The organism is Microlunatus flavus, assembly GCF_900110855.1.
Classification (GTDB): Bacteria; Actinomycetota; Actinomycetes; order Propionibacteriales; family Propionibacteriaceae; genus Microlunatus; species Microlunatus flavus.
In genome coordinates this window covers 561,325-673,708 of sequence record NZ_FOFA01000001.1, presented here as the reverse complement: position 1 = coordinate 673,708, position 112,384 = coordinate 561,325, and the positions used below count along the sequence as shown (strand labels likewise).

Here is a 112,384-nt window from a genome sequence, read left to right as displayed (position 1 = left end):
GGAGGCCCCGGCGGCGCCCAGGAACGCGAACCAGACGTAGCCGGACACGCTGCTGACGCCGAAGACGCTGATGCCGAGGACGATCGCCAGGGCCGCGCCGCCGTTGACCCCGAGGACGCCGGGGTCGGCTAGCGGGTTGCGCGTGACGCCCTGCATGACGCAGCCGGCCAGGCCGAGGGCCGCGCCGACGAGGAGGCCGAGGACGGTCCGCGGGAGGCGCGAGGTGACGACGACCAGCTGGTCGGCGCTCGTCGGGTCGTAGGCGGTGAGGGCGTCCAGCACGGTGTCGAAGCCGATGCTGCGGGCGCCGATCGCGAGGCTGGCCAGGACGAGCAGCAGGAGCGCGAGGCCCGCGAGGAGCAGGACCGGGGTGGTCCGCCGCGCCGGGGCCCGGCCCGCCGGGGAGGGCGTACGGCGCGTGGGCGCTGAGCGCTCTGCCGTGAGGGCCATGCAGGTGAGGCTAGCCTAAGTTCTCGTCCCACGACGTGGTCGGAGGACGGTGATCTCGACCGCACACGTCGGTAAGGTCAGCCTCACCTAACTCGAGGAGACGACCATGACGAGCACGCCCCGGCTGAGCCGCCGTTCCCTGCTGGCCGCGCTGGCCGCCACCCCTGTCCTCGCCGCCTGCGGCACCTCTACCCGCGGCGGGGGCGCCCCGGCCGCGTCCTCGGGCGCCGCGTCGTTCCGCTACACCGACGCCCGCGGCAAGGTCATCGACGTCACGCCCGTGCCCACGAACGTCGTGGCCCAGAGCTCCGCCGCCGCCGCGCTGTGGGACGCCGGCATCAAGGTCAAGGGCGCGTACGGCGAGCTCAAGATGACCGACGGCAAGCTCGACTACCAGGCCGGCAACCTCGACCTGTCCCAGCTGACCGTGATCGGGTCCTCGTACGGGGAGTTCAGCGTCGAGAAGCTCGCGACCATCGCTCCCCAGCTCCTGGTCGACCTGTCGTTCGACGACAAGACGCTCTGGTACCTCGACGCGAAGGTCGAGGCCCAGGTCGCGGCGCTGTGCCCGACGCTCGGCATGAAGATGCTGGACCAGGGCCTGGTGCCGATCATCGAGGCGTTCACCGACCTCGCGGCGAAGCTGGGCGCCGACCCGTCGGTGTCGCAGTCGGCCAAGACGGGGTTCGACGCGGCGAGCAGCACCCTGGGTGACGCGATCATGGCGGCCGGCGGGGCGAAGGTCGCGCCGCTCAGCTTCGACGCGGACAACGTCTACGTCGGCAACCCCGACCAGGCGCCCGACCTCGCGCTCATGAAGGGTCTGGGGGCGCAGTTCGTCGACGCGAAGACCACCGAGTACTTCGCGACGGTCAGCTACGAGAACCTGCCGGACTACTCCGGCGACATCATCCTGGTCGACGCCAGGAACACCTACACGGGCTACCGCGACTCCGCGGTCTGGAAGTCGCTCCCCGCGGTCAAGGCCGGCCGCGTCTTCGCCTGGAAGCCCGCCGCGCCCTACTCCTACCTCTCGAGCACCGCGGTCCTCCAGGGCTACACCGACGCCTTCGGGTCGCTGAACTCCTGACCTCCCGCGGAATTCTGACCGCTCGATCGACCTGAGACCGGTCACCCACGCTCGGCGTGAGCGCGACGAGTCGACGAGCGGTCAGAATTCCGCGCCCCGGATCGCGAGCGCCTGGCGGATGGTCTCCAGCACCTCGTCCGGTTGCTCGACGAGCATGCGCCAGGTGAAGCGGAGGACGAGCCAGCCGTCGAGGACCAGCGCGTTCTGGCGCCAGCGGTCGTCCTCGAACACGTGCTCGTCGCGCTCGTGCAGCCGACCGTCGATCTCGATCGCGACGTGCAGGTGCCGGAAGCCGACGTCCAGGTAGCGGCGGCGCCCGCTGACGAGCACGGGCAGGTTCGCCTTCCACCCGACGATCCCCGCGCTGCGGAGGAGGCGGTGGCAGACCCGCTCTGCGGCCGACCACGGCTCGTCCCGCGAGTCGAGCAGCAGCGCGCGGCGCACGCCGTTGCCGCGACGACCCCCGGTCAGCTCGAGGGCGTGGTGCAGACCGGGCAGCGTCGCCGTGCGCGTGCGCAACGCCTGGTCGATGCCGTCGCCACCGAGGTCGTCGCACAGGTCGAGCGCCGTGAGCGCCGGGCAGGTCAGCCGGAAGCGGTCGCGCTGCACCACGAGCTCCGGCGGAACTGTCCGCCGGCTGCCCGAGAAGCCTGGCGGCGCCCGCCACTTGTGCGCGAGCGCGTAGGTGACCGTCTCGCCGCGCAACCCGGGCCAGAAGCCGAGCTGCGCCGCGGTCGGACCGGCAAGCACGGCATCGGGTTGCCGCACGACCAGCGCCGTGGCCCGGACCAGGCGCTCCGGCGCCCTCGCTCGGGAGCTGTAGACGCCGGGGACGACGGCGACCAGCTCCCCGGCGCGCACCATCCGCCCGATGGCGCCGACGAGCGACGGGTGGTCAGCCCGGGCCACCACTGCGTCGCGGTCGACCAGCCGTCGGACCTCGTCCTGCAGCGATGACACGTCATCAGGACGCCAGACCGGTGTTGTCCGAGCTGTTGTCCGCCGTGCCGCCGGTGGTGTCCGTCGGAGCGGCCTAATCCTCCGTGAGCACCGCCACCCCGTACGCCGGCAGGCGCACCTCGCGCGCGCTCCTGATGGTCCGGTTCTCGACCTGCTTGCCCTTGGCGTCGTAGACGCGCAGCCGGGCGGAGGCGCCCTCGGGCACGACCGTGGCGCGCTGGCGCGAACCTGACGCCGAGTGCACGAGCGTCGTCCGCGCCTCGCCGGCGAGGACGAGCCGGGAGACGAGCGGGCGGACCAGGACCGCGTCCAGCCGGACCGTCCCGCGCTGCGCCAGTACCGTCACCGGACCGTCGGCTGGAACCACCGTCCGGTCGAGCCGCTGGGGGAGCAGCGCGCCCGGCGCGGCCGTGACGCCCTGGTCGCCGACGCGGTGCTTCAGCGTGCCGAGACGCCGGCCGTCCTGCTCCCAGCGGCTGCGGGCCCTGCCGTCCTCCTCCTGCCACGCGACCGGCTCGAGCCGCACCCGCGCGTTCCCGTCGCCGACGACGATCCGCGCGGTCTGCCCCTTCTCCAGCGCCAGGTACTGCCCGCTCCACGCCGACTCGCCGGTCCACGACGCGGTGGGCGTCTCCACCGTCCCCGTCGTGCTGAGCGCCGACTCGGCCTCGACGACCCGCAGGCCGTCGCGGCTCACGAGCTCCGTCGTCGCCGTCGCCCGGGCCCGCACCGCCGGGTGCGCGTCCAGCGCGAGCATCGTCAGCAGCCCGTGGATCGTGCTCTCGGCGCCGCTGTTGCGGTTGATCCGGCCGTCGACCTCCAGCCCGTCGAACGTCACCCCGGTCGCCGGGTCGTACATCGGCTCCCCGGAACGGTTGGCGCCGAAGAACCACGCCGCCTCCATCCCGGCGAGGTCGAGGCCGAGCCGCGTGCCGCCGACCTCGGCCACGGCGAGCAGCGACTGCACGCGCGAGTCGACGCCGTACGGGATCTGCACCCGGTCGGTCGGCGAGGGCTGCCAGCCGTTGTCGGCGCCGTCGCTGGTCAGCAGCGTCGGGTCGAAGCGCACCGCCTCCGTCACCGCCGGCTTCAGCAGCGAGGGCTTCCCGAGCGCCTGCGAGCTCCGGGCCAGCGCCGCCGACTGCTGCGAGCTCCACGCGTGCCAGAGCGAACGCGACTGCGCCCACGGCAGGACGGCCCCGTACGGCCAGCCGTCCGGCTCAGACGCCATCGCGGCGATGCCCTTGGCCAGCTGGCGCAGCGCGTCGTGCGCCAGGCCGTCGTCGCGCGCACCTACGTACGCGCTCAGCCCGAGCACCGCCTCGGCGGTGGCGTCCGAACCATCGACGATCAGCCAGGACGGGACCTTGCGCCCGTCGGCCTCGACGTAGCGGCCGTAGCGGACGAGCACGTCGCGGTTCAGCGCCCGCACCGAGAGCCGGATGCGGTCACGCAGGAACGCGGCGAACGCGGGGTCGGCGTCCTCGAACGCCGCGTAGCCCTCCCCGAACGCCCACAGCGTCCGCGCCTGCCAGTAGCTCGGGCCGGAGTCCGACGGGTCGGGGAGCTCGACCGGCTCCGCGCTCGGGTTGAGCGTGCCGTCGGGCTGCATCCACAGCACCGAACGTCCGCGGTTCGCACCCGTGGTCGACTGCAGGTACGCGGTCGCGCGCAGCAGGTCGTACGCCTTCTGCCGGCTGGCGCCGTTGCCGGTCTGGCGCCAGTGCCGCAGGTAGACCACGGCCGCGCGGGCGATGTCGTCGCTGTTGAAGGCGCCCTGCGTCCAGGTCCCGTCCGGCCGCAGCGTCCCGCCGCCGACGCGGCGGTAGGTGCCGTCGTCGTTCCGGTCGGCGTAGGTCCACGGGACCTGCAGCGCGGGCTCCTCGGCCAGCCGGTACGTCGTGTGCCCCTCGACCGCGGCCGGGCTCACGTCGTCGAGCAGGAGGTCGAGGTGCGCCAGGTTGGTGACCGTGGTCGTCGCCGCGGCCGCCGGGACGGGCCGCGACAGGGGTGACGACGCGAGCGCGGCCAGGGCGAGGACGAGGGCGAGCCCGAGGCTGACCCACCGCGCGTTCCTGGAGCCGATCGACGGGTGGGCGGGCCGAGCGACAGTGCTCGGCAGGGGACGGTTCACGGGTTCCTCCGGGTGAGGCGGGCGACGCCGATGGCCGAGTCGGCCATGCCGTAGAAGACGAAGTGGGCGCCGTCGATCTCCTCGACGGCGGTGGGGAAGACGACGTTCGGGACGATGCCCGTCCGTTCCGCCTCCGTGGACGGCTCGAGCAACGGTTCGCGCGAGCGGGTGGTCACCCTCCAGGGCTCGTCGGCGTCGAGGATGATCCCGCCGGCCACGTACCGCACCTGCTGCTGCTGGGCGCGCTGCTCGTCGATCACGCCCGTCACCCCGTGGTGCAGCAGCAGCCACCCCTCGGGCACGCGCAGCGGGGGCGGTCCGCCGCCGATCTTGAGCTGTTCCCACGGCTGCTCCGGCCCGGCCAGCCAGCGGTGCCCGCGCCAGACGGTGAGCGCGCCCAGGTCCGCGCGCACGTCCGCGAGCGGCACGAAGCTGATCCAGATGCTCTGCCGGTCCTCGACCGGCCCGGGCGGGGTGTCGCGCACCGGGTCGTCGCCCCGGAACGGTCGCAGCATGCCCATCGGGCGGTGCAGCACCGCGAGGCTCTCCACCCCGTCCGGGGCGGTGACGGGCTCGGGGAAGAAGACCGTGTCCTTGTTGTGGAACAGGTTCAGGTCGGCGCCCCACTCCGGCGGAGCCGTGGCGTCCCAGCGGAAGACCACGGGGCCGTGCCGTTCCCACGTCCGCAGGTCCGTCGACGTGGCGATCGCCGTGCGCGGACCCAGCGGGCCGAACGCCACGTACGTCATCACGTGCCGCCCGAGCGCCTCGACCCACGTCACACGCGGGTCCTCGACGCCGGCGTTGCTCTCGGCGGTCTCCCAGGTGGTCTCGGGTTCCAGCACCACGCCCTCACGCTCGACGCCGGTCGGCACGCCGTCGGTGACGACGACCCTCGCCAGGCCGACGCGCGACACGTTGCCGGTGGCGACGATCCGCGGCAGCAGGTACAGCTCACCGTCGGGACCCCGTCCGGAGGCGGGGTTGAGCACGCCCTCCGCCTCGCGGGGGTCGTCCTCGGCGGGCGTCATGACGGTCCCGACCCGTTCGAGGGCGTACGGGAAGCCCGGGTCCGGGGCGCCCCCGTCGCCGCGGTCGGCGCTCGTCGAAGGGCTCACGGCACTCACTCCTTCACCCCGCTGCTGAGGTCGGCGTTGACGAACTGGCGCTGGAAGAACGCGAACAGCACCACGACCGGGAGGACCAGCACGACGGCTCCGGCGAGCAGCGCCCCGAACGGGTTGGCGGTCGAGTTGGCCACGTTCGAGAGGTAGTTGGCCAGCGCGACGGCCAGCGGCTGCAGGTCCGCGCGCTTGGTGATCAGGAACGGCCACAGGAACTCGTTCCACGGACCGATGAAGGTCAGCAGGACGACGGTGACCAGCGCCGGCCGGATCAGGGGCAGGGCGATCTTGGTGAGCAGCTGCAGCTCGCTGGCGCCGTCGATGCGGGCGGCCTCGAACATCGCCTGCGGCAGCTGCAGGAAGTACTGCCGGAAGATGATCACCGCGGTGGAGTTGATCGCGAACGGCAGGATCATCCCCAGGTAGTTGTCGGCCAGCCCGTAGCTCCGTGCGATCAGCACGTAGAGCGGGATGATCAACAGCTGGAACGGCACCACCTGCACGAGCAGCGCGAGCGCGAACACCCCACCGCGGCCCCGCCACTGCAGCACCGCGAGCGCGTAGCCGACGAGTGCGCCGAACACGACGGTGCAGATGATCACGCCGGCCGCGAAGATGCCGGAGTTGAGCACCGAGCGCACCAGGTCGAGCCGCGCGTCGATGGTCACGTAGTTGCTCAGCGTGAGGTTCGACGGGTGCGGGAACGCGCCGGCGACGGTCTGGTCCGGCTCGCGCTGCAGCGAGCCGACCACCATGTAGTAGAAGGGGAACAGGAAGACCACCGCCCCGATCCCCAGCGTGAGGCCGCCGACGAGGGCGGGCACCACCGCCCGGCGCGACGCACGACGACGTGCGGGAGCCGTCGTCCGCCCAGCGGCGGGGGTCTGCTGGGTCGTGGTCATCGGTCTCGACCTCCGGCGAAGCGGTTGGACAGGTAGGACAAGATCAGCGTCCCGATGACGAGCAGCACGCCGATGGCGGCGGCGTAGCCGGGCTGACCCTGCTGGATGCCGTTCTGGTACATGACGAGGACGGGCGAGCTGGACGCACCGTTCGGCCCACCGCCGCCGGTCAGCAGGTAGGGCTCGGTGAAGAGGTTGGCGCCGGTGATGATCGACAGGATCAGCACCAGCACCGTGGCCGGCCGGAGCGCCGGGACGGTGACGTTCACGAAGCTCTGCCACCGGCTCGCGCCGTCGGTGGCCGCCGCCTCGTACAGGTCCTTGGACACGTTCTGCAGGCCGGCGAGGTAGAGCAGGATGTAGAAGCCGAGCCCCTTCCAGGTGACGAAGAGCGCGATGCTCGGCATCGCCCACCGCTCGTTCACCAGCCACGAGGGGTCGGGGGCGAGCGGGCCGAGCACCCGGTTGACGATCCCGCCGCTGCTGAACAGGAACAGCCACACGCCGACGATCGCGACGCTGGAGGTCAGGTAGGGCAGGTAGAAGGTGACCCGCAGGAACGCCCGGGCGTGCGCGACGCGGTCGAGCAGGCTCGCCAGCACGAGCGACACCACGACCGTCAGCGGCACGTTGATCACCAGGAAGACGGCCACGTTGACGAACGACTGCCGCACGGCCGGGTCGACCAGCGCCGCGGTGTAGTTCTCGAGGCCGATGAAGGGCTTCGGCACGGTGACGCCGGGCGCGGTGAAGAAGTAGTCGTGGAACGACATGTACACCGCGAAGCCCAGCGGGTAGGCGAAGACGACCGCGATGAAGACGAGGTACGGCGCGCTGAAGATCCAGCCCAGCGGGTTGCTGCGGGTCCCCCGCCGGGTCCGCGAGCGGGGCTCGCGGACCGGCGGGGCGACCGCAGCCGGCGCCGTGGTCGAGGTGGCCACCGACGTGCTCGCGCTCAGCCGCGGCCGGCCAGCGAGGTGACCTTGTCGGCCGCCTCGTTGAACGTCTGCGTCACGTCGCCCTGACCGCTGATCACCGACTTCGTGTACGCGTCGCGCAGCGTCTGCAGCATCTCGACCGTGTTCGCCCCGCCCGGCACCTCCACGGTGCGCGACGCCAGGTCGCCGAACTGCTTGTACGACGGGTTCTTGGTGAAGTAGTCGGCGTACGTGCTCGACAGGTCCTTGCGGATCGGCATCTGGCCGGTCTTGGTCAGCAGTGCGGAGTCCTGCTCCGCGCTCGTCGCGAACTTGAGCACGTCCCACGCCGTGCCCTGGTTCTTGCAGGCGCTGAACAGGCCGATGTTCTTGGCGTCGCTGAAGGTGTGGATGTCGCCGATCGGCATGCCGGTCGAGGTGGGGACCGGGACGGCGCCCCAGTTGACCTTGCCCTTGTAGACCGCGACGGCCCACGGGCCGACGATCGACATCGCCGCGACCTTGGAGGCGAAGGCGTCGCCCTGCACCGCCTCCTTGCCGGCCAGGCCCTCGGCGTAGATCGTCTTCCAGAAGTTCGCGACCGCGATCCCCTGCGGGTCGTTGAAGGTCGCCTTGCCGTCGGCCACGATCTGCTTGCCGCCCGACTCCGCGGAGTAGAGCGGGATGAAGTCGAACTGGCTCTGGTAGAACTCGCTCGTCGGCGCCGGGTTGATCGCGTACTTCGCTGCTCCCGAGGACTTGATCTTGCGCGCCGCGTCGAGGAACTGGTCGTACGTCGCCAGCTGCGGGTTGTCCGGGTCGAGCCCGGCCTTCTTGAACAGGTCCTTGTTGTAGAAGATCATCACCGGGTTCGACTTCCACGGCAGCTGGTAGAAGCCGCCGTCGCTGCTCTGGTACTGCTTCGCGACGTCGCCCGAGCGGTCGGTGATGTAGGACGACCCGTCGGGGAAGCTCGCGAGGTTGACCAGGCCGCCCTGGCGCTGGAACTGCCCGACGGCCGAGGGCGCGGTGTTGAAGACGAGGCAGGGCGCCGTGCCGGCGGTGATCGCGGCGCCGATCACCTCCTCGCTGCTCTTGCCGGCCGGGATCTCCTGGCCCGTGACCTGCTGGTCGGCGTGCGCGGAGTTCCAGGAGGCGACCATCGCCTTGCCCCAGGCCACCTCCTGCTCGTTGTTGGAGTACCAGACGGTGATCGGTCCGCGCGCCGTGCGGGCGGCGTCCTGGGCCTCACCGCCCCCGCCGCCCCCGCCTCCTCCGCAGGCGGTCAGGGTCAGGCCGAGGACGGTCGTGGCGGCGAGCAGACGGGCGGTGCGACGGTGCACGGGATCTCCTGTGGTGGGGTGCGGGTGGGTCCTCGGTCCGTCGAGGTCTGGAGCCGTCCGACGGACCGGGAGGGGTCAGCGGTCCGGGGCGGGGCCGGTGGAACGACGGGGGACGAGCTCGGCGGGAGGCAGCTCGACGTCGGGCGCGTGGCCCGAGGTGGCCAGCTCGAGCAGGGTGCGCGCCGCGGCGGCGCCCCACTGCTCGGGGTCGGAGCGGATGGTCGTGAGGGCCGGGTGGGTGTGCCGACCGATCTCCGTGCCGTCGAACCCGACGACCGACATCGCGTCGGGCACCCGGACGCCCGAGCCCTGCAGCACGCCGAGGCCGGCGACCGCCATCGGGTCGTTGGCGTAGACGATCGCGGTGGGCCGGTCGCCCCCGAGCAGCGCGGCGGTCGCCGCCGCACCGCCCGCCATCGTGAAGTCGGTGTCGACGACGGCGGTCGGGGTCAGCCCGTGCCCCGCCACGGCCTCCTCGAACGCCTGCCGCCGGTGCCGGGCGTGCTGCAGCGCGGGGTCGCCGCCGACGTACGCGACCCGGCGGTGGCCGAGGTCGACGAGATGGCGCACGGCGGCCGTCACGCCCGGACGGTCGTCGAGCACGACCGCGGGGAGGGAGCCCGGCTCCTCGAGGCGACCGACGAGCACGCCCGGCAGCCCGAGCCCGGCGAGCAGTCCGACGCGGTCGTCGCCGTGGCGGAGGTCGTTGAGGAAGACGCCGTCGACGCGTCGGTCGGCGGCGAAGGAGCGGTACGCACGCTCCTCGGCCTCCGCGGTCGCCACGACGCTCAGCACGAGGACCCGGCCCTCGGGCGAGAGCACGGACTCGATGCCGGCCATGAAGGCGGGGTAGAAGGGGTCGGCCGCGACGATGCGGGGGTCGCGGCGCAGCACCAGCCCGAGCGCGTACGTCGTTCGCGTCGACAGCCGGCGGGCCTGCAGGTTGGGGCGCCAGCCGAGGCGGTCGGCGGCGTCGCGCACCCGGGCCCGGGTCGCGTCCGCGACGCCCGGGCGGTCGTTGATGACCAGCGACACCAGGCCCTTGGACACCCCGGCCTCGCGCGCGACGTCCACGATCGTCGGCGCACCGGGCGTCGAGCTCTTCGTACGTGGCATGGGGCGACCCTCGTCGGTCAGGATGGTCGAGGCCGTGACTGAACCGGTTTAGGCGGAACGTAGTCCGTCGCTTCGAGCGAGGTCAAGACCTGCAGGAGCAACGATCTGGTCTCCTCGCGCGTTGACCCCACGGGGCCTCCTGCACCCGCCTCGAGCAGGCCGGTCGCAGCCTGGTTGCGTCCCCGCCTTGTCCTCGGCGTGCAGGGATGCCATGATTGGCATCGCTGTTAGCAGTTCTTGAGCCGTGGTACGTGCTACGCCCTTTTGATCTCGCGAGGGCGGTGGGCCGAGGCCGGCCGCCCGACAGCATCACGAGACCGCGAGGTGCGGTCCGAGAGCTCAGGGAGATTTACATGGCACAGGGAACCGTCAAGTGGTTCAACGCTGAGAAGGGCTTCGGCTTCATCGCCGTCGACGGCGGCGGGCCGGACGTGTTCGTGCACTACAGCGCGATCCAGACGTCGGGCTTCCGCTCGCTCGACGAGGGCCAGCGGGTCGAGTTCCAGACCACGCAGGGTCCGAAGGGCCCGCAGGCGGGTCCGAAGGGCCCGCAGGCCGACCAGGTCGTCGCGATCTGAGGCTGCCCAGCCCGCAAGACCAGCAAGACTGAGAAGGAGCGTCGACCGTCACGGTCGGCGCTCCTTCGCCTTTCCCGGGATGGTGGCGTCTCTCAGCAGGGTGCTGACGTCTCGACACCCTCTAGTACATTGCCGACCTCGAGGCGCGGCTGAGGTCGCACGTCAGGCCAGCACTTCAGGGAGCACATGCGATGCCTAGCCCGGCCCCGACCGCGCTGATCTCCTGGGCTCACGACCCTGATTTCGGAGTCGAGAGCGACCAGTGGCTGGGGGAGGTGCTTCAGCTGACCGTCAACCTGCGCCACTTCGGTGTGGATGCGGACGTCGACCTCTTCCACTACTCCGAGCCGGGCGTGGTGTGGACCCAGTGGGGTCCGAGCCGGATTCGGGAGTGCGACTTCACGCTGGCGATCGTCAATCGAGCCTGGAGAGAGCGCTTCGAGGGGACCAACTCGCCGACCCGTGGGGCTGGCGCGGCCGCTGAGGCGAACACGCTGCTCGGTCTCTTCGAGAAGGACCAGCACGACTTCCGTAGGCGCCTGCTCGTGGTGGTTCTTCCTGGCGCCGATCGTGGGGACATCCCCGCACAGCTGATGGGTCAGCAACGGTTCGTCCTCAAGGACTTGACCTTCGACGCGATGACGCCGCTGCTCCGCCTGCTCCACGGCGGCGAGGAGTTCCGGATGCCGGACCTCGGGTCGGTCCCCGATCTGCCGGCGCGCCGGATCGCGGCGATGGACGATGCGCTTGGGACTCCAAGTCGGCACGAGACTGTGGCGGGCGTGCCGGACGACGGGCAGCTCGTGGTCCAGGAGCAGCTTGCGCGGAACTCGACTGCCGGCGCTGTTCGGCAGCTTCTCTCTGAGTTCGCGTCTTGGCCGATGACCCAAGTGCGCGGAACCCGCCACCGGGGTGACGGCCCTCGCTCGGGTGACGACTTCACCGGCTACCTGCGGCTCCTTGTCGACGGCAAGACCGTCGGTTACCTCTACGCCAACACCGGACGGCTCAACCCGAAGGTGGCGGAGAGCGCCATCGTCGACACCCTGCGCGACAAGTCGCGCGCACGCCGGGTCAGGTCGAGCAGCGCTTCTCATCAGGTGGCCATCGACGTGGTGGACGAGGAGTCGGCCCGTCAGGCGCTCGCGATCCTGCGCGGGACTGTCGCCGCGAGGTCTTGATCGAGCTGGTCGCCACCATCGAGCTCAGAGCCAGCGGCCGGCCGGTCCGAACTCGATCACCTCGACCGAGGGCTGCCCGCTCGGTGCGACGAAGGCGAAGCGTGGCGCCGCCACCGGCGTCGGAGCCGCGGCGACGTCGGGAACCAGGGCGGCCGGTACCTGCGCCTCCGCCCGGCGCACGTCGACCACCAGCCGCTCGTAGGCGAGCCGGTTGCCGACCTGCCGGGTCGCCGACATCCACTCGTCGTCGAGCAGCAGCCGCCGCACACGTTCGAGGTCGGTGCGCAGCCGTCCGAGCCGCTCGACCGCCCAGCGCTGCAGGGTCGCGGGGTCGGGTTCCTCGTCCACGACGAGCTGGCCCCAGATCCGCAGGCCGAACCGACGCGCGTACGGGCGAATCCGTTCCCACGCCCACGGGCGGCTGATCAACCACACGGCGACCGGCAGGCACAGCACGACCACGAACGTCACGGCGTCACCGGCGTGCTGCATCAGAAGTCCTCGGCTCTGAGGTCGTGTCCAGGGTCGTACCCCGTCCTCACAGCCTGAACCCGACCCGGTCGGCGGGCAAGCAGGCAGGCTCGCCGCAGCGGTCGTCACCGAGCGTTCACGCGGGGACGCCAGGATGGACGACGTGGCCGGACCCACCCTCGCCCGACGGCTCGGCACCGGCGACGCCGTCGTCGTCGGGCTGTGCGCGATGGTCGGCGCGGGCGTGTTCGTGGCCTTCGTCCCCGCGGCCCGCGCGGCGGGTGCAGGGCTGCTGGTCGGGCTCGCGGTCGCCGCCGTCGTCGCCTTCTGCAACGCCGTCGCCTCGGCCCAGCTCGCGATGTCCTACCCGTCGTCAGGCGGCACGTACCTCTTCGGCCGCCGCGTGCTCGGCCCCTGGTGGGGCTTCACCGCCGGCTGGGGCTTCGTCGTCGGCAAGACCGCCTCCTGCGCGGCGATGGCCCTGACCTTCGCCGCGTACGCGCTGCCCGCCGCACCGCCCTGGTGGAGCCGCGGCCTCGCCGTGCTCGCCGTCGTCGTGCTCACGCTGGCCAACCTCCGCGGCGTGACCCGGACCGCGCAGGTGGCCAGGGTGCTGCTCGCGACGACGCTGCTCACGCTCGCGCTGGCCGTCGGCGTCGGGCTGGCCGCCGGCGTACGCGCGGCCGACCCGTGGAGCGGCCTCGACGCCCCGACCGGCGGTGTGCTCGGGGTGCTGCAGGCGGCGGGGCTGCTGTTCTTCGCGTTCGCCGGGTACGCGCGGATCACCACGCTCGCCGAGGAGGTGCGCCGCCCGGAGATGCTCGGCCGCGCGGTGCTCGTTGCCCTCGGGATCGCCGTCGTCGTGTACGCGGTTGTCGCCGTGGTCCTGCTGCTGGTCCTCGGTCCTGCGCTGGGGGATGAGTCGGCCCCGGTGGTCGCGCTCGTCCAGGCCGCGGGAGCGGGGTGGGCGTCACCGGTCGTGCGGGTCGGGGCAGCGGCCGCGTCGCTCGGTGCGCTGCTGGCCCTGCTCGCCGGGGTCGGGCGTACGACCCTGGCCATGGCGCGCGAGCGCGACCTGCCGCGCACCCTCGCCTCGGTGGACCCGGTTCACCAGGTGCCCGACCACGCCCAGCTGGCGATCGGCGCCGGGATCGTGCTGCTCGTGTGCCTGGCCGACGTGCGGCAGGCGATCGGGTTCAGCTCGTTCGGCGTCCTCGTCTACTACGCCGTCGCCAACCTGTCGGCGTTCCGGCAGCCGGCCGAGCAGCGCCGCTGGCCGCGGGCGGTGAACGTGGTCGGGCTCCTGGGCTGCCTCGTGCTGTCGGTGAGGCTGCCGCTTACGTCGGTCATCGCCGGTGGCGCCGTGCTCGCGTTCGGGATCGTCGGGCGGGCGGTGGTGCTGCGGCGCCGCGGAACCTGAGGCCTTCGGCCTCTTGCGGCGCCCGCCAGGCCGCGTCACCATGCCGCTCGTGGACCAGGTCGGTACGCAACGCGCTCCTCGTACGGTGCTGACGCACGTGATCGGCGGGCTCGCCCTCGCCGCGACCGTCGCGCTGTCGCCCTTCTTCTTCGCGTCCGGACTGATGGCGCCCGGCTGGGCGGTCGTGGCGTTCGTCGCGGTCTGGCTCGCGCTCGTCCTCCTCGGCGCGCTGTGGGTCCGGCGCAGGCCGCTCTGGGTGGTGCCCATCCCCTTCGCCGCCGTGCTCATCTGGCTCGGCGGCATGAGCGCCGGGGGAGCGTGGCTGGGCTGGACGCCATAGCACGATCACGTCGGGCCGCCGTCAGGTGCGGCCTGTGCCCCAGGCTGGGAGAAGGTGGGGTTGATCGAGTGAGCCAACGTGCGGATGACAACACCCAGCTCGGCAGGACAACAAGCGGGGTTGGCCAAGGGTCGCCGCACCTCCTAGGCTCGCGGCGTGCAGGAGTTCCTTCCCTTCGAGGCGTGTCGCAATCGAACGGAAGCTCGAGCTGCTAAGCTCCCTGGCATGGCTCCGGCGTTCAAGTTCGTGGACCTCTTCGCTGGCATCGGTGGCTTCCATGCCGCCCTCAGCCACGCCGGCGGGCAGTGCGTCTTCGTCTCCGAGATCGACGAGCAGGCCATGGCGACCTACAAGCACAACTGGGTCGAGGGTCACGACCCGCAGCCCGTCCTCAACTCCGACATCACCACGGCCGCGAACGACGTGGCCGTCGACGTTCCCGAGCACGACGTGCTGACGGCTGGGTTCCCGTGCCAGCCCTTCTCGAAGTCCGGCTTCCAGCGCGGCATGGACGAGGCGCGAGGAACGCTGTTCTGGAACATCGCCAAGATCCTCGAGAAGCGTCGCCCTTCGGTGGTGCTGCTGGAGAACGTGCGGAACATCGCTGGTCCGCGTCACCGGCACGAGTGGGACGTCATCATCAAGACGCTTCGTGAGCTCGGCTACCGGGTCTCCAGCTCGCCGACGGTGTTCTCGCCGCACCTTCTCCCGCCCCACCTCGGCGGCACGCCGCAGGTCCGCGACCGCGTCTTCATCGTCGGGACGCACGTCGGCCCCGTGCGGGCGATGCAGGAGACCGAGATCGGCCCGACGGTGCTGCGCGCGCCCGTCGACGGCTGGGACCCCTCCCGCTGGGACGTCGAGTGGGTGCTCGACGACGACAGCACCATCGCGGACCTCGACCGCTACCGGTTGAACGCCGTCGAGCGGGAGTGGGTGCAGACCTGGGACGACCTGGTCCGTGCTCATTGGGACAGTCGTGGGCATCGCCTGCCGGGATTTCCACTCTGGTCCGACCTGTGGCAGCCGGGTGCTGAGCCCGGGGAGGACGAGCTGGCGCTCATGCCCGTGTGGAAGGCCGACTTCACGCGGAAGAACCTTGCCTTCTACGCGGGTAACCGGGCACTGATCGACCTCTGGCGCAGCACGCACCCTGCGCTCGCGTCCTTTCCCGCCACTCGCCGCAAGCTGGAGTGGCAGGCCCAGGACTCGCGCTCGCTCTGGGACACGGTCATGCACTTCCGCCCCTCGGGCATCCGCGCGAAGGCCGCCACCTACCTGCCGGCGCTCGTCGCGATCACTCAGACATCGATCGTCGGTTCTCGGAAGCGTCGGCTGACTCCGCACGAGGCGGCCCGGTTGCAGGGTCTGCCGCGATCCTTCGAGTTCAACAACCGGCGCGAGGCCTCGTCCTACAAGCAGGTGGGCAACGGCGTGGCCGTTGGTGCGGCGTGGCACGTGTTGCGGAGCCACGTCGAGGCAGACGCCCGCTCGGCGCGTCCCCAGGTGTCGGAGCGGGTGCGTCAGGCGATGCTCGGTGCTGACCTCAACCCCTGCGGGGACGTGCTCAATCCGGCGGCGAGGGAGGGTCAGCCGGAGCCCCAGCCCGCGATCGCGCTCTAGACGGAGCGCGCTCGGCGGCTAGCCGGTCGAGCTCCGCCTCGACCAAGTCCGCCGCCTCGGCGGCGGGGACGTGCTCCCAGATTCTGAGGACCCCCCAGCTCTCGTTCGCGAGGTGCTCGTCTGTGTCACGGTCGCGGCCCTGGTTTGCGGCAAGCTTCACGACCCACCAGGCGTTGTTGTGCGTCGGCATGGTGCCGTGCTCAGGGCAACCGTGCCAGAAGCAGCCATCGACGAACACCGCCAACCTCGCTTTCGTGAAGGCGATGTCGATGGTTCGCCGGTTCCGTCCAGGAACTCGGACGAAGACGCGGTACCGACGACCGCGTCTGTGTAGTTCGTGACGAACAGCGAGTTCTGGACCGGTGTCCTTGCGAGCCGCCTTCGACATCCGCTCTGAAATGGTGTCGCTCGTAGTTCCCGGATGGGTAGGAACGTTGAAAGTTTTTCCGGCATGGGTGTTCAAGGCTCTCCTGAGGTTTCTCTCAAACCGGCGTACTCTCGGCCAGTAGACTCCGGAGAGTTGGCCTGACAATTGTGCTGCCTAAGCCCCGAATTGGCTAGCGCTTCGAGAAGGAAAGGCCGTTAATACTTGCGGCTCTTGCCGCGCCATGGATCGGATGAGGGCTCCCTTTAGTCGGTGTAGCCCCTCGTTCTCCTTAGCCGACGAAGTGCTCGACGGCTCGCATAACGGCCTCAAGGCCTACTTTCGTGACAGTTCCGCCGTTGCTCTCATGGTGTGCGTTCCAGGTCAGTCCCGCGGCCTCGACGATCTGACGAGCCATGTCAGGCTTAGTGAGCCGCCTGTCGAGGCCCAGGCCAAGTCGCTCGTTGACGATCTCGAAGATTTCCCGCGGCTCCGTCGACCCAGTAGACATCTTCGGCGCCTCGACTCCGAGTATGGATGCGATGTTCCGGACGATGTCGGCCTTGGTCGTCATAGTTCGCCCGCCTTGAGGTGCACTCTAAGCGCAGAAGCCGTCTCTGTCGCCCAACGAACTTCGCGGTCCTCCGAGCCTCGACTCAACAACTCCATCAGACGAATCCGGTCCAAGACCATGACGACCGTGGTTAGTTGTCGCCAATCTGGACCCGCGGATCGAATGGTCCCTGGAATCACAAGTAGGCTAAGGGGATCACTGTCCATCGCGAGCCAACTGGCCCACAGGCGTAGGTCGATGTCCGTAGTCTTCGTGAAGGCTTCCGCTTGGATCGTGCACTGCGCGAGTGCAAGCGGAAATCCTGGGCGGCGATCTGCGAACTGTCGCCACGCCACGACGTCAACGCCGCCATCCTTCCGTCGCGGAGGCCTGTAACCTCGGCCCGCCTCTAGCCCGATTTTGCCGGCAAGCCACAGGACAGCCTGATCGAAAGGTTCGGGGCGACCATGTTTCGAAGGGTAGCCGAAGGAGAGTGCTATACCGCCGAGGCCCCAGAAATTTGCGAGCGCAGCTTCCGCGATCTCCTCCAAAAGGTTGCCCATTGCCGCCGTTTCCTGCGCTCTGACGGTTTGACGTGCAACGGAACCCGGTGTCAGGAAAAGTAGAGCAGAGTATCGGTCAGCATGGACACTCTTCTGTCGAAGTACCGCAAGATCGCTCACCCTGAATGGGTAGGAATCACCCAGTACCTTCGCCCGCTTGGCCATCGTATCGATGGCCATCGCGACCTTCATGGCCGAGGCCCCCACCTCTGAGGCGGCAAGGTCGTCCAGCCTGTCTCGACCTAAGTGGCCCGACGAACTGACAAGCACGCTCGTTTCGATCCAGTCCGCGATGGCCTCGGTACTTGAAACCTCTAGGTCAACCATCAATTATCGCTCTGCGTCCGCCCCGGCGTCTTCGAGTGTCGATCGGATGCTACCCACGAGCGACTCGATGTCGTCGACCAAATCTCGGATTTCCTTGTCGAGCCCGAACTCCGCCACGTCGCTGCTGGCCGCGGTCAGTGAGCTCCTCGCCGCCGTCAGTTTAAGCGTCAAGGCCTTGAGGGGATCAAGCCCCTTCTCCTGGATGCGCTGCTTGGCCTCCTCGAGAGTTTTACCGTCCCGAAGTGCTTCGAGGCCTACCTCGGAGGCGACCGCGTTGCCGAGTTGCGAGATCTGTCGCGAGTCAGAGATGAGCGATTCGTGCTCTTCGTCGCCGAACACCCACCGGATTACTTCCCTGAGTTCATCAGCCTTATCTACGGGGATCGGATCCTTTCCGATCACGGTTTGTGACCCGAGCGGAGCACCCACGTGGTTCCGAATCTTGGTGCTGCCCATGGCCACGGTCAAGAGCGAGAATGCGCTTTCGACCTGGGACGTCTCGAGTCCGATAGTCGAAGCCTGAGCCAGAACGGCCTGGTCGCGGTACAGGTCGGCAGCCTTGCTCTTCGGGATACCAATGAGATCAGCAACTTCTTGGAGGGTCCTACCCTCAGCCACTCGCGCAGCGATGTACTTCGCCTGCATGAAGGGGCGCCATGGAAGTTTTCCAACTACGTGGACTCGGGCTACTTCCGCGTGGGTTGTAGCTCGAGATTTGTGCATCACTACAGGAATGAGGGCGGAAGGACTGATTGTGCGCTTGGCCGCAAGCCGATCCCACCGATCGGGTGTTGCGAACTCGGCGCGAATCTTCGGATAGGCAAGGCCCACCAGCGCGGTCAGGCGACGGTTCCCCTCGACGACGATCCACGCACCCTCCTCGTCCTGGCTTGGGACGACGATGAGCGGCTCCGCGTTGAAAAAACCTAGCTCGGCGATGGACTGGGCTACTGGGTACGCCTCGAATCCCATTTCCAGCAGAGTCGCGAGTTCCGCAGTGTCCGTTGTCCGGTGCGTCTCCGGAATCCGTGGATTCTCCGGGTCGAGTCGCAACCTCTCGAGTGGAACTGTGCCAGACCTACCGGCGCTCGTCGGCAATGTCTCAGACATCTGACTCCTTTCGGACTACGAGACCAGCGCCAGGGTAGATGGCGAGTGCCAGTAGCTCGCCTTCATTTTCATGTCCTCGTACTTGCGTGCGGTGTACTTGTACGATTATTTGGTCTGGCTCTTGTTCGACATTCTCTACGAAACGATCCCCTGGATAGAAGTCGCCGTTAGACTGTGGCTTCAAGTCACGACCTTGGAATAGGTTGACGAATCCGACGTCATCTAGCCAGCGGCGCTTACGAGGCTTGCCGCCATCCTCCATGAGCATGACTGTCGCCCTCTTCACGTGCGCGAACCGCCGGGCTACGGCGTCAACGAGTTCCTCGTGCAGCCACCCAGGGCTATAACTTGGTCGAGCCCAGCCATTCAATAAGTGTTCGAGCGTCTTCATCGAATCGACATGAATCGTTCTGAAGCCGAGCCTGCCCTGTGACAACGGCCGAGCACGCATCAATCCGACTTGCTCTAGGAGGGCTTGGTTGTGCTGCGTGTCGTCAGTAAGTCTCGACGGCATGCGCATCTGGTGCCAGCCTAGTTTCATGGTCGACAGTGCGCTCGTAACGCTCGACCTGGTAGGCGTCATTCCTTCAGGCAGCAACAGGCCAATCTCGGCGGCCCAGGTATGTACTGAGCCACCGCTCTCAACGTGGTCGCGAAGGCGGGCTCGGAGGTCTTCCTCGGTATGAACGACCTCCGTGAGAGAGCGGATTGTTTTCTTGCTGGCGAAGAACTGGCAGTAGGGCAGGAGATCGGCGCGATACCCGAATGCACGAGCTCGTTGCTCGAGAGTGTCGACTTGCGGACTAGCAGGTCGATTCATGTAGGTGACGGTCAGCCCTTCTACTGTGAACCCTCGATCTAGTTTGTTTCCTCCGACAAGGATGTGAATGGGAGAGACGTGCCAATCTACTTTGTTCACATCTGCAGCGCTGTTCACTAGCCATGTCATAGCCTCGGAGATGACGACCTTGAGTTTAGAAGCGAAGGTAGAGTCGTCTGTGTCCTGCGCCCCATGCGCAACGATTCTTTGACGCTCCTCGATTATTGATTCGGGGACCGTCGTGATGTCGCCTGCGACGACTGATTTCTTCCACTGTTCGAGCTGGCGGCGGATGAGAAACTCGTACCGCGCCTGGACGTCATTGCGAGCAGTTGAATGCACGAGCATGCTTATAGGTGGGCTCGCGGTCCCATGATGCAGGAGCAGCGCGGAGCCTGCTAGGAAAGCGGACACCGCTTGAAAGAGGCTTTTCTGCATCTGGAGCGGAGGCGTCTTGGAAGCTTGTTCGTCGAGCAGCGGCACGTTCCGAATAACTCGGTCGGCGTTGTCTATAAAGAATTGTTTGCCGCCCGTATAGCCCTTCCCCGGGACGAGGAACTCGACGTGCTGGGGGCTGAGGAGATCGGCTGCGTCCAAAAGCAAGGGGGCGTAGGGGGTGGCCGTGTACTGAACGTACAAGTGATTCGGCACAGCATTTCGAAGGTCTCGAATGGCCGAATACGTTCTGCTCTCTGCGTCCTTGCTCGTATTCAAGGATGCCTGGTCAGCCTCGTCGTCTATGATAAGGACCCGTAGATCATCCGGAATCTTCTCGAGTTGCTTCGCAACTGCTCGAATGCGCCCTGCATGCTTCAGAACAGGAACAAGGCACACGCGACCCATCTCGACGAACTTGCGCAACTTCTTCCCGGACGCCTCGGTTGCCGGGTTGGTCTCGCTGATCCACACGTAGTCAGATCTTGTTGTGATGCCTAACGAGCCTTCAAGGCGACTGCTGTTCTGATCGAGGAGCAGGTTGGTCGAGCCCAGAAGCGCGACGATCAACTGGTATCCCGCGTCCGCTGCGGCTGCTGCAAGGGCAGTGATCGACGTGGTCTTACCAGACTGGACGTAGCCAAGGGCGAGGGAAGTCGTTTGCGATGCGACTCCTTCTGAGGGTCCCTGCTTTAAGATCTCGCTTACGGAGCTCCACATTCCGTTGCGTGTGTTCTCGTCGATGGATTTCGCAAGTATGCCGTCCAGTCTGGCCGTTTCGGTCATCTCGTTACCCCTTCAGCGCTAACGCGCGTCTCTTGAGTTCTGTCCAGGAGCCGAACCGGTTGCGTAGCGTCTGAGCAGAGGGGCCGTCCGGCGCATTCTGCCTCCTCCAGTCGTCGAACCGATGGGCGGAATTGGGCGATTGCGGATCTAGAAGGTAGGTAAGAACTATCTTCAAGAGGTCTTCATCGCTCCACTTAGATTCGTAATTGCGATTTGGTCGCTCGCCCGAGACGACCCCGGCTTCTGCGCACGCGGCCGACCAACTGCCAAATCGTTGTCCGATTCTTGGTACCGAGGGTCCAACGACTTGACCGACCCGAATTAATTCACGATAGGCTGTCGTCGTCAGGGGGAACTCATACGTGGATGCTTCTTGCAAAGCCGCAAGGATTTCTGCGTCTGTCCAGCGGCTTGTTATCTTTCCAGTCCCCCACAAGCGGAGGTGTGAGAGGTCACGAGGCCAGGATCTCCAAACGTCAGCCGCATCGAGTCCGGTTAACTCCGCGACCTCTTCTGCCGACATCGGTTTGCTGTCCTTCAGTGCGGCGCGAATTTCGGATGTGGCGGCCGCATCCCGATCGACCTGGGTGAGCCTGACTTGTGTCGCTCGAAGATTACGCACTTCCTTAGCACTGGGCCCCCCGTGCTGCTTGAGGATTTGCCGGACTCGCTCTCGCGTGAGGTCGAACTCGAGGCCGATCTCGTCCAGAGTCTGACCCTGCAGCCGTCGTCTTAACATTTCTTCTACGCGCGATGGAGCAGAAGGTACCGAAGGTGCCTGACCGTGCGCCTCCCATGCGTAGGCATCGCCGTGCGACTTGATTAACTGGCTCTCTTCCTTCAGCAGCTTCTCCAGGCTGGCGCGAACGTCTGACTCACTCGGAACGAACTTGACCGAGTCGAAGACCTCTATGAAGATCTGGGTGAGCGACACTGGCTGTCCGGCGTGCGCGACCACCACGTCTCGACAAACGTCGTAGACCTTCTGTCGCTGGACACTGGGGTCGTCGTCGCGAGCGCTAGGTCGGATGGATCTTGCGATCCGCAGTCGATCATCTCGGCATGCTCGGCACACGCCGTGACGGGCGCCAGCCTTTCGGCTGATTGTCGGGAAGGCTGTCGCGGGCTTGGCCTGGCCGCACGGCCCTGAGCACTCTCGGACGGCAGTCAGGGACTCCGGGTAGAAGAGGTTTGCGGAGAGCGCACTGGTGTTGCCCTGCTGTGCGTGGGTCACCCAACCACCTCCCTACTCGTACCGCGTCGGACCACTGTTCGTCACAGTAGTGGTCGCTGAAGACGGATGCCTTGAAGTCGGGAAGTTGGCCAGCAGTATCTGCGAATGCAAGGCGCTACATGATCCCCTTAAGAGGCTTTAGGCGCATACCACGGGGCTGTGAGGAAGCCCGGGGAAGGTTCTCGCAGTGGAGCCTAGGGGACTCGAACCCCTAACCCCCTGCTTGCAAAGCAGGTGCGCTACCAATTGCGCCAAGGCCCCTCACCGGCTGGGCCGGACGCCCGATCGTACGCCGGTCGGGCGGTCGGGGGCGACCGCGAGCAGGAGCGCCGGTCGACGGAGGCGACCTGACCGCGTCGAAGCGGTCGGATGGCCTCCGATCCGGGCGGACGACCGCAGGGGCTCGCGATTGGTGCGGATCGTGCCGCGACTACGCGGCAGGATCCGCACCGATGAGGCCCGCCAGGCCGAAGCCGCACCGGCAAGCACCGACGAGCCCGCCCCTGAACTGAGCCTGTGACAGTCCGCGCAGGAAGTCGCCTGTGTCAGGACCACGACCTAGGCTGGAACCCATGTGGTCGCAGCGCGAGGTGATCGACTACGCCTTGCAGCGGCGTCGGACGCTGGAGGGGCTCAAGCGCCCCGGCAAGCGGCTGGCCAAGCTCGACGCGTGCGACGCGGACCCCATGCTGCTGCGGGCGGCGAAGTACCACGGGGAGCAGGCCAAGGTGCCGTGCCCGGTGTGCGAGTCGCCCGAGATGTACAACCTCAGCTACACCTTCGGTGAGCAGCTCGGCCAGTACTCGGGGCGGATCAAGCCCCCGGCCGAGCTCGAGGAGATGGCGCACCAGTACGGCGAGTTCAAGGTCGTGGTCGTCGAGGTCTGCCTGCGCTGCAGCTGGAACCACATGATCGTCTCCTACCTCCTGGGCGACGGGGTGAAGCGCAAGCCACCTCGCCGCCAGCAGACCGTCGAGGACATCTATGGCTGACCCCGCCTCCTGGGGCCCTGTCGCGAAGCACCCGGCCGGCGCACCCAAGCGCGGCAGCGCTCGCTGGTTCAAGCGGGTCGCGGGCGCGATCGCCATTCTGGTCGCGCTCTGCGTCGTCGCCGGCGCCGGGGCCGTGGCGTACGGCTACAGCACGACCGAGCTGCCGAACCCCAACAAGGACTTCGAGACGGCGACGACGTTCGTCTACTGGGGCGACGGCAAGAGCGAGATGGGCAACTTCGCCATCCAGAACCGCCAGCCGCTCGACTTCGACCAGATGCCCGACAGCATCAAGCAGGCGGTCGTGGCGGCGGAGAACCGCACCTTCTGGACCGACAAGGGCGTCTCGCTCAGGGGCCTGGCCCGCTCGGCCTGGGTCATCGCCCGCGGCGGCAGCCTCCAGGGCGGGTCGACGATCACCCAGCAGTACATCAAGATCCTCTACCTCAACAGCGAGCAGACGATCAGCCGCAAGTACCGCGAGCTGTTCCTCGCCTACAAGCTGAGCCAGCAGAAGAGCAAGGAGCAGATCCTCCAGGGCTACCTGAACACGATCTACTTCGGCCACGGCGCGTACGGCATCCAAGCCGCGAGCGAGGCCTACTTCAAGGTCGACGCCAAGAAGCTGACGGTGCCCCAGGCGGCGGTGCTGGCCAGCGTGATCAACAACCCGACGGCGTTCGACCCGGACGACGAGGACAACCGTCCCCGGCTGCTCGACCGCTACCGCTACGTCATCTCCTCGATGGCGCAGACCGGCGACATCACCGCGGAGCAGGCGGCGAAGTACAGCCGCGGCCTGCCCAAGTTCCCCAAGGTCAAGACGTCGGAGCGCTACGGCGGCCCGAACGGCTTCCTGCTCAAGATGGTCGAGCAGGAGCTGTCCACGGCCGGCTTCAGCTCCAGCGACGTCCAGGGCGGCGGCCTCCGGGTGACGACGACCTTCGACGAGGACGACCAGAAGGCCGCGATCAAGGCGGCCCAGGACACCTCGGAGCAGGCCGCGAAGGCGTCCGGCGAGAAGGAGTCGGGCCTGCACGCGGCCGTCGCCAGCGTCGACGTGAACTCGGGCAACGTCCTCGCGCTCTACGGCGGCCCGGACTTCGTCGAGAACTCCCGGAACTGGGCCACGACCGCTCGGCCGACGGCCTCGACGTTCAAGGCCTACACACTGGCCGCGGGCCTCGAGAACGGCTTCAGCCTGCGGTCCCGCTTCCACGGCAGCACCTGGTACATCCCGGGCGACAAGACCCCGGTGCGCAACGAGTACGGGCGGAGCTACGGCCCGAGCGTCGACCTCACCTACGCCACGGCGGAGTCCATCAACACCGCCTTCGTCGACCTGATCCGGCAGCTGCCCGACGGCAAGGACAAGACGCTGGAGATCGCCGAGAAGGCGGGGGCACCCAAGACCCGCGGCTGGGACACGGCGGAGCGCAACATCCCGATCGGGACGCCCGAGGTCAGCCCGCTCAACACGGCCAGCGCGTACGCCTCCTTCGCCAACGGCGGCGTCCACGTCGCCCCGCACGTGGTCAAGGAGGTCAAGGACGCCGAGGGCAACGTGCTCTACAAGGCCGACCCGGCCAAGGACCGCGTGGTCAGCGGGGACGTGGCCGACGACGTCACGTTCGCGCTGTCGAGCGTCGTCGAGTCCGGCACCGGGCGGACCGTGTCGGCGCTCGGCCGACCCGTGGCCGCCAAGACCGGCACCAACGGCGTCGACCTGGCCAACGGCGACAACATCGTCAACTCGTCGTGGTTCGTCGGCTACACGCCGCAGATCTCGACGGCGGTCATGTACGTGGCGGGCAAGACCGGCAGCGCGAGCCTCGATCCGTACCGGCGACCGGGCGACTCGACGTTCTTCGGGGCGACCTACCCCGCGCAGACGTGGCTGGACTACATGCAGACGGCGACCGACGGACAGGACGTCGAGAAGTTCGACCCGCCGGCGTACGTGAACTCCTACTCCCAGCCGACCTACACCCCGGCCCCGCAGCCGACGCAGACCGAGACGACCGCCCCGACGTCGCCCGCGACGCCGACCCAGGAGCCGACGCAGAAGCCGAGCCAGACGCCCCGCCCGACGCCGTCGGAGTCGCGCCGGCCGACCCCGGGGGCCAGCGGGAGCCCGCGGCGCTGAGGCCCGCCGCGCTGACGGCTCAGCCGCCGAGCTGGGACAGCTGCTCGGCGGAGGGGGCGAAGAAGATCGTGCCCGTCGTCGCCGTCGAGACGTCGAGGATGCGGTCGTACATCCCGAGCGGGTCGCCGAGGAACATCCGCCGCAGCATCGTCAGGGTGACGGTCACATTGCCGGCGTAGCCGATGAAGTAGGTGCCGAACTCGCCGGACCCGGCGCGGCCGAAGGGCATGTTGTCGCGCAGGATCGCGCGCTCCACGCCGCCGACCTCGAGGGTGGCGAGGGTCTTGTGCGCCTTCTGCCCGGTCTCGGCGTCGGGGTGCTCGGTGTTGTCGGCCTTGTCGCGCCCGACGATCTCCGACTGGAGGTCCGCGCCGTACGAGGCCCAGGTCGCGAGGTCGTGGAGGTACTTCTGCACGACGACGTAGCTGCCGCCGGCGAATTCCGGGTCCTCGTCGCCGATGAGCGCCGCCTCGGTGAGCTCGCGCCCGACGGGGTTGGCGGTGCCGTCGACGAAGCCGAGCAGGTCGCGCGCGTCGAAGTAGCGGAACGCCGGCGTCTCGTCGCCCACGGTGACGCTGCTGCCGAAGGCGTCCATGACGATGCGGACGAACTCGAAGCAGAGGTCGCTGCGCTCGGCCCGGACGTGCAGCAGCAGGTCGCCGGGCGTCGACGGGGCCACGTGCTGGGCCGTCTCGATGCGCGGGAACCGCCGCAGCTGCTGCGGGCGGTGCCCGGGGGACATCCGGTCCCACGCGTCGCTGCCGATGCCGACGACGCACGACAGGCGCGCGGACAGGTCGCGGAACCCGACCGTCTTGAGCAGGTCGTCGATCCCGGCGATGGTGTCGCGCGCGGTCGCGAGGTCGTCGTCGCCGGGGCCGATCTCCAGCACCAGGAACGTGGCGAACTGGCTCAGCGTCGCCTCGATGGTCTGCGCCGCGATCGGCACGCGGTCCCAGCCGCCCGTCGTCATGGCCGGAAGTCAAGCAGACCGACAGGTGCCGCTGGTAGGTTCTCGCGGTGCCCCAGGCGCCCGTGACCCCCGACGCGGCCCCCGGGCGGACCCGAGAGCCGAGGGACCGGCACGCCGAGCTCCAGCCGGCGCGGACCGACCCCTTCGTCGCCGAGATGGCGCAGCGCATCGGGGGACCGCTCGGCCGCCACGCGACGCTCGTGCGCGACGTCTGGAACCCGGCCCGCGTCCTCCTCGTCGTCGCGTCGCTGACCTACCTGGCCGGGATGGTGTTCCGCCTGCCGTGCCGGATCACCGTGGCGGGCCAGGCGCCGGACGCGTTCCGCCGGCTCTGCTACTCCGACATCGGCCTGCTCTACGGCGACCGCGGGCTGCTGCAGGGCAACACGCCCTACCTCGACTCCGGCCCGTACCAGGTGCTCGAGTACCCGGTGCTCACCGGCTGGTTCCTCGAGCTCGAGCGCCGCATCACGGTGCTGCTTGGGGCGCCGAGCGGCGACGGGCTGAGCGCGCAGCAGGCGGTCGACGCGACGCTGCGCTTCTTCGACGTCAACCAGGTGCTGCTCGGGGCGCTGTTCCTCGTCGCCGTGTGGGCGCAGGTCCGCACCGTTCCGGGGCGGCCGTGGGACGCGACGATGCTCGCCGCCGCGCCGACCGTCGCCGCGGCCGCGCTCGTCAACTGGGACCTGCTCGCCGTCGCCCTGACCGCCACCGGTGTGCTGGCGTGGAGCCGGCGCCGTCCGGGGCTCGGCGGCGTGCTGCTCGGGCTCGGCATGGCCGCCAAGCTCTACCCGGCGCTGCTGCTGGGGCCGCTGCTGCTGCTCTGCCTGCGCTCGGCGCGGATGCGGGCGTACGGGCGGCTGGTCGTCGGGTTCGTCGTCGCATGGCTGGTCGTGAACCTGCCCGTCCTCGTGCTCGCGCCCGACGCGTGGCTCGACTTCTGGACGTTCAACGCCGACCGCAGCGGCGACTTCGGCTCGATCTGGTACGTCTTCTCCCTCGCGGGGCACCCGGTGGGGGACCTCAACGCGGTGAGCGCCGGGCTGTTCGCGCTCGGCTGCGTGCTGATCGGGCTGCTGATCGTCCTCGCGCCACGGCGGCCGCGGTTCGGGGCGATGGCGTTCCTCGTCGTGGCCGCGTTCCTGATGACGAACAAGGTCTACTCGCCCCAGTACGTGCTGTGGCTGCTGCCGTTCGTCGTGCTGGCGCGGCCGCGCTGGCGCGACTGGTGGGTGTTCACGGCGGGCGAGCTCTTCTACTTCGTCGCGATCTGGTGGCACCTCGGCGGCGAGCTGAGCCCGGGCGACGGCGGGTCCGACCGCGTCTACTGGCTCGCCGTGCTCGCCCGGCTCGCGACGCAGGGCTGGGTCGTGGCGATGGTCGTCCGCGACGCCCTGCGGCCGGAGCACGACCCGGTGCGGGCCCCTTCGACAGGCTCAGGGAGCGTGCTCGACGACCCGACCGGCGGGGTGCTCGACGGCGCCGCGGACGCGCCGTGGCGGACGCGCCTCCTGAGCGCGGTGGGCAGGCGGGCATGACCCTCCGACAGGCTCAGGGAACGGGGCCGACGACCCGTGCGCGGCCGACGACCCCTGTGCAGCCGAGCGGCGGACGTCTGGTCGTCCAGGCCTGGCTCGCGAGCCGGGCGCTGATCGCGCTCGTGGCCGTGGTGCTGGCGGTCACGACCGGTCGCACGGTCACCGACATGGTGAGCAACTGGGACGTGCAGCACTTCGGGCGCCTCGCCGAGGGCGGCTACTGGGCCGACGCGGACGGGACGCTGATGGCGTTCTTCCCCGGCTTCCCGGGGCTGCTCGCGCTCGGCCTCGCCGTCGGGGTGCCCGTGGCCGTCACCGGCGTGGTCGTGTCGCTGGCCTGCTCGGCGGTCGCGGCCGGCGCCCTCCACCGGCTCGGCGGTCCCGCCGCTGCGGTGGCGTGGCTGTTCGCGCCGACTGCCGTCTTCACCGTCGTCCCGTACACGGAGTCGATGTTCTGCGCGGCCGCCTTCTGGGCCTGGGAGCGGGCCCGCGCGGACCGATGGGTCGCCGCCGTGCTGCTGGCCGCCGTCGCCTGCTCCGTCCGCGTGTCAGGGCTGTTCCTCATCGGCGCGCTGGCCGTGATGATCCTGACGACCCCGAAGGTGGCGCTCCCCGACCGGGCCAAGAGGCTTGCGCTGCTGCTCGTCCCGGTCGCGGTCATCGCGGTGTTCGCGACCTACCTGCACGCGCTCACCGGCAGCTGGACGGCCTGGTACCACGCGCAGTCGACCGGCTGGGTCCGCTCGTTCACGTGGCCCTGGCAGTCGTTCCTCAACACGATCCCGGCGATCGTCCCCGGCGCGTACGCCGACCACCCCTGGTGGGCGGCCGTGTTTCGCGGCGAGATGGTGTCGATGGCGGTCGGCGTGCTGGTCGTCGTGTGGGCGCTCGTCCGCAGCGTCCGGCTGCGGCGGGCCGGGGAACGCCCGCTGCTCGGCGAGGCGGCGTGGGTCGGCGTGCAGGTGCTCGCGTTCTCGCTGTCGTACTGGTTCTTCTCCGTCAACCGCGCGACGCTGCTCTGGTTCCCGCTGTGGATCATGCTCGCCGAGTGGGCCCGGCGCCGACCGCGCACGCATGGGGCCCGGGTGGCGCACCGCAGCCTCGTCGGCGTCGCGTTCGGGCTCGAGGTCGTGCTGATGCTGTGGTGGTGCTGGCTGTTCTTCACCGGCCACTGGGCCAGCTGAGCCGTCCGGCACACCTCGGAGGAGGCGCACGGGGAGGTCGCCCGAGGCCTACGATCCGTCCCGTGGCGACCCGGGTCCTCGTCCTCAGCGCCAGCATCGGCGCGGGCCACACGATGGCCGCGGACGCCGTGGCGGCGGCGTTCCGGTCGCGGCACGACGTCGACGAGGTCGCGCAGCTCGACGTCATGCGGACGACGAACGAGGTCTACCGCCTGCTCTACGACGACGGCTACTTCGCGCTCGTCAAGAGCGTGCCCTGGATCGTCGGGTGGGGCTACGACAAGAGCGACCAGCCCTTCAACCTCGCGCGCGGGCTCAAGGCCTGGGACCGCGTCAACAACCTCGACACCGTGCGGGCGATCCGGGAGTTCGCGCCGACCCACGTGGTCTGCACCCACTTCCTGCCGCTGCGGATCGTGTCGCTGCTGCTGTCGCAGGGGACGCTGTCCTGCTCGGTGAGCGCCGTGACGACCGACTACGACTTCCAGGGCCTGTGGCTCACGGGGGCGTTCACGCGGATGTTCGTGGCGCGCGAGGAGACGCGCGACCACCTGCTGGCCATCGGCGTCCCGGAACGACGCGTCACCGTCTCGGGCATCCCCGTCCGCGCCGGTCTCGACGCGCCCGTCGACCGCGCGGCGGTGCTCGGGCGCTACGGCCTCCGCGAGGGCCTGCCGACCGTGCTGGTGTCGGCCGGCGCGGCGGGCGGCGACTACGTGCGGGCGGTCGTCGGGCAGGTCCAGCGGGTCCCCACCCCGCACCAGACGCTCGTCGTCTGCGGGCGCAACGCCGGCCTGCGCGCCTCCCTCGACGCCCAGACCGCCGGCGACCCGTGCGTGCAGGTCCTCGGCTACACGAGCGACATGGGCGACCTGCTGCGGGCCACGGACCTCTTCGTCGGCAAGCCCGGCGGCCTGTCGTCCTCGGAGTGCATGGCCGCGGGCCTGCCGATGGTGCTGATCAACCCCATCCCGGGCCAGGAGGTGCGCAACAGCGACTACCTGCTCGAGGAGGGCGCGGCGGTCCGCTGCAACTACGAGACGACCGTCGGCAGCAAGATCGAGCGGCTGCTCGCCGAGCCCGGCCGGCTGCCGGCGATGGCGGCGGCCGCGCGACGGATCGGCCACCCCCGCGCCGCGCAGACGATCGCGTACGACGTCCTCCACGACGCCGACCAGTCGCTGTGGATCACGCGGTCCGCGCAGAAGGCGATGCTGCGGGTCGCGGAGGCCGGGCACCCGCTGGAGGACGCCGGCCCGCGGCGGACGCTGGCGATCCTCGCCGACGCCCGGACGAGCATGCCCGTGGCCGTCGTCACCGACGACGAGGTGCGCCGGGTCGACGAGCTCTTCGACAGCCAGCTGCGCGACGGCGAGGACGTCGAGGTCGCCCTCGACCAGCTGTCGCGGCAGGACCGGCTCAAGATCCGCGTCCGCCCCAAGACCGACCCGCACCTGCTGCTCGTGCTGCGCCGCCTCATCGGCGACCGGGCCGGCGTACGGCTGAACGTCGAGCGGACGGCCGGCGTCTGACGAGCCTCAGCGCGAGGCGGCCGTCTCGGCCGCCGCGGCCCGCTCGGCCGCCCGAGCGTCGCGGGCCTGCTGCTCGAGCACGCGCGGAGGCACCACGAGCTCCCGTTCGCCCGTCGGCCGGAAGTCGAGACGCTCCAGCCCGAGCCCGTGCAGCACCGCGCGTTCGACGGGCGACAGCTCGTCCTCCTCGGCCCGGTCGAAGCGCATCGGCGCCCGGAGGGCGACGGGCGGGTTGGTGATCAGCCGCCCGTCCTTGATCACGTTCTGCGAGGTCGCGTGCAGCACGTACGGGTGCAGCAGCACGACGTCGCCCGCCTCACCCGTCAGCTCGCGGAAGTCGGTGCACCGGGACACCAGCTCGGCGAAGTCGAAGTCCGTGGGCAGGACGCCCTCGGGGTGCTCGGCCAGGTGGCGGGCGACGACCGGGACGGAGTCGGCCGCGATGAAGGTGCCTCCGCCCTGGTGGTGCATGTCGGTCCAGAGCACGATGGTCAGCAGGCCCTGCTCGGGTGAGTCGAGGAAGTGGCGGAAGAAGTCGCCGTCCTTGTGCCAGCCCCCGACCTCGGCCGACGGCGGCTCCCACGCGCGGTCGTCGCCGACCCCGAGGTTCGCGATGAACCCGTCGCCCCACCGCCAGGGCAGGTCGATCCGGTCCTCGCCCCCGAGCAGCTGGACGGCCGCGGCCCAGGCCCTGGGCGCGAAGTCGCGCGCGTCCACCGAGTCCTGCGTGGACAGCTGGATCCGCTTCTCGACCCACTGGTCCGGAGCGTCGCGGTCGTAGCCGAACCGGACCCAGGCGCGCGCGATCCACTCCTGAGCCGAGGCGGGGTCGAAGCAGTTCTTCACCACGACGTAGCCGTGGCGGACGAAGTGGTCGACCTCGTCCTGGGTCAGCTGCTGGGGGGTCACGGGAGCTCCTTGCGGTCCGGGCGCTGGTCGGGGTGGGGGACTTCGACCTCGAGCCCGGCTCCCGGGCCGGGCGGCGGCTGGTCGAGCTCGCAGGCCCCGGGCCCATCTTCGCCGCGAGCCACCAGCTGGCGCTGGGAGGGACGCTCGTGGTCCGCGACAGCACCGCAGCGCCCAGGCCGGCGTGCGAGCGCCCGTCCGCCCGGGAGCACCCCCGGCGCGCTCGATAGGTTCTCCCCATGGACTACCGCCAGCTGGGGGCCTCCGGCCTCCGCGTCTCGACCATCACCCTCGGCACCATGGGCTTCGCCGGCACCGGCTGGGCCAAGCCCGTCGGCAACCTCGACGTCGAGGGCGCCCGCCGCCAGATCAGCATTGCGCGCGACGCGGGGGTCAACCTCTTCGACACCGCCGACGTCTACTCGGCCGGGCAGTCGGAGGAGATCCTCGGCGAGGCGCTGGGCTCGGACCGCGACGAGGTGCTCATCGCCACCAAGGTGCGCATGCAGGTCGGGGACAAGGACGGCCCGAACGAGATGGGCCTCTCGCGCTTCCACATCATCAACTCGGTCGAGGCGAGCCTGCGCCGCATGAAGACCGACCACATCGACCTGTACCAGGTCCACGAGTGGGACGGTCAGACCCCGCTCGAGGAGACCCTCTCGGCGCTCGACGCCCTGGTCCGGTCGGGCAAGGTCCGCTACGTCGGCGCCTCCAACTACACCGGCTGGCAGCTGATGAAGGCCCTCTGGGCGGCCGACCGGACGGCGACGGAGAAGTTCGTCAGCCAGCAGATCTACTACTCGCTCCAGGCCCGCGACGCGGAGTTCGAGCTCGTCCCGGTCTCGGTCGACCAGGGCCTCGGCATCCTCGTGTGGAGCCCGCTGGCCGGCGGCCTGCTGTCCGGCAAGTACCGCCGCGGGCAGGACGCCCCCGAGGGCAGCCGCCGCTTCCAGGGCTGGACCGAGCCGCCCGTCCGCGACGAGGACCAGCTCTACTCGATCATCGACACCCTCGTCGAGATCGGTGAGGGCCACGGCGTCTCCGCCGCTCAGGTCGCGCTGGCCTGGACGCTGAGCAAGCCCGCCGTCACCTCGCTGATCGTCGGTGCGCGCACCGAGGAGCAGCTGGCCGACAACCTGGCCGCCGCCAACCTGCAGCTCGGCGCAGAGGAGATCACCCGGCTCGACGACGTCAGCCGCGTCGGGATGCCGTACCCGCACTGGCACCAGGCCAACACCGGCTCCGACCGCTGGGGCCCCAGCACGGCCACCCTGATGCAGGCGCACAACGCCGAGTGACGGCTGGTCACCCCGCTGACGGCCCCGCCCGACCCGGCATCGGGCGGGGCCTGACGTTCCTGTTCGCCGTCGCGGCCGGCGCGGCGGTGGGCAACCTCTACTGGGCGCAGCCCCTGCTCGACCTCGTCGCGACCGACCTGCGGACGTCGACGGCCTCGGCCGGGTGGCTGGTCACCGTGACGCAGCTCGGCTACGCCCTCGGGATCCTGCTCGTCGTCCCGCTCGGCGACGTGACGAACCGTCGCAAGCTCGTCCCCGCCGCGCTCGTCGCGGCGGCGGTCGCGCTGGGGCTCTGCGCAGTGGCGCCGAGCTTCGGCTTCCTCGTCGCGGCGCTCGGGCTGCTCGGGCTGACCACCGTCGGCGGGCAGCTGCTGACCCCGCTCGCCGGCGACCTGGCCACTGACGCCGACCGCGGCGCCGTCGTCGGCACGGTGGTGTCGGGCATCCTCACCGGGATCCTGCTGTCCCGGACCGTCAGCGGGTTCGTGGCCGACGCGTTCGGCTGGCGCTCGATCTACGTCGGGGCGGCCGTCGTCGACCTCGTCCTCGCCGTCCTGCTGTGGCGCGCGATCCCGAACCTGCAGCCCAAGGCGCGGGTGCCGTACGTGCGCCTGATCGGCTCGGTCTTCGGGGTGGTCCGGCGCGAGCGGGTCGTGCGCTGGACGTTGGTGCTGGCGGGGGTCGCCTTCGCGCTGTTCACGATGTTCTGGACGTCGCTGACGTTCCTGCTCAGCGGGGCGCCGTTCGACTACCCGGTCTCGGTGATCGGCCTCTTCGGGCTCGTGGGGCTGGTCGGCGCGGTCGCCGCCCAGCGCGCGGGCCGGCTGCACGACCGCGGCTGGTCGCTGCCGGCGAGCGGTCTGGGCTGGGCGCTGGTCGTCGTCGCCTTCGCCGTGGCGGCGCTGAGCGGGCGGTCGGTGGTCGGTGTCGTCGTGGCCATCCTGCTGCTCGACGTGGCGATCCAGGGGATCAGCATCCTCAACCAGACGCGGATGTTCCAGATCTCCGCCGAGGCGCGCAGCCGGCTGAACACCGCCTTCGTCACCAACAACTTCCTCTGGGGCGCCGGTGGCTCCGTGCTCGCCACCGTGCTCTGGTCCGCGGGCGGCTGGGTCGCGGTGACCCTCTGCGGGGCGGCGCTCGCGACGGTCGCGCTGGTGATCTGGGCCGTCGCCCGCCGCGGCGCGCTGGTGGTGGACCCCGGCTGAGCCGCTCCGGCCAGGTTCCGGTGCGCCCAGCCGTCGCGTCCAGGACCGGAAGCGTTCGCGGACGCCCACCTACGATGACCCGGTGCCCCGGTGGATCGACATGGACCAGCTCGTCAACCTCCGTGACGTCGGGGGGATCCCGACCACCGACGGCGGGGCGATCGAGCCCGGTCGGCTGCTGCGCTCGGACAACCTGCAGGACCTGACGCCCGCGGACGTGGAGGCGCTGCTCGACCTCGGGGTCACCGACGTCGTCGACCTGCGCAGCGACTACGAGGTCGAGGCCGAGGGCCCGGGCCCGCTCTCGCGCACCGACGTGGTGCACCACCAGCACAGCTTCTTCCGCGAGTGGCGCGAGGGCGTCGGTGTCGACAAGCAGGCCGAGGGGGGAGAGGCCGAGGAGCTCGCCGACGAGCGCCCGGACGCCGTCCCCGACGAGGCCCTGCCCTGGGTCGACCTGGAACCCTCGGTCGAGGCAGAGAACAAGACGACCGGCGTCTACCTCTCCTACCTCGCGGACCGGCCCGACTCGGTCGTCGGCGGGCTTCGGGCGGTCGCCGACGCCGACGGCGCGGCGCTGGTCCACTGCGCCGCGGGTAAGGACCGCACCGGAACGCTCGTCGCCCTGGCGCTGACCCTGGCCGGGGCCGAGCGCGAGGCCGTCGTCGCCGACTACGCGGCGAGCTCCGAGCGCGCCCAGCAGATCCTCGACCGGCTGCTCGCCTCCGACACCTACAACGCCAACCTGCGCGACCGGCCGCTGTCGTCGCACCTGACCCACCCGGAGACGATGCGGGCGTTCCTCGAGCACGTCGACGCCGCGTACGGGGGCGTCGAGCCGATGCTGAACCGCATCGGCTGGACCGAGGACGACACCGCGCGCCTGCGCGCCAAGCTGCGCGGCTGAGCGGCCGGCGGCCGGCGGCCTGCAACCGTGCGGCACCGCCTCGTCGAAAGGGTGGGGCAGGCCCGGTCCGCCCTCTGCGGGGCACCGGGGCACGATGTGGCACGGCGCGGCGTCCGCCGCCGCACGGAGCACGCACGACGCACGCCCGCAGCACGCACCGACGACGAGGAGACCCATGCCGGACGACGCGCCCGACCTGACCGCCGGGGTGTCCCTGGCCGACTTCGGCCCCGACGGCCTCCTGGCCGGCAAGGTCGGTGACGCCGACGTGCTGCTCGCGGTCTGGACCGACGGCCTCGGCCTGGCGCAGGTCAGCGCGCTCGACGCCGCCTGCACCCACCGCGGCGCCCCGCTGGGCAACGGCCGCCGCGTCGGGGACGCCGTCGTCTGCCCCTTCCACCACGCGTGCTTCGACCTGCGGACCGGCGAGGCGACGCAGGCGCCGGCCTTCGCGCCGCTGAAGCGTTGGTCGGTGTCCGTCGACGGGGACCGCGTCACGGTGGCCGCCGAGCCCGAGCCGGCCCCCGGCACCCCGCTGCGGGTCGACGACGACCGCGGGGTGGGCCGCGTGGTCGTCGTCGGCGGCGGCGCGGCTGGCTTCGCCGCGGTCGAGCGGCTGCGCCGCACGGGCTACGACGGGTCGCTGGCCATGGTCTCCACCGAGCCGGGGCTCCCGCTCGACCGCACCGAGCTGAGCAAGAACTACCTGTCCGGCGCCAAGCAGGCCGGCGACCTCCCGCTGCTGCCGGCCGACTGGTACGCCGCGCACGACGTCGAGACGCACCTCGGCGTCACGGCCACCGCGCTCGACCTCGCGGAACGCGTCGTCTCGCTCGACGACGGCACCGAGCTCGGGTACGACGCGCTGGTGCTGGCGACCGGCGCGGCCCCCGTGCGGCCGAACCTTCCCGGCTTCGACCGCGAGGACGTCCACCTGCTGCGGACCCAGGCAGACGCCGACGGGATCCTCGCCGCCGTCGAGGCGGCGGGCGAGGGCGTCCGGGTCGTCGTCGTCGGCCTCGGCTTCATCGGTCTCGAGGTGGCCGCCGCGCTGCGCCAGCGCGAGGTCGACGTCACCGTCGTCGGTCCCGGCGAGGTGCCGATGACGAGCCAGCTCGGCGAGGACCTCGGCCGCGTCCTGCGGTCGCTGCACGAGGAGAACGGCACGCGCTTCGTCGACGGACGCGCAGCCGGCTGGGACGGTTCGGCGCTGCAGCTGGAGGACGGAACCGTCGTGGCGGGCGACCTGCTCGTGGTCGGCGTCGGGGTCGAGCCGCGGACCGGGCTCGCCGAGGCCGCGGGCCTCGAGGTCGACGACGGCGTCCTGGTCGACGCCACCTTCGAGACCGCGGTGCGCGGCGTCTTCGCCGTGGGCGACATCGCGCGCTTCCCCGACCCGGTCACCGGCCGCCCGATCCGCGTCGAGCACTGGGCCCAGGCCCAGCGTTCCGGGGCGCTCGCGGCCATGAACCTGCTCGGCGCCCAGGAGCCGCTCGGCGAGCCGCCCTTCTACTGGACGATGCAGTTCGGCAAGAGCTTCCGCCTCAGCGGGCACGCGGAGTCGCTGGAGGGCGGCGAGGCCGACGGGTCGGCGGCCGACCGCAGCCTGCTCGTCACGTTCCGCGAGGAGGGCCGCGTCGTCGCGGCGGCGGGCCTCGGTCGCGACGCCGACCTGCTGCGCGTCGAGGACGAGGAGCTGCGCCGGCCCACCCGCTGACGGCGTCGCGGCGCGGCCGAGAGGTCCGGTCTCAGGCCTCCTGGTCGGGCAGGTACTGCCGCTGGACCTCGTCCGACCAGGCCGGGCACCAGCCGTCGGAGGTGGTGCTCAGCCGCCTGCGCAGGGGCAGCCTCGCGCGCAGCCGGCCGTGCGTCGGCGGCACGAGCCGGCCGTGCAGCGACCCGTCCTTGGCCCAGTGCAGGAGGTCCTCCTCCCATGGGCGGGCCCGCAGCGCCGTCCGCTCGCGCAACGCCCGTCGGAGCGACCGCCCCAGCCGCTGACCTCTCCACCAGCTCCTCATGCCGGGTACATCGCTGTGCTGGCAGAAGTGTTGCGCCTCACGGCAGAAGATCAGGAGACCCTCAACCCAAGATCAGTTCTTGGACGAGCCCATGATCACGGCGTCGAGGGTCGCGATCGTCAGCCGGAGCTCGACCGGCACCTCGTCGCCGACCGCCGGCGGCGTGGCCCCGGCGGGCAGGAACACCTGGCTCGACTGCATGTGCGGCGGCTCGAGGAACCACCGCTTGCGGCCGTCGAGGGTGAACGGGCTGAGCGCCCGGCCGGCCGCACCGAGGGACCCGGTGGCGAGCGCGGTGGCCCGCTGGCGCCACGTGGTCGCGGAGGTCGGCGCCTCGAGGCCGACGCCGTGCGAGGTGCCGCCGGCGACGACGACGACCCAGCCCGCGCCCGGCACGACCCGGCCCCGGTAGCCGGCGCGCTCACCGCGCCGGACGGGGTGCACGTCGAGCACCGTGGCGGTCACCGTCCGGCCCTTCGCGTCGCCCAGCCACAGCCGCGTGCCGACGCGGGCCCGGACGTCCACGCCCAGCTCCTCGCCGAGCGCCCGGACCTGCGCAGCCGGCAGGTGCGAGAGCCACAGCGGGCCCAGCCGCGCCTGGACGGCGGTGCGCGCGAGGCGTTCGGCCTCCTCGCGGCGACCCTCCTCGCGCATGGGCAGGTGGATGCTCCAGCCCTCGAAGACGACGTCGTCCAGCAGCGGGGCCGCCTGCGCGAGCTCGTCGGGCCGGAGGCCGTGGCGCCGCATCGACGTCTGCACCTCGACCAGGACCCGGGGGCGGCCGTCGCCGGCGGCGAGGCCGCGCAGGTCGTCGAGGCGGGAGACGGTGGTGAGGACGTGCGGCGCGGCGGTCAGCGTTCGGGCGAGGCCGTCGGCCGGGTCGTACGGCTGCAGGATCACGACGTCGCCCTCGAAGGTGCCGTGCACGACCCCGACCTCGGACGGCAGGCCGACGGCGATCGTGCCGACCCCGAGCCGGCGGCACTCGGCGGCCAGGCGGACGAGCCCGAAGCCGTACCCGTGGCCCTTGACGACGGGCACGACGGCGGGGGTGTCTCCCAGCACGGTGGCCAGGTGCGCCTGCCAGCGCTCCTCGTCGAGGCGGACGGTCACGCCGGCCATCAGCGGTCCCTCCTCATCGGTGCTTCATGTAGACGTCGAAGGCGCGGTACAGCAGCGGGTTGAGCGGCAGGTCCCACTCCCCGAGCAGCTCGACCGCCTGGCCGCCGGTCCCGACCTTGAACTGGATGAGCCCCAGGTGCGGGTCGTCGGCCTCGAGGCCCTCGGTGATGCCGCGCAGGTCGTACACGTCCGCGCCCGCCTCCAGGGCGTCGCGCATCATCCGCCACTGCACCGCGTTGCTGCCGCGGACGTCGCGCTTGGCGGTGCTGCTGGCGCCGTAGGAGTACCAGGCGTGGCGCCCCACGCGGACCCACGTCGTCGCCGCGACGAGGTCGCCCTCGTGGTGGGCCAGGTAGAGCCGGATGCGGTCCGGGTCCTCGGCCCGCAGCGCGTCCCACATGGTCTCGAAGTAGGACAGCGGGCGCGGGGTGAAGTGGTCGCGCTCGGCCGTCTCGACGTAGAGCGGGTGGAACGCGGCGAGGTCGTCGCGCTCGCCCTGCGTCACCACGACGCCGGCCTTGTCGGCCTTCTTGATGTTGCGGCGCCACAGCTGGTTCATGCCGGCGAGCAGCGACTCGGGCGTCTCGCCCTCCAGCGGCAGCTGGAAGACGAAGCGCGGCTGACCGGCCGCGAAGCCCTCGTCCTCGTCCGGCGGGTGCCAGCCCAGGTCGCGCAGCGCCTGGCGCAGCGCGGTGACCTTGTGCTGGACCTCGTCCGGCACGGCCTCGCTCAGCCGGCTGATGCGCTCGTCGGCGATGGCCCGCTTGACCGTCTCGGCGCCCCAGCGGCGCGCGACCACCGGCGGCCCGACGCGGATGCCGAAGGCGCCGGCCTTCCTCAGGTGCGCCGCGAGCGGCAGCAACCAGGAGTGCACGTTGCCGCCCAGCCAGTCGATGTTCGGGCCCTCGGGCAGGTAGGCGAGGTACTTCTTCACCCGCGGCAGCTGGCGGTAGAGGACCAGCCCCGCGCCCACCGGCCCGCCGTCGGGGTCGAGCTCGTCGAACCAGCCGACCGACTCGGCCTTCCACTCGCTCTTGACCTCGCCCCAGGCCGGGGTCTGCAGGAAGGAGACCGAGGGCTGCGCGGCGTTGAACCGCCGGTGCTCCTCCGCCGTGATGGTGCGCACTGCCAGTTCCACCCTGCGAGGCTAGTGGGTCTCGCCGGCTTCTTCGTCGGGCTCCGCCGGTCATGTCGCGCGCCGGACGGCCTCGCAAGGACGCCGGCTCGCAACCATCCGCACGGGCGCGTGGTCTCGGCTGCACACCCGTACGCGGTCGCGCCCGTGCTCCCGCCAGGCCCGTCCACGCTCCCCGGCGTCCTTCCGAGCCCGTCCTTCGGGTCGCGGGTTCCGGCGGTGCCCGACGATCGTCCGGGCTCGCCCCCGTTAGGTTGGCGCAAGGCCAATGGCGTAGGTACGGAGGACGGATGAGCACGCAGCTGGGTTCGGTGACGGACGCGCAGCTCCGCGAGGGGCTGACGGCCTGCCTGCACGTGCGGCGGTGGGTCGACGACGTGGTCGCGGCCGGGCCGTTCGACTCCGTGGACGCGCTGGTCGAGGTCGCGCGGCAGGCGGCGACGCCGCTCAGCCCGGCCGAGGTGGACGAGGCGATGGCCGACCACCCGCGCATCGGGGAGCGGCCGAGCGGGTCGGGGACGTCGGCGTCCTTCTCCCGGGCCGAGCAGGCGTCGAGCGCGTCGACCGACGAGGAGCTGGCCGCCCGGCTGGCGGCGGGCAACGCCGCGTACGAGGCGAAGTTCGGGCGGGTGTTCCTCATCAGGGCCGCGGGGCGGAGCCGGGAGGAGATCCTGGGCGAGCTCGAGCGGCGCCTGCGGCTCGACCCGGAGACCGAGGTCGGCATCGTCGGCGAGGAGCTCCGCGACATCGCGCTGCTGCGGATCCCGCAGCTCTTCACGTACCTGGACGCCGTGGCCCTCGATCACTCGGCGGGGCTGGACGACGCGGACGCGGCGCGCTGAGGCGCGCCGCGCCGGAGGAGTGGGCTCGGGGATTCAAGGGACGAGTCCACCCGCTTGCGCGGTAGGTCGTCGGGCCCCCGAGAACCCGACGACTGCCCATCGGATGACCCGGGATAGGGGATGCGCAGGGGATGGGCCTACCCGCGCGGGGAACACGACGCAGGCCGGACGCATCGCAACCTATCCCGGGCGTCCGATGGAGTGAACTCCCGGTGACAAACCTAGCCGACGGGCGAAGGCTTTGTGGCCCTTCCTCACAAGAGATCTGAAGCAATCAGGTGCCTTCTCTCACCTGAGCAGCAGCGGACCCTGCTGTTCACGTTGTCAGGACCCGACGAGAGGTCGGTGACGGCCGGACAGGTCGCCGATCGGGCTCCTGGAGGCCTCCGGAGGGTCCGCGAGCGATTATTTTCTTCAGGAACTCTTCGTCAGCGGCACCGGCGTCGGCGTGGGTGCGACCAGGGGTCGACGGGCCGGACGCGACCCGAAGAGGACGCCGCCGACGACGAGGACCCCGGCGAGCAGCTCCACGAGGTCGGGGACCTCGCCCAGGACCAGCCAGGCGCTCAGCACCCCGGCGACCGGCACCAGCATGGCGAACGGGGCCACGACGCCCGCCGGGTTGCGCGAGAGCAGCGTGTTCCACAGGCCGTAGCCGAGCACGGTGGCCACGAGCACGATGTACAGCAGGCCCAGCACCGCCGGCAGCGCCTCCACGGTGAACGCGGTGCTGAGCGCGGCCCGGTCCCGCTGCGGCCCCTCGACCAGCAGCGACAGCGCGAGGAGCGGCACGGGCGGGACGACCGACAGCCACAGCGTGAAGTGCAGCGGCTTGGCCGCCCGGGCCTGGCGGCTGCAGATGTTGCCGACGGCCCAGCCGAGGCCGGCGGCGATGGTGAGGAGCACGGGCACGAGCGCGGTGGCGGAGCCGCCCAGGGCCCGGTGCAGCGCGATGACGCCGAGGCCGACGACGGCCGCGACGACCCCGACCACCTGCCGTACGCCGAGGTGCTCCCGCAGGAGCAGCGCCCCGAGGACCACGGTGAACGGGGCGCACGCCTGCAGCACGAGCGAGGCGAGGCCGCTGGGCATGCCGAGCGCCATCGCGACGTAGAGGAGGGCGAACTGCACCGTGCCCATGAACACGGCCGCGCCGAGGAACCAGCGCAGCGGCACCCGGGGACGCGGCACGAGCAGCACCGTCGGCACGGCGACCAGGGTGAAGCGGACGGCCACCATGAGCAGCGGCGGGAAGTGCTGGAGCCCGAAGGCCGTCGCCGGGAAGTTCACGCCCCAGACGACGGCCACGACGAGCGCGAGCAGTCGGTCCCGGATCGGCACCAGACGATCGTGGCCCTCCCCGTAGAAGGCGTGCCCGAATTCCCGACGCGCGGACCTCCTGCCCGGCACCGCCGGCTCGATGATGGTGCCGTGATGCTGAACCTCCGCCTGGTCGTCCCGGCGCCCCGCGCCGAGGCCGTGGTGGCGACCCTCGTCGACGACCCGCGGGTGACCGACGTCGTGCACCTGCCCGGCGCGGCGCTGCGGCCGCTCGGCGACGTCGTCAGCTGCGACGTGACGCGGGAGGCCGCGTCGGACGTCCTCGGCTGGCTGCGGCGCGAGGGGCTGTTCGACGAGGGCTCGGTCGTGATCAGCGACCTCTCCGCCGCACCGTCGGTCAACGCCCGCGAGGTCGAGCGCGCGGCGACCGGCGCCCCCGACGACGCGATCATCTGGGACGCGGTCGTGGACAACGCGTACGGGGAGGTGCGCGGCTCCTACTCCTTCTACGCCTTCCTCACCCTGGCGGTGACGATCGCGGCGGTCGCCGTGGTCACCGACTCCTCGATCCTCGTCGTCGGGGCGATGGTGGTCGGGCCCGAGTTCGCCGTGGTCGCCGCCCTGGCCGTCGGCCTCGTGGCCAGGCGTCCGGGACTGCTCACCCGCGCGGCCCGGCTCCTCGCGCAGAGCTTCGCGGTGGCCATCGGCCTCACCCTGCTCCTCGCCCTGCTCGCACGGGCGCTCGGCTGGGTCCACCTCGAGGACGTCACCGGACCACGGCCGTTGACGGGCTTCGTCTGGCGCCCGGACCTGTGGTCGGCCGTCGTCGCCGTGCTCGCGGGGTGCGCCGGCGTGCTGTCCCAGACGGGCGGGCGGACGAACGCGCTCGTCGGGGTGTTCATCTCGGTGACGACCGTCCCCGCCGCGGGCGACTTCGCGCTGTCGCTGGCCGTGGGCGCCTTCGACCAGCTGCCGGGCGCGGCGGCGCAGCTCGGCATCAACCTGGCCGGCATGGTCGCCGCCGGGGTGGTGACCCTCCTCGTCCAGCGTGGTCTCTGGCGCCTCGTCACCCAGCGGCGCCGGCGGAGGGCCGACGGGGTCGGGGCTCAGCAGGTCGAGGGGTCGACGTCCGGGTCGAGGAGGCCGGTGCCGTAGTCGGACAGCAGCGGGCGCACGGTCGTCCACGGCACCGTGTACGTGCGGAGCCCGTGCCCGCCCAGCTGGTAGTCGCCGAACGTGAACCGCATGCCCTTGGCCGTGGTCTGCCAGGCCGCGAAGTTCTTCTCCTTCGGGGCGAGGCCGTGGGTGTCGACGGGGCCCGACTGCTTCCGGACGGCCTTCCCGAGGGCCCGCAGACCGCTGGGCACGTCGGCGAGGACGTCGCGCAGCCGCACGGGTCGGCCCTGGTCGGTGGTCACCACGGTGGTCCCGACGTGGTCGGTCGGGTGCGCCGTGCCGGCCAGGTAGTCGCCCCACCGCAGCTCGACCTGCACCGTCCGCCGGTCGCTGCGGGTGACGGTCGCGCGCCCCTGGACGTCGCGGCGGTAGCCCGCGTCGTCCTCGCCCTCCCGCAGACCGGTGTCGATCGCGTCCTGCGCCGACGCGCGGACGTGACGGTTCACGGCGTCGGCGGAGGACGCGCCGGAGAAGGTCGGGATCGTGAGGTCCCAGTAGACGCTCTCGCGCGACCCCCGCAGGCGCGTGTCCCGGGCGCGCAGCACCTGGTCCGAGCAGCTCCGTGGCGTGGCCGTCGGGGTCGCCTCCGCCGTGGGCAGCGCGATGCTCGGCACCCCGACCCGCGGGCTCGAGGTAGCGGGCAGGGCGGCGGGGGAGGGCGACGCCGCGCTCGACGACGGCACTATGGGACCGGCGGGCTTGGCGCTCGCCGGACCGTCCGGCCCAGCCGGCGTGGTGCAACCCGCGAGCACGAGCCAGGAGGCGACCAGCACCGTGCCGGTCGCCCGCCGACGGACCGCCCCCACGTCGGGCTACCGCTGGGTGATCTTGCCGGGGTTGAGGTGGCGCCCGGCGTCGACGGTGTCGATGACACCCTGGACCATCACCACGCCCTGCTCGGAGATGTCCTCGGCCAGCCAGCGGCTGTGCTCGGTCCCGACCGCATGGTGGTGCGAGAGCGTCCCGCCCTGCTCGATGAACGTCTCCTGCACCGCGACCTTGACCCGGTCGTACTGGCCGATCGGGTCGACGCCGTCGTGGCTGAAGGCGAACGTGAAGTAGAGGCAGGCGCCCGAGTGCTCGGAGTGCGACAGGTGGCACATGACCCAGCCGGTCACGCCGAGGTCGGCGTAGACCTTGCGGACGTTCTCCATCACCGCGGTGTAGAGCGGCAGCAGCTTCGACCACGGCGCCGCCGTCTCGGACACGTCAGCCGCGCCGCCTCGGTCGAGCACGAAGTCGCGGATGTACGGGGTGTCGAACTTCTTCTGGTCGTAGAGCACGGCCGGGCCCTTGCCCAGGCCGATGCCGCCGTGCGCCTTGACGATCCCGTTGACGATGCCCTTCTCGTGCGCCACGTGGGCGCGGCCGCCCTCGAAGCCGATGAAGCTCAGGCAGGCCTGGTCGAGGTCCCAGCCGCGGCGCTCGAGCAGCTTGAACAGCCCGTTGCCGACGGCTGACGACACCGAGAAGCCCTTCGACGCCTTGCGCGTCGACAGCGAGAACTGGGTCTCGAACGAGTCGCTCACCCGGGTGACCGAGGGGTGCGCGTCGGAGGTGGAGATCTCCTGCATCGCGGCCAGGCCCGCCTCCCAGCTCGGGAAGAGGTAGGCGGTGATGAGGCGGTTCTCCGGGATGCGGTGCACCTGGACGGTGACCTCGGTGATGATGCCGAGGCGGCCCTCGGAGCCGAGCACCATCTCGCGGGTGTTGGGCCCGGTGGAGGTGCTGGGCAGCGGCCGGACGACGAGGGTGCCGCCGGGCTGCACGACGCGCATGCCGCGGCTGATCTTGGCGATGTCGCCGTACTTGTCGGACTGCATGCCCGACGAGCGGGTCGCGACCCAGCCGCCGAGCGTGGAGTGGGTGAAGCTGTCGGGGTAGTGGCCCATCGTCCAGCCGCGGCGCCCGAGCTGCTCCTCCAGGTCGGGGCCGAGGACGCCGGCCTGCACGCGCGCCAGGCCCGAGTCCTCGTCGAGGTCGAGGACCTGGTTCATCCGGCCGAGGTCGAGCGACACGACGGTGCGCTCCTCGTCGGGCTCGGGGTGCAGGCTGCCGGCGATGTTGCTGCCGCCGCCGAAGGGGATGATCACCAGGTCGGCCTCGAGCGCGAGGTCGAGGACCGCGCGCACGTCGTCCTCGCTGCCCGGGTAGACCACGACGTCGGGGGCGCGGGGCAGGTCGGCGGCGCGCAGCCGCAGCAGGTCGCGCAGGCTCTTGCCGTAGGTGTGCACGACGCGCTCGAGGTCGTCGTAGGCGACGTTCGCCGCGCCGACGGCGTCGGTGAGCCGGCCGCGGACCTCGTCGGAGACGCGCGGGGCGGGCACGCCGAGCTGCTCGATCGACATCGGGGCGGCCGGCGGGCTCGCCACGTCGATGCCCATCGCGCGCTTGACGAAGGCGGGGAACGCCGGCTTGTCCTCCCAGTGGAACGAGACGCCCTCGACGCCCCAGCCCCACCACTTCATGTGCTTGACCGCCGGCATAGCGCCTGCCTCCTCGCGTGGTGCGTGTCCGACCCAAAGAGGGTCCGGACGAGCCTAGGCCATGTCCCGCGGTCGTTCCTCGGCGTCGCGCCGCAGAGCCAGGACCGAAGGCTCTGAGCGCGCTTCGTGTCCCCCGCAGGGCCGGGCGAGGGGACCGGTCGGCGGCCGGCCGCTCAGTCGCGGCGGAGCTGGCGGGTGCCGAGGCGGTCGCGGTGGTCCTGCGCCTCGTCGTAGAGGCCCCGGACCTCCTTGGCGATCCGCTCGTTGAACACGGCTACGGACTCCCCGTCCTCGGGGCGCAGCGGCTCGCCGAAGTTCACGAAGACCGGCGGCTTGCCCTTGCCCGGCCAGGTCCGGCCGTACGGCATCGCCTCGGACGCTCCGAGCAGGGCGATCGGCAGGCAGGGGACGTCGCGGCTGATGCAGAGCGCCGCGGCGCCGGGCTTGAAGTTGCCCATCTCGCCGGTGCGGGAACGGGTGCCCTCGGGGAACAGGAGCAGGGGGACGCCGTCGTCGAGCAGGCTCGTGGCCAGGCCGCGGCGGCCGCGCAGACCGGAGCGGTCGACCGGGAAGGCGTTGAAGAACAGCGCCGTCAGGCCCTTGCGCCACCAGACGTCGAAGAAGTAGTCGGCCGCCGCACCCGCAGCGACGTACCGGCTCAGGCGGCTCGGCAGGGCGCCGATGACGAGCGGGGCGTCGAGGTGGCTCGAGTGGTTGGAGACGGCGACGTACGGGCCGCGCACCCCGTCGAGCCGGTCGGCGTTGAGCACCGTGACGTCGGCCTTGCGCCAGATGAAGGGTCTGAGGATCCCGCGCTGCGCCACGAACCGGGCGCCGGCCATGACCGGCGAGGTGTAGCGGCTGCGGCTCGACACGTCGATCACCCTATCGGACTCCTTCGTTCACGCCCTGTTCACGGCGGGGCGACACGAGCAGGGGTTCGGCGCCGAACACCTTTCGGAGGGGCAACCGACGCGAGGCGCGGATGCTTCCCGTCAGCGGCGGCTGGACGACAGCGCCCGGGACGCCGCCATGACCGCGGCCCTGGGTGCGTGCCGGCCGGCGAAGACCAGGGCCCGGTAGCGCCACGAGGGGACCGACAGCACCTTGCCGCGGGCGACGTCGGCCAGGCACTGGTCGACGAGGGTGTCGGCGTCGAGCCAGAGCGCCTCCGGGATCGACGACGTCGTGATGGCCGCGCGCGTGTGGAACTCGGTGCGGACCCAGCCCGGCGCGAGCGCGGTGACGGTGACGCCGGTGCCGCGCAGCTCGTTGGCGAGCGACTCCGACCAGTTGAGGACCGCGACCTTGACCGCGGAGTAGGAGCCCGAGGTGAGGAAGGCCGCCGTCGAGGTGACGTTGACGATCGCGCCGCGGCCGCGCTCGCGCATCGCGCGCCCGGCGGCGCCGCCGAGCACGATCACGGCGGTGAGCATGACGTCGACCGCACGTTCGTGCGGACCGGGGTCGGGGTCGGTCAGGCGGTGGTGGACGCCGAAGCCGGCGTTGTTGACGAAGGTGTCGACGGGCCGGGCGGGGTCGGTGAGCCGCTCGACCACGCGCTGGACCTGCGTGCGGTCGGCCAGGTCGGCGGGCAGGACCTCGACCTCCACGCCGTACGTCTGGCGCAGGTCGGCGGCGGTGGACTCGAGCCGTCCGGCGTCGCGGGCGACCAGGACGAGGTCGTCGCCGCGGGCGGCGAGGTGGCGCGCGAACGTGGCGCCGATCCCGGCCGTGCCGCCGGTGACGAGGGCGGTGGGCATGCGCGCCACCCTACGGGGACGCGCGAGGGCCCAGGGTCAGTCGACGTCCCCGGCGCGGGTGCCGTGCGCGAAGGTGATCACCAGCAGCAGCAGGGTGCCCATCATGGCGACGACGCCGAACACGGTGACCTGGTTGGGGATCGGCACCAGGTGCGGGTCGGGCGTGGTGAAGAGGCCGATGAGGCCCACGGCCCACGCGGCGATGCCGACGAGGAGCCCGAGCCCCAGAATCACCTTGCGCATTGATCAGCTCCGCTTCGCTCCGTGCCGTCTGGGCTCGCTCCGCTCGCCCGCGGCTCGCGCTCTGGTCCTCTGCCTTCCTCGTTCGCGGGCACGACGAAGAACGTGTCGTTCCCGCTCGCTCGTCCAGGCAGAGGCGCGCGAGCCGGTTGTCGTCACCCTACTGGGACTCGGGCGCCCGGTCTGGAGAGGTCAGGCGGAGCGGTCCAGGAGGGCCACGGTCTGGCGGGCGATCTCGAGCTCCTCGTTCGTCGGGACGACGGTCACCGTGACCGCGGAACCGTCGGGTGAGATGACGCGGGCCTCCCGCGACGGGGCCTCGTTGCGCTCCGGGTCGACGGCCAGGCCCAGGCGGCCGAGGGTCTCGACGACCCGGGCCCGGAGCGGGGCGGAGTTCTCGCCGACGCCGGCGGTGAAGGTCAGCACGTCCAGCCCGCCGAGCACCGCGGCGTACGCCCCGATGTAGTGCCGCAGCCGGTGCACGTAGACGTCGAGCGCGAGCCGCGCGTCCTGGTCGCCGCCGTCGGCGCGCGCGAGGACCTCGCGGAAGTCGTTCACGCCGGCGAGGCCCTTGAGCCCGGACCGCTTGTTGAGCATGGTGTCGATCTCGGCCACGGACATCTGAGCCTGCTCGTGCAGGAACGTGAACACCGCCGGGTCGACGTCGCCGGACCGCGTCCCCATCACCAGGCCCTGCAGCGGGGTCAGGCCCATGGAGGTGTCCACGGCGACGCCGCCGTCGACGGCCGAGGCCGAGCAGCCGTTGCCCAGGTGCAGCACGACCTGCGTGAACGACTCGAGCGGCCGGCCCAGCAGGTCGGCCACGGCGCGCGAGACGTAGCGGTGCGACGTCCCGTGGAAGCCGTAGCGGCGCAGCCGGTGCTCGGCGCTGACCTCGCGGGGGATCGCGTACGTCGCGGCCTCCGGCGGGAGCGAGGCGAAGAAGGCGGTGTCGAAGACGGCGACCTGCGGCACGTCGAAGGTCGCGCGGGCCGCCTCGATCCCTTCGAGCGCCCCGGGGTTGTGCAGCGGGGCCAGCGGCACGAGGTCGCGGATGTCGCGCACCACGGCGTCGTCGACGACGACCGGGTCCGAGAAGTCCGGGCCGCCGTGGACGACGCGGTGGCCGACCGCGCGCAGGCCGGTCCGGCCGAGGTCGACGCCGGCGTCGCCGAGCTCGGCGGTGACGCGGCGCATGCCGGCCGCGTGGTCCTCGACGCCGCTGCCGTCCTCGCCGATGCGTTCGACCGTCCCCCCGGCCAGCACCCGCGCGGTCTCGGGCACGAGCACCTGGTACTTCAGCGACGACGAGCCCGCGTTGAGGACGAGGACGGGCGCGTCGTGGTCGGTGCTGCTCACCGGCCCGACTCCTGCGCCTGCACGGCGGTGATGGCGACGGTGTTGACGATGTCCTCCACGAGCGCCCCCCGCGACAGGTCGTTGACCGGCTTGTTCAGGCCCTGCAGCACCGGGCCGATCGCGACGGCGTGGGCGCTGCGCTGCACCGCCTTGTAGGTGTTGTTGCCCGTGTTGAGGTCCGGGAAGACGAAGACGGTGGCCCGGCCGGCGACGCTGGACCCGGGCAGCTTGGTGCGCGCCACGTCCGGGTCGATCGCCGCGTCGTACTGGATCGGCCCCTCGAGCGCGAGGTCCGGGGCCCGCTGCGCCACGAGCTCGGTCGCCGCCCGCACCTTCTCGACCTCCGCGCCCGCGCCCGAGCTGCCCGTGGAGTAGGAGAGCATCGCGACGCGCGGCTCGATGCCGAACTGCCGCGCCGTCGCCGCCGAGGAGACCGCGATGTCGGCGAGCTGCTCGGTGGTGGGCTCCGGGATGACGGCGCAGTCGCCGTAGACGAGCACCCGGTCGGCCAGGCACATGAGGAACACGCTGGACACGGTGCTCACGCCGGGCGCGGTCTTGATGAATTCGAGAGCCGGTCGGATCGTGTGCGCGGTCGTGTTGACGGCGCCGGAGACCATCCCGTCGGCCAGGCCCAGGTGGACCATCATCGTGCCGAAGTAGGAGATGTCGGTGACCACCGCGCGGGCCCGCTCCACGGTCATGCCCTTGTGGGCGCGGGCCTGGGCGTACGCGGCCGCGAAGCGCTCGACGAGCTCGGGGTCGGTGGGGGAGACGACCTGGGCCGCGTCGAGGTCGAGGCCCAGCGTCGAGGCGCGGGCCCGTACGGCGTTCTCGTCGCCGAGCAGCGTCAGGTCGGCCACGCCGCGGCGCAGCAGGACGTCGGCCGCGGTGAGGATCCGGTCGTCGCTCGCCTCGGGCAGCACGACGTGCTTCCGGTCGGCACGGGCCCGCTCCATCAGCTGGTAGCCGAACATCAGCGGCGTACGCACGTCGGAGCCCGAGACGTCGATCGCGCGCAGCAGGGCGGCGGCGTCCACCTGCTCGGCGAACAGCCGCCGCGCGGCCTCGATCTTGTTCGGGGAGTCCTTGCTCATCGGCCCGCGGACCCGCAGCAGCCGCTCCGCCGTCGCGAACGTCTCCAGCCCGGTCAGCGCGATCGGCAGCTCCGACGAGACGCCGTCCACGAGCCGCCGGATGCTGTCGGGCAGCTCGTAGCCGCCGGTGAGCAGGATCCCCGCCAGGGTCGGGAACGTGCCCGACTGGTGGGCCAGCACCAGACCCGGCACGAGGTCCGTCCGGTCGCTCGGGGCGATGACGGCCACGTCGGGACGCAGGCGGTCCAGCACGTTCGGCAGGCTCATCGCCGCGACGATGATGCCGAGCGCCTCGCGCCCGGTCCAGGCCTCGCTGCCCAGCACCAGGTGGCCGTCGGCCGCCTCGACGAGCGCGCCGAACGTCGGCGCCGACAGCAGCGCGCTCTCCGGGACCGCCGCGGTGAGCACCCCGGGCAGGCGGCCGAGCGCGGCCATCGTCGGCTCGACCGCCCCGGGGTCCACCCGGTTGGCGATGACGGCCACCGTCGAGGCGTGGTTGGCGCGGAGCTCGGCGATCGCGGTCTCCGCCGCGGCCTCGACCTGGTCGGGCGTACGGCCGCGCCCGTGGACGACGAGGACGACGGGGGAGCCGAGGTTCGCGGCGACCTTGGCGTTGAAGGACAGCTCCGTGCCCGTGGACACGTCGGTGTAGTCGGAGCCGAGCACGACGACCACGTCGAAGCGCTCGGCGAGGTGCCCGAACCGCTCGACGATCTCGTGCAGCGCCTCGTCCGGGTCCTCGCGGGCGAGGTCGTAGGTCACGCCGATCGCGTCCTCGTACGCCTGGTGCACGCCCGGCTGGGAGGTGAGCAGGTCGACGATGAGGTCGCGCTCGTCGGCCTCGGGGTGCGCCCCGACGGTGGTCAGCGGCCGGAACACCCCGACCGAGCCCACCTCGCGCACCAGCGCGTCGAGCAGGCCGAGGGCCACGGCCGACTTGCCCGTCAGACCCTCCGGGGACGCGACGTAGACGCTGCGGCTCATCTCTTGTCCGTCCTCGCTCCGCTCGGACGCGGCCCGCCCGTTGGTCCGGCGCTCTCGTCGTCACCGATGACGACGGAAGAGCGTGTCGTCATCGGCTCCTCCTCAACGCGCCGGCGCGTGGACCGGCTTCGGTCGGGGTAGACCACGCGGACGATTCGATCACGAAGGACCATCACGGCGTCGAGGAGTCCTGGCCTACCGCGCGGACCGGGCCGCCGATGCATCGCCAGGCTCAGGTTCCGCCGTGTTCATCCTCTGGTCGCGACCGCGCCGGTTCGGCGACACCTAGGGTGTCCGGGTGGTGACGACACCGCGGCTCGAGGGGCTCACGGACTGGCGCGCGCTGGCTCGTGGGGGCTTCGCCGTGGTCTGGGAGGCCCGGCAGGAGTCGCTGAACCGGCTCGTCGCGGTCAAGATCATCGACCGCCGGCTCGACACCCCGGAGGAGCGCGACCGGTTCCTCAGCGAGTCGGGGGCCGCCGGACGGATGTCGAACCACCCCGGCATCGTCACCGTCCACTACGCCGGGCTGCTCGACGACGACCGGCCGTACCTGGTCATGGAGCTGTGCACGGGCGGTTCGCTGACCCGGCTGCTCGCGCCCGAGAACCGCCCCACGCAGGAGTGGGTCCGCGACCTCGGTGTCCGCATCGCCGACGCCCTCGACGCGGCGCACACGCAGGGCGTGCTGCACCGCGACGTCAAGCCCGCGAACGTGCTCATCGACGCGTACGGCCACGCCGGCCTGGCCGACTTCGGGCTCGCGGTGATGACCGACCCGGGCATGGACCTCGACGAGCGGCTCGAGGCGCTGACCCCGGCGTACGCGCCGCCGGAGGCCTTCGCGCCACACGCGCCGACGAAGAGCGGCGACGTCTACTCCCTCGCAGCCACCCTCTACGCGCTGCTGTGCGGGCACGCGCCGCGGGCCGTCGACCCGGACGAGGCCGACCCGGACCTCACCGCCGCGCAGGTCGTCATGGCGCACCTCGACGACCCGGTCGAGCGGCTCGAGCACGTCGACCCCGCCTTCATGGACGTCCTCATGCAGGCGCTGGACGACGACCCGACGAAGCGGCCCACGGCGGCCGGGTTCCGCGACGCGCTCGAGGCCCTGCCGCTCGGCGCCCCGACCACGGCCCTGCTGCCCGAGCTCGACGAGCCCCTCGGCGCCGGGGGTGCGGACCCCTCGCCCGCCACGAGCCCCCCGGCCGCGGCGCACGCCCGGTCGGCGCCTCCCCGGTGGCGGCGCTGGCCGGTGCTGGCCGGGGCCGCGGCCGTGGTCCTCCTGCTGGCGGTCGCCGCGCTCGGGCTCCTCGGGGGCGGCGGGCGCTCCGCGGCCAGCCCGCCGCCGGACCCGGGCACCTCGTCGGTGGCGGCGCCCTCGCCGACGCCGTCGGTCTCGGCGACGCTGCTCACCGGCTTCGCCGACTGCAGCGCGACCGTCGGGCGACCGGCCCAGTGCGGGCCGCGGACCCCGCAGTGCTGGGGCGGGGTGCCGTCGACCTTCGACTCGCTGATCGTGGCCACCCCGGCGAAGTGCGACGAGACGCACGTCTACCAGACGTTCGCGGCCGGCCCGCTGACCAAGCCGGTCATCCGTCAGTCCGAGCTGGACGCGGACCCGGCGGCCAAGGCGGTCTGCCGAGCATCCCTGGTCAACCGGATGCTGCCCGCGGACGAACGGCGTGACAACTGGGAGATCTTCACGATCCCGCCGCAGAGCGCCGCCGACGGCGAGGGCTACTTCCGCTGCGTCTTCGGCCGCGGGGAGCGCACGGCGCCGCTGACGCTGACGCCGCCGGGCTGAGCGTCCCGCAACCGGTGTATGACGTCCAGCCCGAAACAATTCAATTTCTTGAAACAGCTCTGCGAAGCAGCGTTGCGCCCTACCGTCTTGCTCCACCAGTCGCGTTTCTCCGGGGGAAGACCATGACGAGGCAGCAGGGTTTCGCGCATTCTTCAGCAGCATGGCGTCGGGCTGGACGGACGGCGGCGCTGGTGCTTTCGCTGCTGCTCGCCGTGGTTGCTCTGCCGGGGTGCAGCGACGGCCGTTCTGTGGCCGCCTACTGCCGAACATTCCTCCAGGAAGGTGAACGGTTCCGTGCCTCGTACGCAGGCACCGACGCCGACTCGGACCCCGTCGGCGCGCTCGTGAAGGTCCTCGCGGCTCCGCAGGAGCTCGCGCTGATCTTCAAGAAGCTGCAGAAGGTGGCGCCGGGTGAGATCGAGGACGATGTCGAGGTGTTGCAGAAGGCCTTCCAGAAGATCGCCGACGATGCTGCTGCCAACGGCGCCAACCCGGTCCAGGGCGTGCTTGAGGCCGTCGTGCTGGGCGCAACGACGAAGGCTCCGGCCGACAGGGTCGACGCGTACACCGCAGCCAACTGCGACCCCCTGCCTGGAGCTGCAGCGGCTGGCTCGCCCTCTCCGAGCGACACTCCCGCCCCCACTCCTACGTCAGTCCCGAACGCCACGCCGCAGATCGGGGACGTGGTTTTCGACGACGCCCTGGCCCAACGGATCTGTGGCTCCGGGACGGTGTGGAACGGCGACGGGCACCAGACCTACGACCTGCGTTTCGTGCCCGGGCGGCGGGCGGCGATGGACTGCCAGAACAGCACGCACCAGGTCAACGTCCTGGACCTCATGACCGGCGACGTCCTGTGGCAGGCGGACCTGCCCGAGGACAGCCAGTGGGGCGTCACGAGCGCGCACCTCTTCATCGAGACGACGAAGGAGGTGCAGGCGACAGGCCTCGAGGACGCGTACAACCAGGCCGAGCTGAGCTCGTACGACCTGACCGACGGCACGCCTGGATGGACGGTGCCGCTGGAGGACTGGATCGCGCCCGGCGACCGCAAGGACGACGAGCTCAAGGTGTGGGAGGACGCTGCTGATCAAGACGTCCAGGGGTTGGTCGTCGTCGGGCACCAGGGAACGACTGCGTTCGACCCCGAGTCCGGTGCTGAACGGTGGCACACGAAGCGCCGGTACCAGGCCATCGGTGATCCCGACGCGACGAACCCCGGCAGCCAGATCTACGTCGGCGCCAGCACGTTCGTCTCCAACGGCGAGACGGACGAGGGCGACGTCAGGCTGGAGGGTTTCGACGCGAGGTCGGGCAAGCGCCGGTGGGTCGTCGACCCCCCCTCGGGTGCAGGACCGTACGCCGGGGGCTGCGGGGAGCAGATGGCACTGGACGGAACCACGCTCTGGTGCGGTCGGACCAGCTCATACGACACCGTTGACGTCAGGAGCGGGAAGCTGCTCGAGCGGTTCTCGCTCCCGAAGTCCATCGAGCCCGAGCCCGGTCAGTGCTGGGCGTCTCCCAGCGGCGTCCTGCTCTACACAGGTTCACAGCTGAAGTACTACACGCCGGAGAGCGGGTCGCGACCCGCGTGGACCGCGAAGGCCAGCGGGAACATCGATGCTCTCGGTCTCGGGCACGAGCACCTGCTGCTCTCGGCGAAGTCCGGCCCCGTGATGCTGTCAGCCGGAGACGGCTCGCAGGAGAGCACCTCGGCGACACAGGGGGATGCCGGTAGCGGGGAGGGTTCTCGCGTCGTCGACGGCGTGGCCTGGATGCAGACGGAGTTCAACGGCCTGGCCGCTGTCCTGGTCGACGCTCAGTCCTGACTCGCGGGGCCCCTCGGGCCGCGGCTCTTCAGCCTGCGTCGTAGGGCGAGTGGCGGAACCCAGCGCGTGCCGTGAGGCACGCGGCAGGAGACGTCCCCGCACGACGCCGGTACGCAGCGCTCTGGTCCCGAGGCTCAGCCTGCACCGCTGTCCCGGTCCCGACCTCGCGCCGCCTCGACGAGGACGCACGCGTCTCCGGGCATGGTCCAGCGCAGTCCGGTCGTGCTTCCCGAGCCCCAGGCGACGCCAGGAGCGCCGGCGGCGATCTCGCGGAGCTCAGTGCGGTCGCCCTGCGGCAGCAGGGCGTCGGCAAGGACCAGACGCTCGTGGGCCACCACCTGCGCGAACCACCGTGCGAACCGCTCGTCGATCAAACCCTTGCCCCACAGCTCCACCGAGACCCTGCCTGCGGCCGTGACCACCTCGATGTCGAGGTAGCTGTCGACCACACCGATCAACGCCTTCCGTCGGCGTAGCTGGACGGCAGCCACCCACTCGTGACGCACATGTCCGATGGCGACTCGTCCGGCAGCGCGCCGCGCAGCCTGCCGTCTGCTCACCGCGTTCGCCGTCGTCGCGACCACCACCCCGAGGGCACGGACTCCAGCCCAGCCACCGCCGGTGTCGAAGGAGGTCGTCAGCCAGGCCAGTCGGCGGTTGGTCACCAGCGCGAGTGTCCCGTCGGGCAGGGACCATCGTTCTGCCCCAGAGCTCGACAGCGAGCAACGCCCACCGGCGATCGGCTCCATCTCCCCCGGGTCCAGGTCGAGGCGCAGGCCGTCGGAGGAGGATGCCTGCTCGTAACGGTGCGACCGATCACCGATCTCCCGCACGTGGACAGTTCGAGCCGGAAGGGCGTCCATCTTTTCGTCCTCTGTCGTCGATGCGAGGGCAGGTGTCAGATCGGCCGGACGGCCATCGGCACCGCGGCGACCATCGCGACGATCCCCCAGACCCAGAGCGGGATGAAGAAGATCGAGTGGTTCTCCCGGTGGTAGCGCACCCCCGCCACCGTTTCGACTCGTTGAGGTCGACTCAGGTGGCGACCGATGAGGAGCAGGCCGATCCCGACGAGGAACAAGGCAATTCCCACCCACGCCGTGTGCGGGCCCAGCTTGGCCAGGAGCGACCAGACGAACAGGCCCAGGATCAAGGTTCCGAAGGCGCGGTAGCTGGAGAAAACGATCACTGAATTCCCCCGAATCAGTGGTGCCTGCTCGCCTCGGACCTTCCGGTCGGACAAGGCGGGCGGGCCCTTCTTGGTAATTAGGGCGTAAATGTACCGAGGGGAAGCGCGCCGAAAGACGGGTTTGCCGGATCGTTATGTGCTGTCGTGAACTAGGCCGGCGGCGTGATCGAGGGAATCAGGCCAGGCGCTCGCGCAGCCAGGCGATGTCGGCGGCCTGACCCTCGGGACCGCCGGGCGTCTCGACGACGACGGGGGCGTCGGCCGCGCGCACGACCGCGACCAGCAGGTCCGGATCGACCTGCCCCTCGCCCAGGTTGGTGTGGCGGTCGGCCCCGGACCCGGCCGCGTCGCGCGAGTCGTTGGCGTGCACGAGGTCGACGCGACCGGTGATCGCGCGGACCCGGTCGACGAGGCCGTCGAGGTCCTCGCCCGCGGCATGCGCGTGGCAGGTGTCGAGGCAGAAGCCGACCCCGGCCCCGCCGCCGTCGCCCACCGCGCCCCAGAGCTGGTCCAGCCGGTCCAGGTGCCGGGCCATGGCGTTGTCGCCGCCGGCGGTGTTCTCGATCAGCAGCGGGACCCTGATCTCCAGGCGCTCGACGCACTTGCGCCAGTTGTCGATGCCCTGCGCGGGGTCGTCCGCCTTGAGCACGTGGCCGCCGTGGACCACCAGCCCGGCGGCCCCCACCTCGGCGGCGGCGTCCAGGTGCTGCTGGAGGAACTTGCGGCTCGGGATGCGGATCCGGTTGTTCGTCGTGGCGACGTTCAGCACGTAGGGCGCGTGGACGTAGAGGCGGATCCCGGCCTTTGTCGCGTCCTTGCGCAGCGCCTCGGCGCCGCCCTCGTACGCCACCTGCGGGCCCTTCCAGGCCTGCGGGTCCCCGAGGAAGAACTGCGCCAGACCGGCGTCGCGGGCCTTGGCCTCCGCGACCGGGTCGACCTGGTCCCCGTGCCCTCCGGCCAGCAGCTGCGTCATGCCCGTGAGGCTAGTGGGCCCCGCCGACAGCGGCGGTGCTCCGGCGGCGGGCAGACGGACGGGCCGGCTCGCTGGGAGCCGGCCCGTCCGGGTCGTTCACTGCTGCGGGTAGCCCTGCCCGTAGGCCTGGGGCTGGCCCTGGCCGTAGCCGGCGCCCGGGGCGCCGTAGCCGGTCTGCGGCGGTCCGTACTGCTCCGCGGCCGGCGTGGTGGCGCTGGCGAGGAAGACGATCACGATGATCCCGCCGACGAGCGGGATCAGGCCGAACAGGATGTACCAGCCCGACCGACCCGTGTCGTGGAGCCGGCGGACGGCGACCGCGAGGCTCGGGACGATCGTGCCGAGCGCGAACAGGCTCAGCAGCGACGACCCGATGTAGCCCAGCGGGCCCATCTGCGGGGTGGCCCCCGTCGCCGAGGACGCCGTCGCCGCGGCGAAGAGGGACGCGCCGGCGAGGGCGTAGAGGACGAAGACCACGACCACCTGAAAGAGGTAGGCCCACCAGTACTCGCCACGGCTGGCGCGGCCGCTGAAGGTGGCGTACTTGGTGAAGAAGCGCTTGATGGCGGCACCGAAGCCGATGCCGTACCAGGGCCAGTCGAGGGGCGGTTCGCCGCCCTGCGTGAAGGAGGACACCGGTGCTACCGCGGCATGTACTGGGCGGTGAGCCCGGTCGCGTACCCGACGACGGCCAGCACGAGGTAGACCGCCGCGACGATGATCCCGACGAACGCGGGCGTGTTCTTGACGCCGGCGTTGCGGGACTGGACGAAGGCGATGATCGACACGATCAGGCCGGCCCACCAGGTGCACGGGATGATCGCGAGGATGAGACCGACGATGCCGAGCGTCTTGCCGGGGTAGGAGGCGGCCGACGGTGGCGGCGCTGCCTGGTACTGCGACATGGGTCTGCTCCTGTGATCTCGACGGACGGCTGAGGGCAGCGAGCGTAGTGGTCCGGGGGTTCGACGAGGCTGTTTTCAACAGGTCCCCCGAGTCGTGATCAAATCTTGATCTTGACCTGGCGACGCCGGCCGGGCGAGCCTCTCGGAGGAGCAACCGTGATCACCGCGAGACCCCTCGTCGCTGCGGACCTCGACGCCGTGGTGGGCCTCCTGCACGCGTACGACCGGCGGTGGTTCGGCGAGCCGGTGCTCAGTGCCGCGGACGTCCGCTCCGAGTGGTCCTCGCCGGCCTTCCGCCTGGCCGAGGACAGCGAGGGCTGGTTCGACGACGGGGACGAGGACGTCGACGCCGACGCCGACGGTGGGGACGAGCACGGGGACGCCGGGACGCTCGTCGCCTTCGGCACGCTGGGCACGCGGGGCGAGGTCGAGGTGGCGGTGGACGAGGCGTGGGAGGACGCGGGGCTGCAGGACGCGCTCCTGGAGCGCTGGGAGGGCGAGGCCCGCCGGCGCGGCTTCCCGGCCGTGCACCGCGAGCTGCCCGCCGACGACCGGGAGGGGCTCGACCGCCTCCTGCGCCGCGGGTGGGTGGCCGAGCGCACCGGTTGGATCCTGCGCCTCGACGCCGACGACGCGCTGGAGCCCGGTCCGCTGCCGGCGGGGTACGCGCTCCGCGAGGTCACCGAGGCCGACGTGCCGGCCGTGCACGCGGTCGTCCGCGACGCGTTCAGCCAGTACGGACCGAGCCGGCGCACGTACGAGGACTGGCGCGCCGGGCTGGTCGACCGGCCGGACGTGGACCTTCGCCACTGGCGGCTCGCCACGCACGCCGGCGAGGTGGTCGGGGCCTGCCTCGTCGTCGACCCCGCGGCGCCCGCACCGGGTGGTCCCGAGGCCGAGGGGGCCGAGGGGGCCGGGGAGGCCTGGGTGCCGCAGGTCGCCGTGGCGGACGCGCACCGTCGCCGTGGGCTGGCGCGGGCGCTGCTGGTGAGCGTGGCCGCGGCGGCACGGGAACGTGGAGTCCCGCGGCTCGGCCTCTACACGCACGAGGGCACCGGGGCGCTCGGGCTGTACGAGCGGATCGGCCTGCGGGTCGTGCACACCCTGACGACCTGCACGCTGGAGCTCTGATCGCGGGCGGGGCGGTCCGGGGCAGTGCTGGGTGGGGCACTGGGTGCGGCCGTCTCGAGGCTGGCGTACCGGGCCCTCGGTGCCCGGGGTCGCGGGATTGGCTCCGGACGAGGGCGAGCAGGTATCTTGGTCCGCTGGTGCGGCGCCCTGCGTCGTGCCGCGGACCTGCCTCCTCGATGGGGGCCGGGTCCAGCATTCGCCCTCCTGCCACGGGGACGTCCCGTGGCCGCAGAGACCAGAGGAGGTGGAGTTAGCGATGCGTCCTTACGAGGTCATGGTCATCTTCGACCCCGACACCGACGAGCGTCAGGTCCAGCCGACGCTCGACCAGCACCTGACCGTCGTCACCAAGAGCGGCGGTTCCGTGGACAACGTGGAGGTCTGGGGCCGTCGGCGCCTGGCCTACGAGATCCGCAAGAAGTCCGAGGGCATCTACGTCGTCCTCAAGGTCACCGCCGAGCCGGCCGACGTCAAGGAGCTGGACCGCCAGTTCACCCTCAACGAGTCGATCATGCGGACGAAGGTTCTCCGGGCCGACGCCCGCTGACCCACGATCCACAGGTCGCCTCGTCCGCCGGAGTTGTCCACAGATCCGGCGGGTGAGGGATCCGCGTGTCAGCCCCGGCTGGCACGCTGATCCACGACGGTCCACGACACAGACGGAGCACCCATGGCAGGCGAGACACCCATCACGCTCATCGGCAACCTGACGGCCGATCCCGAGCTGCGCTTCACCCCGTCCGGGGCGGCGGTCGCGAACTTCACGGTCGCGTCCACCCCGCGCACGTTCGACCGTCAGACCAACGAGTGGCGTGACGGTGACGCCATGTTCCTCAGCTGCTCCGTCTGGCGGCAGGCCGCCGAGAACGTGGCCGAGTCCCTCCAGAAGGGGATGCGCGTCATCGTCTCCGGCCGGCTGAAGTCCCGCAGCTACGAGACCCGCGAGGGCGAGAAGCGCACGGTCTTCGAGGTCGACGTGGACGAGATCGGCCCGGCGCTGCGCTACGCCACGGCCAAGGTCACCCGTACGCAGGGTGGCGGCGGCCAGGGCGGTGGCGGCGGCCAGGGTGGCGGCGGCGGCCGCTCCTACGGGGGCGGCGGCAACGGCGGCGGGGGCAACTCCGGCGGCGGCAACGGCGGGGGCTCCTTCGGGGGCGACCCCTGGGCCACCGGCGGCGGCTCCGGCGGCGGTTCGCGCGGCGGGCAGTCCGGTGGCGGCGACGACCCCTGGGCCACCCCGCAGAACGACGAGCCCCCCTTCTGATCGACAGGGCCCGACCCCTCGGGGTCGGGTCACCGCCCGGTGACGGGCATCCCAGCACCGAGAGGTGCACCGAACGGACCATTCCGGCTCGCGGCACGGACCGCAGCCGGGCTCGAAAGGAGAGCACCACAATGGCCAACGACCGCTCCAGCAAGCGCGAGAAGCCGATCAAGAAGAAGTCGAACCCGCTCCGCAAGGGTCAGGTCATCGACTACAAGGACACCGCGACCCTGCGGAAGTTCATCTCCGAGCGCGGCAAGATCCGCGCCCGCCGGGTGACCGGGCTGTCCGTCCAGGACCAGCGCAAGGTTGCCATCGCCATCAAGAACGCCCGCGAGGTCGCGCTGCTGCCGTACGCCTCGACGGCTCGCTGAGAAGGGGACAGCAGATGAAGCTCATCCTGACGGCCGCCGTCGACAACCTCGGCCTGGCCGGGGACGTCGTCGAGGTCAAGGACGGCTACGGCCGCAACTACCTCGTCCCGCGCGGCTTCGCCATCCGGTGGACCCGTGGCGGCGAGAAGCAGATCGAGGGCATCAAGCGCAGCCGCGACGCGCGCGAGATCCGCGGTCTCGACCACGCCCAGGAGGTGCGTGGCCAGATCGAGGGCCTCGAAGTCACCCTGACCGAGCGGGCCGGCGAGAACGGCCAGCTCTTCGGCTCGGTCACCGCGGCCGAGGTCGCGGCGGCGATCAAGAAGGCCGGCGGCCCGTCCGTCGACCGTCGCTCGGTCCGCATCGAGAAGCCGATCAAGTCGGTCGGCACCCACACGGTGGGCGTCAAGCTCCACGACGCCGTCACCGCGCACGTCAAGCTCGCCGTCACCGCGAGCTGACGAGCAAGGCGCGCTGGCCATGAGGAGCCCGGCAGCGTGATCACGCCCTCCGCGGAGGAGGTCGAGGCACGTCGACGCGGCATCGTGCGGCGCACCCCCTGGGTGGTGCTGCTGGTGCTCCTCATGACCGCGAGCGTCTTCGCGCCGACCGTCGGCGTCCGCGTCGCGACGGAGTTCGGCCGCTCGCTGCTGCCCGCGAGCGCCTTCTTCCTCGCCGCGCAGGCCGGCGGGCCGGGCTTCGGCCCCGTGAGCGACGTCGACTCCCTGGCCGCCGGGCTCAACCTGGCCTACTTCGGCCTCTCCTTCCAGCAGGTCGGCCTCCTGCTGGGCGTCGCCTTCTGCTGGGTCCTCGTCGTCCCCGACGTCGGCCGCTGGGTCCGGCGCCTCGCGCTCGTCGGTGGCTGGTGCCTGGCGATCAGCGCGCCCGTCGTGATCATCGCCTACCAGCTCATCGAGGGCGGCGGGGTCGCGGCCTACCTCGGCGGTGCCTGGGTCTTCTCCCTGCTCGCCGGGCTCGTCCTCGTCGGCGGTGCCCGCCTGGCCAAGCGCCGGCTCGACAGCACCTGGTACTGGTCCAAGCCCGACTGGAACGGCTGAGCGTGGCGCAGGACCCCCGCCCCGCGCTGGCCGAGCTGCTCGACCTCGCCCCGCACCCCGAGGGCGGCTGGTTCCGCCGGACCTGGACCACGGGCGTCGCGGTGCGGCGGGCGGATGCTGCGGCCGGCACGGTCGAGCGCGACGGCACCGAGGACCCGGACGCACGGCCCAGCGCGACCGCCATCCACTACCTGCTCTGCGCGGGCGAGCAGTCGCAGTGGCACCTGGTCACCAGCGACGAGCTGTGGCTGCACCACCGCGGCGCCCCGCTCGAGCTGCGGCTCGGCGGCAGCGGACCGGAGCCGTCCGCGGCGACGACCCTCGTCCTCGGCAGCGTCGTCGAGGCCGGTCAGCAGCCGCAGGTGCTCGTGCCCGCCGGGACCTGGCAGGCCGCCGGTCCGGCCGCGGACGACGTGCTCGTCTCCTGCGTCGTCTCGCCCGGCTTCGACTTCGCCGACTGGCGCCTCGCCGCCCCCTGAGGGCGGGTCAGCGCCGGCGCGCGGACAGCACGCCGGCGTGGCTCAGCCAGGACAGGACCGAGCGCGACGAGAGCGCCGACAGCACCGAGCCGACCGACATCCACGACGCGATCGACAGGATCGAGCCCGCGCTGCCGATCGACAGGACCGACCCGACGCTGCCGACCGACAGGATCGAGCCGACGCTGCCGATGGACAGGACCGAGCCGCTCGAGCCGATCGACAGGACCGAGGGCCGGTGGTGGGTCATCCCGCCAGTCTGACCCTCGCAGCCCCCTCCTGTCAGGAGTGCAGCGCCTCGTCGAGCAGGTCCTCGAGGCGCCGGCGCACCCCGTCGGCGTCGAGGTCGGGGCGTCGGCGGACGAGCTCGGACACGATGGGCAGCGGCTCGGGCAGGAAGCCCAGCGCGTCCAGGCAGACCCAGTAGCGCCACGCGTCCGGGTCGGGGTCCAGCCGCCCGCCGCGCCGCTCGTACGCCTGGCGGAACGCGAGCGCGTCGTCGACCGAGTGCAGCATCGCGAAGTTGGCGCACGCGTGGGCGACGTCGAGGTCCGACGGGCCCCAGGCGCACTCGGCCCAGTCGATGAGCCCGGTGACGGCGTCGCCCGACCAGAGCACGTTGCCGGGGTGGAAGTCGCGGTGGATCAGGTGCTGCCGCGTCGGCGGGGCCGGGGCGGCGTACCGCTCGATCGCCTCCGCCCACAGCGCCGGGCGGCGGCTCCAGCCCGGCACGGCGACGGCGGCCGGCACCCACGGGTTGAAGGCCCTGGGTCGTCGCGGAGCCTCGGAGACGTCGACCGCGTGCACCCCGACCGCCAGGGCGGCGAGCGCGTCCATGGCGTGGGGCCCGAGCCGGTCCAGACGGACCCGTCCGGGCAGGAACGTCGTCAGGTTGGCCCAGCCGCCGGTCGCCGTGCCGTCCGGGTCGCTGGCCAGCAGCCGCGGCGAGGGGAACGGCGCGGTCTCGACGAGCCGGCAGCCCAGGGCCTCCCGCGCCACCCAGTCCTCGGCGTCGGCGGCGTAGGGGTGCGCGGGGTGCAGCCAGCGCAGGATCGCGTCGCCGGAGGAGGTGCTCACGCGCCAGATCGCGCCCGTGATGCCGCCCGTGATGGGCGCGGTCTCGCGGACCTCGGCGCCCAGCGCCGCCTCGCACCATCGCCGCACCGCGGGGGGCAGCACGGCCGAGGGGCCCGTCGGACCGGTCAGTGGGCGAGCGCCCGGCGGCGCAGCAGCTCCGCCTTGGCGTAGGCACCGATCTGGCGGGTGGCCATGCCGTCGACGACCGCCCCGACGCCACCGCCGAGCAGCGGCACCCGGCGGGTGACCACGAGGGCGAGGTTCTTGCCGCCGATGCGGCTCATCAGGTCCGCCAGCACGGCGTCGGCGACCTGCCGGTCGAGCGCGGCGTCGAAGACGGGTGCCGTGGCGATCGCCATCGGCGAGGTCGGCAGGGAACCGTCGCCGATCCGCTTGGCGACCTCCTCGCCGCCCAGCAGGCACATGACGAGGGCCGTGCGAACGCGCAGGTCGTTGACGTCGTAGCCGCGCAGGTGCGCGATCGCGGCCACCATGCGGACCTGGACCACGGCCACGCCGGTGAGGTTGGCCGGGATGGCGACGGGCAGCGCCGCCAGGCCGCCGAGGTTCGTCACGAACCCCTGGGCCGAGGCGAGGCGGACGTGGTGCGCGACGACCGCGTCGATCGCGTCCTCCACCGAGCCGCCGTGGCGCTGCAGGTGCTTGGCGGCGACCGTCCGGGCGCCGGGGAGCTTGCCGGGACCGTCGATGGCGAGCTCGAGCACGCGGCGCAGCGTCCCGCCGGCGGCGGCCGGGTTGACGGTGCGCGCGACCGGTCCGATCCCGCGCGCGATCGCGCGGCCGACCTCTTGTGCAGTGGGCATGTTGCTCCTGCCTCTCGACGTGGGCCAGCGTACGTGGCGGCGGAGCCCTGGCTGACCGGCGCGGACCCGGAGCCCACCCTGACCGCCACGGCGGGCCGGTACGAGGAAGACTGGCCCGGTGCGAGGGCGGGAGCAGCGGTGACGGCGCGCCCGCGCCGCGTCGTCGGCCCCTTCGGCCCGCCCGAGAGCTGGCCCGACGACGACCTCGTCGCCGTGTCGCACGACATCGACGCCGATCTCACTCTCGCCGGGTACGCGTCCGGCGTCTTCCCGATGCCCCTGCAGCCGGGGCTGATGGGCTGGTGGTCGCCGGTGGACCGCGGGGTGCTCCCGCTCGACGCCTTGCGGGTGACGCGGTCGCTGCGCAAGACTGCGCGGCGCTACGAGATCCGCGTCGACACCGCGTTCGACGAGGTCCTGGCCCGCTGCGCCGACCCGCGCCGGCCCCGCGGGTGGATCGACGAGCAGGTCGTGGAGGTCTACACCCGGCTGCACCGGCAGGGCGTCGTCCACTCCGTCGAGGCGTGGGCCGGCGAGGACCTGGTCGGCGGGCTGTACGGGGTGAGCCTGGGCGGGCTGTTCGCGGGGGAGTCGATGTTCCACGACCCGGAGCGCGGGCGGGACGCGTCGAAGGCGGCGCTCGTGGCCCTGGTCGACCTCCTGCGCCCCGACGAGCCCGGGGAGCCGGGCGCGCCGGTGGCGTCGCGGCTGCTCGACGTGCAGTGGCGCACCGACCACCTCGCCAGCCTCGGCGTGGTCGAGGTGCCCCGCCCGGAGTACCTGGGTCGGCTCCGGCAGGCGCTCGCCGCACCGGGTCCGACCTGGGGGAGCGGTCCCGTGCGGAGCGCGGTGGGATGATGGCGCCGTGCCGGAGATGCCCGAGGTCGAGTCGCTCGCGCGGTTCCTGCGCGAGCGCTGCGTCGGCCACACCATCGCCGACGTCGAGCTCGCTGCCTTCAGCGCGCTGAAGACGTACGACCCGCCGCTGTCCGCGCTGCGCGGCCTCGAGATCGACGACGTCACCCGGCACGGGAAGTTCATCGACATCTCGGCCCAGGGGCTGCACCTCGTCTTCCACCTCGCGCGGGCGGGCTGGCTGCGCTGGAGCGAGGAGCTGCCGACGGCGCCGGCCCGGCCGGGCAAGGGCCCGCTCGCGCTGCGGCTCCGCCTCGACGACGGGTCCGGCTTCAACCTCACCGAGGCGGGCACGCAGCGCAAGCTCGCGGTGCACGTCGTCAGCGACCCGCAGCAGATCGCGATGGTCGCGACCCTCGGGCCCGAGCCGCTCGACCACGCCTTCGACCGCGCCGCCCTCGACGCGCTGCTGGACCACGCCGGGCGCGCCCAGCTCAAGGGCGTGCTCAAGGACCAGCGCGTCATCGCCGGGATCGGCAACGCCTACTCCGACGAGATCCTGCACGCCGCGAAGCTGAGCCCGTTCAAGCCGGCGAGCTCGCTGACCGACGAGGAGCGCGACACGCTCCTGGCCGCGATCAAGGGCGAGCTGACCGGGGCCGTCACCCGTGCAGAGGGCCTCGCCGCCAAGGACCTCAAGGCGGAGAAGAAGTCCGGCATGCGCGTGCACGGCCGCGCCGGCGAGGCGTGCCCCGTCTGCGGGGACACGGTCGCCGAGGTCTCCTTCGCCGACTCGTCGCTGCAGTACTGCCCGACCTGTCAGACCGGCGGCAAGAAGCTGGCCGACCGCCGGTTGTCCAAGCTGCTGCGCTGAACCCGTCCGGTCGTGGCGCCGCCTAGGCTCGTCGGCATGGTGAACGAGGTGCGCGACGTCCAGCCCGGCGAGGCCCAGCAGCTGATCGACCAGGGCTGGCGCCTCATCGACGTCCGCACCGACGCGGAGTGGGCGCAGGGCCGCATCGCCGGCGCCCACCACGTGCCGATGGACCAGGTCGTCGAGGAGATCGGCGCGCACACCGAGCACCCGCTGCTCGTCGTCTGCGCCTCCGGCGGCCGTTCGTACCGGGTCGCCCAGTACCTGGCGGCCCAGGGCTTCGAGGCCGCGAACCTCGACGGCGGCCTGCACGCCTGGGAGGACGCGGGCCTGCCGGTCGAGCGCTGAGCCGGCCCGCCCTTTCTTCTTGCCCCGCCCCGCACGAACCGCTGAGGGACGACGAGGTTCCCGGCTCCCGCGGTGTCGTCCGTCAGCGGTTCGCGGGCGGTGGGCTCGGGCTGAGCTGCGGGCGTGCTACTCCGGGCGGTTCCGGACGGGGCCGCCGATGACGTACGGCGTGGTGACGCCGGTGTACATGAGGTGGACGACCATGCCGTCGGCGGCGTGCTCGAGGTTGTGGCAGTGGTCCATCCAGATGCCCGGGTTGTCGGCGACGAAGGCGACGTCGTAGGTGGCGCCGTCGGCGACGTCCAGCGAGTCGAACCACCACGGGCTGCCCGTCGCCGCGACGCCGTCGCGGGCGAGGACCACGGCGTGGTGGCCGTGCAGGTGCATCGGGTGCGCCTCCCCGGAGTGGTTGTCCAGGTGCACGGTGACGACGTCGCCGGAGCTGACCATCATCATCGGGATGTTCGGGTAGAGGTGGCCGTTCACGGACCACCACAGGCCCGGCCTGCCGTCGACGAAGCCGGGGCGGTGCCCGATCGAGTACCGGAACCGCCGCGTGGCGGTGGCCGGGTCGAAGCCCACGGGGGCGGGTGAGCCGTACGACAGCAGGTCGACCTGCGCGGTGGGCTGCGGGGGCGGCGCGACGTCCGGTGCGCCGTCGGGGCCCACGACCACGGCGAGGCCCTTCGACACCTGCACGCGCACGGCCGACCCGTCGGTCGGGACGGTGAGCCCGAGGTCGACCCGGCCGCCCGCCGTCAGCGTGTACGCCGGCCCGCTCACCGGCGTCGGGCGGTTCACGTCGTGGCCGTCGACCGCCAGCACCGTGTAGGGCGCGCTGCCCCAGACCTGGACCAGGCCGTTGTCGGTGTTCACCAGCCGCAGCCGGACGCTCCGGCCCGGTGCCGTGACGACGTGCTGGTCGCCCGCGACGCCGTTCAGCGTGCGCACGCCCCCGTAGGTGTGGCTGAGCGCGAGGGCGTCGACCTGCTGCGCCACCGCCGGGCGCGGCGTGACGACCAGCGCACCCAGCAGGCCGCCGGCCACCTGCGCGGCGGACAGCTGGTGGGAGTGGTACCAGTACGTGCCCGCGTCCTCGGCGACGAAGCGGTAGACGTGGTCGTGGCCCGGGAGCACCGCGTCCTGGGTGACGCCGGCCGTGCCGTCCTCGGCGTTGGGCACGTCCACCCCGTGCCAGTGCAGCGCGACGCCGTCGGCCACGTCGACGTTGCGCAGGTGCACCTCGACGAGCTGGCCCTGCACCGCGCGGATCGTCGGGCCGGGGGACGTGCCGTTGAGGGTGAAGCCGGGCACCGCCTTCGCGCCCAGCGCGAGCGTCGCCCGGGCGGCCGCGAGGTCGACCCGCACGTCGGCGCGCCGTACGGGGTCGGCGACCAGCTGCTCGACCGAGAGCCGCGGCTGCCCGGCCGTCTCGCCGTGGTCGTGCGCGAACGTCCCCGGCCCGCCGCCGTAGTCCGCCGCACCCATCTGCAGCACCGAGTAGCGCTCGGGGACCAGGCTCGCGAACCACAGCCAGCCGAGCGGTGCCAGCACGAGGACGGTCGCGAGCACCGCGACGAGCGTGCGGCGACGGACGACCGGGGTCTGCCCCTCCACGGGCGGGGCCCCGGCTCAGGCGACGGGCGTGGCGACCCGGGCGGGCTCGTCCACGACGCTTGTCGCGCTGCCCACCCGCATGGCGGCGGTGACGGCCACGCCGAACAGCACCAGGGCCAGCGCGCCGTGCACCGCGCCGAGCGCCGGCAGCGAGTGGGAGAAGATCCCGAGCGCGACCTGCACGACCACGGTGCCCAGCACGATCAGCGCCCACCGGACCCCGCCGGGGACGTGCGCGAAGAAGGACACGACCAGCAGGGCCAGGGCGACGACGGGGATGACCAGCTGCCCCCCGACGCCGTGGGCCATGAGCCCGCCGACGCCCGGGAAGCCGTCGGAGTTCTTGTCCACGGCACCCCCGCCGTCGATGTACTTCGCGAGCCCGAACAGCGCGTACGCGATGGACGCGGCCTGCACGGCCACGAGCGCGGCGACGGCGTACGCCAGGACCCGGTAGACGTTCTTCATGCGTTCCCCCTGGATGAAGCGACCCTGAGAACAGGATGGTCGAATCCGGGAGGGACGTCAGCCCGATCTGATACCGCTGCGCCCGTCAGGGGCGGATGGGCCCTCGCGGGTTGTCGGACCTTGACAGCGGCCGCGTGACGGGGTGAACCAGCGCTAGCGCGCTGGCGCGAGGCGGACGGCCGACACCTCGGCGGGCGCCAGCCGGCGCCCGTCGGGGGCCGTGAAGGACAGCGTCACCGGCTCGCCGGTCGCGGCCTCGACGAACACCGACGCCGGTCCCTCGGGTGCCGGGCGGTGCTGGTCGCCCCAGGCGTTGAGCGCGCCCAGGACCAGCCGCAGCTCCTCGCCCGCCGGGGTGAGGACGTACTCCTCGCGCTCGCGACCCCCGTCCACCCGGTAGGGCCGGCGCTCCATGACGCCGTGCTCCACCAGCGTGGCGAGCCGGTCGGCCAGCACGTCGGGGGCGACGCCGAGCGCCTGGCGGAACTCGGTGAACCGCGTGCGGCCCCACAGCGCCTCGCGCACCACCAGCAACGTCCACTTCTCGCCGAGCACCTGGAGGCTGCGCGCGATGGAGCAGCGGACGCCGTCGTCTGCCTTGGTCACCATGCCGTCGAGCGTACCTCGGTTGGTTTAGCCAATCCAGGATGCTAGGTTGCCTTCACCAACCCAGCATCGGCCGCACCCGGCGGCCGCGCGGAGCCCGGAGGACGACATGCGCACGACGAGCCGTCGCACCAGCTTCTGGACGGCGGCGGCGGTCGCCGCCCTCGCGCTGTGGACCAGCGCTGCGCCGAGCGTGAGCTATCCGCTGTACGCGGCCGCCTGGCACCTCACCCCGGCCACGACCACCGCGATCTTCGCGGTCTACCCGGTGGTGCTGGTGGTCGTCCTGGTCGTCTTCGGCGACCTGTCCGACCACGTCGGGCGGCGCGCCTCGATCCTGCTCGGGCTGGCCGCGATGCTGGTCGGCGCCGTGCTGCTGGCGGTGGCGCCCGCCGTGGGCTGGGTCTTCGCCGGCCGGGCGTTCATGGGCCTGGGCGTCGGGCTCTCGCTGAGCCCCGCGTCGGCCGCCATGGTCGACCTGAGCCTCCCCGCGCAGGTCTCGCGGGCCGGTTCGGTCACCACCGCGGCGACCGCCACGGGTCTGGCCCTCGCCACGCTCGTCGGCGGCGCGCTGGTGCAGCACGCGCCGGCCCCGCTGCACCTCCCCTTCGTGGTGCTCGCCGTGGTCGTGACGGCCGTCCTCGTCCTCGCCTGGTTCCTGCCGCGCCCCACGCCGAGCGTCGGCCTCGGTCCGTGGCGGCCGCGCGGGCTCGTCGTCCCGCGGGGCCTGCGCGGGGTCTTCGCCGCGTCCGCCACGTCCGTGACCGCGGCGTACGCGCTCGGCGCGGTGGTGCTGGCCCTCGGCGCGCAGATCGCGCGCCAGCTCGTGGGGTCGGCCGACGCGCTCGTGATCGGCGCGATCCTCTCCGTCTCCGCGATCGCCATCGGGGTGGTCGCGGTCGCGGCGCGCCGGCTGCCGGCCCGGGTGCTGGTGCCGGGCGGTGCGGCGGGTTCCGTGGTCGGGCTCGGGCTGCTGACGCTCTCGGCCGCCACCCACTCGCTCGCGCTGTTCCTGGCGGCCTCCGCGGTAGCGGGGGTGGGCTACAGCCTGAACTTCCTCGGCGGGCTCACCCTGGTCAACACCTTCGCGCCCCGCCGCCACCGGGCCGGGATGCTCTCGTCGGTCCTGGTCGTCGCGTACCTCCTGCAGGGCGCGACCGCGCTGCTGCTCGGGGCGGCGGCCACGGTGTCCGGGCTCCAGGTCGCCCTCGACCTCGGCTCGCCCGCGATCGGCCTCGTCTGCGTCGCCGCCCTCGTCCTCGTCCTCACCCTCGCGCGGCCCGGCCGGGCCGTCGCCGCCGATCCCACCCCTGTTCCGACCCCTGTTCCCACCACCGCCCAGGAAGGGCCCCTCGCATGACCACCACCTCCACCAGCCCGTCCACCCCCGGCCTCCTCGCCGGCGCCACCGTCCTCGTCACCGGCGCCAACGGGGGCCTCGGCCGCGAGTTCGTCGCCCAGGTGCTCGAGCGCGGCGCCGTCAAGGTGTACGCCAGCGCCCGCTCGCCGCAGGCCTGGGACGACCCCCGCGTGGTCCCGCTGCCGCTGGACGTGACCGACGCGGAGTCCGTCGCGCGGGCCGCGGCCACGGCCGCCGACACGACCGTCGTGGTCAACAACGCGGGGGTCACCGCGGCCGCGCCGATCGCGACGGGGGAGATGCAGGTGCTGCGCGACGTCTTCGAGACCAACTTCTTCGGCGCGGTGGCCGTCGCGCAGGCCTTCGCCCCGGTGCTCGCCGCGCACGGCGGCGGCGCGCTGCTCAACGTGCAGTCGGTGCTCAGCTGGGTCGGCCTGGCCGGGGCGTACAGCGCGTCCAAGGCGGCGTTCTGGTCGGCGGGCAACTCGCTGCGCCTCGAGCTCGCCCCGCAGGGGACGCAGGTGACCAACCTGCACTTCGGCTACACCGACACCCCGATGGCCAGCCAGGTCGACGCACCCAAGAACGACCCCGCCGACGTCGTGCGCGCCGCGCTCGACGGCCTCGAGGCCGGACGGTTCGAGGTGCTGGCCGACCAGGTCGCCGCCGACGTCAAGGGGCGCCTGTCGGCCCCCGTCGAGGAGCAGTACCCGGGCCTGGCCGCCTGACGGTCGACGCCCGCGACCCGGCTCCCGCGCCGCTCAGACCGGGTCGCGGCTGATCGGGCAGGACATGCAGCGGGGGCCGCCGCGGCCGGAACCGAGCTCGGAGCCGGCGATCCGGATGACCTCGATCCCGGCCTGCTCGAGGCGCGCGTTGGTCTCGAGGTTGCGCTCGTACGCGACCGCGAGCTTGGGCCCGACGGCCAGGGTGTTGTTCCCGTCGTCCCACTGCTCGCGCTCGGCGGTCACGGGGTCGAGCCCGGTGTCGATCACGCGCAGCTCGTCGATCCCCATCGCCTCGGCCGCGGCCTCGACGAAGGGCGCGGTGGGGGAGATCCGCAGCTCGCCGTCCGGACCGTCGTCGCCGGGCCGCACGGCGACGGCCGAGAGGCGGTGGGCGACGTTCGGGTACATGACCACGGCGTCGACGTCGACCATCGTGCAGATGGTGTCGAGGTGCATCGTGGCGCGGTCCTGGTCGATGGGGACGGCCAGCACGGTGCGCGCCAGCCCGCGCTCGAAGACGGTGCGGGCCAGCCGCTCCACCCCCGCGGGCCGGGTGCGCTCGCCCACGCCCACGGCGAGCACGCCGTCGGCGAGGGCGAGGACGTCCCCGCCCTCGAGGAACTCCCGGTCGGGCCCGTGCAACCGCTCCGTGCCCGCGAAGCGGGGGTGGAACGTGTAGATGAGGTCGGTCAGCTGGGTCTCGCGGAGCCGCGCGGGCATGGCGAGGGACGTGACGACCGGCCGGTCCTGGACCCAGACGCTCGAGTCGCGGGTGAAGAGCAGGTTGGGCAGCGGGTCGATGACGAAGTCGTCGGGCCCGCTCAGCGCCGTGACGAGGCTGTTCGTCGGGCCGATCTCGGCCACGGCCAGGCCGGCCATCAGCACGTCGGCGAGCTGCTCGGCGTCGAGGTCGGCGAGGTAGCCCTCGAGGTAGCCCCGCAGGCTGTCGCCCAGCCGGATCCCGGTGAGCGTCTTGTCCACGGCGACCGCACGCGCCTCCGGCCCGGCGAGGGTCTGCGCGAGCAGCTCGCTGAGGTAGAGCACCTCGACGCCGTGCGTCCGCAGCGCCTCCGCGAACGCGTCGTGCTCCTCCTGCGCCCGGTCGACCCAGGGCAGGCCGTCGAAGAGCAGCGCGTCGTTGTTGCGCGGGGTCAGCCGGCGCAGCTCGTTGCCCGGCCGGTGCAGCATCACCGTGCGGAGCCGTCCGACCTCGGTCGCGACCCCGGCCCGCGGCGTCGTCTGCGTCTGGTCCTCGCTCACGACCGCGACCCTAGCGGCCTCCGTCGGGCGCGTCAGCCTCGTGCCGGGCGAAGGTCTCGTACGCCTCCAGCACGCCGGTGAGGTAGCGCAGCACGACCTCCCGGTCGTGCGGGTCCAGGTCTGCCGCCACCCCGTCGAGGGCCTCGAGCAGCGGGCGCAGCTCGCCGGCGACCTGGCCGAGCGTGGACGTGCTGGCGTGCAGCTGCACGCGGCGCCGGTCGACCGTGTCGCGCCGGCGCTCGACGTGGCCGGCCCGCTCCAGCCGGTCGACGAGCTCGGTCGTCGCGCCCGGGGTGATGCCCAGCCGGCCGCTGAGCTCGCGCGGACCGATCGGCTCCGGCGCGAAGGTCAGGTGCGTCATCGCCGCGAGGTCGGTGGAACCGATGGCCAGCCGGGCGGCGAGCGCGCCCTCGGCGTCGCCCATCGCCGTCTGCAGCCGGCGGAGCACCCGGGTCGGCTCGTCGGTCGTCCACCCCTGGCCCGGCCGCCGGCCGTCCTGCGGCGTGCCCTCGGGCCGCTGCTCGTCCTGCTCGTCCACGGCCTTATCCTACCGAACCTTAGGCCGCCAAATCGTATGGTTACCTCAACACCTGCTATCCTCGAGCCATGAGCACGCGCCAGCACGAGATGCAGCCGAGCCGTACGGCACGTCGGCGTGGGACCACGCCCGCAGGTGCCGCGCTGGTCGTCCTCGCCGTCGGGCAGGTCGTGGCCGGGGGCCTGGTGAGCCTGGCCGACTCGCCCCTGATGCAGCCCGACCGCCCCGGTGAGCCGGCGATCACGCCGCCCGGCTACGCCTTCGCCATCTGGGGCGTCATCGAGCTCCTCAGCCTGGGGCTCGCGCTCTGGCTGCCGTGGTTCCGGCGCCGCGCCGAGGAGGCCGGGGTGGCGGTGGTCGACGCCCTGACCCGCGCGCTGCTCGTGGTCTTCGCCGGCTTCAGCGTGTGGCTCGTCGCCTCGGTCGCCGAGCCCGTCTGGGCGACCCTCGCCGTGTTCCTCGTGATGGGCGTCGCCCTGGTCCTCGGCCTCTCGGTCGCGGTGCGCGGGCGCGGGGAGATCGCCTCCTGGTCCCCGCTCGGGCGCGCGCTCGTCTGGGGCACCCTCGGCCTCTACGCGGGCTGGAGCACGGTGGCCATCTGGCTCAACCTGACCACCGCCCTCGCCTTCAGCGGTGCGCCCGTGTCCGGGACGCCCGGGGTCGTCGGCCAGCTGGCCGTCCTCGCCGGGGCCACCGCGACCGCCGTGGTCGTCCTGCTCCGCACCCGGGGCCTGCTGCCGTACGCCGCCGCCGTCGCCTGGGCGCTCGTCGGCGCCACGCTCGGTGCCGCCGGCGCCGGGCAGCCGCTGCTGGCCGTCGCCGCGGCCGTCGGCCTCGTCGTGGTCCTCGCGACCACCGCCGTCCTCCGGCTGCGGCGGGCGCAGCGCCCCGCGCGCGCCTGACCCGTCGCAGCCGGAGCCCGTTCCCTGTGGGCGGGTTCGCAGACGCCGACCTCTTCGAGGCCCTTCGACAGGCTCAGGGAGCGTCCTCCAGACCCGGCGCGAGCGCGGACGCTCCCTGAGCTCGTCGAAGGGCCCGAAACGGGTCGGCGTCCGAAACGGGGGCGACCCGGTGTCCCCCGTGGGGGCGACACGTGAGCGACACCCGCAGAGCAGATGTCGGGCTTTCGCCCGGAGGCCGCGAGAATGACGGCACCATGACGGTTCCCACGACGTCGCTGCGCTCCGACGAGACCCCCATCCTGCTGTTCCCCGAGGTCTTCGAGCGCGGCGGCGGGCTGCAGCGCTCGGTCCAGGAGCGCGCCACGCTCTTCGCCGAGCGCTGGGAGCGCGTGCTGCTGCTGACGACCGGCTTCACCCCCCGCTGGGCGGAGGTGCCGGAGCAGCTCAAGGAGCGCGGCAGCCTGCACCCGCGCGTCGAGGTCCGCAACTTCTTCGCCCACAGCACGTGGGTCTCGCGGCTCGGCGTGCCGCCCAAGGACGCGTACGCCGTGCCCGAGGAGGACGGCGAGGTCGTCACCCGGGCGCAGAAGCAGGCGGGGGCGAAGCCGTTCCGGCTCGCCGACTTCCGCCCCGGCGAGCGCTTCCCCTTCCGCTTCCGCTACTTCGACACCGACGGCAAGCTGCTGCTGACCACCAAGACCGGGCCGCGCAGCAAGCACGAGCAGAGCGGGGTCGACGCCGAGGGCCGCAAGGTGAGCTGGCCGGAGATCGTGGCCGGCTGGGTGGACGACGAGATCGCCGGCCTGCCGTCGCCGGTGCTGTTCTCGCTCCAGCGTGGCTTCACCGACCCGGTCCTGCTCGAGTCGCAGCGCGCCTACCGCAAGGTCGCGTCGCTGCACAACTGCCACTACAACGACCCCGACGACCGTTCCAGCGGCATCCGCCCGAGCTTCCGGCTGCTCTTCGCCAACGCCGCAAAGGTCGACCAGATCGTCGTCCAGACCCAGCAGCACCTGACCGAGCTGCGCGAGGACGTCCCGTGGGCGCCCCTGCGCGCGATCCGCTACCCCGGGCGCGACCCGCACCAGGCGCCGGTCGAGAAGGACCCGACGCTGGTCGTCCTCGTCTCCCAGCTGATCGAGCGCAAGCGGGTGGACCACGCCGTGCGCGCCTTCGTCGACGTGGTGCGCGCCGTGCCCGAGGCGCGGCTGGAGATCTACGGCGAGGGCCCGCTGCAGGCCCGGCTCGGGGCGCTCGTCGAGGAGCTCGGCCTGGGCGGCTCCGTACGGCTGATGGGCTACTCGCTGGGCGTCGGCGAGGCCCAGGCCCGCGCGGCCTGCGTGCTGCTCACCTCGACCTTCGAGGGCTCGCCGCGGGTCGTCACCGAGAGCATGAGCCGCGGGACGCCCGCGGTCGCGTACACGATCCGCTACGGACCGCGCGACCTCATCCGCGACGGCGTGGACGGGCTCCTGGTCGAGCGGCACGAGCCCGCCGCCCTGGCCGAGGCGATCATCTCCCTGGTCTCCGACCCCGAGCGCGTCGTCGAGATGGGCCGGCGCGCCGCCGAGGTGGTCGACCGCTTCCCGGTCGCGGAGTTCGAGCGCGCCTGGCACGACGTCCTCACCGAGCCGGCCCGTCCCCGTTCGGTGATCTCGCGGGCTCGGGAGCTCGCGCAGCGGGCCCGGACCTCGCGGGCGGGCCGCCGGGTCCGCCGTCTCGCCCGGGGCCTGGCGCACCGGCGCACGCCCACGGGCCGCCGGCCCTCGAGCCTGCCCGCCTCGTCGGTCCCGCGCGTCGGCTGAGGGGGGTCCGCCGGGCACTACCCTGGGCGCCGTGAGTGTCCCTTCGGCGCGGGTGGCGTGCATCATCCCCGCCAAGGACGAGCAGGAGCGCATCGGCGCGACGGTCACCGCCGCGCGGGGCCTGCCCGGCGTCGAGACGGTCGTCGTCTGCGACGACGGGAGCTCCGACGCCACCGCCCAGCACGCCGGTGCCGCCGGGGCCGTCGTGGTCTCGCACGAGCGCAACCGGGGCAAGGCGGCGGCGGTCGAGTCCGCCGTGAACGGGCTCGGTGTCCTCGAGCAGCGCGACCGCAGCCCGGAGGCGACGATCCTGCTGCTGCTCGACGCCGACCTGGGCGCGACCGCGGCCCGCTGCGCCCCGCTCGTCGAGGCCGTCGTGGCCGGGCGCGCCGCCCTGGCGATCGCCGTCCTGCCGCCGCAGCAGACCGCCGACGGCCAGCAGGCCGGCGGGATGGGCCTGGTCACCGGCACCGCCCGCCGCGGCATCGAGGAGCTGACCGGGTGGAGCCCGCGGGCGCCGCTGTCGGGCCAGCGCTGCCTGACCCGGAGGGCGTTCGAGCTCGCCAGTCCGCTCGCCCCGGGATGGGGTATGGAGGTGGGCATGACGATCGACGTGCTCCGCGCCGGGCTCGTCGTCGAGGAGGTCGACGTCGACCTGACCCACCGCGCGACGGGCACGGACCTCGCCGCGCAGCTGCACCGCGCGAGCCAGCTCAAGGACGTGACGCGCGCGCTCGCCGCGCGCGGGCTCGTGCGCAACCAGCTCCGCGACCTCTCCGCCGAGGGCGTGTCCGGCCTGCTCAAGCGCCTCGGCCGCGGCTCCCGGTGAGCACGACCCCCGCTGTCCGGCGCCGCACCGCTCCGCACCGCGCGGGGCAGCGGCCGGGCTCCCGCCGGCACGCGGGCAGCGCCGGCAACCCGTCGCGGCGGCGGCAGGTCTACGCCCCGACCGTGTGGCACCGCGACCACCGCTGGGGCCTCGCCGGCATCGTGGGCGCCACCGTCGTGACCATCGCGGTCGGCTTCCTCGGGCCATCCGCGGTCGCCCTGACCCTCGGGCCGCGGCGGAGCTACCTGCCGCCCTGGTACCTGCCGGCGGGCGTCATCCCGGTCCCGGACGAGTGGCTGGTCTCCGCCCTCATCTGGTTCGCGATCCTGCTCGGCGCCGCCGGCCTGCTCGTCGCCCTGCGCGCGCTCGCCGACGGCTGGCGGCCCCGGCCCAAGCGGCTCTTCCTGCTCGGCAGCGGGCTCAGCCTCGCCACCATCACCGTGCCCCCGCTGACGTCGGCCGACGTGCTCATGTACGCGGCGTACGGGCGGCTCCAGGCGATCGGGCGCGACCCGTACGAGATCACCCCGGCCGAGGTGTTCCGCGGGCAGTTCGACCCGGTGCTGCGCTGGACGGAGCGGCCCTGGCAGGACACGCCCAGCGTCTACGGGCCGATCAACTCCTGGCTGCAGCTGCTCGCCAACACACTCGGCGGCGAGAACATGCACGACATCGTCTTCTGGCTGCAGGTCTTCGCCGTGGTGCCGTTCATCGTGGCCGGTGGCCTGATCATCCTCATGGCCCACGGGGACCGGCAGCGCCAGGCGCGGGCCGCGCTGATGGGCATCTGCAACCCGCTGCTCATCTGGGCCGTCGTCGCCGGCGCGCACAACGAGGCGATCTCGGTGATGTTCGCGGTGGCCGGGCTGCTGTTCATGCGGCGCAACGCCTTCGTCGCCGGGCTCGGGATCGGGCTCGCGGGCTGCGGCAAGGTGAGCATCGGCATCTGGGGCCTCGCCATGCTCTGGGCCTACCGACGCGAGCCCAAGAAGGCGCTGCTGCTCTGCCTCGGCACCGCCATCCCCATGGGCTGGGCGTACGTGGTCTGGCAGCCGACGGCCTTCTTCCAGGCGCTGCGCAACGGCGGCTACGTCTCGGTCGGCTCGTGGGCCGCCCCCTTCTACACGCTGTTCGCGCAGTTCATGTCGAGCGCGAACGCCAAGATCGTCGTCGGCGTCATCTCGTACGCGGGCCTGTTCGTGATCGGCTGGATGCTGTCGCGCGTCGTGCCGTGGGTCGCGGCGCCCGGCCTGCCCAAGGGCGCCGACGTCACCCGCGACCCGCTGACCATCGCGCTGCGGACGTCGCTGGTGCTCTCGGTGGCGTGGCTGGTCACCTCGATGTACACGCTGTCCTGGTACGACCTGATCGCCTGGATGCCCCTGGCCGTCATCGGCCCGAGCAAGCTCGACCGGCTCATGATCATCCGCGGGGCGCCGCTGTCGCTCGCCTACGTCCCGGGGCGGGCGATCGACGTCGGGCACGCGCTCGACGTGACCGCGCACCGCATCCGCGACACGCTCTCGCCGACCGTGCAGATCCTCGTGCTCATCGCCATCGTCTGGTGGTGGCGCAGGCCGCGGCGTCCCGAGCTGTTCCCGCTGCGCCGGGCGAAGACGCCGAGCGGGGGCACGGCGACCGACCCGCCGCTCGTCGGTGAACCCGTGCCGGCGACCGGCGCCCCGGCGGCGGGGGCGGTCGCCGCCTCCTGAGCGCTGCCGGAACGGCGCTCACCAGCTCCAGAGCGCCAGCGCGAGCACCGCGGCGGTGCTGACGAGCGAGACCGTCCGGACCGGCCGGGTCGTCGGCGCCGGTGGCCGCGGCCCGCGAGCGGCGACCACGCCGAGCGTCACCACGGCGAGCGCCAGGCCACCCCACACCGCGGTGGGCAGCAGCTGCCACGGGCCGTGCACCAGCAGGACGAGCAGGCCGGTGCCGGCCGCCGCGGCCCCGTCGAGCAGCGCCCAGCCGTGGGGCGTGCGCCAGCGGAGCACCGCCGTGCCGAGCAGCAGGACGCCGAGGACGCCCCAGCCCGCCAGCCCGGCCCAGGAGACGGCCGGGCGGTCGACGCCCGGCACGGGCGCACCGGGCGTGGCGGCTGCCAGGTGGAGGGCGGCGGCGTCGACGTCCCGGCCGCTGTTCCCCAGCACCAGGACCGCCTGACCGCGGTCCCGGTCGAGGGCGAGCATCGTCCGGCTCCCGCCGGTGCCGCCGTTGTGCCACGTCACCGTGCGGCCGTCGACCTCGCGGACGTGCCACAGCAGGCCGATCCGCCCGCCGGGGATGTCGGACACGGGTTCCAGGGCGGTGGCGCCGGGTGCGGTCCCGTCGAGCAGCGCCCGTGCCCAGGTCGCGAGGTCGGCGGCGGTCGTCACGGTCGACGAGCCCGCCGGGGCGAAGGCCGGGCCGGTCCAGAAGGGGGCGCGCCACCCGTTGTCGCGGTGCGGCCGGGCGGCGCCCGCCGGCACGTCGGCGACCGTGCCGGTGACGACCGTGCCCGTCATGCCGAGCGGTTCGAGGACCCGGTCACGCAGGAGCGCGGCCCAGTCCGGCGCCCCGGCCGCCCGGGCCAGCGCGTGGCCCAGCAGGGCCACGCCGAGGTTGGAGTAGCGGTACGCGCCGCGCTCGCCCACGCCCGTCCCGCGGGACGCCTCGAGCAGGTCGACGACCGTCCCGCCGTACGGGGCGGCGTTGCCGACCACCCGGAGCAGCACCAGCGGGGCGGACGAGGTCGGGAAGGGCGGGAGGCCCGACGTGTGCGTGGCGAGCTGCCGCAGCGTGCTCTCGCCCGCGTCGCTCCCGGCGAGCTCGGGCAGGTGGCGCGCGAGCGGGTCGTCGAGGCCGACCTCACCGCGTTCCACGGCGTCGGCGAGCAGCGCGGCCGTGAAGGTCTTGGTGATCGAGCCCAGCTCGAACGGCGTGCTGGGGCCGGGGACGGCGCCGTCCACCAGGCCGAGGCCGGCGACGCGGACCTCGCCGTCGCGGACGCGAGCCGCCGCGAGGCCGACGAGCCCGCGGTCGCTGGCGAGCGACGCCCGCAGGTCGGCGGCCAGCCCGGCGTCGCCGGTGCTCGTGGGTCCGAGCGCCGGCCCACGGAACCCGAGGAGCAGGCCGAGCGTCGTGCCGACGACGAGCGCCGCCACGGCCAGGCCGGTCCTGCGCGCGGCGCTCACCGGGCCAGGCCCGCGGAGACGACGACGAGGAGCGGGACCACCCGGGGGGCCGGGACGGCCCAGGTGCCGCGCGCGACGGACTGCAGCCAACCGGCGGCGACCAGGGCGCGCAGGTGGTGGTGGAGCTGGCCGGTGGTCCCCAGCCCGTCGTCGAGGGCGAGGTCGGCCGTCGTCGTCGTCCCGTTCAGCACGCGCTGCAGCAGGCGCAGCCGGACCGGGTGGGCGAGGGCGTCGAGCACGCCGGCGGCGCTGCTCCAGTCGGACCCGCGCAGCGACTCGGCGTCGGCGCCCCACTGCCAGGTGACGTCGCCCTTCCCGACGGCCACCGTTCCTCCGAACGCGACCGCCCCGGTCGGGTGCCGCTCGCGGAGCCCCTCGACGAGCCAGAGGTCGGGCAGCGGCGACTCCTCGCTGCCGGAGGGCGGTGCGGCGGTGAGGCGCGCGAGCGCCTCCTCCAGGGCGGCGACGCGGGCTTCGAGATCAGCCATGGGCCAATAGTACGTACTTACGTACGAACGTCCCACTCGCTCGTGTACGCGTCGATCTCGCCCCGGAGCGTGGTCTTGGTCGTCTCGTCGATGAACGCCCCGTCCACGGCGGCGCGGGCGAGCCGCGCCAGGCCGGTCTCGTCGAGGTCGAGCAGGCGGGCCGCGACGGCGTACTCGCCGTTGAGGTCCGTGCCGAACATCGGCGGGTCGTCGGTGTTGATGCTGACCGGCACACCGGCCGCCACGAGCGTCGGGAGGGGGTGCGACGCCAGGTCGTCGACGACCTTGAGGGCGACGTTGGAGGTCGGGCAGACGTCGAGGGTGATGTCGTTCTCGGCGAGGTAGGCCATCAGGTCGGGGTCCTGCGCGGCGCTGATGCCGTGCTCGATGCGCTGGGCCCCGAGCGTCTCGATCGCGTCCCAGACCGTCGCCGGGCCGGTGGTCTCGCCGGCGTGCGGCACCGACCCGAGCCCGTGGGCGCGGGCCCTGTCGAACTGGTCGCGGAACATCGAGCGCGGGAAGCCCTCCTCCGAGCCCCCGATCCCGAAGCCGACCAGTCCTGGGACGTCGTGGTCGAGGGCGATGGACGCCGTCGCCTCCGCCGCCGGGATCCCGAAGTCGGCCGGGATGTCGAAGATCCAGCGCAGCCGCACCCCGAAGTCGCGCTCCGCGGAGGTGCGCGCGTCCTCGATGGCCTCCAGGAACGCCTCGGCCGGGAGCTTCTCGCCGACGCTGAGGTAGGGCGTGACCGTCAGCTCGGCGTAGCGGACCTGCTGGCCGGCCATCTCGCGCGCGACCTCGTACGTCAGCAGCCGCACGTCCTCCGCCGTCTCGACCAGCTCCACGACGGAGAGGTAGATCGCGATGAAGTGGGCGAAGTCGTCGAAGCGGAAGTAGTCGACGAGGGCCTCCGGGTCGGCCGGGACGGTGCCCGGGTGGCGCTCGGCCAGCTGGGCCACGATCCGCGGCGAGGCCGACCCCACCTGGTGCACGTGCAGCTCGGCCTTCGGCAGACCCGCGATGAAGGCGTCGAGGGTCCGGGTGGTCGCGGCGGGGTCGGTCACGGCTCCAGTCTCGTGACTGCGGCTCCTCGCTCCACCTCAGGGGTGGACGACCGGGCAGGAGCTCAGCGGGTCGCCTGCACCTGGCGCCAGGCCGCGGCCTGCTCGGCGAGGCGGCGCATCGCGAGCAGGACGGGCTCGTTGAGCACCACGCCGAGCACGACGTAGCGCACCGCGGCGGCCAAGGAGTCGAAGGGGACGCGGGCGAGCTCGGCCTCGGCGACGGAGTCCATCGCCGCGGCGTAGGCGTCCAGGACCCCGGGCGGCGACTCGAAGCCGGCCGCGCGCAACCCCTCGAGGGCGTCGGCCAGCGCCTGGTGCTCGGCGCAGGCGTCCTCGTCGACGGACCAGCCCCAGCGCTCGACCAGGGCGTGCACCTCCGGGTGCGGCCGCACCTCGACGGGACGGCGGACCGCCTCGGCGGCGACCCCGAGCAGCTCGTACGGGCTCGCCGGCGGGTCGTCGATCGCGCGCAGGACCGCGCGGGCGCGCGCGACGCTGAGGGCGCCGGGGCCTAGCAGCGAGCGCACCAGACGGAGCCGGGTCACGTGGCTCTCGTCGTAGCGGGCCTGGGTCGCCGAGGTCAGCTCGCCGGCGTGCAGCAGGCCCTCGCGCAGGTAGTACTTCACGGTCGCGACCGGCACGTCGGCCCGCCGCGAGAGCTCCGAGATCCGCACGCCCTCACCTCCTTGACATTGGACACTAACACTCCCCAATATTGGAGAGCACCACTCTCCAATCGACCGAGGAGCCGAGATGGCCGAGATCCACGCCGGACGCATGACGCACTCCCACGACGGGCCCCTCGTCGTGTTCCTGATCGGGATGCGGGTCAACAAGCCCTGGCGGCCCGACCAGTGGCTGCCGACGTTCGCGGCGATGCCGGCGATGCTCCGCGAGCTCGCCTCCGACCCGGACTCCGGGATGCTCGGCTTCCGCACCGTCGTCGGCCCCTCCGGCCCGACGGTCATCCAGTGGTGGAGCTCGAAGGAGAAGCTCTACGCGTACGCCAGCGCGCGCGACGCCGAGCACCGGCCCGCCTGGACGGCCTTCAACGCCCGGGCGCGCAAGGCTCCGGGCGTGGTCGGGATCTGGCACGAGACGTACGAGGTCAGCCGGGCCGAGTCGATCTACGTCGGGATGCCCGCCACCGGGCTGGGCCGGGCGACCTCGCTCGTCCCCGTCGGGCGCAACGCCGACCGCGCGGCCGCGCGCATGGCCGCGGGGGCGACCGGTCGCTGAACCGCCGCCCCGAGGAGTCCCGAACGAGCTCGTCGCGGGCCGACGGTTCCCTATCCTGAGCCGGTGACCGAGACGGCGACGGACCCGGCGGCGCCCGCGTCCGCCGCGGAGCGGGCGCCGGCGCCCGGCGAGCCGCAGGTCCGGCTGCCGGTCGCGGTGCTCGCGGTCGTGGCGACGATCGTGGCCGCCCTGCTGGTCGTCGCGCTGGTCGTCCGGCTCGGCGCCGACCGCCTCCCCACCGCGCCGCCGCGAGACCCGCCGGCGGCGCCGGCCACGTCCCGCCAGCTCAGCCTCACCGGACGCCAGGTCACGCTCGACGAGTTCTCGATGACGCTCCCGGGCCCGCCGTTCGCGTGCGGGACCCTCGACCAGCCCCCGCCCACCGGCTTCGCGCAGATCGCCGTCTGCTCGTCCGTCGTCCACCGGGACTACGACGGCAAGGGCAGCGACTGGGTCGCCGCGAGCGGCGTGGCGCTGCTCGCGGACTCCGCCGTGGACCCGGACCTGGCGACGACGACCGGCGACGCGTTCACCGGCCTGCTCTCCGCCTTCTACGATCCCGCCGACCATCCCTCGCCCGGGAAGCAGACCAACGGCCCCCAGCCGCTCCGGGGCCCGAGCGGGGCGGCCTGGACCGAGCAGGCCGACGTCCGCGTCGAGCGGGCCGGGCTGCCGACGCCTTACGACCGCCTCGTCGTCATCGTCGTGCGCCTGGAGAGCGGCCAGCACGTCGCCTTCTTCTCCGACTTCCCGCACGACGGCAGCAAGCAGGCCCTGCAGGCCGTGGTCGACGCCGCGAACACCCTCGAGGCGCGTCGCTGACCGACCGGGACGCCGTGGACGAGCGGCCCGGGGCCACCAGGGCGACGACTAGGGTGACCGGATGCCCGGCACCGCTCCGGCCACGTACGGCTACTTCGGTCCCGTCGGCACCTTCACCCACCAGGCCCTCCTGACGCTCGTGACCGACGAGCAGGCCGAGCTCGTCCCGTACGCGACGGTCGGGCTGGCCCTGCAGGCCGTCCGCGACGGCGAGGTCACCTCGGCGCTCGTCCCCATCGAGAACTCCGTCGAGGGCGGCGTCAGCGCCACCCTCGACACGCTGACCTACGGCGACCCCCTCGTCATCACCGGCGAGGTGCTGCTGCCCGTGCAGTTCGGGCTCTACGCGCGTCCGGGCACCACGCTCGCCGACGTCCACGTCGTGCTGACCCACCCGCACGCGGCCGCCCAGTGCCGCAGCTGGCTGGCCGCCCACCTGCCGGCGGCGGAGGTGGTGGAGCGCGGGTCGACCGCGGCGGCCGCCGCCGAGGTGGCGCGACCGGGCTCGGACGTCGACGCCGCCGTCTGCGCCGCCGTCGCCGGCGAGCTGAACGGCCTGGACGCCCTCGCCTCCGGCATCGCGGACAACCCGGACGCGGTGACGCGCTTCGTGCTCGTGAGCCGACCCGGCCCGGTGGGGGAGCCGACCGGGGCCGACAAGACGACGATGGTCCTGTTCATGCGCGAGAACCACCCGGGCGCGCTGCTGGAGATCCTCGAGCAGTTCGCCAGCCGCGGCGTGGACCTCTGCCGCATCGAGTCGCGCCCGACGCGGCGCACGCTCGGCGACTACTGCTTCTCGATCGACGCCGAGGGCCACGTCGCCGACGCCCGGCTCGCCGAGGCGATGATGGGCCTCTACCGCACCTGCGCCGAGGTCGTCTTCCTCGGCAGCTATCCCCGGGCCGACCACGAGGCCGCCGACGTGCGACCCGGCACCGCGAACGCCGACTACGCGGCGGCCGCCTCCTGGCTGGAGCGCCTCAAGGGCTGACGCCCGTCGCTTGCGGCACCGGACGTTCATCACGACGTCCACCCGCGGGTGCGAGCAGGATCAGACGTCGTCGCGCTCGGAGTTGGGGACGTTCTCGCTGGGCGCGGAGCTGGAGATGTTCTCCGAGCGGACGTCCTCGTGCTTGGGCTTGTCCTCGCCGCCCTCGTCGAGGCGGACGCTCGGCGTGGCGTCGGGGGTCGCGGGCACGGCGTCGGCGCCACCGTACGCGGCCTGCGGGTTCTCGCGGCTCGAGCCGGCCGACGAGGCCTCGCCCGGCTCGCCCTGCGGGACCGAACCGCCGCCGGCCGCGGCCGCGGGGGAGCCCTTGGCGGGTCCCTCGTCGTCACCGCCGGTGATCTTGTCGGCGACGTCGCGGACCTTGTCGAAGACACCCATGCGCCTCACGCTACCCGGCGCCTCCCAGGCGGCCCGGCGTCTGCGCGGCGCCCGCTCCGGCCGCGGACAGGTCCTGGCCCACCTCGGCCAGCTCGACGCTCGTCGCGCGCGGGGTCGCCGCGGCGCGCGGCACCCGGACGACCAGCGCGCCCGGCTGGACCTCCGCGGTCATGGTGCGGCACTCGCCGACCGTGTCGCCGTCGAGCTGGAACGCGTCCCGGCGGTCGACCGTGATCGTCACCGTGCGGCCGGTGAAGCGGTCCAGCTGGTCGTCGCCCCGGCGCTGACGGGTCACGACCCGGGTGACGACGCGGGCCCAGTCGCGGAACGTCACCGGCGAGGCGATGAGGACGTCCAGCAGGCCGTCGTCGGGACGGGCGTCGGGGATGAGCGGCAGGTTGCCCTGCAGGAAGCCGACGTTGCCGATGACGATCACGTGGGCGAGGCGCTCGACCACCTCGCCGTCGTCCACCCTGATCCGGGTGCGCAGCGCCTCGTGGTTGGCGTTGCGGGCGGCGGAGACGAAGTACGCGGCCGAGCCCACGGCCTTCTTGAGGTCGGCGTTCGTGCCGTCCATGATCGCGGCGTCGATGCCGATCCCGGCCATGACGGCGAAGTGGTGCTGGGTGTGCCGGTCCACCGTCACGGCGACCAGGTCGATCGGCTTGTCCTCCCCGTCGAGGGCCACCTCGAGGGCCAGGGCCGCGTCGAGCGGGACGCCGATGTTCTTGGCGAGCAGGTTCCCGGTGCCCGCCGGGATCAGGCCGAAGGGGATGCCGGTGCCGGCCAGGCCGGAGCAGATCACCCGGATGGTCCCGTCGCCGCCCGCCCCGAGCACGAGGTCGACGCCCTCGCGGACCGCCTGCTCGGTCATCACGTGGCCGGGGTCCTCCGGCGTCGTCTCCAGGAAGATGGTCCGCGTCCAGCCGCGGGAGCGCAGCTCGTAGTCGACCTGCCGCCGGAACGTCACCCAGTCGACGACCTTGGCGGGGTTGTAGATGACCGCGGCCCGGCGGGCGACGTGGTCGTCCGGCACCGGGACCCGGGACCGGACGATCTCGGTCACGAAGTCGTGGGGGAGCGGCACGTGGACGCCGGCGACGATGAGCGAGACGGTCGCGACGAGGCCGCCGAAGAGCGTGCCGCCGACGATGTCGCTGACCCAGTGCGCGCTGGTGACCCAGCGGTCGAGCGCCACCGTCGCGACGATCACCACGGCACCCACCTGCCAGGCGAACCGCTTGCGCACCGGCTGGCGCGTGACGGCCATGGCGGCGCCGACGGCGATCGTGGCGCACACGATCGCCGTCATGTGGCCGGACGGGTACGCGTACCCGTGGGCGGTGAGCACGTCGAGGGCCCGTTCCGGCCGGGCCCGGCGCACCACGAGCTTGAGGAGCCCGTAGCCGCCGTAGCCCAGGACGACCATGAGCACCAGGGCGGCCGTCAGCTGGCGCAGCCGGCGCTGCCAGGCCCAGACCGCGAGGCCGGCGACGGCGCCGAGCACGAGACCGGGGTAGGTGAGCAGCGCGAAGGCGGCGCTGATCTGGGCCAGCGCCGAGCCCGGGGTCAGGGGCGGGGCGAGGAGCGCGCGGTCGGCCCGGCCGAGGACGGGCAGGGCCATGACGACGCCCGTCCAGACGACGAAGGCGACCCCCAGCAGCACGGCGACGGAGAGCGCCGACAGCGCGGGGGTACGGCGGACCATGGTGGGTCCAGTATCCCGGTTGCGCGGAAGCGCCCGCCCGGCTCGTGCGCCGGACGGGGCGGGGCGGGGATCAGGCCCGTTCGGCCTCCACCAGCCGGTCGAGCGTCGCGTCCAGCTCGGCGTCGACGACCTGCTGGTCGGGGTGCGCGTCGTACCAGGCGACGATCTCGCGGGCGCCCTGCGCCCAGGTCGTCGTGGCGGCGAAGTCCGGCACGAGCGACTTGAGCTTGCTGTTGTCGAAGACGAGGGAGTGGGCCTTGTCGCCGAGCAGCCCCGCCTCCCAGTCGGGGACGGCGCGACCGATGCGGGCGGACGAGACGTGCACGATGTCGGCCTCCACGCCGGCGGCGCGGGCGAGCCCCTGGGCGACGGCGTCCCACGTCAGCGTCTCGTCGGTGGTGATGTGCACGGCGTCGCCGGGGACGCGCGGGTCGCCGAGCAGGGGCACGAACCCCTTCGCGAAGTCGCGGGCGTGGGTCAGCACCCACAGCGAGGTCCCGTCGCCGTGCACGACGACGGGGAGGCCGCGGCGCATCCGGTCGATCATGGTCCAGCCGGCGTCGAACGGGATCAGCGTCGCGTCGTAGGTGTGCGACGGCCGCACGATCGTCGCCGGGAAGCCGTCCTCCCGGTGCGCCGCCACCAGCAGGTCCTCGCAGGCGATCTTGTCGCGCGAGTACTGCCAGAAGGGGTTGCGCAGGGGCGTCGACTCGGTGATGGGCCGGTGCGCGACGGGCTTGCGGTAGGCCGAGGCCGAGCTGATGAACACGTACTGCCCGGTGCGGCCGGAGAACAGGTCGATGTCGGCCTGCACCTGGTCGGGGGTGAAGGCGCGGAAGTTCGCGACGACGTCGAACGCCTCGTCCCCGACCGCCTCCCGGATCGAGGCGGGGTCGGTGGCGTCGCCGACGAGCACCCGGGCGCCCTCGATCGCGGGCCGCGAGCTCTGCTTGCCGCGGTTCAGCAGGGTGAGGTCCCACCCCCGCTCGACCGCCAGCCGACTGCAGTCCGAGCTGATGATCCCGGTGCCCCCGATGAACAGAGCCTTCACGTCGTCCCCTTCGCCTGCCTCGTCGTGCCGCCCGCGTACGCCGCGGGCACCGGGTCGATCATGACCGCACCGCGGCCGGCCCTCCGGTGGGGGTGGTGACAGGGGCCAGGTCCGACCACGAGGATGGGGGCCTCCGAGCAGAGGGGCCCTCATGGCCGAGGCGATGCCGTTCCTGACCTTCCAGCCGAGCCGCGGCCACGGCGCCGCCGAGGCGATCGCGCTCTACACCGCGCTGTTCGCCGACGGCGAGGTCGTCTCCGAGCAGCGCCGGCCCGCCGACGCGCCCGAGGGGGCGGGGACGGTCGAGCTCGCGGAGATCGTGGTCGCGGGGCTGCACGTGCGGTTCAGCGACAGCTACGTCGAGCACGCGTGGGACTTCACACCGGCCGTCGCGCTGTGGGTCACCTGCAGCTCGCCCGAGGAGCACCGGCGCCTCGTCGACGGGCTCGCGGAGGACGGCCAGACCTTCATGCCGCTGGACGACTACGGGTTCGGCCCCTTCGCGTGGGTCCAGGACCGGTTCGGCGTCTCCTGGCAGCTCGCGGGCCCTGCTTCCTGAACGGGGTTGCTGACCAGGGGTCGCTGGATCGTCGCCGCCTCGTCGTCCGAGCGTGGGTCGTGCCTCCCCAGCCCATCGAGCGACCCCCTTTCAGCAGGCTGCCGTTTTCCTCGGCACTGGTAGCGTTACCAGGGTGACGGAGCACCCCGTCCCCGGGCTTGTCGGGGTCGTCGACGTCGGCGGGTCGCACCTGCTCGCCGCCATCGCCTGCGAGGGTGCGGACGGTCCGGTGCTCGGACCCCGGGTCCGGGCCGACGTGGATGCCGCGGCCCCGCGGGAGCAGCTCCTGGACGCGCTCACCGCACCGCTCGCCGACCTCCCGGCCCCCGCGTGGGTGTTCGCCCTGCCGGGACCGTTCGACTACGCCGCCGGGCGGGGCGACTTCACCGGCGTCGGCAAGTTCGGCGCGCTGGCCGGGGTGGACCTGCGGACTGAGCTGTCCGCGCGGCTGCGGGTGGACCCGGAGCGCGTGCGGTTCCTCAACGACGCCCAGGCCTACGGGCTGGGGGAGTGGTGGGGCACCCCGGACCGCCCCCGCCGTTCGGTCTGCATCACCCTCGGCACCGGGGTCGGGTCGACCTTCCTGGTCGACGGGTCGCCGGTCGAGTCAGGGCCGGGCGTCCCGCCGCACGGCTGGGTGCACCTGCTCCACCTCGACGGCGCTCCCCTGGAGGACCGGGTCTCGACCCGCGCCGTCGTGGCGCGCCACGCCGCGCGCACCGGCGAGACTCGTTCCGTCCGCGCGATCGCCGAGGCCGCGCGCCAGGGCGACGAGGAGGCCCGGGCGGTGCTGGCGGGGACCATGCGGGACCTCGGCCGGGCCCTCGGCCCCGCGCTGTCCGCCTTCGCCGCCGACGAGCTCGTCGTCGGCGGGTCGATGGCCCGCTCCTGGGACGTGCTGGGCGACCCGCTGGCCGCCGCGCTCGCCGAGGTGGCCGGCCTCGACGCGCTCGTCGTCCGCCCGTCGGCCCTGCTCGACGACGCGCCCCTGCTGGGCGCCGCCTGGTGGTTCAGGCGGGCCGGTCGACCTGCGTCCCCCGCACCGACGCCTTGACCGTCGCCAGGCGCTGACCGACCCCGGGCCCGTGCGGCCGAACCGTGTACGCGCCGACCGCCGCGGGCACGATGAACGTCTCGGCGTAGTGCACGACGAACGGCTCGAACGACCCGTCCGGGCTCTCGACGACCGCCTCGTCGCCCTGGACCAGGTTGAGGACGTCGACCGTGCCGCGGGTGTCGTGGCGAACCGTGCCGGTGAACCAGTGCCGGCGCACCTCGATGAACTCGAGCTCGTGCAGCCCGGTGCGCTCCTCGACCCATCCGTCGCCCGCGGCGACCTGCTCAACGCGGCCGACGAGGTTCTCCCGCGTCCAGGCCGTGTCGCGCGACCACTGGATGTTCGCCGCCGCGTGCTCGAGGTGGATCGGCCGCGGCCGCCCGTCGAGCCCAACCCGCCCCCAGTCCCACATCTTGAAGGTGAAGAGGTACGGCGTCGCCGAGATCTCCAGGACCATCGACCCCGCGCCGGAGGCGTGCACCGTGCCCGCGGGGATCAGGAAGTGGTCGTGCCGGCGGGCCGGGAAGGTGTTGACGAAGTCCTCGGCCTCGAACGCTGGCCCGCCCGACTCCGCGGCGGCGAGCGCCTCGAGCATCGCGTCGGGGTCGACCCCCGTTCGCAGGCCCAGGTAGACGACCGCGTCGTCGGTGGCGTCGAGCAGGTAGTAGCTCTCGTCCTGCGTGTACGCCATCCCGAAGGTCCGGTAGATGTAGTCGGTCAGCGGGTGGACCTGCAGCGACAGGTTCTGCCCGTCGACGGTGTCGAGGAAGTCGAAACGGATCGGGAACTCGGCCCCGAACCGGGCGTACGTCCGCTCGCCGAGCAGGTCGCGGGGCTCCATCAGGACGAGGTCCATCGCGGGCAGCTCGACCGTCGTGCCCCCGACCTGCAGCAGCAGGCTGTTCTCCTCGGGCACGCAGTCGAAGCACCACGCGTACTTCCCGTCGCCCGGCAGGCCGAAGCGGTCGCGCATCCAGTGCCCGCCCCACACGCCGGGGTCGAAGAAGGGCACCACGCGGAACGGCTGCCGCACCGCCTGCCGCAGCCCCGCCCGGACCGTCTCGGCCTCGACGAGGGTCATCGCGTCGACCGGCGGGTTGGCGTCGAGCACGTAGTCGAGCGCGTCGAAGATCTCGCGCTTGTGCCGGTCGGCGACGCGCCACTCGAGGAAGTAGCCGCGCTTGACCTTGCGCAGCGCGTCGGCGTCGGCGTCGTCGGCCCGCCAGCCCGGGGCGCCGGCCCGCTGGCGCTGCTGGATCTCCCAGCGTGCGAGGTCGGCGAGCACCAGGCAGTCGGGCTCGACCGGCAGCAGCGCGGCCCCCCAGCCGACGACGACCACGGGCCCGTCGGCGGCCCGCACCCGGGCCGCCGTGGCCTCCAGGCGCCCGGTGTCGTACAGGTCGCGCAGCCGGCGGTGGCTCATCACGCCGAACACGCGGTCGTCGGTCAGGTCGGGACCGACGAGCGCCTCGATCTGCTCGGGCGCCAGGGCGGCCTCGTCCTCGACGTCGACGACCGTCGCGCCGGGCAGCGCCGCACCCAGGGCCGCCCGTACGCCCGCCACGTCCGTGCCGGGGTAGGTGTCGACGAGCACGACCCGGGCTCCGCGCACGCGGACCTCGTCGGCGAGCCGGCGCCACGCGGCGTCGCCCGACCACGCCTGGTGGCCGGGTGCGAGCCGGATCACCGGAGCCTGGTCGTAGGTGGAGGTGGGCCCGCTCGCGGGGGCGTTCGCTGGCATGGGGGCCTTCCGGTCGTGCGGCGGCCGCCGGTCGTCGGAGGGCACCTCGCGGACCGGCGGGACTGGTAACGTTAACAGCACGGTTGAGGCAGCGCCACCGGCCTGAGCCGGGGGCGCTCGCGGGGGGTCAGAGCCGGGCGACGTCCTCGACCAGGCGGACCGGCAGCTCGACGAGGCGTGGTGCCTGCTGCTCGTCCTCGCCGGCGGCCTCGAGGCGTTCGAAGAGCATCTCGGCGGCCTGCCGGCCGAGCTCCTCGGCGTCGTGGTCGACCAGCGAGAGCGCGACCGGCGAGAGGTCGGCGAGCTCGAAGGAGTCGAAGCCGACGACCCGCGTCTGGCGCCGGCCGCCCGCGCCGGAACGGTCGCGCTCGGCCACGGCGATGGCCCGGATGGCGCCGAGGGTGTTGCGGTTGTTCGCGGTGAAGACCGCCGTCGGCGGGTCGTCCAGCGCCAGCAGCTCGGTCATCGCCTCGCGTGCGGAGTCGACGTCCTGCTGACCCTGCCGCACCAGCTCACCGACCACCGGGACCCCGGCCTCCTCGTGGGCCTGCCGGAAACCGGCGAAGCGGCGCTGCCCCGTGAACACCGACACCCGGTTGCCGAGGAAGGCGATCCGGGTGTGCCCCTCGCGCAGCAGCAGCGTGGCCGCCTCGTACGCGCCCCGGACGTCGTCGATGAGCACGGTGTCGGCGTCCACCCCCTCGACGGCCCGCGACGCGAGCACCAGCGGGACCCCGCCGAGGGCCTTGGGCTGCAGGTGGGTGGCCGGGCCCTGGCCCGACGGGACCACGACGAGCCCCTCGACCCGGCGGCCGACGAAGTCGCCCACGAGCTGGCGCTCGCGCACCGGGTCCTCGTTGGAGTTGCCCACGAGGATGCGGCGCTCGTGGCGCGCGGCGACCTCCTCGATGCCGCGCTGCAGGCCGGCGTAGTAAGGGTTCGCGATGTTGGTGATCGTCACGCCGATGAGCCCGGAACGGCGCCGGCGCAGGCTGCGCGCGTTCTCGTCGCGGTGGTAGCCGAGGTGCAGCACGGCGGCCTCGACCCGCTCGCGCAGCTCGGGCCGGACGTGCTGGGCCCCGGACAGCACGCGCGAGACCGTCATCGGGCTGACGCCGGCCTCCGCGGCCACGTCCTGCACGGTCGAGGCGCCGCTGCCCCGCGTGCGGCGACGCCCGTCCGGCGCGTCGGCTCCAGCGGTCATGCGGGGAGGCTATACCGCCCGCCACGGCGGGGGAACGACCTCTTGTGAGGGTCCGGACCAGCGTGTTAGCGTCAATTGGTAACGATAACAAGCGTCGTCGGAACCAGCCGGGCGACGAGGACGAAGGAGTTCCGCGATGAAGTTCCGCCGTGCCCTGGTAGCCACCGCGCTGCTCGCAGCAGCCTCCCTGACGGCCACGGCGTGCTCGTCGGGCAGCTCGCCCTCCTCCGCCGGCTCCCCGGGCTCCAGCAGCGAGAAGCCCACCGGGACGCTGAACTTCGTCAACGACAAGTCGTGGGACTTCAAGGCGTTCTCGACGGTGTCGCAGGCCGACATCGGCATCGGGCTGAACCCGACCACGTACGCCGACCAGAACGCCTTCGTCGCCTTCGTCAAGCAGTCGTTCCGGACGAACAAGGCGCCCGGGCTGTTCACCTGGCACACCGGCGGCCAGCTCGAGGAGCTCGTCAAGCAGAACCTGGTCGTCGAGACGACCCCGCTGTGGGACGAGGCGATCAAGCAGGGCGAGGTGGCGCCGAGCGTGCGCGACCTCTACACGATCGACGGCAAGCAGTACTGCACGCCGATCAGCGTCGACGACTGGGTCATGTACTACGACAAGAAGATGTTCGCCCAGTACGACATCAAGCCCCCGACCACCTGGGACGAGATGATGCAGGCCGCGGCGACGCTCAGGTCGCACGGCATCGCCCCGTTCTGGAGCTCGGGCGGCAACCCCTGGGCGTTCGTGTGGTTCCAGATCCTCCTCGCCGGCACCGACCTGCAGCTCTACAAGGACCTGTCCACGGGCAAGGCCTCCTACACGGACCCGCGCGTGGTCTCGGTGATGAACACCTGGCTCGACATGGAGCAGAAGGGCTACTTCTCCGACCCCGGGTCCAAGACCCAGCCGGAGGAGCAGATGAAGAGCGGCAAGCTCGCGATGATCCCGTTCGGCACCTGGTACGCCTCGACGATGGAGACCGCCGGGCTCAAGAACGGCACCGACTGGGGCGTGTTCACCATCCCGGCGGTCAACCCGGCGCAGGGCAAGACCCCCGTCGCCATCGAGACCGCCCCGGCCTGCGTCGCGGCCAAGTCCGAGCAGAAGGACCTCGGGCTGGCCTACTCCGCCTGGTGGATGACGGCCCAGGCGCAGACCGCCTGGTCCAAGCAGCAGGGCAACCTGCCCTTCAACCCGCAGGCCAAGGCGTCGACCGAGACGTTCCAGCAGGTCGGCCAGGAGCTCGCCGACACGAACAAGTACGAGACCTACCTGCGCTACTACGAGGCCACCCCGACGCCGATCCTCACCACGGCCCTCGACCAGTTCACCGGCTTCATGACCAACCCGGGCGACCCGACCAAGTACCTCCAGGGCATCCAGGACGAGGCCCAGTCCTACTGGGCGAAGAACTGAGGTGACGGCCACCTCCGAGCTGCGGGGGCCGGTGCCGTCCGCGTCCGCCCCTGCGGCCCCGGCCGGACGGCGTGGTGACGCCCGCCGGCGGCCGCCGACCAGCTACCAGGGCGCGGCGTGGGCGTTCATGGCGCCGGCGACGGTCCTCGTCGTCCTCGCCATGTACCTGCCGGTCATCTACACGGTCTACCTGAGCTTCACGACGTACGGCGGCCTCGGCAGCCCCGAGCCCGCGGGCCTGTCCAACTACGTCGAGATGTTCGCCGACACGGCCTTCCTCACCGCCATCGGCAACACGCTGGTGTGGGTGCTCGGCTCGCTGCTCGTGCCGGTCGGCATCGGCCTGCTGGTCGCGTACCTGTCCTTCGGGCTGCGGTTCGCCGGCTGGCTGCGGGTGCCGTTCCTGGTGCCGTACGCGCTGTCCGGCGTCGCCGTCGGCGTCGTCTTCTCCTTCGTGCTGCAGAACGACGGCGCGCTGTCGCAGGCGCTCGCCTACCTCCACCTGCCCGGGTCGGAGACGCGCTGGTTGCAGGAGGCGCCGCTCAACACGATCGTCATGATCCTGGCGGCGTCGTGGCAGGGGATCGGCGTGAACGCGCTGCTCTTCACCGTCGGCCTGCAGTCGATCCCCAAGGAGCCGCTGGAGGCGGCCCGGGTGGACGGCGCGTCGGGCTGGCGGCTGTTCCGCCACATGGTCTGGCCGCTGCTGCGGCCCTCGACGACGATCGTCGTCGGCCTGTCGATCGTCAACAGCCTCAAGACCTTCGACATCGTCCAGGCGATGACCCAGGGCGGTCCGAACCGGGTGTCGGAGACGCTCGGCGTGACGATGTACCGCGACACCTTCGTCAACAGCGAGTACGGCCTCGGGTCGGCCGTGGCCGTGTTCCTCACGATCATCACGGTCGCGGCGTCGATGCTCTACCTGCGTCGCCAGCTGAGCATCGGCGAGCCGAAGGGGGCCACGCCGTGACCGGCAGCCGCACGTCCCACCTCGTCCGCACGATCCTCCTGGCGGTGCTCGGGCTGGTCTGGCTGCTGCCGATCTACCTGCTCGTGGCCAACGCGGGCAAGCGGCAGGTCGACTACGACGCCGACGCGCTGTGGGCTCCGGGATCGCTGGGGGGCCTGTCGTCGAACCTGACGGCGGTGTTCACGACCACGGACGTGCCCTCGGGTCTCGGCGTGACCGTGCTCTACGCGACGGTCGCGCCGCTCATCGCGGTCGTGCTCGGCGCGACGGTCGGCTTCGCGGTCATCGTGCTCAAGCTCAAGCACGGCTTCTTCTGGTTCTTCGTCGTCTTCTGCGGCACGGTCTTCCCGCTGCAGCTGATGGTGATCCCGTGGTTCGACGTGTACGCACGGGTCGACCTCTTCGACACCCGCTCCGGGATGCTGCTGATCTACGCGATCGTCGCCACGCCCTTCTCGGCGTTCGTCATGCGCAACTTCTTCTCGGGCATCGCGGAGTCGGTTTTCGAGGCGGCCGTGGTCGACGGCGCGAACGTCGGCAGGATCTTCACCCGGATCTTCCTGCCGATGTCGACGAGCGCGCTCGTCGTCGTCTTCATCCTCCAGGCGACCTGGGTCTGGAACGACCTGCTGCTCTCGCTGATCCTCACCCAGAGCCCCGAGACCCGGCCGGTCATGCCGCTGCTCAACGCCCTGCAGTCCGTCGAGGGCGGCGGGCCCGGGTTCACGGTGATCCTCACCGCGGCGCTCGTCGTCTCCATCCCGACCGCGATCCTCTTCATGCTCACGCAGCGCTTCTTCCAGCGCGGCCTGGCCCTCGGCCAGTACTGACCTCGCTCCCGACGCTGTCGAGGGGCGGCCGGGCTGGCAGTAGGTCGGGAGGCGGCGACGCCTATCTCTTCGAGGTCCTTCGACGAGCTCAGGGAACGTCCCCTCGGCGCGCTCGACCCGACCACGATCCCTGAGCTCGTCGAAGGGCACCCCAGCGAGACGGAAGGGCCCTGCCGGAACCTCACCGGCAGGGCCCTTCCGCCGCCTTCAGCCCAGCGTCAGCCGGACCGCCCGTACGCCGGACCCCAGGAACGTCACCTCGACCGAGCCGTCCACGACCTCGAGGTCCTCCAGCGGCTCGCCGAGGTAGGTCGCGGCCGACGCAGCCTTCGTCCCCTCCGGCACCCGGAGGCGGGCGGTCAGCCCGTCGAGGGCGTTCGAGCGCAGCCGGACGAGCACGCTGCCGTCCGCGTCGTGGCGCAGCCCGACGAGCTGCACGCGCTCGTCCGACAGCCCGAGCAGCGACCCCTCGGCCGGCGCCGCGCCGTCGGCCCGCTCGGCCACGACGGGTCGCAGCGGCTGCACCAGCGACTCCGCCGTGCGCGAGGCGAGGGCGGGGGCGTCGCCCGTGCCCACCGCGACCCGGTAGCGCAGGTCGGTGTCGAAGGCCTGCTGGACGGGGAAGTTCGTATCCCAGATGTTGTTGTGGACCCACGAGAAGACGGTGCCCGGCTCCTCCGTGCGCAGCGTCGAGCCGAAGGGGACGTACGGCAGCGCCAGCGTCCGCAGCTCGACGAGCGGCACCTCCGCCGTGGCCCAGCCGGCCGCGGCCTCGCCGTCCTGCACGGAGACGAAGTGCCGGATCGCCCGCATGTACTCCGCGCCGCCCGGGACCTGGGGCACGTCCGGCCCGGTCAGCCCGCCGGCCGACTCCTCGAGGACGCCCGGCGCGCCGTCGTGGGCGAAGGGGAAGGCGAAGAACGCGCTCTCCTTGTCCCAGGTGCTGTCCTTCGACAGCCGGTTGGTGATCTCCAGGTGCGCCACCCCGGCGGGCAGCCGGTAGGTGACCTGCAGCGAGCGGGCGCTGCCGACCTCCGGGCGCACGACGACCTGCTCGCCGCGGGCGTCGCGGGTCGCGCTCACGACGGCCGCGGGTCCGGCGACCTCGCGGCTGCTGATCAGCGCCATGTTCCCCGAGTCGGCGAACTTCGAGGAGTTGTGGTTCGACCGGCCGATGGTGGCGTAGCGGTCGTAGACGTAGTGGTTGAAGCCGAAGGCGCTGCCCGCGTCGACGACCTCGCGCCCGGTCCGCTTGTCGACCAGGGAGGCGAGCGTGCCGTGGCGCAGGTCGATCCGGGCGACGAGGTGCTCGTTCTCGAGCACGGTCGGGTCGGCCAGGTCCTCCGCGGCGTCCGGGCCCTGCTCGGCGGACCGCACGTCCACCCGGACGAAGCCGACGGCCCCGACCCAGTCGAGGCGGACCCGCAGGTAGCGGCCGAGCCCGCGGCTGCCCGCCGGCTCGGGGCGCTCGGTGTGGGGGAGGGCGTCGCCCGTCCGGCCGTCCACCAGCGTCACGGCCTGCGTGAGCGGCACGACGCCGGCCGGCAGGAAGACCTCCAGCTCGTCGGTGCGGGCCGCTCCGGTCGGGTTGACCGCGTACACCGACACCAGGGCGTCGGGGTGGCGGCCAAGGTGCCCGGCCAGCGCGGCGGTGGAGAGCTGCAGCGCCCGGTCGGACTCGTCGACGGCGGCGTACGCGCGGGCGACCTTCCAGTACCACTGGTGCTCGCCCGAGGACGAGCCGTGGTCCTCGTGCTCCCAGGAGTTGGAGGCGCCCCAGGTGTGCTCGTCCCACAGCGCCAGCTGCCGGTAGCCCTCGTCGGGGTCGACGACAGGCTCGGCCACCTCGTCCGGCGCCAGCAGGTGGGCGGCGGCCCCGAGGATCTGCGCGGCGGCGAGGTCGTTCTGCGCCTTGCGGCCCAGCCCGACCGGCGCGACGGCCGAACCGACGCCGTGCGCCCACCAGTCGTTCCAGTCGCCCGTGCAGGTCGGCAGCTCGTCGCCCGAGCGTTCCATCGCCGCGTCGAAGAAGGCCTCGTTGGTCGACACGCGCAGGTGCGGGAAGAGCCAGCGCGCGTTCCACTCCTCGACGATGTCGCTGACCGCGCGGCTCGGGCCGGCGTTGTCGCTCCAGCGGCCGTGCGTGCGCAGGTGCAGCACGTCGCCGCCGAACGGCGGGCGCTCGTTCACGTCGGCCCCGCCGTCGAGCCAGCCGAAGATGCTGCCGACCGGCATCGGGTAGGGCTTCGTGCCGAGTGAGGCGAGGTAGGCGCCGAAGATCTGGCTGGCCACGTCGTACGACTCGTGGAACCCGACCATCGGGCCCTCCATGTAGGCGAGCCCGTGCGGGGTGTCGGTGCGCCAGACGACGACCTCCCCGCCCTCCGGGCCGCGCCAGCGGAACAGCCGCGGCAGCGCCATCTGGCCCTGGCCGTCGGGGTAGGAGCGGCCGGCCCAGTTGTGCGCGACGCTGAGGAAGCGCACGCCCAGCTGACTGAGCGCGTCCGGCAGGCCGACCACGTGACCCGGGACGTCGGTCTGCATGGCGGTGCGGAACTCGACGCCGTAGCGGCGCTTGAGCTCCAGCGCCGGGCGCAGCAGCTCGTGGAGCTCGTCGGTGCTGCAGATCTCGGTGTGGAGGTTGAAGGGCATCGCCGAGAGCGAGACCCGGTTCTCCGCGACGCGGCGCAGCAGCTCGTCGCGGGCGCGCGGCGGACGGTTCGCGAGGTAGTCGGTGACGCTGAACAACGCCTCCTCGTTCCACCGGAACCGGGCGTCGTCGTCCAGGTCGTCGGTCTCGCGGGCGAGCCGGAGCACGTCGTCGAGGTAGGACAGGTGCTGCGCGCGGACCACGTGCTGACGGTCGGTGTAGCCGATGTCGAGGTGGCTGTGCTGGACCAGGTGCACCTCGTAGTGCCGCGGCGGGCGCAGCACGGTCTCGAGCGTGATGGTCTCCTCGCCCACCTGTGCGGTCACCCGCAGCGGGGTGGGGGAGGACACCTCGGGCACCAGCAGCCGTACGCCGCCCCCGCCGATGCGCTCGTGGCCGACCGCGAGCTCGGTGCCGTCGAGCTCGACCCGGGTCCGGCCGGTGTCGATCGCGGCGACCTGCGCCACGCCGTCCGCCAGGGGCTGCAGCCGCACGGACTGGACGGTGCCGCGCCCGTCGGCAGCGACCAGCGGCTCGGCGATGAGCCCGACCACGCCGCGCTCCACCCGCGCCGACGCGTCGACCGCGTGCTCGAGCAGCTGGCGCCGTTGCAGGGAGGCGTCCCAGACCGGGCTCGGCGCGAGGAAGCGCTCCGAGCTGGCGAACGACGAGTCCCAGACGGGGGGCGGCTCGGGCAGGGCATGCGAGGTCATGACGGGCCTTTCAGGGTCGACGGCGACGGTACTGGTAACGTTACCTTCGTGTTGTCGAGGTCGGTAGGCGGCCCTTGGTCGTGCGCCGCGCGGAATTCTGACCGCTCGATCTCGGTAGCCCTCGCCCGCTGAGCGCGGTCGACACCTCCAGCGTCCGACGAGAGGTCAGAATTCCGCGCCGCCCCGTCGGCCGTCGGAACGACGACGGGGCGAACAGCCGCCTCGCTAGGCTGAACCGCGTGATCGACGTCCAGGTGCTGCGCACCGACCCTGACCGCGTCCGTGCCTCCCAGGCCGCGCGCGGGGAGTCGGTGGAGCTCGTCGACGACCTGCTGGCCGCCGACGAGGCCCGCCGCGGGGCGATCGCCCGGTTCGAGGTGCTGCGGGCCGAGCAGAAGGACCTCGGCCGGCAGATCCCGAAGGCCTCCGGCGACGAGCGCGCCGCGCTGCTGGCGCGCACCAAGGAGCTCGCCGACCTCGTGAAGAAGGCGGACGTGTCCGCGGCCGAGCTGGGGACCGCCTTCACCGGGCTGCTCGAGCAGGTCGGCAACCTCGTGGGCGAGGGGGTGCCCGAGGGCGGCGAGGACGACTACGTCGTGCTCGAGACCCACGGCGAGCCGCGCGACTTCGCCGCCGAGGGCTTCGAGCCCAAGGACCACCTCGAGCTCGGCCAGCTCCTCGGCGCGATCGACGTCGAGCGCGGCGCGAAGGTGTCCGGCTCGCGCTTCTACTTCCTCACCGGCCAGGGTGCCGAGCTCGAGCTCGCCCTGCTGAACCTGGCCATGAGCACCGCGCTGCGCAACGGCTTCACCGCGATGATCCCGCCGGCGCTGGTCAAGCCCTCGGCCATGGCCGGGACCGGCTTCCTCGGCCAGGCGGCGCAGGACGTCTACCACCTCGAGACCGACGACCTCTACCTCGTCGGCACGGCCGAGGTGCCGCTCGCCGCGTACCACTCCGACGAGGTCCTCGACGCCGCGTCGCTGCCGCTGCGCTACGCCGGCTACAGCCCGAGCTACCGCCGCGAGGCCGGCTCGTACGGCAAGGACACCCGCGGCATCTTCCGCGTGCACTGGTTCGACAAGGTCGAGATGTTCGTCTACTGCGCGCCCGAGGACGCCGACGCCGAGCACCAGCGGCTGCTGGCCTGGGAGAAGGAGTTCATCGACGCGCTCGAGATCCCGTACCAGGTGCTCGAGCTGGCGGGCGGCGACCTCGGCCTGAGCGCGGCGCGCAAGTACGACTGCTACGCCTGGCTGCCGACCCAGAGCCGCTACCGCGAGATCACCTCGACCTCGAACTGCACGCAGTTCCAGGCGCGCCGGCTGAACATCCGCTCCCGCTTCGGGACCGGTACGGCCCCGGTCGCGACCCTCAACGGCACGCTGTGCGCGATGACCCGGACGATCATCATGATCCTGGAGAACCACCAGCAGGCCGACGGTTCCGTCCGCATCCCCGCCGCGCTGCGACCGTTCCTGGGCGGGCGCGAGGCGCTCGTCCCGACGCGGTCGGCCTGAGCCCCGCGATGACCTCGTACGCCCCCGACGACCGGGCCGGCTGGCGACCCCGGATGGTCGCCCTCGACGTCGACGGCACCGTCGTCGACCGTGACGGCGTGCTCGGTCCGGACATGGCCGACGCCATCAGCAAGGTCGTCGCGGCCGGGGTGCCGGTCGTCCTGGCCACGGGCCGTGCCTGGCACAGCACCCGTGAGCTCGTCGAGCTGCTCGGCCTGCCGGCGGGCCCGACCGTGTGCTCGAACGGCGCGGTGATCGTGTCCTACCCGCCGCAGGAGATCGTCCAGGCCGTGACGTTCGACCCGCGCGAGGTCATCGAGCGCGTCGAGTCGTTCGCCCCCGGCACCTTGATCGCGGTCGAGGAGATCGGGCGCGGCTTCCGGATGAACGAGCACTTCCCCGAGGGCGACCTCACCGGCGAGCTGGTCGTCCAGAGCGCCGCGGAGCTGGGCGCGGAGCCGGTCACGCGCATCATCCTGCGCGACCCGCGACGGTCGGTGGACGAGTTCGTGACGCTCGCGAAGCACCTCGGCCTGCAGGGCGTGACCTACTTCGTGGGCTGGAGCGCCTGGCTCGACATCGCGCCCGAGGGCGTCAACAAGGCGACGGCGCTCGCCCAGATCGCGGCCGACCTGGGCATCAAAGCCGAGGACGTCCTCGCCGCCGGCGACGGGCGCAACGACATCGAGATGCTCCAGTGGGCCGGTCGCGGGGTGGCGCTGGCCGAGGCGCCGCCCGAGGTCCGGGCCGTCGCGGACGCGGTCAGCGTCCCCTTCCTCGAGGGCGGGCTCGTCCCCGAGCTGCTGCGCTGGTTCGGCTGAGCGCAGCCGCAGGAGGGCCGGTCAGCGGTAGCGCTGGCGCCGGCCCAGGTGGCCGATCACCAGCAGCCAGATGATCGGGCCGAAGAAGATCGGCCCGTGCAGGGCGATCGACGCGACGACGGCGAGCACGAGCACCGGCACCAGCAGCAGGACGGTCGCCGACACCCCGGCCCGGACGGCCGGGCTCCCGGGCTGGCGGCCCCGGCGCGCCACCTCGGCGCCCGGAGGCTTCGGCAGGTCGCGGAACAACGCCTCGAGGTCGCGGTCGAAGCGCGCCCCCATCGCCGTCTCGCTGCGCTCGTCGAACTCCTCGCGCGTCAGGCGGCCGGCGGCGAAGTGGTCCCCGAGCCGGTCGAGGGCCTCGTCGCGCTCGGCGTCGCCGATCCGGACGGGTTCGGCGGCCGGCTGGCTCGCCGGGCGTACGGGGTAGGTCCACACCCCCATCGCCCAGGGAGGCGTGCGGCCGGGCAGCTGATCAGTCATCCACGTCCTTCGCTGGCGTCCTCGCTCCCCTTCGACGGTAGCGCGGCGAGACCCCGGAACCGGTCCTCGCGCCCGCCCTCTCAGTCCACCCACAGCGGAGCGCGGCCAAGGCGTACGGATGAGCCGGAGGACCCGTTTTCAACGTTGTAACGTGACGGCGTGACACGCGCGCGCATCGTCGTCGACCGAGACTTCACCCTCGGGGAGGTGCCGCGCCGCATCTTCGGCTCCTTCGTGGAGCACATGGGGCGCTGCGTCTACACCGGGGTCTTCGAGCCGGGGCACCCGGCCGCGGACGAGGACGGCTTCCGCACCGACGTCCTCGAGCTGACCCGCGAGATGGGCGTCAGCGTGGTCCGCTACCCGGGCGGCAACTTCGTCTCCGGCTACCGCTGGGAGGACGGCGTCGGCCCCGTCGCCGACCGGCCCCGTCGCCTGGACGGCGCCTGGCACACCGTCGAGTCGAACGCGTTCGGCCTGCACGAGTTCGTGGCCTGGGCCAAGAAGGCCGACGTCGAGGTGATGGAGGCGATCAACCTCGGCACCCGCGGCGTCGAGGCCGCCCGCGAGCTCGTCGAGTACGCGAACCATCCCGGCGGGACCGCGCTCTCGGACCGGCGCATCGCCAACGGCGCGAAGGACCCGTTCGGCATCAAGCTGTGGTGCCTCGGCAACGAGATGGACGGACCCTGGCAGATCGGGCACAAGACCGCCGACGAGTACGGCCGGCTGGCGCAGGAGGCCGCGAAGGCCATGCGCTACGTCGACAGCAGCCTCGAGCTGGTCGTCTGCGGCAGCTCGGGCTCGCTGATGCCGACCTTCGGCGCCTGGGAGCAGACCGTGCTCGGCCACGCGTACGACGAGGTCGACTACGTCTCCATGCACGCCTACTACGAGGAGTCGGGCACCGATCACGCCAGCTTCCTCGCCTCGGCCGTCGACATGGACCACTTCATCGAGTCCGTCGTCGCGACGATCGACGCCGTGGGCGCCGCCCGCAAGAGCCGCAAGAAGATCAACATCTCGTTCGACGAGTGGAACGTCTGGTACCAGGGCCGCGACGACGCCGACAGCCCCTCCCAGGTGGGCAAGTCGGGCTGGGTCGAGCACCCGCGCCTGATCGAGGACGTCTACACCGTCACCGACGCGGTCGTGGTCGGCACCTTCCTCAACTCGCTGCTGCGCCACGGCGACCGCGTCACGATCGCCAACCAGGCCCAGCTCGTCAACATCATCGCGCCGATCCTCACCGAGCCGGGCGGCGCGGCCTGGCGGCAGTCGATCTTCTGGCCGTTCGCGCGGACCTCCGCGCTGGCGCAGGGGGAGATCCTGCGCCTGCACGTCGACTCCGAGGTCATGGACACCCCGCGCTACGGCGACGCGGCGCTGGTCGACGTGAGCGGCACGTACGACGCAGACGCCGGCACGGTCGCGCTGTTCCTGGCCAACCGTTCCGTGGAGGAGGCAGCCGACGTCGAGGTCGACCTGCGCGGGCTCATCGCCGGGCAGGTCCTCTCCGCCGAGGTCCTGACCGTGCCCGAGGGCGGGGACCGCCACAGCGTGAACGCCGCCGACGACGAGCGGGTCCGGCTCCAGCCGCTGGGCGGGGTGAGCCTGGAGGGCGAAGGTTCCGTCGTCCGCCTGCGGCTCCCGGCCCTGTCGTGGTCGGCCGTGCAGCTCGAGGTCGCCTCGGCCTGACCCGGCGGAGACCGGAGGGGATCCGACCGCTCAGACGCGGTCAGATCCCCTCCGGTCGTCGATCACGCGGCGCGGCGGACGTTCGCCGTGCCCGACACCACGGTCGCGGTGACCTGCAGCACCTGCGCGGGCATCGGCCGGCTCGTCGTGATGCGGACGGTGGGTTCGTGGCGCTCACGACGCAGGTGGCGCTTGACCGTCGAGAGCGAGCAGCCGAGGCGGTGGGCGAGCTGCTCGAGGGTCTCGTCCGGGTTGGCCCGGCGCAGCCGGAGCACCTCGTCGTGGTCGACCTGGCGGGTGCCGCCGACCACGCCGGCCAGCGTGTCGAGGTCCTCGTGCTCGACGACGATCCCGAGCCGGCGGCGGATCTCGCCCCGCTGGCGGACCGTCGTCCCGGCGACGAAGCCTGACACGTCGTGCCGTACGACCGCGTCGTAGAGGCACGCGGCCCGCAGCGGGCACGCCTCGCAGGTGGCGCGGGCCTGGCCGAGCAGCCTGGTCTGCCGGTCGCGGTCCTCGCGGGTCAGGGCCCCGCGCGGCGGGTCCTCGACCAGCACGTCCTGGAAGACCTCCGGGCTGGAAGCGCAGGCGGGCCCGCGACGCCGCGAGCCGGCGGCCGGCGCCGCGTGGAGACCGGTGGTACGGGACAGGGTCGACGTGGACATGCACCCTCCGAGGTGTCGTCGATGGACAACTGCCCGGATGGGACGCAGCCCGGACGACCCCGGTTCCCTGCCGCGGAGAAGAAAGTTCGAGCAGCTGCGCCGCGCCCTCCCCCCGGGCGGCCCGCAGCCGCCGCAGCCCGTCGAATAGCTCAGAGGGCGTGGGCCGGGCGATCCCTGGGGCACGACTCGGACGAGCTACGAACCGGATGCGCCCGGGAGCCGGGAGGGGCGGGGCACGGTTCGGCGAACCTGAGATGCCTGAATCGCGACCGACGGCCGAGGAGAGCTCCGGGACGAGGACGAGGGGCAGGTTCGCGGGACCGTGCCCCGCCCCTCCCGGCGTAGGTGACCGACGAAAGCCGGCACCGTCAGAGGTACATCCCCCCAGCACCACCGCCCGGCTGGGCCCCGGGCTGCGGCAGCTGCGGCCCGCCCGGGGGGAGGGCGCGGCGCATCTGCTCGAGCTGCGCCCGCGCGGCCATCTGCTGCGCGAACAGCGCGGTCTGGATGCCGTGGAAGAGGCCCTCGAGCCAGCCGACGAGCTGCGCCTGCGCGATCCGCAGCTCGGCGTCGCTCGGCGTGGCGTCCGCGGAGAAGGGCAGCGACAGCCGCTCGAGCTCGTCGACGAGGTCGGGGGAGAGGCCCTCCTTGAGCTCGGCGATCGAGGTCGTGTAGATCGCGCCCATCCGCTGCCGGCTGGCCTCGTCGAGCGGCGCCGACTTCACCTCGTCGAGAAGCTGGCGGATCATCGTCGCGATCCGCATGACCTTGGCCGGCTCGGACACCTGGTCGGTCACGGAGGTGGCGGTGGCGGGCTTGGCGCCTTCGGCCGGCTCGGCGGGCGGCCCCTCGACGGCCATGGCCTGGGGCGTCACGACGTACACGCGGCCGTCCTCGGTCGCCCCGGCGACACCTCCGGGCTGCTGCTCCTGCTCGGTCCCGCTCGCGTCGCTCGACATGCGCCCGATCCTAGGCAGCCCCTCCGACACGCCCCGGAGCCGCTCGTCCGGCTGCCAGGGCCTGCCTCCGCACCGCGGCGTCCCTCGTGCGGGTCCGAGCGGTACGCCGAGGACGGGCTCCGCGGGTTCCGGTGGAGGGGCAGGCAGGGGGCGGGCGCTCGGACCGGCTGAGCGGTCCGGCTAAACCACTTCGTCGAGGCGCCGGCGGTCACTAGCCTGAGACACCTGATGCACGACTTCCCCCCGCTGGTCCACGCCTACAGCGACGGCCCCGCGGGTGCGCCGGAGCGTGGCGAGGTCTTCCGCCACCCCGACCTGCGGGGCCCGAAGCGCTTCCTCCTCTGGCTCCTGCGCCAGCAGTGGCAGGTCGTCGTCGTCGCCTGCCTCGTCAGCATGCTCGAGTGGCTGCCCGGCTCGGTCGGCCCGTACGTCATCGGCCGCGTGATCGACGACGGCATCCGGGCCGGCGATCCCGGCACCACCGTGCGGCTGCTGCTGGTTCTCCTCGGCCTGGTCCTGGTGGGCGTCGTGGCCGGCGTGCTCTACCACACGCTCGTCGTGCGCTCCTGGCTCATCGGGATGTACGGGCCGATGAAGCTCGTGACCCGCAAGTCGACCCAGCTCGGCTCGGTGCTGTCGCGGCGCAGCCCGACCGGTGAGGTGCTGAGCGTGTCGGCGTCGGACAGCGACGAGTTCGGCGGGCTCACCCAGATCGTCTCGGAGGCGGTCGGCGCCTTCATCGCCACGCTCGTCATCGCCGGGCTCGTGCTGAGCACCTCGGTGCCGCTCGGCCTGCTGGTCCTCGTCGCCGCGCCGCTGATCGTGCTGCTCGTCGTGCCGCTGTTCCGCCCGCTGCAGCGCCGCGAGGAGACCGAGCGGAACCGTTCGTCCGAGCTCACCGGCCTGGCGACCGACATCGTCGCCGGGCTGCGGATCCTGCGCGGGATCGGCGGCGAGCGCACGTTCGGCCGCAACTACGCCACCCAGTCCGACCTGACCCGCCGCGCGGGGGTGTCGGCGGGGATCTGGCAGGCCGCGGTCGACTCGTGCGGCGTGCTGCTGTCCGGGCTGTTCCTCGTGCTGCTGGTCTGGCTCGGCACCCGCTCGGTCCTCTCCGGCGGGCTGAGCGTCGGCGAGCTCGTCAGCTTCGCCGGCTACGCGGTGTTCATGGTCTGGCCGGTGCAGTCGTTCTTCACCTTCGCGCAGAAGTGGATCCGCAGCATCGTCTCCGCGCGCAAGGCCGTGACGCTGCTGACCGAGGACCCGCCGTGGGACGCCGGGGACCCGACGCTGGCCCTGCCCCGCGAGGGCGCGCTCGCCGACGACCGCTCCGGCTTCGTCGCCGAGCCGGGGCGGATGACCGCGCTCGTCTCGGCCGTCCCCGAGGAGTCGGCCGCGCTGGCCGACCGTCTCGGGCGCTACCTGCCCGCCCGACGCGGAGCCGTCGGCCTCGACGTCGACGCCACCCTCCACGGGCGGGCGCTGCGCCGTGCGCGCGACGAGCAGCGCGCCCGGCGCCGGGCGGTCGCGGCCGAGGACCGGGCCGTGGCCAACGGCCGTACGGGCGTCACGCTCGGCGGCGTCGACCTCGGCGAGGTGCCCGTACGGGCCGTCCGCGAACGCGTGCTCGTCAGCGACGCGAGCAGCAGCACCTTCGCCGGCACGCTGCAGTCGGTGCTCGACCCGCACGGCCGGCTGACCCGCGAGCAGGCCGAGGCCGCGGTCCACGCGGCCGTGGCCGAGGATGTCTACGAGGCGCTGCCCGGCGGCTGGCAGGGCGTCGTCGAGGAACGCGGCCGTGGCCTGTCCGGCGGCCAGCGCCAGCGGCTCGTCCTGGCCCGGGCGCTCGCGCTCGAGCCCGACGTGCTCGTGCTCGTCGAACCCACGTCGGCCGTCGACGCGCACACCGAGGCCGAGATCGGCGTACGCCTGCGGGCGGCCCGGTCCGGCCGGACCACGGTCGTCGTCACGGCGTCGCCGCTGCTGCTGCACCAGGCCGACACCGTGGCCCTGCTCCACGACGGGCGGGTGGTCGAGACCGGCACCCACGAGGAGCTGCTCCACGGTTCCGCGGCCTACCGGCGCGTCGTGACCCGGTCCGCGGTCGACCAGTGGGAGGCGAGCGATGTCTGACCTCGCGGTGACCGGCACCCCGGAGGTGGCGGTGGACGGCGCGCTCGCGGCGCGCCCGCTGCCCGACTCCGCGCAGACCTGGAGCGAGGAGCGCGTGCCCGCCCGCGTGCCCGCGGCCCTGCTGCCCCCGAGCACGCGCTCGCCGGGGCGCCGGCTCGCGGCGTGGCGCTCGCGCCACCGGCTGCGGGCGGCGCGGGCGCAGGCCTACTACGACGGTTCGCTGCACCCCGAACGGGCCCTGCCGGTCGCGACGCGCGGCGTCGTCGGCCGCTTCGCGCTCGCGCTCGTGCGCAGCCGGCGCCGGACGGTCGTCGCCCTGCTGGTCCTGCACGCCCTCGCGGCGCTGGCCGGGCTCGTCGTGCCGCGCGTCGTCGGACGCCTCGTCGACCAGACCGCGGCCGGCGGCACGAGCGTCGACTCCGTCGACGCGCTCGCGCTCGCCGTCGGCGCCGTCGTCGTGGTGCAGGCCGTGCTGACCTTCCTGGCCCTGCGGATGTCGGTGCTGTTCGGCCAGGACCTGCTGGCCTCGGCGCGCGAGCAGGTGGTCGACACCGTGCTCGCCCTGCCGCTCGGCCGGGTCGAGTCGGCGAGCTCGGGCGACCTCGTCACCCGCGTGACCCGCGACGTGTCGGAGATGAGCCGCAGCGTGCGCTACGGCCTGCCCGAGGCGGCCGTGGCCGCGGCGACCACCGTGCTGACCATCGGCGCGATGCTGCTGAACTCGCTCTTCCTCGCCGTGCCGCTGCTGCTCAGCCTGCCCGTGCTGGTCGTCGCGGTGCGGCGCTACCTGGCCCGGGCCGCGCAGGGCTACGTGACCGAGGGCGGCACGTACTCCCTGATCAACACCTCGCTCACCGAGACGGTCGAGGGTGCGCGGACGGTCGAGGCGCTGGGCCTGCAGGAGCGTCGCAACACCGTCAACGACGACGACATCGCCGAGTCCTCGCAGGCCGAGCGCTACACGATGGCGCTGCGCAACCTGCTCTTCGGCGGGCTGGGGCTCGCCTTCGACACCCCGCTCGTGCTGGTGCTGGCCCTCGGCGCGTACGGCTACGCCCGCGGCTGGGTGACCCTCGGCCAGCTGACGGCGGCGACGCTCTACCTGCAGGCGCTCAAGGAGCCGCTGCAGCGCCTGATCCGGAACCTCGACCAGCTCCAGGTCGGCATCGCCTCGACCGCCCGCCTGCTCGGCGTCGCCGAGGTGCCGCAGGACCGCGAGGCGGGCGACGCACTGCCGGTCGGCAGCCGGCTCACCGGCACCGACCTGCGCTTCGCCTACCGCCCGGGCCGCGACGTGCTGCACGGCGTCGACCTGGCGCTCCGGCCGGGCGAGCGGCTCGCGATCGTCGGGCCCAGCGGGTCGGGCAAGTCGACGCTGGGCCGGCTGCTCGCCGGCATCAACGGGCCGCGGACGGGTTCGGTCACGGTGGGCGGCGTCGAGCTGCTCGAGCTGCCGCTGCCCGTGCTGCGGACCGAGGTCGCGCTGGTGACCCAGGAGCACCACGTCTTCGCCGGGTCGGTGCGCGACAACGTCGTGCTGGCCCGCGAGGACGCCGGCGACGACGTCGTGCTCGAGGCCCTGCGGACGGTCGAGGCGCTGGACTGGGTCGAGCGGCTGCCGCACGGCCTCGACACCCGGCTCGGTTCCGGGCACCTGGAGCCGACGCCGTCGCAGGCCCAGCAGATCGCGCTGGCCCGCCTGGTCGTCGCCGACCCGCACACGCTGGTGCTCGACGAGGCGACCTCGCTGATCGACCCGACCACGGCGCGGCACCTGGAGGGTTCCATGGCCGCGCTGCTGGCCGACCGCACCGTGGTGGCCATCGCGCACCGCCTCCACACCGCGCACGACGCCGACCGGATCGCGGTGGTCATCGACGGGCGCATCGCCGAGCTGGGTTCGCACCACGACCTCGTGGCCGCCGACGGCGAGTACGCGCGCCTCTGGCGGGCCTGGACCAGCTGAACGGCACCCCGGCCGCCCGCGACCGACCTAGCCTGGCGGGGTGACCCTCCCGACGACGACGGACGGCGCGCCGGTCGTCCGGCGACGGGTGCTCCTCGTCGTCGTGGCCGCGCTCGCGGTGGTCGCGCTCGTGGTCGCCGTGAGCCAGGCCTCGACGGCTCTGCCGCGCGTGCCCGCCGCATACGCCGGTGGCGGGGAGCGCCTGCCGCCCTGGCCGGCGCCGGCCGACCCCGCCGTGGGCGTTCGCGCCGCAGGGCTCGACGCGGCGCCGTCGGAGGGCGTGGTCCAGCACTTCCACGTGCACCTCGACGTGCTCGTCGACGGGCGGCCCGTCCCCGTGCCGGCGAACCTCGGCATCGACGTGCAGCGCCAGCTCTACGCCGAGCTCCACACGCACGCCGACAGCGGGGTGGTCCACGCCGAGGCGGCAGATCCCGACACGGCGTTCACGCTCGGCCAGCTCTTCGTCGAGTGGGGCGTCCGGCTGGACGAGCGGCACCTCGGCGGCCTGCAGTCGGGTGGCGGGAAGCGGCTGTGGGCGTTCGTCGACGGCCGCCCGCTCGACGGCGACCCGGCGGCGCTGCGGCTGGTCGACCACCAGGAGATCGTCCTCGCGTTCGGCCCCGAGCCGCCGTCGCCGGTGCCGTCGGGCTTCGACTTCGTGGCGCACCCCACCTGAGCGTCCGCGCCCGCCGGCGGCGCCCCGCGAACCACGACCGCCCGGATGGTCCTGCCGGGCCCGCGCCCTGAGATCCGACCCGTCGACGGCCCGCTCCCACCCGGCACGGGGCGGGCCGCCGGTCGAGCGATCGGATCTCAGGGGTGGCGGCGGCTACTCGGCGGGGGTCCAGATCCGCATGGCGCCGGGAGCGCGGTTGCCCCAGACGTAGTACGGCACCGCGGTCAGGGTGACCGGTTCGCCGTCGGTCGGCGCCGCGGTGGAGGCGTCCGCGTACGGCCACCAGCCCTCGGCGGGTCGGGGGCGGACGCGGCCCGGCGCGGCCAGGGTGACGACGTCGGCCGGGAGGCCGTCGTCGGTGGACCTCACCTCGACGGTCGCGGTCGGGTCGAGGATCACGTCGTCGAGGCGGTGGCCGGGGTTGTCGACGGCCTCGAAGCAGTAGACGACCGGGCCCCGCTCGAGGGCGACGCTCGCCCGGTCGGCGTCGACGCGGCTGTCGGCTCGGGTGAAGCGCGGCTCGAGCGGCAGGTCGAGCACGAGCTCGTCGCCGGCCGCCCAGACGCGGGTGACGGTCGCCCAGCCGTCGGCGACGGTGGGCTGGACCGGCTCGCCGTTGACGGTCAGCGTGGCGCCCGACGCCCAGTGGGGGATCCGGACGGTCAGACCCCAGGTGCCGGGGGAGTCCTCGACGCGGACGCGGACCCGGCCGTCCCACGGGTAGTCGGTCTCGACGGCCACGGTCGCCTCACCGTCGCCGACGGGGGCGGTCCAGGAACCGCTGACGAACTGGTGCAGCCGCAGCCCGGCCGCACCGCCGAGGGCCACGTAGTGCTCCAGCGAGGCGAGGGTGCGCATGACGTTGGGCGGGCAGCACGCACACTTGAACCACGGCTTGCGGGCGTAGTCACGGTCGTTGCCGCCGGCCATGTGACCCTCGCGCACCTGCAGCGGGTTGGCGTAGATGTAGCGCTGCCCGTCGAGCGACAGCCCGGCGAGGAAGCCGTTGTAGAGCGTGCGCTCGACCAGGTCGGCGTACCGGGCCTCGCCGGTGATCATGAGCATCCGCCAGCTGAACATCACCGAGGCGATCGCGGCGCACGTCTCGCAGTAGCTGCGCTCGTTCGTCAGCTCGTACGGGTCGCCGAACGCCTCGTCGGTGTGGTGGGTGCCGATGCCGCCGGTGAGGTAGGTCTTGGTGGCGACCATCTCGTGCCACAGGCGGTCGGCGGCCTGGATCAGCGACTCGTCGCCGTCCTCGACGTAGAGGTCCGCGACGCCGGCCAGGAGGTAGAGCTGGCGCACCGAGTGGCCCTCGACCGAGGTCGCCTCGCGCACCGGCTCGTGGTCCTGGAAGTAGTGCGAGCCGAAGGCGTGGCCGGCCAGCAGCCCGTGGCCGCGCCGGTCGACGAAGTAGCGGGCGGCGTCGAGGTAGCCCTGCTCCCCGGTCTCGCGGTAGAGCTCGACGAGCGCCGTCTCGACCTCCGGGTGCCCGTCGATCCCGTCCACGCGGCCCTCGCCGCTGCCGAAGGACGCGACGACGAGGTCGGCGACGCGCCGTGCCACGTCGAGCAGCCGGGCGTCGCCGCGGGTGCGGTGGAGGGCGACGGCGGCCTGGATCAGGTGCCCGGCGCAGTAGAGCTCGTGGCCCCAGGCGAGCTGGACGAAGCGCTCGCCGGGGAAGTTCACCTGGAAGTAGGAGTCGAGGTAGCCGTCGGCGGCCTGGGCCGCCTCGAGCACCTGCGTGGAGGCGTCGAGGAACTGCTCGAGCCGGGCCTCGCCCTCGGCGTCGAGGTCGGGGTCCGCGAGCGTCCAGGCGACGGCCTCGAGCCACTTGTAGAGGTCGCTGTCCAGGAACGGCAGGCTCCCGACGTACGGGGTCCCCTCGTGCCGGCCCGCAGCGAGCTCGAGGTTGGTGAAGTTCCCGGCCTCGTGGAGCCGGTCCCAGCCGGTGGTGACGCTGACCTCGCGGTTGACGCGGCGGCGCTCGGCCCACAGGCCGCCGGTCACCCGGCCGCGGGTGGCGGGGAGGAGGGCCGTACGGCGGGTGTCGACGAGGCGGACGGGTCCGGTCCGGTCGGCGGGGGAGGGAGAGGTGTCGGGGGCGGGCCGGGTGGCGGTGTCGGTCATGGGTGGTCCTTCCGCAGGCGCGGGACGTGGGTCGCGAAGGTCGGTGGAACGGGGTCGTGCGGTCGTGGCGGTCGGCGGGGCGTCACTTGAGGGCGCCGTTGAGCATCCCGCTGACGTAGTAGCGCTGCAGGAGCACGTAGATCACGATGCAGGGGATGATCGTCAGGGCGACCCCGGCCTCGAGGGCACCCCAGTTGACGCTCCCGAACTGGCCCGAGGTCACCAGGGTCAGCGTCACGGGCAGCGTGAACTTGTCCTGGTCGGTGAGCAGGATGAGCGCGGCGAAGAACTCGTTCCAGCTGGCGAAGAACGTCAGCAGCGCGGTGGTGATCACCCCGGGCATGACGATCGGCAGCATGATGTGGCGCAGCGCGGTGAAGATCCCGCACCCGTCGACGAGCGCGGCCTCCTCCAGCGTCCCCGGCACGGCCGCGAACGAGTTGCGCATGATGAACAGCCCGAACGGCAGGTTGAACGTCACGTAGACGACCGTCAGGCCGACCAGGGAGTTGTTGAGGCCGAGCGTCTTCAGCACCATGAACAGCGGCGTGATGATCGCCTGGAACGGGATCATGAACGTCGCCAGCGCGACGAAGAAGACGACGTTGCTCCCGGGGAAGCGGGCCCGCGCCAGGGCGTAGCCGGCGAGCGTGGCGACGACCACCGTCAGCACCGTGGCGGCGAGGGTGACCATGACGCTGTTCAGCAGGTTGCCGAACACGTTGAGGCCCTGCACGCTCGCCAGGTGGGTGAAGTTGCCCAGGGTCGGCGCGTGCGGGAAGGCCGTCGGGGGGATCTGCCCCTGCTCGGCCGGACCCTTGAGCGCCATCGAGAGCATCACGTAGAGCGGGTAGAGGAACACCACCGCCAGGCAGAGGCACACCACCCACCACGCCGCCGCCGGCATCGAGCGGCGGACCTCGCCCACGAAGCCGCGTCGGGCGCGCTGCTCGCCTCGCGCCTGGCCGGACGGCCCGGAGGCCGTACGGGCGGTGGTCGCCGTCGCGGTGTCAGCCATGGTCGGTGTTCCTCAGCAGCAGCATCTGCACGGCGCTGACCACGGCGAGCACGACCATCAAGAAGACGGACAGCGCGGCGCCGTAGCCGAGCTTGAAGGAGATGAACGAGGTGCGGTAGATCGCGTAGACGGCGGTGATCGTCGAGTTCGCGGGACCGCCGTTGGTCATGATGAAGAACTGGTCGAAGGCCAGCAGCGAGCCCGCCACCGAGAACACCAGCACCAGCGCCAGCGTCGGCCGCAGCAGCGGGACCGTGATGTGCCGGAAGCCCTGCCAGCGGCTGGCGCCGTCGATCCGGGCCGCCTCGACGACGTCGTCGGGGATGGAGTTGAGGCCCGACAGGAGCAGCAGCATCTGCAGCCCCACGACCTTCCAGGTGACCATCCCGATGACCATGAGCAGGGCCCCCCAGGTGCCGGCGAAGATGTTGCCGTCCGCCGGCACGATCCCGACCCGTCGCAGCAGGTCGAACAGCGGCCCGATCCGGGCCTGGCCGAGGTAGAGCCACAGGAAGGACCCGGCCGCGAGGCCGATGCAGACCGGCATGAAGTAGATCGACTGGAAGACCCGCGCGGCCCGGACGCGGCGCCGCACGAGCAGCGCCATCCCGAGCCCGATCAGGAACAGCACCGGGGTGATCACGACCGTGTAGACGAGCGTGAACTTCATGGCCGTCCGGAAGCCGGGGTCGGCCACCGCACGGGCGTAGTTGTCCAGCCCGACGAAGCGGTGCCGGCCCAGCAGCGGCCAGTTGTGCAGCGAGATCCAGAAGGTCATCACGAGCGGGACCAGGAAGAAGGCGGCGATCAGCACGATCGCGGGGGTGGCCATGGCCAGCCCGACCAGGGCGCGCCGGCGGCTGACCCGCATCCCCCGGCGCGCCGCTGCGAGCGGCGCGCCGGGGGTGCCGGGGGCACCGGCCGACCCCGGGGTGAGGTCGACGACGGACGTCATGCTCGGGTCAGCCGGCGTCGATCAGGGACTGGGCCGACTTCTGCCCCGCCGCCTGCGCGGAGGCGACGTCCGGCCCGAAGACGGCGTCGTTGATCATCTTGACCCAGGGGCCGTTGTTGTCGTTGAAGACGCCGTTCTCGA

At 72.4% G+C, this 112,384-nt stretch carries 107 protein-coding genes and 1 tRNA gene (2 of these 108 running past the window's edge); 49 read left to right on the top strand and 59 right to left on the bottom strand.

Features of this window, described 5'->3' with window-relative positions:
- Positions 1-450, bottom strand: the start of a protein-coding gene (locus BMY04_RS03290) for a FecCD family ABC transporter permease (RefSeq protein WP_091177642.1). It extends 612 nt beyond the left edge of the window; the window shows 450 of its 1,062 coding nt (coding positions 1-450); it begins with the start codon at positions 448-450; its stop codon lies beyond the left edge, outside the window.
- A 106-nt stretch (positions 451-556) separates the two neighbouring features.
- Between BMY04_RS03290 and BMY04_RS03285 the strand changes: the two genes are divergently transcribed.
- Positions 557-1,540 carry an ABC transporter substrate-binding protein gene (locus BMY04_RS03285; protein ID WP_091177641.1) on the top strand — a complete coding sequence of 328 codons (984 nt, stop codon included), beginning with the start codon at positions 557-559 and terminating at the stop codon, positions 1,538-1,540.
- An 81-nt stretch (positions 1,541-1,621) separates the two neighbouring features.
- Here BMY04_RS03285 and BMY04_RS03280 read toward each other — a convergent pair whose 3' ends face one another.
- The 7 genes from BMY04_RS03280 to BMY04_RS03250 form a co-directional block, all read right to left on the bottom strand.
- On the bottom strand, positions 1,622-2,500 hold the full coding sequence (locus BMY04_RS03280) for a DUF559 domain-containing protein (RefSeq protein ID WP_091177640.1): 879 nt from the start codon (positions 2,498-2,500) through the stop codon (positions 1,622-1,624).
- 73 nt (positions 2,501-2,573) lie between these two features.
- Positions 2,574-4,634 carry a hypothetical protein gene (locus BMY04_RS03275; protein WP_232506067.1) on the bottom strand — a complete coding sequence of 687 codons (2,061 nt, stop codon included), beginning with the start codon at positions 4,632-4,634 and terminating at the stop codon, positions 2,574-2,576.
- Complete coding sequence (locus BMY04_RS03270; protein ID WP_232506066.1) at positions 4,631-5,752, bottom strand: glycoside hydrolase family 130 protein; 1,122 nt, start codon at positions 5,750-5,752, stop codon at positions 4,631-4,633. The genes BMY04_RS03275 and BMY04_RS03270 overlap by 4 nt, the downstream gene beginning before the upstream one ends.
- 5 nt (positions 5,753-5,757) lie before the next feature.
- Positions 5,758-6,660: a carbohydrate ABC transporter permease gene (locus BMY04_RS03265; protein WP_091177639.1), complete on the bottom strand. Its 903-nt coding sequence runs from the start codon at positions 6,658-6,660 to the stop codon at positions 5,758-5,760.
- On the bottom strand, positions 6,657-7,601 hold the full coding sequence (locus BMY04_RS03260; protein ID WP_232506065.1) for a carbohydrate ABC transporter permease: 945 nt from the start codon (positions 7,599-7,601) through the stop codon (positions 6,657-6,659). The genes BMY04_RS03265 and BMY04_RS03260 overlap by 4 nt, the downstream gene beginning before the upstream one ends.
- Positions 7,602-7,615: 14 nt before the next feature.
- Positions 7,616-8,920, bottom strand: a complete 1,305-nt coding sequence (locus BMY04_RS03255; protein WP_170853963.1) for an extracellular solute-binding protein — start codon at positions 8,918-8,920, stop codon at positions 7,616-7,618.
- A gap of 75 nt (positions 8,921-8,995) precedes the next feature.
- Positions 8,996-10,036 (bottom strand): LacI family DNA-binding transcriptional regulator, encoded by a 1,041-nt coding sequence (locus BMY04_RS03250; RefSeq protein WP_091177638.1) that lies wholly within the window; start codon positions 10,034-10,036, stop codon positions 8,996-8,998.
- A gap of 353 nt (positions 10,037-10,389) precedes the next feature.
- On the opposite strand from BMY04_RS03250, the gene BMY04_RS03245 reads away from it, so the two are divergent.
- Together BMY04_RS03245 and BMY04_RS03240 are read left to right on the top strand one after the other, a co-directional pair.
- The gene (locus tag BMY04_RS03245; protein WP_091177637.1) at positions 10,390-10,614 is read left to right on the top strand and encodes a cold-shock protein; all 225 of its coding nucleotides are present in this window, start codon (positions 10,390-10,392) and stop codon (positions 10,612-10,614) included.
- A gap of 191 nt (positions 10,615-10,805) precedes the next feature.
- Positions 10,806-11,795 carry a hypothetical protein gene (locus BMY04_RS03240; RefSeq protein ID WP_091177636.1) on the top strand — a complete coding sequence of 330 codons (990 nt, stop codon included), beginning with the start codon at positions 10,806-10,808 and terminating at the stop codon, positions 11,793-11,795.
- 24 nt (positions 11,796-11,819) lie between these two features.
- Here BMY04_RS03240 and BMY04_RS03235 read toward each other — a convergent pair whose 3' ends face one another.
- The gene (locus BMY04_RS03235; RefSeq protein WP_091177635.1) at positions 11,820-12,287 is read right to left on the bottom strand and encodes a hypothetical protein; all 468 of its coding nucleotides are present in this window, start codon (positions 12,285-12,287) and stop codon (positions 11,820-11,822) included.
- 142 nt (positions 12,288-12,429) lie between these two features.
- Here BMY04_RS03235 and BMY04_RS03230 point away from each other — a divergent pair, with 142 nt between their 5' ends.
- The 3 genes from BMY04_RS03230 (at position 12,430) to BMY04_RS03220 (ending at position 15,649) form a co-directional block, all read left to right on the top strand.
- A complete protein-coding gene (locus BMY04_RS03230) occupies positions 12,430-13,686 on the top strand; it encodes an APC family permease (protein WP_408630432.1) in 1,257 nt (418 codons plus the stop codon).
- 49 nt (positions 13,687-13,735) lie between these two features.
- Positions 13,736-14,026, top strand: coding sequence for a hypothetical protein (locus BMY04_RS03225; RefSeq protein ID WP_232506064.1), 291 nt, complete (start codon positions 13,736-13,738; stop codon positions 14,024-14,026).
- A gap of 156 nt (positions 14,027-14,182) precedes the next feature.
- Complete coding sequence (locus BMY04_RS03220) at positions 14,183-15,649, top strand: DNA cytosine methyltransferase (protein ID WP_232506063.1); 1,467 nt, start codon at positions 14,183-14,185, stop codon at positions 15,647-15,649.
- Here the strand turns inward: BMY04_RS03220 and BMY04_RS03215 are convergent.
- From BMY04_RS03215 to BMY04_RS03190, 7 genes are all read right to left on the bottom strand, one after another.
- Positions 15,594-16,112: a very short patch repair endonuclease gene (locus BMY04_RS03215; protein ID WP_269766187.1), complete on the bottom strand. Its 519-nt coding sequence runs from the start codon at positions 16,110-16,112 to the stop codon at positions 15,594-15,596. The genes BMY04_RS03220 and BMY04_RS03215 overlap by 56 nt on opposite strands.
- Positions 16,113-16,305: 193 nt before the next feature.
- Complete coding sequence (locus BMY04_RS03210; protein ID WP_091177630.1) at positions 16,306-16,587, bottom strand: hypothetical protein; 282 nt, start codon at positions 16,585-16,587, stop codon at positions 16,306-16,308.
- On the bottom strand, positions 16,584-17,456 hold the full coding sequence (locus BMY04_RS22235; RefSeq protein WP_139209726.1) for a hypothetical protein: 873 nt from the start codon (positions 17,454-17,456) through the stop codon (positions 16,584-16,586). Before BMY04_RS22235 ends, BMY04_RS03210 begins: the two co-directional genes overlap by 4 nt.
- 3 nt (positions 17,457-17,459) lie before the next feature.
- Positions 17,460-18,566 carry a hypothetical protein gene (locus BMY04_RS22230; RefSeq protein WP_139209725.1) on the bottom strand — a complete coding sequence of 369 codons (1,107 nt, stop codon included), beginning with the start codon at positions 18,564-18,566 and terminating at the stop codon, positions 17,460-17,462.
- Positions 18,559-20,607 (bottom strand): Z1 domain-containing protein, encoded by a 2,049-nt coding sequence (locus tag BMY04_RS03200; protein WP_091177628.1) that lies wholly within the window; start codon positions 20,605-20,607, stop codon positions 18,559-18,561. The genes BMY04_RS22230 and BMY04_RS03200 overlap by 8 nt, the downstream gene beginning before the upstream one ends.
- A 4-nt stretch (positions 20,608-20,611) precedes the next feature.
- Positions 20,612-21,568, bottom strand: coding sequence for a sigma factor-like helix-turn-helix DNA-binding protein (locus tag BMY04_RS03195; protein WP_091177627.1), 957 nt, complete (start codon positions 21,566-21,568; stop codon positions 20,612-20,614).
- Between the two features lie 461 nt (positions 21,569-22,029).
- Positions 22,030-22,102 (bottom strand) — tRNA-Ala (locus BMY04_RS03190).
- Positions 22,103-22,413: 311 nt separating this feature from the next.
- Here BMY04_RS03190 and BMY04_RS03185 point away from each other — a divergent pair.
- Both BMY04_RS03185 and BMY04_RS03180 read left to right on the top strand, forming a co-directional pair.
- Complete coding sequence (locus BMY04_RS03185) at positions 22,414-22,833, top strand: DUF5318 family protein (RefSeq protein WP_091177626.1); 420 nt, start codon at positions 22,414-22,416, stop codon at positions 22,831-22,833.
- Positions 22,826-24,979 carry a transglycosylase domain-containing protein gene (locus tag BMY04_RS03180; RefSeq protein ID WP_091177625.1) on the top strand — a complete coding sequence of 718 codons (2,154 nt, stop codon included), beginning with the start codon at positions 22,826-22,828 and terminating at the stop codon, positions 24,977-24,979. The genes BMY04_RS03185 and BMY04_RS03180 overlap by 8 nt, the downstream gene beginning before the upstream one ends.
- A 19-nt stretch (positions 24,980-24,998) precedes the next feature.
- Here the strand turns inward: BMY04_RS03180 and BMY04_RS03175 are convergent, their stop codons facing one another.
- Positions 24,999-25,952, bottom strand: coding sequence for a Dyp-type peroxidase (locus tag BMY04_RS03175; RefSeq protein WP_091177624.1), 954 nt, complete (start codon positions 25,950-25,952; stop codon positions 24,999-25,001).
- 47 nt (positions 25,953-25,999) lie between these two features.
- On the opposite strand from BMY04_RS03175, the gene BMY04_RS03170 reads away from it, so the two are divergent.
- From BMY04_RS03170 to BMY04_RS03160, 3 genes are all read left to right on the top strand, one after another.
- Positions 26,000-27,490 carry a glycosyltransferase family 87 protein gene (locus BMY04_RS03170; protein WP_232506062.1) on the top strand — a complete coding sequence of 497 codons (1,491 nt, stop codon included), beginning with the start codon at positions 26,000-26,002 and terminating at the stop codon, positions 27,488-27,490.
- The gene (locus tag BMY04_RS03165) at positions 27,487-28,674 is read left to right on the top strand and encodes a hypothetical protein (protein WP_232506061.1); all 1,188 of its coding nucleotides are present in this window, start codon (positions 27,487-27,489) and stop codon (positions 28,672-28,674) included. Before BMY04_RS03170 ends, BMY04_RS03165 begins: the two co-directional genes overlap by 4 nt.
- 62 nt (positions 28,675-28,736) lie before the next feature.
- On the top strand, positions 28,737-30,206 hold the full coding sequence (locus tag BMY04_RS03160) for an MGDG synthase family glycosyltransferase (protein WP_091177622.1): 1,470 nt from the start codon (positions 28,737-28,739) through the stop codon (positions 30,204-30,206).
- Positions 30,207-30,212: 6 nt separating this feature from the next.
- Here the strand turns inward: BMY04_RS03160 and BMY04_RS03155 are convergent, their stop codons facing one another.
- Positions 30,213-31,115: a phytanoyl-CoA dioxygenase family protein gene (locus tag BMY04_RS03155; protein ID WP_091177621.1), complete on the bottom strand. Its 903-nt coding sequence runs from the start codon at positions 31,113-31,115 to the stop codon at positions 30,213-30,215.
- 236 nt (positions 31,116-31,351) lie between these two features.
- Between BMY04_RS03155 and BMY04_RS03145 the strand changes: the two genes are divergently transcribed.
- The 4 genes from BMY04_RS03145 to BMY04_RS03130 all read left to right on the top strand — a co-directional run bounded on the left by BMY04_RS03145 (position 31,352) and on the right by BMY04_RS03130 (position 36,245).
- Complete coding sequence (locus tag BMY04_RS03145; protein ID WP_091177619.1) at positions 31,352-32,413, top strand: aldo/keto reductase; 1,062 nt, start codon at positions 31,352-31,354, stop codon at positions 32,411-32,413.
- Entirely contained in the window at positions 32,410-33,621 is a 1,212-nt protein-coding gene (locus BMY04_RS03140) for an MFS transporter (protein WP_198409903.1), read from the top strand. The genes BMY04_RS03145 and BMY04_RS03140 overlap by 4 nt, the downstream gene beginning before the upstream one ends.
- Before the next feature lie 82 nt (positions 33,622-33,703).
- Positions 33,704-34,528 (top strand): tyrosine-protein phosphatase, encoded by an 825-nt coding sequence (locus BMY04_RS03135; RefSeq protein ID WP_198409902.1) that lies wholly within the window; start codon positions 33,704-33,706, stop codon positions 34,526-34,528.
- A gap of 175 nt (positions 34,529-34,703) precedes the next feature.
- Positions 34,704-36,245: an FAD-dependent oxidoreductase gene (locus BMY04_RS03130; protein ID WP_170853962.1), complete on the top strand. Its 1,542-nt coding sequence runs from the start codon at positions 34,704-34,706 to the stop codon at positions 36,243-36,245.
- Positions 36,246-36,276: 31 nt separating this feature from the next.
- Here the strand turns inward: BMY04_RS03130 and BMY04_RS03125 are convergent, their stop codons facing one another.
- The 3 genes from BMY04_RS03125 to BMY04_RS03115 all read right to left on the bottom strand — a co-directional run bounded on the left by BMY04_RS03125 (position 36,277) and on the right by BMY04_RS03115 (position 38,806).
- Positions 36,277-36,495, bottom strand: coding sequence for a hypothetical protein (locus tag BMY04_RS03125; protein WP_091177617.1), 219 nt, complete (start codon positions 36,493-36,495; stop codon positions 36,277-36,279).
- Between the two features lie 123 nt (positions 36,496-36,618).
- Positions 36,619-37,668, bottom strand: a complete 1,050-nt coding sequence (locus BMY04_RS03120) for an alanine racemase (RefSeq protein WP_091177616.1) — start codon at positions 37,666-37,668, stop codon at positions 36,619-36,621.
- A 13-nt stretch (positions 37,669-37,681) separates the two neighbouring features.
- Positions 37,682-38,806 (bottom strand): lipid II:glycine glycyltransferase FemX, encoded by a 1,125-nt coding sequence (locus BMY04_RS03115; RefSeq protein WP_091177615.1) that lies wholly within the window; start codon positions 38,804-38,806, stop codon positions 37,682-37,684.
- 287 nt (positions 38,807-39,093) lie between these two features.
- On the opposite strand from BMY04_RS03115, the gene uraD reads away from it, so the two are divergent.
- On the top strand, positions 39,094-39,645 hold the full coding sequence (uraD, locus tag BMY04_RS03110) for a 2-oxo-4-hydroxy-4-carboxy-5-ureidoimidazoline decarboxylase (protein WP_091177614.1): 552 nt from the start codon (positions 39,094-39,096) through the stop codon (positions 39,643-39,645).
- Between the two features lie 414 nt (positions 39,646-40,059).
- Here uraD and BMY04_RS03105 read toward each other — a convergent pair whose 3' ends face one another.
- Complete coding sequence (locus BMY04_RS03105) at positions 40,060-40,986, bottom strand: EamA family transporter (RefSeq protein ID WP_091177613.1); 927 nt, start codon at positions 40,984-40,986, stop codon at positions 40,060-40,062.
- A gap of 93 nt (positions 40,987-41,079) precedes the next feature.
- Between BMY04_RS03105 and BMY04_RS03100 the strand changes: the two genes are divergently transcribed.
- Complete coding sequence (locus tag BMY04_RS03100; protein WP_232506100.1) at positions 41,080-42,081, top strand: DUF389 domain-containing protein; 1,002 nt, start codon at positions 41,080-41,082, stop codon at positions 42,079-42,081.
- On the opposite strand, the gene BMY04_RS03095 is transcribed toward BMY04_RS03100, so the two are convergent.
- The 7 genes from BMY04_RS03095 to pta all read right to left on the bottom strand — a co-directional run bounded on the left by BMY04_RS03095 (position 42,033) and on the right by pta (position 50,031).
- The gene (locus BMY04_RS03095; RefSeq protein WP_139209723.1) at positions 42,033-42,908 is read right to left on the bottom strand and encodes a hypothetical protein; all 876 of its coding nucleotides are present in this window, start codon (positions 42,906-42,908) and stop codon (positions 42,033-42,035) included. The two genes, BMY04_RS03100 and BMY04_RS03095, sit on opposite strands and share 49 nt — an antisense overlap.
- Positions 42,909-42,914: 6 nt before the next feature.
- Positions 42,915-44,588 carry an FAD-binding oxidoreductase gene (locus BMY04_RS03090; protein ID WP_091177611.1) on the bottom strand — a complete coding sequence of 558 codons (1,674 nt, stop codon included), beginning with the start codon at positions 44,586-44,588 and terminating at the stop codon, positions 42,915-42,917.
- A gap of 173 nt (positions 44,589-44,761) precedes the next feature.
- Positions 44,762-45,463, bottom strand: a complete 702-nt coding sequence (locus BMY04_RS03085; RefSeq protein ID WP_408630431.1) for a lysophospholipid acyltransferase family protein — start codon at positions 45,461-45,463, stop codon at positions 44,762-44,764.
- A 120-nt stretch (positions 45,464-45,583) separates the two neighbouring features.
- Complete coding sequence (locus BMY04_RS03080; protein WP_091177911.1) at positions 45,584-46,351, bottom strand: SDR family NAD(P)-dependent oxidoreductase; 768 nt, start codon at positions 46,349-46,351, stop codon at positions 45,584-45,586.
- A gap of 36 nt (positions 46,352-46,387) precedes the next feature.
- Positions 46,388-46,594, bottom strand: coding sequence for a hypothetical protein (locus BMY04_RS03075; RefSeq protein ID WP_091177610.1), 207 nt, complete (start codon positions 46,592-46,594; stop codon positions 46,388-46,390).
- Positions 46,595-46,783: 189 nt separating this feature from the next.
- Positions 46,784-47,950 carry an acetate kinase gene (locus BMY04_RS03070; RefSeq protein ID WP_091177609.1) on the bottom strand — a complete coding sequence of 389 codons (1,167 nt, stop codon included), beginning with the start codon at positions 47,948-47,950 and terminating at the stop codon, positions 46,784-46,786.
- Positions 47,947-50,031 (bottom strand): phosphate acetyltransferase, encoded by a 2,085-nt coding sequence (gene pta, locus BMY04_RS03065; RefSeq protein ID WP_091177608.1) that lies wholly within the window; start codon positions 50,029-50,031, stop codon positions 47,947-47,949. Before pta ends, BMY04_RS03070 begins: the two co-directional genes overlap by 4 nt.
- Before the next feature lie 298 nt (positions 50,032-50,329).
- Here pta and BMY04_RS03060 point away from each other — a divergent pair, with 298 nt between their 5' ends.
- Positions 50,330-51,841 (top strand): serine/threonine-protein kinase, encoded by a 1,512-nt coding sequence (locus BMY04_RS03060; RefSeq protein ID WP_091177607.1) that lies wholly within the window; start codon positions 50,330-50,332, stop codon positions 51,839-51,841.
- A gap of 14 nt (positions 51,842-51,855) precedes the next feature.
- Positions 51,856-53,670, top strand: coding sequence for an outer membrane protein assembly factor BamB family protein (locus BMY04_RS03055; RefSeq protein WP_139209722.1), 1,815 nt, complete (start codon positions 51,856-51,858; stop codon positions 53,668-53,670).
- A 134-nt stretch (positions 53,671-53,804) separates the two neighbouring features.
- On the opposite strand, the gene BMY04_RS03050 is transcribed toward BMY04_RS03055, so the two are convergent.
- The 5 genes from BMY04_RS03050 to BMY04_RS03030 form a co-directional block, all read right to left on the bottom strand.
- Entirely contained in the window at positions 53,805-54,533 is a 729-nt protein-coding gene (locus BMY04_RS03050; RefSeq protein WP_091177605.1) for a hypothetical protein, read from the bottom strand.
- A 35-nt stretch (positions 54,534-54,568) separates the two neighbouring features.
- Positions 54,569-54,859 (bottom strand): hypothetical protein, encoded by a 291-nt coding sequence (locus BMY04_RS03045; RefSeq protein WP_091177604.1) that lies wholly within the window; start codon positions 54,857-54,859, stop codon positions 54,569-54,571.
- Positions 54,860-55,034: 175 nt separating this feature from the next.
- The gene (locus BMY04_RS03040) at positions 55,035-55,832 is read right to left on the bottom strand and encodes a deoxyribonuclease IV (RefSeq protein ID WP_091177603.1); all 798 of its coding nucleotides are present in this window, start codon (positions 55,830-55,832) and stop codon (positions 55,035-55,037) included.
- Between the two features lie 96 nt (positions 55,833-55,928).
- A complete protein-coding gene (locus tag BMY04_RS03035; RefSeq protein WP_091177602.1) occupies positions 55,929-56,468 on the bottom strand; it encodes a DUF805 domain-containing protein in 540 nt (179 codons plus the stop codon).
- Positions 56,469-56,473: 5 nt separating this feature from the next.
- Positions 56,474-56,737, bottom strand: a complete 264-nt coding sequence (locus BMY04_RS03030; RefSeq protein WP_091177601.1) for a hypothetical protein — start codon at positions 56,735-56,737, stop codon at positions 56,474-56,476.
- A gap of 156 nt (positions 56,738-56,893) precedes the next feature.
- Between BMY04_RS03030 and BMY04_RS03025 the strand changes: the two genes are divergently transcribed.
- The 7 genes from BMY04_RS03025 (at position 56,894) to BMY04_RS02995 (ending at position 61,043) form a co-directional block, all read left to right on the top strand.
- Positions 56,894-57,868, top strand: a complete 975-nt coding sequence (locus BMY04_RS03025) for a GNAT family N-acetyltransferase (protein WP_091177600.1) — start codon at positions 56,894-56,896, stop codon at positions 57,866-57,868.
- A 256-nt stretch (positions 57,869-58,124) separates the two neighbouring features.
- Positions 58,125-58,415 carry a 30S ribosomal protein S6 gene (rpsF, locus tag BMY04_RS03020; RefSeq protein ID WP_091177599.1) on the top strand — a complete coding sequence of 97 codons (291 nt, stop codon included), beginning with the start codon at positions 58,125-58,127 and terminating at the stop codon, positions 58,413-58,415.
- A 123-nt stretch (positions 58,416-58,538) separates the two neighbouring features.
- On the top strand, positions 58,539-59,132 hold the full coding sequence (locus tag BMY04_RS03015) for a single-stranded DNA-binding protein (RefSeq protein WP_091177598.1): 594 nt from the start codon (positions 58,539-58,541) through the stop codon (positions 59,130-59,132).
- 131 nt (positions 59,133-59,263) lie between these two features.
- Positions 59,264-59,506, top strand: a complete 243-nt coding sequence (gene rpsR, locus BMY04_RS03010) for a 30S ribosomal protein S18 (RefSeq protein WP_091077672.1) — start codon at positions 59,264-59,266, stop codon at positions 59,504-59,506.
- A gap of 14 nt (positions 59,507-59,520) precedes the next feature.
- A complete protein-coding gene (rplI, locus tag BMY04_RS03005; protein ID WP_091177597.1) occupies positions 59,521-59,967 on the top strand; it encodes a 50S ribosomal protein L9 in 447 nt (148 codons plus the stop codon).
- A 36-nt stretch (positions 59,968-60,003) separates the two neighbouring features.
- Positions 60,004-60,564 (top strand): hypothetical protein, encoded by a 561-nt coding sequence (locus BMY04_RS03000; RefSeq protein ID WP_091177596.1) that lies wholly within the window; start codon positions 60,004-60,006, stop codon positions 60,562-60,564.
- Between the two features lie 2 nt (positions 60,565-60,566).
- Complete coding sequence (locus BMY04_RS02995; RefSeq protein WP_091177595.1) at positions 60,567-61,043, top strand: cupin domain-containing protein; 477 nt, start codon at positions 60,567-60,569, stop codon at positions 61,041-61,043.
- A gap of 7 nt (positions 61,044-61,050) precedes the next feature.
- Here BMY04_RS02995 and BMY04_RS02990 read toward each other — a convergent pair whose 3' ends face one another.
- From BMY04_RS02990 to BMY04_RS02980, 3 genes are read right to left on the bottom strand one after another with little or no spacing between them, the layout of a single operon-like run.
- On the bottom strand, positions 61,051-61,293 hold the full coding sequence (locus BMY04_RS02990) for a hypothetical protein (protein WP_091177594.1): 243 nt from the start codon (positions 61,291-61,293) through the stop codon (positions 61,051-61,053).
- Positions 61,294-61,325: 32 nt separating this feature from the next.
- Positions 61,326-62,222, bottom strand: coding sequence for a phosphotransferase family protein (locus BMY04_RS02985; protein ID WP_170853961.1), 897 nt, complete (start codon positions 62,220-62,222; stop codon positions 61,326-61,328).
- Between the two features lie 23 nt (positions 62,223-62,245).
- Positions 62,246-62,944, bottom strand: a complete 699-nt coding sequence (locus BMY04_RS02980) for an EcsC family protein (RefSeq protein WP_091177592.1) — start codon at positions 62,942-62,944, stop codon at positions 62,246-62,248.
- Between the two features lie 138 nt (positions 62,945-63,082).
- Here BMY04_RS02980 and aat point away from each other — a divergent pair, with 138 nt between their 5' ends.
- Genes aat through BMY04_RS02965 form a run of 3 tightly spaced genes read left to right on the top strand, consistent with a single transcriptional unit; the run spans position 63,083 to position 65,021 of the window.
- The gene (gene aat, locus BMY04_RS02975) at positions 63,083-63,802 is read left to right on the top strand and encodes a leucyl/phenylalanyl-tRNA--protein transferase (RefSeq protein ID WP_091177910.1); all 720 of its coding nucleotides are present in this window, start codon (positions 63,083-63,085) and stop codon (positions 63,800-63,802) included.
- Between the two features lie 7 nt (positions 63,803-63,809).
- Positions 63,810-64,673, top strand: coding sequence for an Fpg/Nei family DNA glycosylase (locus BMY04_RS02970; RefSeq protein ID WP_091177591.1), 864 nt, complete (start codon positions 63,810-63,812; stop codon positions 64,671-64,673).
- Positions 64,674-64,709: 36 nt separating this feature from the next.
- Entirely contained in the window at positions 64,710-65,021 is a 312-nt protein-coding gene (locus BMY04_RS02965; RefSeq protein WP_091177590.1) for a rhodanese-like domain-containing protein, read from the top strand.
- 126 nt (positions 65,022-65,147) lie between these two features.
- On the opposite strand, the gene BMY04_RS02960 is transcribed toward BMY04_RS02965, so the two are convergent.
- From BMY04_RS02960 to BMY04_RS02950, 3 genes are all read right to left on the bottom strand, one after another.
- Entirely contained in the window at positions 65,148-66,638 is a 1,491-nt protein-coding gene (locus tag BMY04_RS02960; protein ID WP_091177589.1) for a multicopper oxidase family protein, read from the bottom strand.
- Positions 66,639-66,653: 15 nt separating this feature from the next.
- Positions 66,654-67,106: a COX15/CtaA family protein gene (locus tag BMY04_RS02955; RefSeq protein WP_091177588.1), complete on the bottom strand. Its 453-nt coding sequence runs from the start codon at positions 67,104-67,106 to the stop codon at positions 66,654-66,656.
- 153 nt (positions 67,107-67,259) lie between these two features.
- Positions 67,260-67,715: a winged helix-turn-helix transcriptional regulator gene (locus BMY04_RS02950; RefSeq protein ID WP_091177587.1), complete on the bottom strand. Its 456-nt coding sequence runs from the start codon at positions 67,713-67,715 to the stop codon at positions 67,260-67,262.
- A gap of 106 nt (positions 67,716-67,821) precedes the next feature.
- Between BMY04_RS02950 and BMY04_RS02945 the strand changes: the two genes are divergently transcribed.
- Together BMY04_RS02945 and BMY04_RS02940 are read left to right on the top strand one after the other, a co-directional pair.
- Entirely contained in the window at positions 67,822-69,072 is a 1,251-nt protein-coding gene (locus BMY04_RS02945; protein WP_091177586.1) for an MFS transporter, read from the top strand.
- A complete protein-coding gene (locus tag BMY04_RS02940) occupies positions 69,069-69,800 on the top strand; it encodes an SDR family oxidoreductase (protein WP_091177585.1) in 732 nt (243 codons plus the stop codon). Before BMY04_RS02945 ends, BMY04_RS02940 begins: the two co-directional genes overlap by 4 nt.
- A gap of 33 nt (positions 69,801-69,833) precedes the next feature.
- Here the strand turns inward: BMY04_RS02940 and BMY04_RS02935 are convergent, their stop codons facing one another.
- Entirely contained in the window at positions 69,834-71,060 is a 1,227-nt protein-coding gene (locus tag BMY04_RS02935) for an arginine deiminase (RefSeq protein WP_269766186.1), read from the bottom strand.
- Between the two features lie 10 nt (positions 71,061-71,070).
- Complete coding sequence (locus BMY04_RS02930; protein WP_091177584.1) at positions 71,071-71,598, bottom strand: MarR family winged helix-turn-helix transcriptional regulator; 528 nt, start codon at positions 71,596-71,598, stop codon at positions 71,071-71,073.
- A gap of 68 nt (positions 71,599-71,666) precedes the next feature.
- Between BMY04_RS02930 and BMY04_RS02925 the strand changes: the two genes are divergently transcribed.
- The 4 genes from BMY04_RS02925 to mptB all read left to right on the top strand — a co-directional run bounded on the left by BMY04_RS02925 (position 71,667) and on the right by mptB (position 76,846).
- The gene (locus tag BMY04_RS02925) at positions 71,667-72,500 is read left to right on the top strand and encodes a hypothetical protein (protein ID WP_198409901.1); all 834 of its coding nucleotides are present in this window, start codon (positions 71,667-71,669) and stop codon (positions 72,498-72,500) included.
- A 254-nt stretch (positions 72,501-72,754) separates the two neighbouring features.
- Positions 72,755-74,305 carry a glycosyltransferase gene (locus BMY04_RS02920; protein ID WP_091177583.1) on the top strand — a complete coding sequence of 517 codons (1,551 nt, stop codon included), beginning with the start codon at positions 72,755-72,757 and terminating at the stop codon, positions 74,303-74,305.
- Between the two features lie 31 nt (positions 74,306-74,336).
- Positions 74,337-75,134: a glycosyltransferase gene (locus BMY04_RS02915; RefSeq protein WP_232506060.1), complete on the top strand. Its 798-nt coding sequence runs from the start codon at positions 74,337-74,339 to the stop codon at positions 75,132-75,134.
- Positions 75,131-76,846, top strand: coding sequence for a polyprenol phosphomannose-dependent alpha 1,6 mannosyltransferase MptB (gene mptB / locus BMY04_RS02910; protein ID WP_170853960.1), 1,716 nt, complete (start codon positions 75,131-75,133; stop codon positions 76,844-76,846). The genes BMY04_RS02915 and mptB overlap by 4 nt, the downstream gene beginning before the upstream one ends.
- A gap of 18 nt (positions 76,847-76,864) precedes the next feature.
- On the opposite strand, the gene BMY04_RS02905 is transcribed toward mptB, so the two are convergent.
- The 4 genes from BMY04_RS02905 to BMY04_RS02890 form a co-directional block, all read right to left on the bottom strand.
- Positions 76,865-78,307 carry a serine hydrolase domain-containing protein gene (locus tag BMY04_RS02905; RefSeq protein WP_170853959.1) on the bottom strand — a complete coding sequence of 481 codons (1,443 nt, stop codon included), beginning with the start codon at positions 78,305-78,307 and terminating at the stop codon, positions 76,865-76,867.
- The gene (locus BMY04_RS02900) at positions 78,304-78,795 is read right to left on the bottom strand and encodes an ArsR/SmtB family transcription factor (protein WP_091177581.1); all 492 of its coding nucleotides are present in this window, start codon (positions 78,793-78,795) and stop codon (positions 78,304-78,306) included. Before BMY04_RS02900 ends, BMY04_RS02905 begins: the two co-directional genes overlap by 4 nt.
- A 17-nt stretch (positions 78,796-78,812) precedes the next feature.
- On the bottom strand, positions 78,813-79,859 hold the full coding sequence (locus BMY04_RS02895) for an adenosine deaminase (protein WP_091177580.1): 1,047 nt from the start codon (positions 79,857-79,859) through the stop codon (positions 78,813-78,815).
- Positions 79,860-79,921: 62 nt separating this feature from the next.
- A complete protein-coding gene (locus tag BMY04_RS02890) occupies positions 79,922-80,533 on the bottom strand; it encodes a MerR family transcriptional regulator (protein WP_091177579.1) in 612 nt (203 codons plus the stop codon).
- A gap of 79 nt (positions 80,534-80,612) precedes the next feature.
- Between BMY04_RS02890 and BMY04_RS02885 the strand changes: the two genes are divergently transcribed.
- From BMY04_RS02885 to pheA, 3 genes are all read left to right on the top strand, one after another.
- Complete coding sequence (locus tag BMY04_RS02885) at positions 80,613-81,098, top strand: DUF4188 domain-containing protein (protein WP_091177578.1); 486 nt, start codon at positions 80,613-80,615, stop codon at positions 81,096-81,098.
- A 63-nt stretch (positions 81,099-81,161) separates the two neighbouring features.
- A complete protein-coding gene (locus tag BMY04_RS02880; RefSeq protein WP_091177577.1) occupies positions 81,162-81,920 on the top strand; it encodes a hypothetical protein in 759 nt (252 codons plus the stop codon).
- A gap of 61 nt (positions 81,921-81,981) precedes the next feature.
- A complete protein-coding gene (gene pheA / locus BMY04_RS02875; RefSeq protein WP_091177576.1) occupies positions 81,982-82,914 on the top strand; it encodes a prephenate dehydratase in 933 nt (310 codons plus the stop codon).
- Between the two features lie 60 nt (positions 82,915-82,974).
- Here pheA and BMY04_RS02870 read toward each other — a convergent pair whose 3' ends face one another.
- From BMY04_RS02870 to BMY04_RS02860, 3 genes are all read right to left on the bottom strand, one after another.
- Entirely contained in the window at positions 82,975-83,310 is a 336-nt protein-coding gene (locus BMY04_RS02870) for a hypothetical protein (RefSeq protein ID WP_091177575.1), read from the bottom strand.
- A 10-nt stretch (positions 83,311-83,320) separates the two neighbouring features.
- The gene (locus BMY04_RS02865) at positions 83,321-85,018 is read right to left on the bottom strand and encodes a bifunctional phosphatase PAP2/diacylglycerol kinase family protein (RefSeq protein ID WP_091177574.1); all 1,698 of its coding nucleotides are present in this window, start codon (positions 85,016-85,018) and stop codon (positions 83,321-83,323) included.
- 70 nt (positions 85,019-85,088) lie between these two features.
- Positions 85,089-86,069: an SDR family oxidoreductase gene (locus tag BMY04_RS02860; RefSeq protein WP_232506059.1), complete on the bottom strand. Its 981-nt coding sequence runs from the start codon at positions 86,067-86,069 to the stop codon at positions 85,089-85,091.
- Between the two features lie 151 nt (positions 86,070-86,220).
- Between BMY04_RS02860 and BMY04_RS02855 the strand changes: the two genes are divergently transcribed.
- Together BMY04_RS02855 and BMY04_RS02850 are read left to right on the top strand one after the other, a co-directional pair.
- On the top strand, positions 86,221-86,628 hold the full coding sequence (locus BMY04_RS02855; protein ID WP_091177572.1) for a VOC family protein: 408 nt from the start codon (positions 86,221-86,223) through the stop codon (positions 86,626-86,628).
- Between the two features lie 133 nt (positions 86,629-86,761).
- Positions 86,762-87,682 (top strand): ROK family protein, encoded by a 921-nt coding sequence (locus tag BMY04_RS02850; RefSeq protein WP_139209720.1) that lies wholly within the window; start codon positions 86,762-86,764, stop codon positions 87,680-87,682.
- On the opposite strand, the gene BMY04_RS02845 is transcribed toward BMY04_RS02850, so the two are convergent.
- Both BMY04_RS02845 and BMY04_RS02840 read right to left on the bottom strand, forming a co-directional pair.
- Positions 87,639-89,426: a class I mannose-6-phosphate isomerase gene (locus tag BMY04_RS02845; protein ID WP_091177906.1), complete on the bottom strand. Its 1,788-nt coding sequence runs from the start codon at positions 89,424-89,426 to the stop codon at positions 87,639-87,641. The genes BMY04_RS02850 and BMY04_RS02845 overlap by 44 nt on opposite strands.
- Before the next feature lie 127 nt (positions 89,427-89,553).
- On the bottom strand, positions 89,554-90,630 hold the full coding sequence (locus BMY04_RS02840; RefSeq protein ID WP_091177570.1) for a LacI family DNA-binding transcriptional regulator: 1,077 nt from the start codon (positions 90,628-90,630) through the stop codon (positions 89,554-89,556).
- Between the two features lie 136 nt (positions 90,631-90,766).
- On the opposite strand from BMY04_RS02840, the gene BMY04_RS02835 reads away from it, so the two are divergent.
- The 3 genes from BMY04_RS02835 to BMY04_RS02825 are packed head-to-tail and all read left to right on the top strand — an operon-like array spanning position 90,767 to position 93,853.
- Positions 90,767-92,050, top strand: coding sequence for an ABC transporter substrate-binding protein (locus BMY04_RS02835; RefSeq protein ID WP_091177569.1), 1,284 nt, complete (start codon positions 90,767-90,769; stop codon positions 92,048-92,050).
- A gap of 1 nt (position 92,051) precedes the next feature.
- Positions 92,052-93,023 (top strand): carbohydrate ABC transporter permease, encoded by a 972-nt coding sequence (locus tag BMY04_RS02830; protein WP_198409900.1) that lies wholly within the window; start codon positions 92,052-92,054, stop codon positions 93,021-93,023.
- Positions 93,020-93,853: a carbohydrate ABC transporter permease gene (locus BMY04_RS02825; protein ID WP_091177568.1), complete on the top strand. Its 834-nt coding sequence runs from the start codon at positions 93,020-93,022 to the stop codon at positions 93,851-93,853. Before BMY04_RS02830 ends, BMY04_RS02825 begins: the two co-directional genes overlap by 4 nt.
- A gap of 207 nt (positions 93,854-94,060) precedes the next feature.
- Here BMY04_RS02825 and BMY04_RS02820 read toward each other — a convergent pair whose 3' ends face one another.
- Positions 94,061-97,216 (bottom strand): glycoside hydrolase family 38 N-terminal domain-containing protein, encoded by a 3,156-nt coding sequence (locus tag BMY04_RS02820; protein ID WP_091177567.1) that lies wholly within the window; start codon positions 97,214-97,216, stop codon positions 94,061-94,063.
- Between the two features lie 239 nt (positions 97,217-97,455).
- Between BMY04_RS02820 and serS the strand changes: the two genes are divergently transcribed.
- Together serS and BMY04_RS02810 are read left to right on the top strand one after the other, a co-directional pair.
- Positions 97,456-98,736 carry a serine--tRNA ligase gene (serS, locus tag BMY04_RS02815; RefSeq protein WP_091177566.1) on the top strand — a complete coding sequence of 427 codons (1,281 nt, stop codon included), beginning with the start codon at positions 97,456-97,458 and terminating at the stop codon, positions 98,734-98,736.
- A gap of 8 nt (positions 98,737-98,744) precedes the next feature.
- On the top strand, positions 98,745-99,557 hold the full coding sequence (locus tag BMY04_RS02810) for an HAD family hydrolase (RefSeq protein WP_232506058.1): 813 nt from the start codon (positions 98,745-98,747) through the stop codon (positions 99,555-99,557).
- A gap of 21 nt (positions 99,558-99,578) precedes the next feature.
- Here BMY04_RS02810 and BMY04_RS02805 read toward each other — a convergent pair whose 3' ends face one another.
- The gene (locus tag BMY04_RS02805; RefSeq protein WP_198409899.1) at positions 99,579-100,040 is read right to left on the bottom strand and encodes a DUF1707 SHOCT-like domain-containing protein; all 462 of its coding nucleotides are present in this window, start codon (positions 100,038-100,040) and stop codon (positions 99,579-99,581) included.
- Positions 100,041-100,199: 159 nt separating this feature from the next.
- Between BMY04_RS02805 and arfA the strand changes: the two genes are divergently transcribed.
- The gene (arfA, locus tag BMY04_RS02800) at positions 100,200-101,738 is read left to right on the top strand and encodes an arabinosylfuranosidase ArfA (RefSeq protein WP_091177564.1); all 1,539 of its coding nucleotides are present in this window, start codon (positions 100,200-100,202) and stop codon (positions 101,736-101,738) included.
- 62 nt (positions 101,739-101,800) lie between these two features.
- Here arfA and BMY04_RS02795 read toward each other — a convergent pair whose 3' ends face one another.
- Together BMY04_RS02795 and BMY04_RS02790 are read right to left on the bottom strand one after the other, a co-directional pair.
- Positions 101,801-102,403, bottom strand: coding sequence for a winged helix-turn-helix domain-containing protein (locus BMY04_RS02795; RefSeq protein ID WP_091177563.1), 603 nt, complete (start codon positions 102,401-102,403; stop codon positions 101,801-101,803).
- 368 nt (positions 102,404-102,771) lie between these two features.
- Complete coding sequence (locus BMY04_RS02790; RefSeq protein WP_091177562.1) at positions 102,772-103,362, bottom strand: bacterial proteasome activator family protein; 591 nt, start codon at positions 103,360-103,362, stop codon at positions 102,772-102,774.
- Between the two features lie 228 nt (positions 103,363-103,590).
- Between BMY04_RS02790 and BMY04_RS02785 the strand changes: the two genes are divergently transcribed.
- Genes BMY04_RS02785 through BMY04_RS02775 form a run of 3 tightly spaced genes read left to right on the top strand, consistent with a single transcriptional unit; the run spans position 103,591 to position 108,140 of the window.
- A complete protein-coding gene (locus BMY04_RS02785) occupies positions 103,591-105,495 on the top strand; it encodes an ABC transporter transmembrane domain-containing protein (protein WP_091177561.1) in 1,905 nt (634 codons plus the stop codon).
- Entirely contained in the window at positions 105,488-107,461 is a 1,974-nt protein-coding gene (locus tag BMY04_RS02780; protein ID WP_091177560.1) for an ABC transporter ATP-binding protein, read from the top strand. Before BMY04_RS02785 ends, BMY04_RS02780 begins: the two co-directional genes overlap by 8 nt.
- Positions 107,462-107,501: 40 nt before the next feature.
- A complete protein-coding gene (locus BMY04_RS02775; RefSeq protein ID WP_091177559.1) occupies positions 107,502-108,140 on the top strand; it encodes a hypothetical protein in 639 nt (212 codons plus the stop codon).
- A gap of 153 nt (positions 108,141-108,293) precedes the next feature.
- On the opposite strand, the gene BMY04_RS02770 is transcribed toward BMY04_RS02775, so the two are convergent.
- From BMY04_RS02770 to BMY04_RS02755, 4 genes are all read right to left on the bottom strand, one after another.
- Positions 108,294-110,270, bottom strand: a complete 1,977-nt coding sequence (locus BMY04_RS02770; RefSeq protein ID WP_091177558.1) for a glycoside hydrolase family 127 protein — start codon at positions 110,268-110,270, stop codon at positions 108,294-108,296.
- A gap of 82 nt (positions 110,271-110,352) precedes the next feature.
- A complete protein-coding gene (locus BMY04_RS02765; RefSeq protein WP_091177557.1) occupies positions 110,353-111,288 on the bottom strand; it encodes a carbohydrate ABC transporter permease in 936 nt (311 codons plus the stop codon).
- Entirely contained in the window at positions 111,281-112,243 is a 963-nt protein-coding gene (locus BMY04_RS02760) for a carbohydrate ABC transporter permease (RefSeq protein ID WP_198409898.1), read from the bottom strand. Before BMY04_RS02760 ends, BMY04_RS02765 begins: the two co-directional genes overlap by 8 nt.
- 7 nt (positions 112,244-112,250) lie before the next feature.
- Positions 112,251-112,384, bottom strand: the end of a protein-coding gene (locus BMY04_RS02755; RefSeq protein WP_091177902.1) for an ABC transporter substrate-binding protein. 1,150 nt of this gene lie beyond the right edge of the window; only the last 134 of its 1,284 coding nucleotides appear in the window; its start codon lies beyond the right edge, outside the window; the stop codon is at positions 112,251-112,253.

What these genes read in the sequence shown, in the direction of transcription:
- BMY04_RS03285 (WP_091177641.1), top strand. Translation starts at nt 557, where the DNA reads ATGACGAGCACGCCCCGGCTGAGCCGCCGTTCCCTGCTGGCCGCGCTG.
- BMY04_RS03265 (WP_091177639.1), bottom strand. Translation starts at nt 6,660, where the DNA reads ATGACCACGACCCAGCAGACCCCCGCCGCTGGGCGGACGACGGCTCCC.
- BMY04_RS03250 (WP_091177638.1), bottom strand. Translation starts at nt 10,036, where the DNA reads ATGCCACGTACGAAGAGCTCGACGCCCGGTGCGCCGACGATCGTGGAC.
- BMY04_RS03245 (WP_091177637.1), top strand. Translation starts at nt 10,390, where the DNA reads ATGGCACAGGGAACCGTCAAGTGGTTCAACGCTGAGAAGGGCTTCGGC.
- BMY04_RS03240 (WP_091177636.1), top strand. Translation starts at nt 10,806, where the DNA reads ATGCCTAGCCCGGCCCCGACCGCGCTGATCTCCTGGGCTCACGACCCT.
- BMY04_RS03235 (WP_091177635.1), bottom strand. Translation starts at nt 12,287, where the DNA reads ATGCAGCACGCCGGTGACGCCGTGACGTTCGTGGTCGTGCTGTGCCTG.
- BMY04_RS03210 (WP_091177630.1), bottom strand. Translation starts at nt 16,587, where the DNA reads ATGACGACCAAGGCCGACATCGTCCGGAACATCGCATCCATACTCGGA.
- BMY04_RS22235 (WP_139209726.1), bottom strand. Translation starts at nt 17,456, where the DNA reads ATGGTTGACCTAGAGGTTTCAAGTACCGAGGCCATCGCGGACTGGATC.
- BMY04_RS22230 (WP_139209725.1), bottom strand. Translation starts at nt 18,566, where the DNA reads ATGTCTGAGACATTGCCGACGAGCGCCGGTAGGTCTGGCACAGTTCCA.
- BMY04_RS03200 (WP_091177628.1), bottom strand. Translation starts at nt 20,607, where the DNA reads ATGACCGAAACGGCCAGACTGGACGGCATACTTGCGAAATCCATCGAC.
- BMY04_RS03185 (WP_091177626.1), top strand. Translation starts at nt 22,414, where the DNA reads ATGTGGTCGCAGCGCGAGGTGATCGACTACGCCTTGCAGCGGCGTCGG.
- BMY04_RS03180 (WP_091177625.1), top strand. Translation starts at nt 22,826, where the DNA reads ATGGCTGACCCCGCCTCCTGGGGCCCTGTCGCGAAGCACCCGGCCGGC.
- BMY04_RS03175 (WP_091177624.1), bottom strand. Translation starts at nt 25,952, where the DNA reads ATGACGACGGGCGGCTGGGACCGCGTGCCGATCGCGGCGCAGACCATC.
- BMY04_RS03165 (WP_232506061.1), top strand. Translation starts at nt 27,487, where the DNA reads ATGACCCTCCGACAGGCTCAGGGAACGGGGCCGACGACCCGTGCGCGG.
- BMY04_RS03145 (WP_091177619.1), top strand. Translation starts at nt 31,352, where the DNA reads ATGGACTACCGCCAGCTGGGGGCCTCCGGCCTCCGCGTCTCGACCATC.
- BMY04_RS03130 (WP_170853962.1), top strand. Translation starts at nt 34,704, where the DNA reads ATGCCGGACGACGCGCCCGACCTGACCGCCGGGGTGTCCCTGGCCGAC.
- BMY04_RS03120 (WP_091177616.1), bottom strand. Translation starts at nt 37,668, where the DNA reads ATGGCCGGCGTGACCGTCCGCCTCGACGAGGAGCGCTGGCAGGCGCAC.
- uraD (WP_091177614.1), top strand. Translation starts at nt 39,094, where the DNA reads ATGAGCACGCAGCTGGGTTCGGTGACGGACGCGCAGCTCCGCGAGGGG.
- BMY04_RS03100 (WP_232506100.1), top strand. Translation starts at nt 41,080, where the DNA reads ATGCTGAACCTCCGCCTGGTCGTCCCGGCGCCCCGCGCCGAGGCCGTG.
- BMY04_RS03090 (WP_091177611.1), bottom strand. Translation starts at nt 44,588, where the DNA reads ATGCCGGCGGTCAAGCACATGAAGTGGTGGGGCTGGGGCGTCGAGGGC.
- BMY04_RS03080 (WP_091177911.1), bottom strand. Translation starts at nt 46,351, where the DNA reads ATGCCCACCGCCCTCGTCACCGGCGGCACGGCCGGGATCGGCGCCACG.
- BMY04_RS03075 (WP_091177610.1), bottom strand. Translation starts at nt 46,594, where the DNA reads ATGCGCAAGGTGATTCTGGGGCTCGGGCTCCTCGTCGGCATCGCCGCG.
- pta (WP_091177608.1), bottom strand. Translation starts at nt 50,031, where the DNA reads ATGAGCCGCAGCGTCTACGTCGCGTCCCCGGAGGGTCTGACGGGCAAG.
- BMY04_RS03050 (WP_091177605.1), bottom strand. Translation starts at nt 54,533, where the DNA reads ATGGACGCCCTTCCGGCTCGAACTGTCCACGTGCGGGAGATCGGTGAT.
- BMY04_RS03040 (WP_091177603.1), bottom strand. Translation starts at nt 55,832, where the DNA reads ATGACGCAGCTGCTGGCCGGAGGGCACGGGGACCAGGTCGACCCGGTC.
- BMY04_RS03030 (WP_091177601.1), bottom strand. Translation starts at nt 56,737, where the DNA reads ATGTCGCAGTACCAGGCAGCGCCGCCACCGTCGGCCGCCTCCTACCCC.
- rpsF (WP_091177599.1), top strand. Translation starts at nt 58,125, where the DNA reads ATGCGTCCTTACGAGGTCATGGTCATCTTCGACCCCGACACCGACGAG.
- BMY04_RS03015 (WP_091177598.1), top strand. Translation starts at nt 58,539, where the DNA reads ATGGCAGGCGAGACACCCATCACGCTCATCGGCAACCTGACGGCCGAT.
- rpsR (WP_091077672.1), top strand. Translation starts at nt 59,264, where the DNA reads ATGGCCAACGACCGCTCCAGCAAGCGCGAGAAGCCGATCAAGAAGAAG.
- rplI (WP_091177597.1), top strand. Translation starts at nt 59,521, where the DNA reads ATGAAGCTCATCCTGACGGCCGCCGTCGACAACCTCGGCCTGGCCGGG.
- BMY04_RS02990 (WP_091177594.1), bottom strand. Translation starts at nt 61,293, where the DNA reads ATGACCCACCACCGGCCCTCGGTCCTGTCGATCGGCTCGAGCGGCTCG.
- BMY04_RS02980 (WP_091177592.1), bottom strand. Translation starts at nt 62,944, where the DNA reads ATGCCCACTGCACAAGAGGTCGGCCGCGCGATCGCGCGCGGGATCGGA.
- BMY04_RS02965 (WP_091177590.1), top strand. Translation starts at nt 64,710, where the DNA reads ATGGTGAACGAGGTGCGCGACGTCCAGCCCGGCGAGGCCCAGCAGCTG.
- BMY04_RS02955 (WP_091177588.1), bottom strand. Translation starts at nt 67,106, where the DNA reads ATGAAGAACGTCTACCGGGTCCTGGCGTACGCCGTCGCCGCGCTCGTG.
- BMY04_RS02950 (WP_091177587.1), bottom strand. Translation starts at nt 67,715, where the DNA reads ATGGTGACCAAGGCAGACGACGGCGTCCGCTGCTCCATCGCGCGCAGC.
- BMY04_RS02945 (WP_091177586.1), top strand. Translation starts at nt 67,822, where the DNA reads ATGCGCACGACGAGCCGTCGCACCAGCTTCTGGACGGCGGCGGCGGTC.
- BMY04_RS02940 (WP_091177585.1), top strand. Translation starts at nt 69,069, where the DNA reads ATGACCACCACCTCCACCAGCCCGTCCACCCCCGGCCTCCTCGCCGGC.
- BMY04_RS02925 (WP_198409901.1), top strand. Translation starts at nt 71,667, where the DNA reads ATGAGCACGCGCCAGCACGAGATGCAGCCGAGCCGTACGGCACGTCGG.
- BMY04_RS02920 (WP_091177583.1), top strand. Translation starts at nt 72,755, where the DNA reads ATGACGGTTCCCACGACGTCGCTGCGCTCCGACGAGACCCCCATCCTG.
- BMY04_RS02900 (WP_091177581.1), bottom strand. Translation starts at nt 78,795, where the DNA reads ATGGCTGATCTCGAAGCCCGCGTCGCCGCCCTGGAGGAGGCGCTCGCG.
- BMY04_RS02885 (WP_091177578.1), top strand. Translation starts at nt 80,613, where the DNA reads ATGGCCGAGATCCACGCCGGACGCATGACGCACTCCCACGACGGGCCC.
- pheA (WP_091177576.1), top strand. Translation starts at nt 81,982, where the DNA reads ATGCCCGGCACCGCTCCGGCCACGTACGGCTACTTCGGTCCCGTCGGC.
- BMY04_RS02870 (WP_091177575.1), bottom strand. Translation starts at nt 83,310, where the DNA reads ATGGGTGTCTTCGACAAGGTCCGCGACGTCGCCGACAAGATCACCGGC.
- BMY04_RS02865 (WP_091177574.1), bottom strand. Translation starts at nt 85,018, where the DNA reads ATGGTCCGCCGTACCCCCGCGCTGTCGGCGCTCTCCGTCGCCGTGCTG.
- BMY04_RS02855 (WP_091177572.1), top strand. Translation starts at nt 86,221, where the DNA reads ATGGCCGAGGCGATGCCGTTCCTGACCTTCCAGCCGAGCCGCGGCCAC.
- BMY04_RS02845 (WP_091177906.1), bottom strand. Translation starts at nt 89,426, where the DNA reads ATGCCAGCGAACGCCCCCGCGAGCGGGCCCACCTCCACCTACGACCAG.
- BMY04_RS02840 (WP_091177570.1), bottom strand. Translation starts at nt 90,630, where the DNA reads ATGACCGCTGGAGCCGACGCGCCGGACGGGCGTCGCCGCACGCGGGGC.
- BMY04_RS02835 (WP_091177569.1), top strand. Translation starts at nt 90,767, where the DNA reads ATGAAGTTCCGCCGTGCCCTGGTAGCCACCGCGCTGCTCGCAGCAGCC.
- BMY04_RS02820 (WP_091177567.1), bottom strand. Translation starts at nt 97,216, where the DNA reads ATGACCTCGCATGCCCTGCCCGAGCCGCCCCCCGTCTGGGACTCGTCG.
- BMY04_RS02810 (WP_232506058.1), top strand. Translation starts at nt 98,745, where the DNA reads ATGACCTCGTACGCCCCCGACGACCGGGCCGGCTGGCGACCCCGGATG.
- BMY04_RS02805 (WP_198409899.1), bottom strand. Translation starts at nt 100,040, where the DNA reads ATGACTGATCAGCTGCCCGGCCGCACGCCTCCCTGGGCGATGGGGGTG.
- BMY04_RS02795 (WP_091177563.1), bottom strand. Translation starts at nt 102,403, where the DNA reads ATGTCCACGTCGACCCTGTCCCGTACCACCGGTCTCCACGCGGCGCCG.
- BMY04_RS02790 (WP_091177562.1), bottom strand. Translation starts at nt 103,362, where the DNA reads ATGTCGAGCGACGCGAGCGGGACCGAGCAGGAGCAGCAGCCCGGAGGT.
- BMY04_RS02785 (WP_091177561.1), top strand. Translation starts at nt 103,591, where the DNA reads ATGCACGACTTCCCCCCGCTGGTCCACGCCTACAGCGACGGCCCCGCG.
- BMY04_RS02780 (WP_091177560.1), top strand. Translation starts at nt 105,488, where the DNA reads ATGTCTGACCTCGCGGTGACCGGCACCCCGGAGGTGGCGGTGGACGGC.
- BMY04_RS02770 (WP_091177558.1), bottom strand. Translation starts at nt 110,270, where the DNA reads ATGACCGACACCGCCACCCGGCCCGCCCCCGACACCTCTCCCTCCCCC.
- BMY04_RS02765 (WP_091177557.1), bottom strand. Translation starts at nt 111,288, where the DNA reads ATGGCTGACACCGCGACGGCGACCACCGCCCGTACGGCCTCCGGGCCG.
- BMY04_RS02760 (WP_198409898.1), bottom strand. Translation starts at nt 112,243, where the DNA reads ATGACGTCCGTCGTCGACCTCACCCCGGGGTCGGCCGGTGCCCCCGGC.